The 112,484-nt window shown below is 72.9% G+C and carries 102 protein-coding genes, 2 pseudogenes and 2 riboswitches (1 of these 106 running past the window's edge); of the genes and pseudogenes, 57 read left to right on the forward strand and 47 right to left on the reverse strand.

Going from position 1 to position 112,484, the window contains the following annotated elements; genetic code table 11:
* The first annotated feature begins 511 nt into the window (after positions 1-511).
* Positions 512-620, forward strand: a riboswitch (ZMP/ZTP riboswitch).
* 28 nt (positions 621-648) lie between these two features.
* Together IF00_RS0111010 and IF00_RS42590 are read left to right on the forward strand one after the other, a co-directional pair.
* Entirely contained in the window at positions 649-1,503 is an 855-nt protein-coding gene (locus IF00_RS0111010) for a bifunctional 5,10-methylenetetrahydrofolate dehydrogenase/5,10-methenyltetrahydrofolate cyclohydrolase (RefSeq protein ID WP_030316876.1), read from the forward strand.
* A 135-nt stretch (positions 1,504-1,638) separates the two neighbouring features.
* Positions 1,639-2,613 carry a hypothetical protein gene (locus tag IF00_RS42590; RefSeq protein ID WP_051820070.1) on the forward strand — a complete coding sequence of 325 codons (975 nt, stop codon included), beginning with the start codon at positions 1,639-1,641 and terminating at the stop codon, positions 2,611-2,613.
* Here the strand turns inward: IF00_RS42590 and IF00_RS0111020 are convergent.
* Positions 2,594-3,967 carry an SWIM zinc finger family protein gene (locus IF00_RS0111020; protein WP_030316880.1) on the reverse strand — a complete coding sequence of 458 codons (1,374 nt, stop codon included), beginning with the start codon at positions 3,965-3,967 and terminating at the stop codon, positions 2,594-2,596. The two genes, IF00_RS42590 and IF00_RS0111020, sit on opposite strands and share 20 nt — an antisense overlap.
* Positions 3,964-6,996: a DEAD/DEAH box helicase gene (locus IF00_RS0111025; RefSeq protein WP_051820155.1), complete on the reverse strand. Its 3,033-nt coding sequence runs from the start codon at positions 6,994-6,996 to the stop codon at positions 3,964-3,966. Before IF00_RS0111025 ends, IF00_RS0111020 begins: the two co-directional genes overlap by 4 nt.
* 376 nt (positions 6,997-7,372) lie before the next feature.
* Here IF00_RS0111025 and IF00_RS0111030 point away from each other — a divergent pair, with 376 nt between their 5' ends.
* Positions 7,373-8,461, forward strand: coding sequence for a fatty acid desaturase family protein (locus IF00_RS0111030; RefSeq protein WP_030316884.1), 1,089 nt, complete (start codon positions 7,373-7,375; stop codon positions 8,459-8,461).
* 104 nt (positions 8,462-8,565) lie between these two features.
* The gene (locus tag IF00_RS0111035; protein ID WP_030316886.1) at positions 8,566-9,111 is read left to right on the forward strand and encodes an MOSC domain-containing protein; all 546 of its coding nucleotides are present in this window, start codon (positions 8,566-8,568) and stop codon (positions 9,109-9,111) included.
* A 48-nt stretch (positions 9,112-9,159) separates the two neighbouring features.
* Here IF00_RS0111035 and IF00_RS0111040 read toward each other — a convergent pair whose 3' ends face one another.
* The 5 genes from IF00_RS0111040 to IF00_RS0111060 form a co-directional block, all read right to left on the reverse strand.
* Positions 9,160-10,548 carry a tannase/feruloyl esterase family alpha/beta hydrolase gene (locus IF00_RS0111040; RefSeq protein ID WP_030316888.1) on the reverse strand — a complete coding sequence of 463 codons (1,389 nt, stop codon included), beginning with the start codon at positions 10,546-10,548 and terminating at the stop codon, positions 9,160-9,162.
* Between the two features lie 221 nt (positions 10,549-10,769).
* A complete protein-coding gene (locus IF00_RS0111045; protein WP_030316890.1) occupies positions 10,770-11,822 on the reverse strand; it encodes a hypothetical protein in 1,053 nt (350 codons plus the stop codon).
* Between the two features lie 230 nt (positions 11,823-12,052).
* On the reverse strand, positions 12,053-12,388 hold the full coding sequence (locus tag IF00_RS0111050; protein WP_030316892.1) for a hypothetical protein: 336 nt from the start codon (positions 12,386-12,388) through the stop codon (positions 12,053-12,055).
* A gap of 86 nt (positions 12,389-12,474) precedes the next feature.
* Positions 12,475-14,394 carry a bifunctional serine/threonine-protein kinase/glutamate ABC transporter substrate-binding protein gene (locus tag IF00_RS42595; protein WP_425338302.1) on the reverse strand — a complete coding sequence of 640 codons (1,920 nt, stop codon included), beginning with the start codon at positions 14,392-14,394 and terminating at the stop codon, positions 12,475-12,477.
* Between the two features lie 202 nt (positions 14,395-14,596).
* On the reverse strand, positions 14,597-15,205 hold the full coding sequence (locus IF00_RS0111060; RefSeq protein ID WP_030316895.1) for a class I SAM-dependent methyltransferase: 609 nt from the start codon (positions 15,203-15,205) through the stop codon (positions 14,597-14,599).
* Between the two features lie 177 nt (positions 15,206-15,382).
* Between IF00_RS0111060 and IF00_RS0111065 the strand changes: the two genes are divergently transcribed.
* Genes IF00_RS0111065 through IF00_RS0111085 form a run of 5 tightly spaced genes read left to right on the forward strand, consistent with a single transcriptional unit; the run spans position 15,383 to position 20,874 of the window.
* Positions 15,383-16,210 carry an MHYT domain-containing protein gene (locus IF00_RS0111065; protein WP_030316897.1) on the forward strand — a complete coding sequence of 276 codons (828 nt, stop codon included), beginning with the start codon at positions 15,383-15,385 and terminating at the stop codon, positions 16,208-16,210.
* A gap of 54 nt (positions 16,211-16,264) precedes the next feature.
* A complete protein-coding gene (locus tag IF00_RS0111070) occupies positions 16,265-19,402 on the forward strand; it encodes a sensor histidine kinase (RefSeq protein ID WP_030316901.1) in 3,138 nt (1,045 codons plus the stop codon).
* Complete coding sequence (locus tag IF00_RS0111075; RefSeq protein WP_030316903.1) at positions 19,399-19,833, forward strand: roadblock/LC7 domain-containing protein; 435 nt, start codon at positions 19,399-19,401, stop codon at positions 19,831-19,833. The genes IF00_RS0111070 and IF00_RS0111075 overlap by 4 nt, the downstream gene beginning before the upstream one ends.
* Before the next feature lie 14 nt (positions 19,834-19,847).
* The gene (locus tag IF00_RS0111080) at positions 19,848-20,264 is read left to right on the forward strand and encodes a DUF742 domain-containing protein (protein ID WP_030316908.1); all 417 of its coding nucleotides are present in this window, start codon (positions 19,848-19,850) and stop codon (positions 20,262-20,264) included.
* Positions 20,245-20,874, forward strand: a complete 630-nt coding sequence (locus IF00_RS0111085) for a GTP-binding protein (protein ID WP_030316910.1) — start codon at positions 20,245-20,247, stop codon at positions 20,872-20,874. The genes IF00_RS0111080 and IF00_RS0111085 overlap by 20 nt, the downstream gene beginning before the upstream one ends.
* A 25-nt stretch (positions 20,875-20,899) precedes the next feature.
* Here IF00_RS0111085 and IF00_RS0111090 read toward each other — a convergent pair whose 3' ends face one another.
* Positions 20,900-21,325 (reverse strand): PPOX class F420-dependent oxidoreductase, encoded by a 426-nt coding sequence (locus IF00_RS0111090; RefSeq protein WP_030316912.1) that lies wholly within the window; start codon positions 21,323-21,325, stop codon positions 20,900-20,902.
* Positions 21,326-21,477: 152 nt separating this feature from the next.
* Here IF00_RS0111090 and IF00_RS0111095 point away from each other — a divergent pair, with 152 nt between their 5' ends.
* From IF00_RS0111095 to IF00_RS0111125, 7 genes are all read left to right on the forward strand, one after another.
* Positions 21,478-21,891, forward strand: coding sequence for a roadblock/LC7 domain-containing protein (locus IF00_RS0111095; protein ID WP_030316914.1), 414 nt, complete (start codon positions 21,478-21,480; stop codon positions 21,889-21,891).
* 87 nt (positions 21,892-21,978) lie between these two features.
* Positions 21,979-22,611 carry a DUF6397 family protein gene (locus IF00_RS0111100; RefSeq protein ID WP_158710442.1) on the forward strand — a complete coding sequence of 211 codons (633 nt, stop codon included), beginning with the start codon at positions 21,979-21,981 and terminating at the stop codon, positions 22,609-22,611.
* A gap of 49 nt (positions 22,612-22,660) precedes the next feature.
* A complete protein-coding gene (locus tag IF00_RS0111105; protein ID WP_030316920.1) occupies positions 22,661-24,208 on the forward strand; it encodes an ATP-dependent DNA ligase in 1,548 nt (515 codons plus the stop codon).
* Positions 24,209-24,324: 116 nt separating this feature from the next.
* Positions 24,325-24,702: a hypothetical protein gene (locus IF00_RS0111110; protein WP_030316922.1), complete on the forward strand. Its 378-nt coding sequence runs from the start codon at positions 24,325-24,327 to the stop codon at positions 24,700-24,702.
* 215 nt (positions 24,703-24,917) lie between these two features.
* A complete protein-coding gene (locus tag IF00_RS0111115) occupies positions 24,918-25,703 on the forward strand; it encodes a polysaccharide deacetylase family protein (protein WP_030316924.1) in 786 nt (261 codons plus the stop codon).
* A 393-nt stretch (positions 25,704-26,096) separates the two neighbouring features.
* Positions 26,097-26,819 carry a hypothetical protein gene (locus tag IF00_RS41085; RefSeq protein ID WP_051820074.1) on the forward strand — a complete coding sequence of 241 codons (723 nt, stop codon included), beginning with the start codon at positions 26,097-26,099 and terminating at the stop codon, positions 26,817-26,819.
* A complete protein-coding gene (locus IF00_RS0111125; RefSeq protein ID WP_030316927.1) occupies positions 26,816-27,187 on the forward strand; it encodes a peptidase inhibitor family I36 protein in 372 nt (123 codons plus the stop codon). The genes IF00_RS41085 and IF00_RS0111125 overlap by 4 nt, the downstream gene beginning before the upstream one ends.
* A gap of 90 nt (positions 27,188-27,277) precedes the next feature.
* Here the strand turns inward: IF00_RS0111125 and IF00_RS0111130 are convergent, their stop codons facing one another.
* The 4 genes from IF00_RS0111130 to IF00_RS0111145 form a co-directional block, all read right to left on the reverse strand.
* A complete protein-coding gene (locus IF00_RS0111130; protein WP_030316929.1) occupies positions 27,278-28,465 on the reverse strand; it encodes a globin domain-containing protein in 1,188 nt (395 codons plus the stop codon).
* A 70-nt stretch (positions 28,466-28,535) separates the two neighbouring features.
* Complete coding sequence (locus IF00_RS0111135) at positions 28,536-28,979, reverse strand: RrF2 family transcriptional regulator (RefSeq protein ID WP_030316931.1); 444 nt, start codon at positions 28,977-28,979, stop codon at positions 28,536-28,538.
* A 48-nt stretch (positions 28,980-29,027) separates the two neighbouring features.
* Positions 29,028-29,963 (reverse strand): hypothetical protein, encoded by a 936-nt coding sequence (locus IF00_RS0111140; RefSeq protein ID WP_051820076.1) that lies wholly within the window; start codon positions 29,961-29,963, stop codon positions 29,028-29,030.
* 35 nt (positions 29,964-29,998) lie between these two features.
* Positions 29,999-30,400, reverse strand: a complete 402-nt coding sequence (locus tag IF00_RS0111145) for an SHOCT domain-containing protein (protein ID WP_030316935.1) — start codon at positions 30,398-30,400, stop codon at positions 29,999-30,001.
* Between the two features lie 156 nt (positions 30,401-30,556).
* Here IF00_RS0111145 and IF00_RS0111150 point away from each other — a divergent pair, with 156 nt between their 5' ends.
* Positions 30,557-30,997 carry a DUF6325 family protein gene (locus IF00_RS0111150; RefSeq protein ID WP_051820078.1) on the forward strand — a complete coding sequence of 147 codons (441 nt, stop codon included), beginning with the start codon at positions 30,557-30,559 and terminating at the stop codon, positions 30,995-30,997.
* A 2-nt stretch (positions 30,998-30,999) separates the two neighbouring features.
* Positions 31,000-31,407, forward strand: coding sequence for an SHOCT domain-containing protein (locus IF00_RS0111155; protein WP_078944624.1), 408 nt, complete (start codon positions 31,000-31,002; stop codon positions 31,405-31,407).
* 137 nt (positions 31,408-31,544) lie between these two features.
* Here the strand turns inward: IF00_RS0111155 and IF00_RS0111160 are convergent, their stop codons facing one another.
* Together IF00_RS0111160 and IF00_RS0111165 are read right to left on the reverse strand one after the other, a co-directional pair.
* Positions 31,545-31,994, reverse strand: a complete 450-nt coding sequence (locus IF00_RS0111160) for a peroxiredoxin (RefSeq protein ID WP_030316940.1) — start codon at positions 31,992-31,994, stop codon at positions 31,545-31,547.
* Between the two features lie 126 nt (positions 31,995-32,120).
* Positions 32,121-32,750, reverse strand: a complete 630-nt coding sequence (locus IF00_RS0111165; protein WP_030316943.1) for a PadR family transcriptional regulator — start codon at positions 32,748-32,750, stop codon at positions 32,121-32,123.
* A gap of 147 nt (positions 32,751-32,897) precedes the next feature.
* On the opposite strand from IF00_RS0111165, the gene IF00_RS0111170 reads away from it, so the two are divergent.
* The gene (locus tag IF00_RS0111170; RefSeq protein WP_030316945.1) at positions 32,898-33,383 is read left to right on the forward strand and encodes an SRPBCC family protein; all 486 of its coding nucleotides are present in this window, start codon (positions 32,898-32,900) and stop codon (positions 33,381-33,383) included.
* Between the two features lie 135 nt (positions 33,384-33,518).
* Positions 33,519-34,877 carry a L,D-transpeptidase gene (locus tag IF00_RS0111175; protein ID WP_030316946.1) on the forward strand — a complete coding sequence of 453 codons (1,359 nt, stop codon included), beginning with the start codon at positions 33,519-33,521 and terminating at the stop codon, positions 34,875-34,877.
* 250 nt (positions 34,878-35,127) lie between these two features.
* Here IF00_RS0111175 and IF00_RS0111180 read toward each other — a convergent pair whose 3' ends face one another.
* Positions 35,128-36,738: an extracellular catalytic domain type 2 short-chain-length polyhydroxyalkanoate depolymerase gene (locus IF00_RS0111180; RefSeq protein ID WP_030316948.1), complete on the reverse strand. Its 1,611-nt coding sequence runs from the start codon at positions 36,736-36,738 to the stop codon at positions 35,128-35,130.
* A 169-nt stretch (positions 36,739-36,907) separates the two neighbouring features.
* Here IF00_RS0111180 and IF00_RS0111185 point away from each other — a divergent pair, with 169 nt between their 5' ends.
* Positions 36,908-37,426, forward strand: a complete 519-nt coding sequence (locus tag IF00_RS0111185; protein ID WP_030316950.1) for a tetratricopeptide repeat protein — start codon at positions 36,908-36,910, stop codon at positions 37,424-37,426.
* A 94-nt stretch (positions 37,427-37,520) separates the two neighbouring features.
* Here the strand turns inward: IF00_RS0111185 and IF00_RS0111190 are convergent, their stop codons facing one another.
* Entirely contained in the window at positions 37,521-37,838 is a 318-nt protein-coding gene (locus IF00_RS0111190) for a cupin domain-containing protein (protein ID WP_030316952.1), read from the reverse strand.
* Positions 37,835-39,109, reverse strand: coding sequence for an MFS transporter (locus IF00_RS0111195; RefSeq protein WP_030316954.1), 1,275 nt, complete (start codon positions 39,107-39,109; stop codon positions 37,835-37,837). Before IF00_RS0111195 ends, IF00_RS0111190 begins: the two co-directional genes overlap by 4 nt.
* Positions 39,110-39,238: 129 nt before the next feature.
* Between IF00_RS0111195 and IF00_RS0111200 the strand changes: the two genes are divergently transcribed.
* Positions 39,239-40,129 (forward strand): LysR family transcriptional regulator, encoded by an 891-nt coding sequence (locus IF00_RS0111200; RefSeq protein ID WP_037637976.1) that lies wholly within the window; start codon positions 39,239-39,241, stop codon positions 40,127-40,129.
* A gap of 10 nt (positions 40,130-40,139) precedes the next feature.
* Here IF00_RS0111200 and IF00_RS0111205 read toward each other — a convergent pair whose 3' ends face one another.
* From IF00_RS0111205 to IF00_RS0111235, 7 genes are all read right to left on the reverse strand, one after another.
* On the reverse strand, positions 40,140-41,480 hold the full coding sequence (locus IF00_RS0111205; RefSeq protein WP_245234479.1) for a M20 metallopeptidase family protein: 1,341 nt from the start codon (positions 41,478-41,480) through the stop codon (positions 40,140-40,142).
* A gap of 94 nt (positions 41,481-41,574) precedes the next feature.
* Positions 41,575-42,897, reverse strand: coding sequence for a vWA domain-containing protein (locus IF00_RS0111210; RefSeq protein WP_078944625.1), 1,323 nt, complete (start codon positions 42,895-42,897; stop codon positions 41,575-41,577).
* Positions 42,894-44,150: an AAA family ATPase gene (locus IF00_RS0111215; protein WP_030316961.1), complete on the reverse strand. Its 1,257-nt coding sequence runs from the start codon at positions 44,148-44,150 to the stop codon at positions 42,894-42,896. Before IF00_RS0111215 ends, IF00_RS0111210 begins: the two co-directional genes overlap by 4 nt.
* A 106-nt stretch (positions 44,151-44,256) precedes the next feature.
* The gene (locus IF00_RS0111220) at positions 44,257-45,648 is read right to left on the reverse strand and encodes a hypothetical protein (RefSeq protein WP_030316962.1); all 1,392 of its coding nucleotides are present in this window, start codon (positions 45,646-45,648) and stop codon (positions 44,257-44,259) included.
* A 258-nt stretch (positions 45,649-45,906) separates the two neighbouring features.
* Positions 45,907-47,562, reverse strand: coding sequence for an acyl-CoA dehydrogenase family protein (locus tag IF00_RS0111225; RefSeq protein ID WP_030316964.1), 1,656 nt, complete (start codon positions 47,560-47,562; stop codon positions 45,907-45,909).
* Positions 47,546-48,163, reverse strand: coding sequence for a TetR/AcrR family transcriptional regulator (locus tag IF00_RS0111230; protein ID WP_030316966.1), 618 nt, complete (start codon positions 48,161-48,163; stop codon positions 47,546-47,548). The genes IF00_RS0111225 and IF00_RS0111230 overlap by 17 nt, the downstream gene beginning before the upstream one ends.
* Positions 48,164-48,293: 130 nt before the next feature.
* Positions 48,294-48,878: a TMEM165/GDT1 family protein gene (locus tag IF00_RS0111235; RefSeq protein WP_030316969.1), complete on the reverse strand. Its 585-nt coding sequence runs from the start codon at positions 48,876-48,878 to the stop codon at positions 48,294-48,296.
* A 338-nt stretch (positions 48,879-49,216) separates the two neighbouring features.
* Between IF00_RS0111235 and IF00_RS0111240 the strand changes: the two genes are divergently transcribed.
* From IF00_RS0111240 to IF00_RS0111255, 4 genes are all read left to right on the forward strand, one after another.
* Complete coding sequence (locus IF00_RS0111240) at positions 49,217-49,819, forward strand: TetR/AcrR family transcriptional regulator (protein WP_030316971.1); 603 nt, start codon at positions 49,217-49,219, stop codon at positions 49,817-49,819.
* Positions 49,816-51,303 carry an MFS transporter gene (locus IF00_RS0111245; protein ID WP_037637980.1) on the forward strand — a complete coding sequence of 496 codons (1,488 nt, stop codon included), beginning with the start codon at positions 49,816-49,818 and terminating at the stop codon, positions 51,301-51,303. Before IF00_RS0111240 ends, IF00_RS0111245 begins: the two co-directional genes overlap by 4 nt.
* Before the next feature lies 1 nt (position 51,304).
* Positions 51,305-52,417, forward strand: coding sequence for a PP2C family protein-serine/threonine phosphatase (locus IF00_RS0111250; RefSeq protein ID WP_030316975.1), 1,113 nt, complete (start codon positions 51,305-51,307; stop codon positions 52,415-52,417).
* A 179-nt stretch (positions 52,418-52,596) separates the two neighbouring features.
* Entirely contained in the window at positions 52,597-54,522 is a 1,926-nt protein-coding gene (locus tag IF00_RS0111255; protein WP_245234480.1) for a CocE/NonD family hydrolase C-terminal non-catalytic domain-containing protein, read from the forward strand.
* A 102-nt stretch (positions 54,523-54,624) separates the two neighbouring features.
* Here IF00_RS0111255 and IF00_RS0111260 read toward each other — a convergent pair whose 3' ends face one another.
* Entirely contained in the window at positions 54,625-55,989 is a 1,365-nt protein-coding gene (locus IF00_RS0111260) for an NtaA/DmoA family FMN-dependent monooxygenase (RefSeq protein WP_030316978.1), read from the reverse strand.
* Positions 55,986-57,110 (reverse strand): LLM class flavin-dependent oxidoreductase, encoded by a 1,125-nt coding sequence (locus tag IF00_RS0111265; RefSeq protein WP_030316980.1) that lies wholly within the window; start codon positions 57,108-57,110, stop codon positions 55,986-55,988. Before IF00_RS0111265 ends, IF00_RS0111260 begins: the two co-directional genes overlap by 4 nt.
* A gap of 518 nt (positions 57,111-57,628) precedes the next feature.
* Between IF00_RS0111265 and IF00_RS0111270 the strand changes: the two genes are divergently transcribed.
* The gene (locus tag IF00_RS0111270; RefSeq protein WP_030316982.1) at positions 57,629-58,798 is read left to right on the forward strand and encodes an alpha/beta hydrolase family protein; all 1,170 of its coding nucleotides are present in this window, start codon (positions 57,629-57,631) and stop codon (positions 58,796-58,798) included.
* Between the two features lie 51 nt (positions 58,799-58,849).
* On the opposite strand, the gene IF00_RS0111275 is transcribed toward IF00_RS0111270, so the two are convergent.
* The 4 genes from IF00_RS0111275 to IF00_RS0111290 all read right to left on the reverse strand — a co-directional run bounded on the left by IF00_RS0111275 (position 58,850) and on the right by IF00_RS0111290 (position 62,054).
* On the reverse strand, positions 58,850-59,434 hold the full coding sequence (locus IF00_RS0111275) for a nucleosidase (protein ID WP_245234481.1): 585 nt from the start codon (positions 59,432-59,434) through the stop codon (positions 58,850-58,852).
* A 66-nt stretch (positions 59,435-59,500) separates the two neighbouring features.
* A complete protein-coding gene (locus tag IF00_RS0111280) occupies positions 59,501-59,710 on the reverse strand; it encodes a helix-hairpin-helix domain-containing protein (RefSeq protein ID WP_030316986.1) in 210 nt (69 codons plus the stop codon).
* Between the two features lie 62 nt (positions 59,711-59,772).
* A complete protein-coding gene (locus tag IF00_RS0111285; protein ID WP_245234482.1) occupies positions 59,773-61,188 on the reverse strand; it encodes a VWA domain-containing protein in 1,416 nt (471 codons plus the stop codon).
* On the reverse strand, positions 61,185-62,054 hold the full coding sequence (locus IF00_RS0111290; RefSeq protein WP_030316992.1) for an AAA family ATPase: 870 nt from the start codon (positions 62,052-62,054) through the stop codon (positions 61,185-61,187). Before IF00_RS0111290 ends, IF00_RS0111285 begins: the two co-directional genes overlap by 4 nt.
* Before the next feature lie 182 nt (positions 62,055-62,236).
* Here IF00_RS0111290 and IF00_RS45570 point away from each other — a divergent pair, with 182 nt between their 5' ends.
* The 3 genes from IF00_RS45570 (at position 62,237) to IF00_RS0111305 (ending at position 64,189) form a co-directional block, all read left to right on the forward strand.
* Positions 62,237-62,404 carry a hypothetical protein gene (locus IF00_RS45570; RefSeq protein ID WP_158710443.1) on the forward strand — a complete coding sequence of 56 codons (168 nt, stop codon included), beginning with the start codon at positions 62,237-62,239 and terminating at the stop codon, positions 62,402-62,404.
* A gap of 496 nt (positions 62,405-62,900) precedes the next feature.
* Positions 62,901-63,686, forward strand: coding sequence for a PP2C family protein-serine/threonine phosphatase (locus IF00_RS41090; RefSeq protein ID WP_245234483.1), 786 nt, complete (start codon positions 62,901-62,903; stop codon positions 63,684-63,686).
* Between the two features lie 137 nt (positions 63,687-63,823).
* Positions 63,824-64,189: a luciferase domain-containing protein gene (locus IF00_RS0111305; protein ID WP_245234484.1), complete on the forward strand. Its 366-nt coding sequence runs from the start codon at positions 63,824-63,826 to the stop codon at positions 64,187-64,189.
* A gap of 67 nt (positions 64,190-64,256) precedes the next feature.
* On the opposite strand, the gene IF00_RS0111310 is transcribed toward IF00_RS0111305, so the two are convergent.
* Positions 64,257-64,772 (reverse strand): PaaI family thioesterase, encoded by a 516-nt coding sequence (locus IF00_RS0111310; RefSeq protein WP_030316998.1) that lies wholly within the window; start codon positions 64,770-64,772, stop codon positions 64,257-64,259.
* Positions 64,773-64,884: 112 nt separating this feature from the next.
* On the opposite strand from IF00_RS0111310, the gene IF00_RS0111315 reads away from it, so the two are divergent.
* The 4 genes and pseudogenes from IF00_RS0111315 (at position 64,885) to IF00_RS0111330 (ending at position 67,273) form a co-directional block, all read left to right on the forward strand.
* A complete protein-coding gene (locus IF00_RS0111315; protein WP_030317001.1) occupies positions 64,885-65,358 on the forward strand; it encodes a winged helix-turn-helix transcriptional regulator in 474 nt (157 codons plus the stop codon).
* A gap of 108 nt (positions 65,359-65,466) precedes the next feature.
* Positions 65,467-66,384: a YhjD/YihY/BrkB family envelope integrity protein gene (locus tag IF00_RS0111320; protein WP_030317002.1), complete on the forward strand. Its 918-nt coding sequence runs from the start codon at positions 65,467-65,469 to the stop codon at positions 66,382-66,384.
* Between the two features lie 141 nt (positions 66,385-66,525).
* A pseudogene (locus IF00_RS46395) lies at positions 66,526-66,609 on the forward strand (DNA-binding response regulator); the annotation flags it as partial.
* A gap of 154 nt (positions 66,610-66,763) precedes the next feature.
* Entirely contained in the window at positions 66,764-67,273 is a 510-nt protein-coding gene (locus IF00_RS0111330; RefSeq protein WP_030317004.1) for an NUDIX domain-containing protein, read from the forward strand.
* 107 nt (positions 67,274-67,380) lie between these two features.
* On the opposite strand, the gene IF00_RS0111335 is transcribed toward IF00_RS0111330, so the two are convergent.
* Positions 67,381-67,902 (reverse strand): AMIN-like domain-containing (lipo)protein, encoded by a 522-nt coding sequence (locus IF00_RS0111335; protein WP_030317007.1) that lies wholly within the window; start codon positions 67,900-67,902, stop codon positions 67,381-67,383.
* 216 nt (positions 67,903-68,118) lie between these two features.
* Here IF00_RS0111335 and IF00_RS0111340 point away from each other — a divergent pair, with 216 nt between their 5' ends.
* Both IF00_RS0111340 and IF00_RS0111345 read left to right on the forward strand, forming a co-directional pair.
* The gene (locus IF00_RS0111340; RefSeq protein ID WP_245234485.1) at positions 68,119-68,331 is read left to right on the forward strand and encodes a hypothetical protein; all 213 of its coding nucleotides are present in this window, start codon (positions 68,119-68,121) and stop codon (positions 68,329-68,331) included.
* A gap of 123 nt (positions 68,332-68,454) precedes the next feature.
* Complete coding sequence (locus tag IF00_RS0111345; RefSeq protein ID WP_030317011.1) at positions 68,455-68,952, forward strand: peptidylprolyl isomerase; 498 nt, start codon at positions 68,455-68,457, stop codon at positions 68,950-68,952.
* Positions 68,953-69,141: 189 nt separating this feature from the next.
* On the opposite strand, the gene IF00_RS0111350 is transcribed toward IF00_RS0111345, so the two are convergent.
* From IF00_RS0111350 to IF00_RS0111360, 3 genes are all read right to left on the reverse strand, one after another.
* Entirely contained in the window at positions 69,142-69,981 is an 840-nt protein-coding gene (locus IF00_RS0111350) for an SDR family oxidoreductase (protein WP_030317013.1), read from the reverse strand.
* Positions 69,982-70,090: 109 nt separating this feature from the next.
* Entirely contained in the window at positions 70,091-70,339 is a 249-nt protein-coding gene (locus IF00_RS0111355; RefSeq protein ID WP_030317014.1) for a type B 50S ribosomal protein L31, read from the reverse strand.
* A 111-nt stretch (positions 70,340-70,450) separates the two neighbouring features.
* Complete coding sequence (locus tag IF00_RS0111360) at positions 70,451-73,054, reverse strand: SpoIIE family protein phosphatase (protein WP_030317016.1); 2,604 nt, start codon at positions 73,052-73,054, stop codon at positions 70,451-70,453.
* 161 nt (positions 73,055-73,215) lie between these two features.
* Between IF00_RS0111360 and IF00_RS0111365 the strand changes: the two genes are divergently transcribed.
* From IF00_RS0111365 to IF00_RS0111380, 4 genes and pseudogenes are all read left to right on the forward strand, one after another.
* A complete protein-coding gene (locus tag IF00_RS0111365) occupies positions 73,216-73,980 on the forward strand; it encodes an alpha/beta fold hydrolase (protein ID WP_030317018.1) in 765 nt (254 codons plus the stop codon).
* 339 nt (positions 73,981-74,319) lie between these two features.
* Positions 74,320-75,126: pseudogene (locus tag IF00_RS43560) on the forward strand (universal stress protein); the annotation flags it as partial.
* Between the two features lie 229 nt (positions 75,127-75,355).
* Positions 75,356-75,952, forward strand: a complete 597-nt coding sequence (locus IF00_RS0111375) for an LURP-one-related family protein (protein WP_030317020.1) — start codon at positions 75,356-75,358, stop codon at positions 75,950-75,952.
* 117 nt (positions 75,953-76,069) lie between these two features.
* Complete coding sequence (locus IF00_RS0111380) at positions 76,070-77,359, forward strand: phosphoribosyltransferase family protein (protein WP_030317022.1); 1,290 nt, start codon at positions 76,070-76,072, stop codon at positions 77,357-77,359.
* Here the strand turns inward: IF00_RS0111380 and IF00_RS0111385 are convergent.
* Positions 77,353-78,237, reverse strand: coding sequence for a LysM peptidoglycan-binding domain-containing protein (locus IF00_RS0111385; RefSeq protein WP_030317023.1), 885 nt, complete (start codon positions 78,235-78,237; stop codon positions 77,353-77,355). The genes IF00_RS0111380 and IF00_RS0111385 overlap by 7 nt on opposite strands.
* 5 nt (positions 78,238-78,242) lie before the next feature.
* Positions 78,243-78,426: riboswitch (cyclic di-AMP (ydaO/yuaA leader) on the reverse strand.
* Between the two features lie 342 nt (positions 78,427-78,768).
* Between IF00_RS0111385 and IF00_RS0111390 the strand changes: the two genes are divergently transcribed.
* Complete coding sequence (locus IF00_RS0111390; protein WP_030317025.1) at positions 78,769-79,371, forward strand: DUF6197 family protein; 603 nt, start codon at positions 78,769-78,771, stop codon at positions 79,369-79,371.
* A gap of 60 nt (positions 79,372-79,431) precedes the next feature.
* Here IF00_RS0111390 and IF00_RS0111395 read toward each other — a convergent pair whose 3' ends face one another.
* Both IF00_RS0111395 and IF00_RS0111400 read right to left on the reverse strand, forming a co-directional pair.
* Positions 79,432-81,456 carry a phosphocholine-specific phospholipase C gene (locus tag IF00_RS0111395; protein WP_030317027.1) on the reverse strand — a complete coding sequence of 675 codons (2,025 nt, stop codon included), beginning with the start codon at positions 81,454-81,456 and terminating at the stop codon, positions 79,432-79,434.
* 177 nt (positions 81,457-81,633) lie between these two features.
* A complete protein-coding gene (locus tag IF00_RS0111400; RefSeq protein ID WP_030317030.1) occupies positions 81,634-82,455 on the reverse strand; it encodes a DeoR/GlpR family DNA-binding transcription regulator in 822 nt (273 codons plus the stop codon).
* A gap of 148 nt (positions 82,456-82,603) precedes the next feature.
* Between IF00_RS0111400 and IF00_RS0111405 the strand changes: the two genes are divergently transcribed.
* A complete protein-coding gene (locus IF00_RS0111405) occupies positions 82,604-83,527 on the forward strand; it encodes an SIS domain-containing protein (protein WP_030317031.1) in 924 nt (307 codons plus the stop codon).
* A gap of 103 nt (positions 83,528-83,630) precedes the next feature.
* On the forward strand, positions 83,631-84,467 hold the full coding sequence (locus IF00_RS0111410) for a class II fructose-bisphosphate aldolase (protein ID WP_030317032.1): 837 nt from the start codon (positions 83,631-83,633) through the stop codon (positions 84,465-84,467).
* Positions 84,468-84,497: 30 nt separating this feature from the next.
* On the opposite strand, the gene IF00_RS0111415 is transcribed toward IF00_RS0111410, so the two are convergent.
* Positions 84,498-85,379 carry a LysR family transcriptional regulator gene (locus IF00_RS0111415; RefSeq protein ID WP_030317033.1) on the reverse strand — a complete coding sequence of 294 codons (882 nt, stop codon included), beginning with the start codon at positions 85,377-85,379 and terminating at the stop codon, positions 84,498-84,500.
* Positions 85,380-85,450: 71 nt separating this feature from the next.
* On the opposite strand from IF00_RS0111415, the gene IF00_RS0111420 reads away from it, so the two are divergent.
* A complete protein-coding gene (locus IF00_RS0111420) occupies positions 85,451-86,419 on the forward strand; it encodes a DMT family transporter (RefSeq protein WP_245234486.1) in 969 nt (322 codons plus the stop codon).
* Here IF00_RS0111420 and IF00_RS0111425 read toward each other — a convergent pair.
* A complete protein-coding gene (locus IF00_RS0111425; protein WP_030317035.1) occupies positions 86,416-86,853 on the reverse strand; it encodes a nitroreductase family deazaflavin-dependent oxidoreductase in 438 nt (145 codons plus the stop codon). The genes IF00_RS0111420 and IF00_RS0111425 overlap by 4 nt on opposite strands.
* A 194-nt stretch (positions 86,854-87,047) precedes the next feature.
* Here IF00_RS0111425 and IF00_RS0111430 point away from each other — a divergent pair, with 194 nt between their 5' ends.
* The 4 genes from IF00_RS0111430 to IF00_RS0111445 all read left to right on the forward strand — a co-directional run bounded on the left by IF00_RS0111430 (position 87,048) and on the right by IF00_RS0111445 (position 90,087).
* Complete coding sequence (locus IF00_RS0111430) at positions 87,048-87,770, forward strand: alpha/beta fold hydrolase (protein WP_342451036.1); 723 nt, start codon at positions 87,048-87,050, stop codon at positions 87,768-87,770.
* A gap of 184 nt (positions 87,771-87,954) precedes the next feature.
* The gene (locus IF00_RS0111435) at positions 87,955-88,947 is read left to right on the forward strand and encodes a threonine/serine dehydratase (RefSeq protein ID WP_030317037.1); all 993 of its coding nucleotides are present in this window, start codon (positions 87,955-87,957) and stop codon (positions 88,945-88,947) included.
* Positions 88,948-88,955: 8 nt separating this feature from the next.
* Entirely contained in the window at positions 88,956-89,498 is a 543-nt protein-coding gene (locus tag IF00_RS0111440) for a hypothetical protein (protein WP_030317039.1), read from the forward strand.
* A 55-nt stretch (positions 89,499-89,553) separates the two neighbouring features.
* Positions 89,554-90,087: a GNAT family N-acetyltransferase gene (locus IF00_RS0111445; protein ID WP_030317042.1), complete on the forward strand. Its 534-nt coding sequence runs from the start codon at positions 89,554-89,556 to the stop codon at positions 90,085-90,087.
* A 20-nt stretch (positions 90,088-90,107) separates the two neighbouring features.
* Here IF00_RS0111445 and IF00_RS0111450 read toward each other — a convergent pair whose 3' ends face one another.
* Entirely contained in the window at positions 90,108-91,382 is a 1,275-nt protein-coding gene (locus IF00_RS0111450; protein ID WP_030317044.1) for a serine hydrolase domain-containing protein, read from the reverse strand.
* A 237-nt stretch (positions 91,383-91,619) separates the two neighbouring features.
* Here IF00_RS0111450 and IF00_RS0111455 point away from each other — a divergent pair, with 237 nt between their 5' ends.
* The gene (locus IF00_RS0111455; RefSeq protein WP_030317045.1) at positions 91,620-92,948 is read left to right on the forward strand and encodes an FAD-dependent oxidoreductase; all 1,329 of its coding nucleotides are present in this window, start codon (positions 91,620-91,622) and stop codon (positions 92,946-92,948) included.
* Between the two features lie 100 nt (positions 92,949-93,048).
* Here the strand turns inward: IF00_RS0111455 and katG are convergent, their stop codons facing one another.
* Positions 93,049-95,268: a catalase/peroxidase HPI gene (gene katG / locus IF00_RS0111460; RefSeq protein WP_030317046.1), complete on the reverse strand. Its 2,220-nt coding sequence runs from the start codon at positions 95,266-95,268 to the stop codon at positions 93,049-93,051.
* Positions 95,269-95,439: 171 nt separating this feature from the next.
* On the opposite strand from katG, the gene IF00_RS0111465 reads away from it, so the two are divergent.
* The gene (locus IF00_RS0111465) at positions 95,440-95,850 is read left to right on the forward strand and encodes a Fur family transcriptional regulator (RefSeq protein ID WP_030317047.1); all 411 of its coding nucleotides are present in this window, start codon (positions 95,440-95,442) and stop codon (positions 95,848-95,850) included.
* An 81-nt stretch (positions 95,851-95,931) separates the two neighbouring features.
* Here the strand turns inward: IF00_RS0111465 and tpx are convergent, their stop codons facing one another.
* Positions 95,932-96,432, reverse strand: a complete 501-nt coding sequence (gene tpx / locus IF00_RS0111470; protein ID WP_030317048.1) for a thiol peroxidase — start codon at positions 96,430-96,432, stop codon at positions 95,932-95,934.
* Positions 96,433-96,717: 285 nt separating this feature from the next.
* Here tpx and IF00_RS0111475 point away from each other — a divergent pair, with 285 nt between their 5' ends.
* From IF00_RS0111475 to IF00_RS0111495, 5 genes are all read left to right on the forward strand, one after another.
* Positions 96,718-97,941 (forward strand): alginate lyase family protein, encoded by a 1,224-nt coding sequence (locus IF00_RS0111475; RefSeq protein WP_030317049.1) that lies wholly within the window; start codon positions 96,718-96,720, stop codon positions 97,939-97,941.
* Between the two features lie 139 nt (positions 97,942-98,080).
* Positions 98,081-99,379, forward strand: a complete 1,299-nt coding sequence (locus tag IF00_RS0111480; protein WP_030317051.1) for a glycoside hydrolase family 16 protein — start codon at positions 98,081-98,083, stop codon at positions 99,377-99,379.
* A gap of 204 nt (positions 99,380-99,583) precedes the next feature.
* Positions 99,584-100,543 carry a GlxA family transcriptional regulator gene (locus IF00_RS0111485; RefSeq protein WP_245234487.1) on the forward strand — a complete coding sequence of 320 codons (960 nt, stop codon included), beginning with the start codon at positions 99,584-99,586 and terminating at the stop codon, positions 100,541-100,543.
* Positions 100,544-100,657: 114 nt separating this feature from the next.
* The gene (gene gap, locus IF00_RS0111490) at positions 100,658-101,653 is read left to right on the forward strand and encodes a type I glyceraldehyde-3-phosphate dehydrogenase (RefSeq protein ID WP_030317054.1); all 996 of its coding nucleotides are present in this window, start codon (positions 100,658-100,660) and stop codon (positions 101,651-101,653) included.
* Positions 101,654-101,862: 209 nt separating this feature from the next.
* A complete protein-coding gene (locus IF00_RS0111495) occupies positions 101,863-102,738 on the forward strand; it encodes a poly(ethylene terephthalate) hydrolase family protein (protein ID WP_030317055.1) in 876 nt (291 codons plus the stop codon).
* Positions 102,739-102,817: 79 nt separating this feature from the next.
* Here IF00_RS0111495 and IF00_RS0111500 read toward each other — a convergent pair whose 3' ends face one another.
* The 4 genes from IF00_RS0111500 to IF00_RS0111515 all read right to left on the reverse strand — a co-directional run bounded on the left by IF00_RS0111500 (position 102,818) and on the right by IF00_RS0111515 (position 108,943).
* Positions 102,818-103,372 (reverse strand): HAAS signaling domain-containing protein, encoded by a 555-nt coding sequence (locus IF00_RS0111500; protein WP_051820082.1) that lies wholly within the window; start codon positions 103,370-103,372, stop codon positions 102,818-102,820.
* The gene (locus IF00_RS0111505) at positions 103,369-103,740 is read right to left on the reverse strand and encodes a PadR family transcriptional regulator (protein WP_030317059.1); all 372 of its coding nucleotides are present in this window, start codon (positions 103,738-103,740) and stop codon (positions 103,369-103,371) included. The genes IF00_RS0111500 and IF00_RS0111505 overlap by 4 nt, the downstream gene beginning before the upstream one ends.
* A gap of 93 nt (positions 103,741-103,833) precedes the next feature.
* On the reverse strand, positions 103,834-106,923 hold the full coding sequence (locus tag IF00_RS0111510; RefSeq protein WP_030317060.1) for a glycoside hydrolase family 3 protein: 3,090 nt from the start codon (positions 106,921-106,923) through the stop codon (positions 103,834-103,836).
* A gap of 70 nt (positions 106,924-106,993) precedes the next feature.
* Positions 106,994-108,943 carry a lectin gene (locus IF00_RS0111515; protein WP_245234488.1) on the reverse strand — a complete coding sequence of 650 codons (1,950 nt, stop codon included), beginning with the start codon at positions 108,941-108,943 and terminating at the stop codon, positions 106,994-106,996.
* A 207-nt stretch (positions 108,944-109,150) separates the two neighbouring features.
* Here IF00_RS0111515 and IF00_RS0111520 point away from each other — a divergent pair, with 207 nt between their 5' ends.
* Positions 109,151-110,161, forward strand: coding sequence for a LacI family DNA-binding transcriptional regulator (locus tag IF00_RS0111520; protein ID WP_030317062.1), 1,011 nt, complete (start codon positions 109,151-109,153; stop codon positions 110,159-110,161).
* Between the two features lie 295 nt (positions 110,162-110,456).
* Positions 110,457-112,484: the 5' portion of a CARDB domain-containing protein gene (locus IF00_RS0111525; RefSeq protein ID WP_030317063.1), read on the forward strand. 1,341 nt of this gene lie beyond the right edge of the window; only the first 2,028 of its 3,369 coding nucleotides appear in the window; it begins with the start codon at positions 110,457-110,459; its stop codon lies beyond the right edge, outside the window.

Here is a 112,484-nt window from a genome sequence, read left to right on the forward strand (position 1 = left end):
CGCGTGGCTCATCGCCGGCGTCGCGACCGGCATGGGCGTCGTGTTTCTCGTCCTCGGGGTGGCGGTCGGGCTTCCGGTCACCGACTCCCTGACGTTCGCGATCCGCCCGGAGCCGGGGCCCTCGACAGGGAGGTCAAGTGCCGGGCCGGCGGCCTGGGACGCGTCTCCGGGACAGGGTCCGGGCTCGGCGGGGCCGGATGTCCGCTCTCGGGCGCCGAGAGGCGGCTCCCCGGGTCCGGGCGTCGGTTCGCCCGGGTGGCGCCGGCCCGGCTCCCAGGGGCCCGGGGCCCACGAGGACGATGCCGCCCTCGTCGTCCCGCCGCCGCGGGTCGTCCCGTCCGTCTTCCTCACCCGTCCGGCCACCCACGCGTCGCTCAACTCGGCCTCCTCGTCGAGGTCGTCCCGGCCCGTCGGGCTCATCGTGATGTGCGGGGGCGCCGTCGACAAGCGCCCGGGCGCCTCTCGCGCGCACCCTGTCCCGGAGCGGCCCCCGACCGCTCACGTACAGTAGGGCTCGGGCCGTGACTGGCGCTTGAGGTGGATCACCACCGGGGAGCGGCCCGGCGGAGGCGTGCTCGACCGGCGCGACCGTACCGATGCCGTGCGCCTGGGCGAATCACCTGTCAGAGACGACGCCCAGGAGTTGCCATGTCCACCAGCACCGCCACCCTCATGGACGGCACGGCCCTCGCCCGCCGCACGGTCGAGGAGACCGCCGCCCGCGCCGCCGAGATCACCCGTCGCACCGGTGTCACGCCGTGTCTCGCGACCGTCCTGGTCGGTGCGGACCCGGCCTCGGTCACGTACGTGAAGATGAAGCAGAACCGCTGTGCGAAGGCCGGAATCCGCTCCAAGCACGTCGAACTGCCCGCCACCACGACGACCGAGGAACTCGTCGCCGCGATCACGGCCCTCTCCGAGGACCCCGAGGTCCACGGCATTCTCCTCCAGCACCCCGTCGGCCCGCACATCGACGAGCGCGCCGCCTTCGAGGCCATCGCCCCGGAGAAGGACGTCGACGGCGTCACCATGGCCTCCTTCGCGGCCATGGGCTTCGGCCTCCCCGGCTTCGTCTCCTGCACGCCCGGCGGCATCATGCGTCTCCTCGACGCGTACGACGTGGAGATCCGCGGCAGGCGCGCCGTCGTCGTCGGCCGCAGCGCGATCCTCGGCAAGCCGGCCGGACTCCTCCTCCTCGGCCGCGACGCCACGGTCACCTACTGCCACTCCCGCACGGAGGACCTCTCCTCCGTCGTCCGCGAGGCAGACATCCTCGTGGCCGCCGTCGGCAAGCCGAACTTCATCAAGGGCGCGGACATCAAGCCGGGCGCCGTCGTCATCGACGCCGGCTACAACCCGGGCAACGTCGGCGACGTCGACTTCGCCTCCGCCGCCGAGCGCGCCTCCCTCATCACCCCCGTTCCGGGCGGCGTCGGCCCCATGACCATCGCTGTCCTCCTCGCCCAGACCGTCGAGGGCGCGGAGCACCAGCTCGGCCTGTAGGACCGGTTCGTGACGGGGCGACGGACGGGGCGGCGGGCGCGATCGGGGCCGGCGATGGTCACGGTTCTGTACAGGCCGCTCTCCGCGCCCCTAAAAAGGTGGCCGGGAAGCCGCCGACCGGCGAACCTTGACCTTGTGCCCCACCCGTCCACCGCCACCCCGTCGCCGGACCGCCGACCGGGCGAACCCGACCCGCCCGGTGCGCCGGACTCGTCCGACACGCCCGACCGCTCGGGCCGCTCCGGCGGTGCCGACCGTACCGGCCGCTCCGACGGCGCCGACTCCGGCTGGTCGCCCCGCCTCGTCCGGCTCGGCGCGCCCCGGCCCGGACCGGCCGCCCGGGGCGCCCGCCGGTTCGGCGTGCCGCTCGTCCCGCTGCTCGTCGCCGGGCTCGTGGCGACCGCTTTCGTCGCCGGGCGGGGCGGAACCGAGCAGAGCCCGTCCACGGCCGGACGCCCCGGCGGCGACCAGGCCGGCGCGCTGTCACCCGTCATGTCCGGCGAGGGTCGCGCCGGGGTCACCCCGCCGGACGGCGGAGGACCGTCCGGCACCCGTACGGGCGACACCGGGGCGACCGGCGTCCGCACCGCCGACACGCCGTCAGCGGCCGTGACCTCGGACGCCACGCCGACCCGTACCGCCCCCTCGGACCGGGCCGCCGAGCCCAGGGAGACCGCTTCCGCGACGCCCTCCCGGACCGGCGGCACCACCGCCACACCCCGGCCGACCCGCCCCGCGAAGGGTGGCGGTGGCTCGCACCGTCCCGTCTCCTTCGAGGCGTTGCGGGTCGGTGAATGCTTCGACATCGACCGCGGCGCGCCGGGCACCGCACTCCGGCGCTCCTGCGACACGCCGCACCACGCCGAACTCGTCGCCCGGCCCCGCCTCACCGGCCTCCACGCCACGGACACGGCGATCCGAGAGGCGGCCACCCTGCTCTGCCGCGAGCCGCTTCGCCGCAAGGCCGCACGGCAGCCGCTCGGCACGCGCTGGACCACCTTCGTCCAGTACCCGTACCGGACGAGCTACCTGCTCGGCTCGGACGCCGTCGCCTGCAGCCTGGCCGCCCCCTCCAGCGGGGACGGCACCCTCAGCCGCCGGCTCCAGTAGGACCGGCGGCGAAGGCCGTCGCCAGAGCCGTCGCCGGATCGCGGTCAGCCGGCCCGGCGGGTGACCAGCGGCCACCCGACTTCAGGTACGGCCACCAGCGCCCGTCCTCTCCGAGCCGGAGCTGCGCTTCCGTGCCCACCACCGTCCACCGCGCGCCGCCGGACCGTCGCAGGGCCGGGGGCTCGTCGTCCTCCCAGGCCTCCGTGAGCCGGGTTCCCGCCCAGGCGAGCGCCTCGGTGTCCGGCGTCCACTCCTCTTCCAGTACGGCGAGGGCCGCGGCGCCTCCGAACCCCCACGCGCGCGTGGCGAGGTCCATCTCCGCCCGCGTCCGGCCCGAGCCGGAGGTGAGCCGCGCCGTGGTCCAGGGCATGGGGGAGCCCGAGGCGAGCCGCACCGCGTCCTGAGCGACCGTCAGCGGAGCTGTCGGAGCTGTCGCAGCCGCATGAGCCGGGGACCCGCCGTGGACCGACGCCCCGCCGGCCGATACGCCGGCCGACTCGCCGACGGAGAGAGCCTCCACCAGCAGCCGGTGCGCGCGGCCCGCCGCGTCCGAGGCGAGGAACTCCAGCGCAGCCGGGTCGACCCCGGGCTCCGGTTCCGTCTCCGTGTCCAGGGACGGCGACCGGCCCGGCACGTCGTGGGCGACCGGAGGCGCGGGGAGCGGCGGCACGAGGAACCCCGCCGCGTAGGCCTCCTCGGCCGACACACCCGGCATCCCTCCGGCGCCCTCGGCGCCCGGTGTGTCGTCGCCTCCCCGCCCGCCGTGCCCGGCACGCGAGGCACTGCGCGCCTGCAACTGGTCCAGGAGGGTGCGCTCGCCGCGGCCCCGCATGAGGAGCAGGACGAAGGGATCCTCGTCGAGCAGCCGGGCCACCTGGTAGCAGAGCGCCGAGGTGTGCGGACAGTGGTCCCACGCCTCACAGCCGCACTGCGGGTCGAGATCCCCGATCCCCGGCAGCAGATCGAGCCCGGCAGCCGCCGCGTCCTCGACCAGATGCGGCGGCATCTCGCGGTCGAGGAGTGCGGCGATGTGCCCCGCGCTGTCGACGGCGAGGTCCAGCAGCCGCTCCCACTCCTCCTCCGAGAACTCCCGCACCAGGACGTCGCTGCGGTACGCCGTGCCGTCGCGGTGCTTCACCACCGCCGTGATGCGGCCGGGCCGCACCGACACGGCCCCCACCGCTCCCGCGCGCGCGTGCCGCCGTCCCGCCTTGAGCTGCTGGCCGTCGAGCGCGGTGTCCTCCAGGGCCTTCAGCCATGCCAGGCCCCACCAGGTCCTCGCGAAGGCTCCGCCCTGCGCGGGCGGCAGCGCCGCGAACGTCCGCTCGTCGCCCTCGTGTCCGTACCCGCTCATCGTGCGTCACCCCGCAGTCGTACGAGCTCCGCCAGCTCGGCATCGGTCAGTTCGGTCAGTTCCGGCGGGGTGTCCCCGCCGGTCCCGAGGACGGTGTCCGCCAGCTCCCGCTTGCGGTCGAGCATGGTCGCGATCCGGTCCTCGATCGTTCCCTCGGCGATCAGCCGGTGCACCTGCACCGGGCGGTCCTGCCCGATCCGGTACGCGCGGTCGGTGGCCTGGGCCTCCACGGCCGGGTTCCACCAGCGGTCGTAGTGCACGACGTGTTCGGCTCGGGTGAGATTGAGCCCCGTCCCGGCGGCCTTGAGGGAGAGCAGGAAGACCGGGACCTCGCCGGTCTGGAAGCGGGCGACCATCGCCTCGCGCTCGGCGACCGGCGTCCCGCCGTGCAGGAACTGCGTCCGCACGCCCCGCGCCGCGAGGTGGGCCTCCAGGAGCCTGGCCATCCCCACGTACTGGGTGAAGACCAGGGTGCACGCGCCCTCGGCGAGGATCGTGTCGAGGAGCTCGTCGAGCAGTTCCAGCTTGCCCGAGCGGCCCTCGATCCTCGGCCGCTCCTCCTTGAGGTACTGGGCGGGGTGGTTGCAGATCTGTTTGAGCCCGGTGAGCAGCTTGACGACCAGGCCGCGCCGCGCCATGCCGTCGGCCTCGGCGATCGCGGCCAGGGTCTCCCGTACCACCGCCTCGTAGAGACCGGCCTGCTCCGGCGTCAGGGAGACGGCCCGGTCGGTCTCCGTCTTCGGCGGCAGCTCGGGTGCGATGCCGGGGTCCGACTTGCGGCGGCGCAGCAGGAACGGGCGGACCAGCGCCGCCAGTCGCGCTGCCGCGGCCGGGTCACGGCCGCCCTCCACGGCGGCCGCGAACCGGGTCCTGAAGGCGCCCAGGGTGCCGAGCAGCCCCGGCGTGGTCCAGTCGAGGATCGCCCACAGCTCGGAGAGGTTGTTCTCCACCGGCGTGCCGGACAGCGCCACGCGCGCGCGTGCCCCGATGGTCCGCAGCTGCCTGGCCGTCGCCGAGTACGGGTTCTTGACGTGCTGCGCCTCGTCCGCGACGACGAGTCCCCAGCTCCGCTCGGCGAGTCGCGCCGCGTCGAGCCGCATGGTGCCGTACGTGGTGAGGACGAACCCGCCGTCGGTGAGGTCCTCCAGGTCACGGGTCGCGCCGTGGAAGCGGCGCACCGGCGTGCCGGGCGCGAACTTCTCGATCTCGCGCTGCCAGTTGCCCATGAGGGAGGTCGGGCAGACGACGAGGGTGGGCCCGGCGGATGCCGGGTCGGACTGACGGTGCAGATGCAGCGCGATGACCGTGATGGTCTTGCCGAGACCCATGTCGTCGGCGAGGCATCCACCGAGGCCGAGGGAGGTCATCCGGTGCAGCCAGTCGAGCCCGCGCAGCTGGTAGTCGCGCAGGGTCGCGGTGAGCGCCGCGGGCTGGGAGACCTGCGGATGGCCGCCCTCGGGGTCGGCGAGCCGCTCCCGCAGCCGTTCCAGCCAGCCGGTCGCCGCCACCTCCACCGGCCGGCCGTCGACCTCCGTGGTGCCGGTGAGGACGGCGGAGAGGGCGTCCACCGGAGTCACCGTACGGTCCTGCTGCGACTGGGCCCGGCGCACCTCGGCCGGGTCGACCAGCACCCAGCGGTCACGCAGGCGGACCAGCGGCCGCCCGGCCTCGGCGAGCCGGTCGAGCTCGGCGCGGGTCAGCTCCTGATCGCCGACGGCGAAGCGCCAGTTGAAGCCGAGGAGGGCGTCGGCGGAGAGGAAGGAGGGGAGGGTGGAGGAGGAGCGTGCCTCCGCCTCCTTCTCGTCGGATCCGAACGCAGCGGTACCGGACGCGAGCCCGTCGGTACCGGACGCGAGCCCGTCGACACCGGACCCGGGCCGGCCGACCGTGTTCCGTCCCTCCGGCGGTTCGCCGCCCACCGGTCCGATCACAGCGCTCGCGGTCAGCCGGTCCGCGAGCTCGCGCGGCCAGTGCACCTGGACCCCTGTGGCCGCCAAGGCCTGGCCCACCGTGCCGAGGAGCTCCGCGACCTCCTCGTCGGCGAGTTCGACGGTGTCGGGCACCGCCGCCGTCAGGAGCGGGGCCAGCGGGGGCCAGACCCGTGCGGCGCGCCGGAGGGAGAGCAGGGCGTCCATACGGGCCTGGGGGCCGAAGGCGGCCGCCGTCCGGCCGGAGCCCGCCCACACCTCCGCCGCGTCCGCGACGAGGGTCGGGTCGGCGACGCCGTGCAGCTGCAGGACCGCCCGGAAGTCGGGCGCCTTCTCCGACTCGGCGGTGAAGCCCGGAAGTTCGAGCCGGAGCGACAGGCGGACGCCGGCGTCGTGCACCGCCGCCAGATCGGCGGCCCATGCCCGCTGTTCGGGGATCGGCTGCGGCGTGTCGGCGGCGAAGGCGGGGCCACCGGCGGCGAGCGGAGCGGCCGGGGTACGGGGGAGGGTGTCCGCGACGGCGTCGGCGAACGCGCGCAGCAGTGCCTCGGGTTCGGGGAGGAGCAGGGGCTCGTCCGGCGAGAGGGGTACGGCGTGGGCCTCTGGAGGCATTGACGCGGCGAGCGTTCGCAGGGCGGCGAGCTCGTCGGGCCCGAGTGGACCGGCTCGCCACGCGTCGATGTCACCGGGGGTGAGACCGGGCAGCAGCAGGCCGCGTGAGACCAGGTCGAGGGCGAGGAGTGCGGCGGCACCCCAGAAGGCGCTCGCGGGTGACGCGGTGTCGGAGAAGCGGGCGTCGGCGAGCAGCGGCAGGGCGTCCCGTACGGAGAGGACACGCGCGGGGACGGTCACCGGCCGGAGGCTCTCCCCGTCGACGACCATGATCTCGGCGCCCGTGGTCTCGGCGCCCGTGGTCTCGGCGCCCGTGGTCTCGGCGACGGTGGTGTCGGTGTCACGGGCACGAGCAGCGTCGCCGTCGGCACCGGCTCCGGCGTCGGACCGGGCGCCGGGCGCGAGGGCATCGGGGCTCGGCAGTGCGTCGCCGTCCAGGGACCAGAAGGCGATCCGGCCCGCGCGGGGCGGATCGGCGGGGAGGAACACGGCGGAGTGGAGGGTGAGTTCGCGGGAGGCGTCCCGGAAGGGACGCCGGGTGGATACCGGCGGGGGTACAAGAGCGGGTTCGCGGGCGGAATCATCGGGTCCGTGCGACGGCGACAACGCATTCCTCAAATTTGACTACCTGAAGTCCGAGCGGCCGAGGGTACCTCACCGCACCGCACCGGCCCGGCGAGGCACTCGCCTCGCGTGATCCACGCCACAGACGTCACGGGGGTAGGGCTCGCCCCACCCCCGGCCCCCGGCGCACCCCCGACCGGGCTCGGGTGGTGACGTCATGGCCCCGGACGATCACGGATCCGTACGTTCTCGGTAGGCGCCCAACGACCGTCACCGATGCCGACAGAAACCGGAGCCCTCCATGCCCCAGGCCACCGCCCCGCCCCCGGCCGCCGCACCCGCCGCGGCGCCCGCCCGTGCCAGGGTCGGCAGCGAGTTCACCCCGCTCCTGCGGACGGTCAGGTCACAGGGTCTCCTCGAACACTGCCCCGGCTGGTACGCCCGCGGAATCGCCGTGAACCTCCTCGGAATCGCCGCCGTCGTGGCCGGGCTCGCCCTGATCGGTCCCTCCTGGTGGGCGCTCCTCCTCGCCGTCCCCCTCGCGCTGCTCTCCGCCCGGGCCGCATTCGTCGGCCACGATGCGGGTCACGCCCAGATCACCCCGAACCGCAAGGTCAGCCGGATCCTCCAGCTCGTCCACGCCAACCTCCTCCTCGGCATGAGCCGGGAGTGGTGGAACGACAAGCACAACCGCCACCACGCCCACCCCAACCACCTCGACAAGGACCCGGACGTCGCGGCCGACATCCTCGTCTTCGCCGAGCACCAGACAGCCGGCCGCACGGGGCTGCGCGGTTTTCTCACCCGCCACCAGGCGTGGCTGTTCTTCCCGCTGACGACCCTGGAGGGCATCGCGCTCAAGGTGTACGGAGTCCAGGCCCTGCTCGCCGAGGACGGGCCCTGCCGATCCCGCCGCGAGCGGCTCGTCGAAGGCGCGCTGCTCCTCGCCCACTTCGCCGGCTACACGGCCCTGCTGCTCACCCTCCTCACCCCGGCCCAGGCGTTCGTCTTCGCCCTCGTCCACCAGATGCTGCTCGGTGTGCACCTGGGCATGGCCTTCGCCCCCAACCACAAGGGCATGGAGCGGCCCGACGAACACGCGGACGGCGAGGGCTGGGGTCACCTGCGACGCCAGGTGCTCACCTCGCGCAACATCCGGGGCGGCGCCCTGACCGACTGGTTCCTCGGAGGTCTCAACTACCAGGTCGAGCACCATCTCTTCCCGAGCATGCCGCGCCCGAACCTGCGCCTCGCCCAGCCCGCCGTCCGGGCCCACTGCGCCGCCCTGGGCGTCCCGTACACGGAGACCGGTTTCGTGGACTCGTACCGCCAGGCCCTCGGTCACCTGCACGACGTGGGCGCGCCGCTGCGGTCCGAGTGGGCCGAGTAGGGTCGCAGACGGTCACTGCGATGGGAGCATCGATCCGGCGGTCGGTGATTCGCCCGTCGGACAGCGGAGACCCGTCGGACAGCAGAGAAGGGGAGCTCCTCGCCATGAGCGACGGCACGGTCACCACGGTCAGCAGCAACGGCACGTACACGTTCACCAAGCCCAACCGCGAGGGCATCACCCTCCTCGCCGGGCTCGGCGTGGAGGGCGACGTCCACGCGGGCGTGACGGTCAAGCACCGCTCGCGCGTCGCCCAGGACCCGACCCGGCCGAACCTGCGTCAGGTCCATCTCATCCACGCGGAGCTCTTCGACGACGTCGCCGGCGCAGGCTTCGATGTCGCTCCCGGCGACCTCGGCGAGAACGTCACCACCCGGGGGATCGACCTCCTCGGCCTGCCCACCGGCACCCGCCTGCACCTCGGCACGGAGGCGGTCGTCGAGATCACCGGACTCCGCAACCCGTGCGCCCAGATCGACACCTTCCAGCACGGTCTGCTCAAGCAGGTGCTCGGCCGTGGCGAGAACGGCGACATCGTGCGCAAGGCCGGGGTCATGGGCATCGTCCTGGCCGGCGGCGAGGTGCGCCCCGGAGACCCGATCCGCGCCGAGCTTCCGGAGGGCCCGCACCGCCCGCTGGAGACGGTCTGAGTCACCGGGCCTCGCTCATGCCCCGGGCGCGTACCGGGCCCCCGCGGCTCACCCCTCCAGGGCGCAGGAGTTGACGACGTCACCGCTCGCGGGCCGGGCGATCACCCGGTCCGCCGGCGGAGCCGTACCGTCCTCGACCCACTTCGTCAGCGCGTCGAACGCGGAGCGGTAGCACGGCAGGATCGGACGCAGACGGTCCGGATACGTGTCGTACAGGCCGTCGGTGTGCGTCCCGTCCTGCACCGTGTAGAACCGGTGCACCCCGCCCCGGCCCCGCCCGTCGATCATCCGTGCGTACACGTCGGAGTCGGTGGCGAGGGGCAGCAGCGTGTCGAGCTCGCCGTGGAGGGTGATGAGCGGCTTGCCGATGCGGCCGGTCAGCGCGACCTTCGCCACCGCGCGGTGCACGGAGGCGGGCCGGGAGGCGTAGTCGTACGAGGCGTCCGACGCGCAGGGCGCGAAGATCTGCTCCACGGTCCCGCCTGCGGTGGAACCGGGGCAGGCGGGGTCGTACGAGGGGTCGAACTCGGCCCGGAAGATCTTCTGCGTCAGTCCCCAGTACGCCTTCTCGTGGTACGGCCACAGGAAGCGCGACCCGGGTGCGAAGCCGGCCCCGATCAGGTCCTCGTCGGAGGCCTGCCCCAGCGACCGGGCCACCGTCACCGGCAGGCTCGTCAGAAGGTTGGGGCCGCGCGACGTCCAGAGCACGCCCTCCCAGTCGACCCCGCAGTCGTACAGCTCGGGACGGTTCTCCAGCTGCCAGCGCGTCAGATAGCCGCCGTTGGAGATGCCCGTCATGTACGTGCGCTCCGGGCCGCTGCCGTAGCGCTGCCGAACGGCCTTCTTCGCTGCCCGCGTCAGCTCGGTCACCCGGCGGTTCCACTCGGCGACCGCGTCGCCGGGACCGCGTCCGTCGGTGAAGAAGTCCGGTCCCGTGTTGCCCTTGTCGGTGGCCGCGTAGGCGAAGCCCCGGGCGAGGACCTGGTCGGAGATGAGCGCGTCCGTGGAGTACTGGCGCCGGGTGCCGGGCGCGCCGGTCACGACGAGGCCGCCGTTCCAGCGGTCGGGCAGCCGGATGACGAACTGCGCGTCGTGCGCCCAGCCGTGGGTGGCGTTGAGCCGCGAGTCGTCGGGGAAGTAGCCGTCGATCTGGACGCCGGGCACGCCCGACGGGTTACGGGTCCCCAGGGCGGCGAGCCCGGCCTGGTCCGCCGTGTCGGTGTACGGCGTGCCCGCGAGGCCCGCGGTCGTCAGATCCGCCAGGCAGGCGGACTGCTGGTGCTCGGCTCCGGGAACGTGGAGCCGGTTCTGGCGCGCGCAGTGCGCGGTGGTGTCCGCCGCTGCCCGCTCCTCCGCCCCGGCGGGACCCGCGGGAGCCAGGACGGTGACGGCGGTCAGGAGCGCGGCGAGCAGCGGGACGCCTGGGAACAGGCGCATGGAGGCCTCCGGGGGGCGAGGGAAAGGGATGCGGCGCCACATCGTGCGGCGCGCCCTCACCACCGGGCCATGGTCCCGGACCACACCTCGTGCTGTCGGGCCGTGTGGACCGGCATGACACCCTCGGCGGGCCTCCTGCCCGGCGGCCGGGAAGCGAGCAGGAAGCCGGCAGAAAAGGAATGGGGGTCGAGCGGGGGCGATCGGTCTCGGCAGGGAGCCGATCAGGAGGGCCGGACGGCCATCGCGTCGAGTCCCTCGAGGAGCGCGGGCAGCCGTGGACCGCGGGCCACCGGCAGGACTTCGCCCGGCAGCTCGTCGAGCAGGACGAAGGCCATGTCGTCCGGACGTGCCACCAGCGACCAGCCGGGGCCGTCCGCGCGCAACGTCCGCCCGCCCCCGTCGGTACCGGTGTCGGATGACCGTACCCGCCCGATCGGCGGCGGCTCCTCGAGGTAGCCGCGGAGTTCGTCGAGGGCCCGGCGGACTCCGGCGTACGGATCGGCGACGGAGCCCGCGGCCGCTGCCGCGTCGGTGGACGCCGCGGCCTCGCCCGAGGTCGCCGCGCCGGTGGACGGCGCCGCCTGCGTCGACGGCGCCGCGTTCGTGGGCGGCACTGCCTTCTTGGGGGAGGGCCTGTCGAACCACGTCGTGGGCCGGGGCGTGACCTCGGCCGGCGTCGGCGGGGCGGCGGGCCCGGACGACGATGCCGCGGTTTCGGGCGGGACCGGCGTCCCGGGCGGGAGCGGAGCCCCCGCGCCGGCCGGTGCGTCGTCCGTCACCTGGCTCCGCCAGGCGGACCACTGGAGTGCCACCTCGTCCGCGCCGAGGCGCCGCTGGGCAGGCCCCCACGCGTCGCCGGACGGCGGGACCAGCGGGGCCGGGTCGCCCTCCTCCGGCTCCGGGTCGTGCGGGGCCGGCACACCGGGCGCGCGGGTCGCCACCGCGAGCGGCCAGCCCGGCAGCCCGGCGACCACCGAATGTTCGTCGGGGGAGAGGTCGTAGGCCATGCCGCAGTCCCAGGAGGAGATGGCCACCGCGACCAGCGACACGTCGTCGACGACGACCGTCCACCGCGCGCCGAGCCCGTCCTGGCCGAACACGAGCCCGTACCCCTCGGCGTACGGCTGGAGCCCGAGCGCCGCGCACGCCGCCGGGTAATCGTCGCCGAGCACGCTCGGGAAACGGGCGGGCGTCAACAGTGCCGCGGTCAGCACGAACAGCGCGTCGGCAGCGCCGTCGGCCTCGGCCTCGGCGATCGGGTCCGTCCCAGCCACGCATGCCTCCCCATCTGGTTGTCGGCGCACCTTAACCAGTGAGTAGGGAGCCCTGTCCATAGTCCGGCGCCGTGACCTGCATCGCCGTACGGGCCCGGGTCGGGTGGGCGGGCCACGGCGCCTCCGCGTCTCCGGCGCTCGGGCCCGCCCCTGTCTCGGGCGCGCGCTCTGTCTCCGGCGCTCGGGCCCGCCGCGTGCGCCGTGCTCGGACCCGCCGCGCGCCGCGAGTCCTACGCGTCGGCCGCCGGTCGCCGCGCCGGGTCCTCCCGCAGGCCCAGCAGCGAGCGGGCCACGGCCCTCGGCGACTCGTTCCGTTCCCGGGCGAGCGTGAGGAGGGCCCGGCAGGCCAGTTCGTTCACCCCGAACGACAGCATGCCGGGGGAGACCCGGCTGGCCGCCTCCTCCGCCCGCGCCGGATCGTCCTCGGCGCACGCGGCCACGTACTCGGCGGCCGCCTCGAAGAGGTTGTGCCCCTGCCGGGGGCGCGGTGGCGCCGACGCGGCGGCCTCGGATGCCCGCCGGGCGGACGGAAGGAGCCTGCGCAGTCTCTCGGGTACCCGTGCCACGCCGCACCGCCTTTCCCGGGCACGACTGCCCGGCACATCCACGGTAGTCAGTGAAGTGCCGGGAAAGAAGGGTGCGTTGGAGTCGGCTAGGAAGCCCCGCCGCTGGTGGACCACCGCTGGACCGGCGGCGAGACGTCCCCCAGGAGGGGGAGGTTCCTCTCGACGGCCTTCTTCCAGGAGCCGTCGTCGATCATCTTCTGGAGCGCCCGCTTGACGGTGCCGTTCGCATCGCCGCCCTCCGGCACGCCGATGCCGTAGGGCTCGTCGCTGACACGGAATCCGGCGAGCTTGAACCGGCCCTTGTACGCGTCGTGTGCCGCGTACCCGGCGAGCAGCGTGTTGTCGGTGGTGACGGCGTCGACGGCGCCCGAGGCGAGGTCGTCGATGCAGCGGGTGTAGCTGTCGTGTGTCACGACCTGTGCCTGGGGGGCGAGCGTCGTGCGGATGAGGAGCGCGGTGCTGGAACCCGTGGCCGTGCAGACCTTCCGGCCGTTGAGATCCGTCGGACGCCTGATCGTGGTGTCGTTCGCGGGGAGCAGGACGTCCTGATGGGCCATGAAGTAGGGACCGACGAAGTCGACCTTCTTGTCCCGCAGGGAGTTGAACGTGTAGGTCGCCACGACGAGGTCGACATCACCGCTGGTGAGCAGCGACTCGCGCATGGAGCTCCGGGCCTCCTGCCACACGATGTCGGCGGGATCGTGCCCGAGCACGCGGGCGACGTAGGTCGCCACGTCCACGTCGAGACCCGCGTACGTGCCGTCCGGGTTCTTGAAGCCGAGTCCGGGCTGATCGAACTTGATGCCGATGGTGATCTTGGGGCCGCCGCCGGTCGGGGCCGCCCCGGACGCTCCGATGGAGGGCGTGCTGGGCGTCGACGGCGAGGAGGATCCCTGGCCGCTCGGCTTGCCCTCGACGCGGTCGCCGTCTCCGCCGTCCTTCGCGCCGCCGAACGGGAGGAGGTTCCAGACGAGCACACCGCTGAGGACGACGGCCGCCGCTGCCACCGCCGCGTACGCCCCGCCGCGCCTCTTGCGCGCCGTCGGCGGCCCGGCCGGTACCGGGGATGCGAGGGGGAAGGCGGTGGCGGTGTCCGCGCCGACGTCGACGGTGGGGCGTCCGTCGTCCACGGCCGCATGAGGCACCCGATCCTGCGGTTGCGGCTCTGGCTGTGGTCGATGTCCGGACGGGGGCTGTGGCCGAGGCCGTGGTCGAGGCCCGGCGTGAGCGTCCGCCCCGACTTCCGCCTCCACCTCGGCGAGCATCCGGTCCAGTGCCTCGCCGTCGGGGCGCGCCGCCGGATCCCGCACCAGCACGCTCGTCAGAACCCGCGTCAGCGGCCCGGCCCGCCGGGACGGAGGCACGTCCTCGCCGAGGACGGCCGCGAGGGTGGCGAGCGTGTTCGCCCGGCGCAGCGGATGGTGGCCTTCCACCGCGACGTACAGCGTCATGGCCAGCGACCAGAGGTCGGCGGCCGGCCCGCCCTCCTCGCCACTGACGCGTTCGGGCGCCATGTAGTCGGGCGTGCCGATGATGGACCCGGCGGCGGTGAGGCCCGTGGCCCCGTGGATCGCCGCGATGCCGAAGTCGGTCAGGACGGGCTGCCCGTCGGGCCGCAGCAGGACGTTCGGCGGCTTGACGTCCCGGTGCTGGATGCCTGCGGCGTGGGCCGCCCGTAGCCCCGCGAGGATCCCGCGCCCCAGCGTCGCCGCCTCGCCGACGGCGAGTTCACCGCGGTCGAGGCGGTCCTGGAGGGAACCGCCGGGGATCAGCTCCATGACGAGCCAGGGATACGTGCCCTCGCCGCCGTCCACGATGTGATGGATGGTCACCACCTGGGGGTGCGCCACGCGCGCGAGTGCCCGGGCCTCACGCAGTACCCGGATGCGGAGCTCCCGGGCGGCCTCGGGGTCGTACTCGGCCAGCGCGGGGTCGGGCGGGCGGACCTCCTTGAGGGCCACCTCACGGTGGAGCGCCAGGTCCCGCGCGCGCCACACGGTGCCCATGCCGCCCCCGCCGAGCCGCGCCACCAGCTCGAACCGATCGTCGACCACCCGCGCCACTCACAGCCCCCTCAGCCACACGCCGACCCCGCCACGACTCTGCCACATCCGGGTGAGTGATCCGCTCGGATCGAGGACGGGGCCACAGGGCGGGCGGATGGACGCCCGGACGTCCATGGCCGTGCGGAGCGCAACGATCCGCGCCTCAGTCCTCCCGTACGGCCATGGCCAGGTAGCGCGCGTCCTCGTCGACGTAATCGACGAGCCGCCAGCCCGCCTCGGCGAGCACGGGGCGCAGCCGGGGTCCGGCGCGCAGGTCGTCCGGGGTGATCTGGCGGCCGTGGCGGGCCGCGAGGGCCGCCCGACCGATCGGGTGGAAGAGTGCGAGCCGGCCGCCGGGCCGTACGACGCGGGCGAGTTCACGCAGGTCGGCCACGGGTTCGGCGAGGTGCGAGACGAGCCCCGCCCCGAAGACCGCGTCGAGCACGCCGTCGCGCACCGGCAGGCGTCCGACGTCGGTGAGCAGCAGCGTCGCCGTCGCGGTCGTGCCGCCGCGCCCCGCGGCGACGGCCCGTTCGAGCATCTCCGGGGTGAGGTCGGCGCCGAGTACGGTGCCGGACGGGCCGACGGCGGCGCGAAGCGGCGTGAGGGCGCGCCCGGTCCCGCAGCCGGCGTCGAGCACGGCGTTGCCCGGGCGCAGGCCGAGCTCCTTCACCGCGGCCGCGTACGCGGGGCCGTCGTCGGGGAACCGGCTGTCCCAGTCGGCCGCGCGGGCGCCGAAGAACTCTCGGACGTGTGTGGGGTCATCGCTCATGCGCTCATGATTCCGTACCCGGAGGAGTGACCGTCGTGTGTGAACATTTTGTGTGCACCGTGTGTGTGCACGTTCGAGCCCGGTGCGATCGTTCGGGATCATCTCTCTGTCATATTCCATCAGCTTTCGAAATGCGCCCCTGATGCGCCCCCTGATGCGCACTAGCGTCCGTGAGCCATGGGACACCTGGACCACGCCACCTTCGGCTGGCTGACACCTGCACTGTCGTACGCGATGGCCTGCGTCGGCGCCGCCCTCGGGCTGCGCTGCACCGTGCGCGCCCTCGACGCGACCGGCCGTTCGCGGCGCAACTGGCTGCTCACGGCGGCCTCCGCGATCGGCACCGGCATCTGGACGATGCACTTCGTGGCGATGCTGGGCTTCGGCGTGACCGGCACCGACATCCGCTACGACGTTCCGCTCACCATTCTCAGCCTCGTCATCGCGATGGCCGTCGTCGGCGTCGGGGTGTTCGCCGTCGGCTACGGACGCGACCGGATCCGGTCGCTCCTGATCGGCGGACTCACCACGGGTGTCGGCGTGGCGAGCATGCACTACATGGGCATGGCCGCCCTCCGGCTCCACGGCGAGGTCCGCTTCGACCCCCTGCTCGTCGGCCTCTCCGTGCTCATCGCCGTCGTCGCGGCCACCGCGGCCCTGTGGGCCGCCCTCAACATCCACTCACCCGCCGCCGTGGCCGTGGCCTCGCTCGTGATGGGCGCGGCGGTCAGCAGCATGCACTACACCGGCATGTTCGCGGTGCGGGTGGACGTGGTCCCCTCGACCGCCACCCTCCCCGGAGCCACGGTCATGCAGTTCATCTTCCCGCTCGCCGTCGGCCTCGGCTCGTACCTCTTCATCACCTCCGCCTTCGTCGCCCTCTCGCCGACGGCCAAGGAACGCGCGGCGTACGCCTCCGCCGGCCGCCTCACCGACGAGCGCGCGGTGGACGTCGCACCCGCCGGCTTCCGGACCGCGGAAGCCGCCCGTACACCCACGACCTGAACCGAACCCCGTACGCCACGCACCAGAGACCGTCGCAGCCGGAACGAGGAGGCCATGCGAACTCCCCGCAGGACCAACGACGCCAAGGCGTCGGCGCCGCCGTCGGCGGCCGCGCGCGGGCGGCGCGCACACGCCGGGCCGCCCGCCGACGAGCCGGGCGAGCCCACTCCCGAGGCCTTCCCCGCCGGCGGACATCCGGCCGCCGCCGGACACATGGCGGGCGCGGGACGCGCGGCAGGCACCGGTCACAGGGCCACCACCGGAGTCCACCCCACCGCCCACGGTCCGTCCGTGCCTCACGCCGCCGGGTCGCAGGGACCCCTCGCCCCGCGCCGCGGCCTGCGCCCCCGTACCGTCCGCGCCAAGATCGTCTCGCTCCTCATGGTCCCGGTCGTGTCGCTCCTCGCGCTGTGGGGCTTCGCCACCGTCACCACGGCCCAGGACGTCGCCCGGCTCCGCCAGCTGCAGCGCGTCGACGCCGAGATCCGCGAGCCGGTGACGGCCGCTCTCGCCGCCCTCCAGGACGAACGGCGCGCCGCCGTACGGCAGATCGCGGCCCCCGGAGCCGCCCGTGCCGCCGAGCTCAAGGACCGGATCCGCCGCACGGACGAAGCCGTCGACCGCCTCCGCCTGAACGACACGCACACCATCGGCGACACCGGGGACCTCCCCGGAGACGTGGGGGAGCGCGTCAGCGCCTTCGTCGCCAAGGTCGCCGGCCTCGCCCGGCTCCGGACCGCCGCCACCGACGGGCGCGCCGACGGGAACCAGGTGTACGAGGAGTACACAGCGGCGGTCTCCGCCGCCTTCGCCGTCGGCGGCGCGCTCACCGGCATCCAGGACACCCAGCAGGGCTCCGACGCGCGCGTACTCCTGGAATTCGGCCGGGCCGGCGAGATGCTGTCCCGCGAGGACGCGCTCCTCACCGCGGCCCATCTCACCGGCCGGTTCTCGGAGGAGGGGCTCCGCGCCTTCTCCGGAGCCGTCGAGACCCGGCGCACCCTCACCTCCTCCGCCACCGCCGACCTGCCCGCCGCCGAACGCGCGGCGTGGGACCGGCTCGCCGCCGGCGGAGACCACACCCGGCTCACCCGGGCCGAGGACCGCATCCGCGCCGAGAGCCCCGGCCGCCCCGCCGCCCAGGCGGTCCCCAGCGCCGACTGGGACGACACCCTCGCGGCCGTACGGAGCGCACTCGCCGCGATCGAGACGGACGCCCGTACCGCCGCGACAGACCGCTCCGACCCCTTCGCCGGCGGTGTCCTCACCGCGAGCGGTGCGGCGGTGCTCCTCGGCCTCGCCGCCGTCGCCGCCTCCCTCGTCATCTCCGTCCGGATCGGCCGCGGCCTGGTCGTCGAACTCGTCAGCCTCCGCAACTCCGCCCTCGGCATCGCGCGCGGCAAACTCCCCGCCGCCATGCGTCGGCTGCGCGCCGGCGAGGAGATCGACGTCCAGGCCGAAGCCCCGCCCGGCCCCGTCTCCCAGGACGAGATCGGCCAGGTCGGCGAGGCCCTCACCACCGTCCACCGCGCGGCCCTCTCCGCCGCCGTCGAACGCGCCGAACTCGCCAGCGGCATCTCCGGGGTCTTCGTCAACCTCGCACGGCGCAGCCAGGTCCTCGTCCACCGCCAGCTCAACCTCCTGGACAGCATGGAGCGGCGCGCCGACGACCCCAACGAACTCGGCGACCTCTTCCGGCTCGACCACCTCACCACCCGGATGCGCCGTCACGCCGAGAGCCTCATCATCCTCTCCGGCGCCGCCCCCGGCCGGGCCTGGCGGATGCCCGTCCCCCTCACCAACGTCGTCCGCGCCGCCGTGTCCGAAATCGAGGACTACGCGCGCGTGGAGGTGCGCCGACTCCCCGAAACGGCCGTCGTCGGTGGCGCCGTCGCCGACCTCACCCACCTTCTGGCCGAACTCATCGAGAACGCGGCGCAGTTCTCCCCGCCCCACACCAAGGTCCGGGTCAGCGGCGAGCCCGTCGGCAACGGGTACGCCCTGGAGATCGAGGACCGGGGACTCGGCATGGGCAAGGAGACCCTCGCCGAGGCGAACGCCCGCATCGCCCAGTCCGAGGCCCTCGACCTCTTCGACAGCGACCGGCTCGGCCTCTTCGTGGTCAGCAGGCTCTCCTCCCGCCACGACATCAAGGTGCAGCTGCGGACCTCCCCGTACGGCGGCACCACGGCCGTCGTGCTGCTCCCGACCGATCTCCTCCAGGGCGCCCTGCCCCCCGGCCGCGGCGCGGGCGCGACGGGAACCGACACACCCCATGCCGGAACCCCGCAGGCGCGCGATCCCCGCACGCCCGCCCCCGACCGGGGAGAGCCGGGCGCGGACCACAGGCAGAGCAGCGACGACCGGACGGCGGGCGACCGGTTCCGCACCGACGGTCCCGGCTCCCACCGCCTCGGCTCCGACCCGCGCACGGACGACGCGCGCGCCGCACGCGAACGCGAGGAGGCACAGCGCGCCGAGGCCCGCCGCTTCGGCCGTCCGCAGATGTCCCGTCCGCCGGCGCAGACCGGTCCGCCCTCTCCCACCCTCGGAGGAGGCGCCCCCGCCGGGCCTGTTCCGGCGCCCCGCAGGACCACGCCGCAGCCGACGGGGGGCACACGGCCCGGGATCCTGCCCAGGGAGACCAGCGGCTCCCGGCCTCCGGTCCCGCCGCAGGCCCCCGCGTCCCCGCGCCCGCAGTCCTTGCCGCGCCCGACCGCCGTGCCCGCGCTCGCGGCGCCCGCGGAACCCGGCCCGCCGCCCGCCGGGGTCACCGAACTGCGACGCCGCGGGCCCTCCGTACCGGCGCCGACGCGGCAACAGCAGCCGGGCACGCCCGCGCGTGCCGCAGGTCCCGGTACGCCCGCGGGTGGGGCGGGTGCGGCGCGTCACGCCGGACACGGCGACGACGCGGAGGGCGAGCTGCCGCGCCGGGTGCGGCAGGCGAGCCTGGTCCCGCAGCTACGGGAAGCGCCCGCCTCGGCGCCGGTGTTCGTACCGGCCGAGCCGGGCACGGACGCCCGCACTCCGGAAGTCGTACGGGACCGCATGGCGGCCTACCGGGACGGCTGGCAGCGGGGCGGCGGCGCGGCCCCGGGCAGCAGGCGCCCCCTCGGCACCGGCACCGGTCACGAACCCGGCCACGGCACGACCCCCCTCGACGACCCCCTCCCCGAAGGAGACCAGTCATGATCGACCACGAGAGGATCTCCCACCACCGGTCCGGCGAGCTCGACTGGCTCCTCGACGACCTCGTCATGCGGGTCCGGGAGGTCCGCCACACGGTGGTGCTCTCCAATGACGGACTCGCCGTCGGTGCCTCCAACGGGCTCAGCCGCGAGGACGCGGAACACCTGGCCGCCATCGCCTCCGGCTTCAACAGCCTCGCCAAGGGGGCGGGCCGCCAGTTCCACACGGGCGGCGTCCGCCAGACCATGGTCGAGATGGACGACGGCTTCCTCTTCGTCGCCGCGGCCGGGGACGGTTCCTGCCTCGCCGTCCTCAGCTCCGTGAGCGCCGACATCGGCCTCATCGCGTACGAGATGGCCCGCCTCGTCAAGCGCGTCGGCGAGCACCTGCACACCCCGCCGCGGCTCACGGTGACCCCGCCGGCCGCCGGCTGACCCGGAGAAGGCCCATGAACGAGGACAGCACCGGCGGCGGCCCGTCCGTGCCGGGCAGTCAGTGGTACGACGCCGACGCCGGACCGCTCGTGCGCCCGTACGCGATGACCGGTGGCCGGACCAAGCCCGGGCCCAGCAACGTACGGTTCGACCTCATCGCCCTCGTCGTCGTCGACGACGATCCGCCCGGACCGGCCGAGGAGTCCCTCCTCGGCCCCGAGCACCGGTCCCTGCTCGCCCTGTGCCGGGCCGAGACCCAGTCGGTCGCGGAGCTCTCCGCCGACGCCGACCTGCCCGTCGGCGTCGTCAGGGTCCTCCTCGGCGACCTCCTCGAATCGGGCTTCGTACGTGTCAGCCGGCCCGTACCGCCCGCACAGCTCCCCGACGAAAGAATCCTGAGGGAAGTAATCGATGGCCTACGAGCGCTCTGAGAGCACCGGCGCGGACGATGGCGGGGACGACAGCGCGGACACCACCGCCCTCGCCCTGAAGATCCTGGTCGCCGGTGGGTTCGGCGTGGGCAAGACCACCCTCGTCGGCGCGGTCAGCGAGATCCGCCCGCTCCGCACCGAGGAACAGCTCAGCCGTGCGGGGGAGTCCGTCGACGACACCGGGGGAGTCGACCAGAAGACGACCACGACCGTCGCCATGGACTTCGGCCGCATCACCATCCGGTCCGGGCTCTCCCTGTACCTCTTCGGGACGCCCGGCCAGGACCGGTTCTGGTTCCTGTGGGACGAGTTGTCACAGGGCGCCCTCGGGGCCGTCGTCCTCGCCGACACCCGGCGGCTCGAGGACTGTTTCCCGGCGGTCGACTACTTCGAGCACCGGAAGATCCCGTTCGTCGTCGCCGTCAACTGCTTCACGGGCGCGCGCACGTACGGCGCGGCCGACGTCTCCCGCGCACTCGACCTGGACCGGGGCACGCCCGTCGTGCTGTGCGACGCGCGCGACCGCGACTCCGGGAAGGAGGTGCTCATCCGGCTCGTCGAGTACGCGGGGCGGATGCACACCGCCCGGCTCCTCGACACGGTCGGCTGAGCCGCCGCACCGCGACCCGGGCCGGTCAGTCGGCCACGCCGGCCTGGGCGATCACCTTCTCGATGCGTACCCGGACGAGGAGTTCGCCCGGGACCGCGTTGCGCTCCCCGAACTCGTCCGCCCGGTCCTCGCCCATGTAGCGGGCACCGATCCGGCCGGCCCAGTGGCGCAACTCCGCCGGGTCCTCGCTGAGTTCGGCGCGACCGCTGAGTGAGACGAAGGCGAAGGGCGGAGTGTCGTCGTCGACGCACAGGGAGACCCGTCCGTCGCGCGCGAGGTTGCGGCCCTTGACCGTGTCCTTGCCCGTGTTGAACACGAACTCGTCCCCGTCCAGGAGGAACCAGACCGGTGCGACGTGCGGACTGCCGTCGTCGCGCACGGTCGCCAGCTTGCCGGTCCGGGTTCCCTCGGACACGAAGGTCCGCCACTGATCATCGGTCATCCTCGTCATGCCCCCATCCTGCGGCACGCGCGGGCGTGGTGCAGTGCTTGCCCTGTTCACGACAGTGCGTAAGGCTTGCGGCGATACGGCGGACCACTGCGGCACGGGGACCACGGGACAACCGGGGCGTCGGGACGCACCACCCAGGGGGAGGACCACTGATGGCGTTGGACAAGGAACTGGACTGGCTGCTCGACGACCTGACCCAGCGAGTCGGCTTCATACGGCACGCGCTCGTGCTGTCGAACGACGGCCTGGTGACGGGCGCGAGCAGCGGACTCGCACGCGAGGACGCCGAACACCTCGCGGCCGTCTCCTCGGGCCTGCACAGCCTGGCCCGAGGCTCGGGCCGGCACTTCAGGGCGGGCCGGGCGCGCCAGACGATGGTGGAGTTCGACGAGGCGCTGCTCTTCGTGACGGCGGCGGGCGAGGGCAGCTGCCTCTGCGTCCTGAGCGCGGCGGAAGCGGATGTCGGCCAGGTGGCGTACGAGATGACGCTGCTGGTCAACCGCGTCGGCGAGCACCTCGGCGTGGCCGCCCGGCTGCCGGGGCGCCCGGAGGGCGGCTTGATCTGACGCCACGGCCGCCGTCCTGAGGGGTTGTCCACAGGCGGTTGTCCACAGGTCGTGCACGGGCCGTCACTCTGCGTTACGTTCTCGGTGGTGGGTCGGAGGGCCCGGCGGCTCGGCGTGCTCCTCCGCGCCACGGACGACCCCTGGGCACAGGCCGCCGCCATCGCCTCGATGCTCGACCCGGTCCAGGTGTCCGAGGTCGTCGACGACCCGTACGAGCGCGCCCATCTCGATCGGCTGCGCCCGCCGGCGCCGCCCGGAATGCCGGTGCACGCGGCGGGCCGCGACATCGCCGAGCGGCTCACACGGGCCGACGGCCCCGACGAGATCCTCTGGCACCGGCTGAGCCTGGCGCTGGCGCTCGACGAGGCCCGGACGGAGCAGCCCGCGCCGTATCCAGGTGGTGCGGGCAGTTCGGGTGCGGCCGGAGAACGGCCGGGCGCCGGGACGCCCGTGCCGGTGCTCCGGCAGCCGGCTCCTACCGTGGCGCCCGCACTGCCCCAGCCGCCCGTCCTGGCCGTACCAAGCCGGCCGCCGGCCGTACCGATGGCTCTCGGTCCTCGTCCGGCTCAGGCTCCCGCACCGGCGGGGTGGCCGACTGCGATCGACCGCCCGCCGAGCCGTCCGGCCGCCCGCCTCAGGCTCCTCGACCGGCTGCGGCGCAGGAGGGCTGCCGACGGCGGGCGGGCCGGCGGACGGAAACGCCCGGTGTCCTGGCCCTGACGGCGACGCGTGGCGTGCGGCGAGGGCGCGGTGTGGGGAGGATGGGCTCATGCTGCTCGCCCGTGTTGCGGAGGTGTCCCGTGAGGTCGCCGCCGTGTCAGCGCGCTCGCGCAAGATCCGCCTCCTGGCCGAGCTGTTCGCGGAGGCCGAGCCAGAGGAGAGCCCTCTCGTCATCGCGTACCTCTCCGGTCGGCTTCCCCAGGGGCGGATCGGGGTCGGCTGGAGCGTTCTCAAGGAGGTGGTGCCCCCCGCGGTCCCGCCCGCCGAACGGCCGGGTCTCACGCTCGGGCGCGTGAACGAGACGATGACAGAACTCGCGGCGGTCTCCGGAGCCGGCTCCCGTGCCGAGCGGACCCGGCTCGTCCACGCCCTGTTCGCGGCGGCCACCGACGACGAACAACAGCTCCTGCTGCGGCTGCTCACCGGGGAGGTGCGCCAGGGAGCTCTCGATGCCGTAGCGCTGGAAGGCGTCGCCCAGGCCGCCACCGTGCCCGCCGCCGAGCTGCGGCGTGCCGTGATGCTCGAAGGCTCGCTTCCCCCGGTCGCGCAGGCGGTGCTCGCCGAAGGCGCCACCGCGCTCGACCGGTTCACCCTCCGGGTCGGCAATCCCGTGCAGCCGATGCTCGCGCACACCGCGGCCTCCGTCACCGAGGCCATCGGTGCTCTCGGGCCCTGTGTCGTCGAGGAGAAGCTGGACGGCATCCGTGTCCAGGTCCACCGGCGCGGTGACGACGTCCGGGTCCACACTCGCTCGCTCGACGACATCACCGACCGGCTTCCCGAAGTGGTCGCGACCGCACGTGCCGTACCGGCCGACGGCTTCATCCTGGACGGGGAGGTGATCGCGCTCGACCCCGCCACCGGACGCCCCGTGTCGTTCCAGTCCATCGCGTCCCGGGTCGGATCCCGCACCGACGTCGCCGGTGCGCACGCCACCCTTCCCCTGACCGCGGTCTTCTTCGACGTCCTCGCGGCCGACGGCGAGGGACTGATCGACCGGCCGGGCCAGGAGCGGCACGAGGTCCTCGCCGGACTGCTCCCCGCGTCCCAGCGGGTCCGCCGTCTCGTCGTGGCCGATCCCGCCGATCCCGCCCAGGTGGAGGCAGCCGAGAGGTTCTTCACCGACACCCTGGCCAGGGGACACGAAGGCGCCCTGGTCAAGGCGCTGGACGCGCCGTACGTGGCCGGGCGCAGGGGGCGCACCTGGCTGAAGGTGAAGCCCGTCCACACCGTCGACCTCGTCGTCCTCGCCGTCGAGCGGGGCCACGGGCGCAGAACCGGGCTGCTCTCCAACCTGCATCTCGGCGCGCGCGCGGCGGACGGCGGCTTCGTCATGCTCGGAAAGACCTTCAAAGGACTCTCCGACGACATGCTGCGCTGGCAGACCGAGCGGCTCGGTGAACTCGCCGTCGAGGACGACGGATTCACCGTGCGGGTACGGCCCGAGCTCGTCGTCGAGATCGCCTACGACGGACTCCAGGCCTCGACGCGCTACCCGGGCGGTGTCACCCTCCGCTTCGCCCGCGTCCTGCGCCACCGCCCGGACAAGCGGGCCTCCGAGGCCGACACCGTCGAGGACATCATCGGCCGCTCCTGAGCGCAGGGCGGTGGACCTCGCGGGACGACGTCCCGCGAGGGATGCTGGAGACGTGGCACGAGGAGTGCCGGCACGACGAGCGCGGGGCGCCACGAGCGACCGGCGGCCGCGAGGAGATGAGCGACGTGTACGACTTGCACATCGACACCGACGTGACCGTGCAGCTCAGTGGCTGCAGCCGGGAGGACGCGCAGGCCGTCTTCGGCGTCCTCGACGGTGTCTACGAGCTGGAGGACATGACGGCCCCGGGTCCCCAGGCGGCCACCACGTTTTCCCCCACCGTCTGGACGGCCACCTTCGACACGGCCGGCGGACGCCACCAGGAGGTGCGTCCCACCCGACTGACCTCCCCGGTCGGCGCCACGCTCAGCGGTGGCTACCACGCCGTGAACGAGGTTGAGAAGGTGCTTGCCGCAGGCTTCGACATCCAGTCCCAGCAGTCCGTCTCCGGCGATCAGGAGACCGAGGCCCGACTGCTGCTCGCCTCCCGCTGAGCCCGAGGCGCTGAGCCCGAGGCGCTGAGGCGCGAACTCCCCGGACGGAGTGGACGGGCGCCGTCCGGGGTTCACGTGTGCCCGCGCGCGTGAAGGACCCCCCTGCCTTCCCCGGTATACACCGTGTGTAGAGTTTTCCGTCTGCCGTGAGTGCCGCCCTGACCAGGCGGTTTCCGGCCGTGCCGAAGACATCACCGGGGAAAGCGGGTTCCACCATGTTCCGATCCAGGCTGGGCCGACGCAGGGGGACGGCCACTGCCCTGATCGCCGCGGCGTCATTGATGCTGACGCTGGGCGGTTGCGGAGTCGACCCCGTCACTCCGCAGGACGCCCGGGAGGAGGGCGGAACGGACGACAAGGCGGGGGCCGCCGCCCGTCGCGTCGACTGCGCCAAGGTGAAGTGCATCGCGCTGACCTTCGACGCCGGGCCGGGCAAGGACACCCCCCGGCTCCTCGACATCCTCAAGGAGAAGAAGGTCCCCGCGACGTTCTTCCTGCTCGGCAGCAAGCACGTCGACCGTTACCCCCAGGTGGTCAAGCGAATAGCCGACGAGGGCCACGAGGTCGCCAACCACACCTGGACCCATCGGATCCTCACCGATCTCGACGAGTCGGAGGTCCGCGACGAACTGTCCCGCACCCAGGACGCCGTCGAGAAGATCACCGGCCGGAGGCCCACCCTCATGCGGCCGCCGCAGGGCCGTACCGACGGAGCCGTGTCCGACGTCAGCCGGGAGCTCGGGCTCGCCCAGATCCTGTGGAGCATCACCGCCAAGGACTACTCCACCACCGACTCCGCCCTCATACGGCAGCGCGTGCTCGAGCAGGCGCACGGCGACGGGATCATCCTGCTCCACGACATCTACGACGGCACGGTCCCGGCCGTTCCCTCCATCATCGACGAGCTCAAGCGGCAGGGCTTCACCTTCGTGACCGTGCCCGAACTGCTGGCCCCGGGGAAGGCCGAACCGGGCGCCGTGTACCGCCCTGAGAAGGACTGATCAGACCCCCCGAAAACCGGGTGAGCTGACTCACACCGCCCACACGGGCAGGCTCGGAACATTCGGGAAACGTCTACCGTTCATACGTATGTGACACCGAAGGGGCCCGGTCCCCAAGGTCCCCCCCATGTGGTGACCGCCCTTCGCGTCACGGCAGATCGGCCCCGGTTGGAATCCCCCGTCCAACCGGGGCACTGTCGTTCCCGGCCACTTTTCCGCGCGGCGCGGACGGCAGAGCACGAAAGCGGCGTGTGAGCGGCGCACACCCCGGCGCGTTCGACCCGTTCGAGTGAGCCCTGGCATGGTGCCTCCGACCTCGGGCAGTGATCATCCCGAGCGTCGAGTCGATCACTCGCCGGCCGCTCCGACCAGGGACGATCGAAGGGGGACCTCATGTTCCGCACCACCTCGCGCACCCGTCGCACCCGCCGTGCGCTCGTGACCGCGGCCGCCGCGCTCCTGCTGTCCGGCTGCACCGCGGTCGGGCCCGACGCCCCCGCGGCCCCCGGCGTTCCCTCCGGCAAGGCGGCCCAGGACGCGCTCCTCAAGGCCGCCGAGCATCGACTCGTCGTGGACTGCCTGAGCGGCCGGGGGCTCTCGCTGACGTCCAGGCCCCGCGCCCCGGACGAGGAGCGGAAGCTCCGGGCGGCGCTGTTCGGCGCCGGTCCCCGAGAGCTCTCCGTCACCCTCGCCACGGGCGCCACCGTCACGGCCCACGAGGACGGCTGCGTCGCCGGTGCCCGGCAGCGGCTCTACGGCGACCAGCGACGCTGGTTCCGGGCGCAGGTCGTCGTCGACAACCTCCGCGCCGAGGCCCAGGCCCGGATGCGCGCCGACCCCGCTCACCGAGCGGCACTCGCCCGGTGGACCCGCTGCGTGACACCTCCGGACAGCCCCCGCCCCGACCGTCCCGATCCGGCCGTCGCCACCCGCTGCTCCCGCGAGAGCGGACTCGACGAGGTCCGCGAGCGGCTGGAGGCCGCCGAGCTGGCCACCGTGCGCGCGCTGCGCCGGGACGAGCTCACCACATACCGGCAGCTGCGCGACCGCGCGCTGCGGCAGGCAGTCGAACTGCCCGCGCCCACCCACCCGCAGAAAGGCACCACCCTCTCGTGAAGCGACTTCTCGTCACCACCGCCGCGGCCCTGTTCGCCGCCACCGCCGGTCTCGCCCTCGCGACCTCCGCCGGCGCGGCCGAATGCCCCAGCGGTGAGTTCTGCGTCTGGCAGGACTCCGACTTCGGTGGCCAGCGCGCCAACTGGAGCGGGGACGACGGCTGGTGGGAGAGCTGGATCTCCGACACCGACTCCTCCTGGGCCAACCACGGCATCTCCGGACCCGGCATCAAGGACCACGTCAAGGTCTACGAGAGCGCCTGGCAGGGCGGCGGCATGACCATCTGTCTCGCCCCGGGCCAGGAGGTCGGCTACAACGGCGCGGCCAACGACCGGGGTGACTCCCACATCTGGTCGATGGGCTGCTGACCCGGTCCACGTGCCCTCCCCGCGTCGTGGCACGGCCGCCCGTGCCCCTTTCCCGCCGTCGACCGGGCGGGAGGGGCACGGGGTGGTCCGTCAGCTCTCGTCGCCCAGCCACAGGTCGGGTCCGAAGACCTCGTAGTGGATGTCGGCCGCCGCGACACCCCGGCCGACGAGGTCGCCGCGGACCGCGCGAAGGAAGGGCAGCGGCCCGCAGAGGTACGCCGTGACGTCGGCCGGCAGGTCGAGGGTCGTGACGTCGGCGCGGCCCGTCAGGGCGCCGGAGTCGCGCGGCTCCTCGTACCAGAGGTGCAGCGTTCCGTGCGGCAGCGCGTCCACGAGCCGCCGCAGTTCGGCGGCGTGGGCGTGGGACGCGGGCGTGCGGTCGGCGTGGACGACGACGACCGGCCGGGTCGAACCCGTGGCCGCCAGGTGGTCGAGCATGGCCAGCATCGGGGTGCTGCCGATCCCCGCGGAGGCGAGCAGCAGCGGGCTCTCGCCCTCGGGCAGGACGAGGTCGCCGAACGGGGCGGAGACCTCCACCGTGTCGCCCGCGCGCGCGTGGTCGTGCAACCAGGACGAGACCTCACCGGCCGGGTCGCCGGCGACCCGCTTGACGGTGATCCGCCACTGCGGGTGACCGGGCGCGGCGGACAGGCTGTACTGGCGGATCTGCCGGGCACCGTCGGGCAGGGTGACCTGGACGCTCACGTACTGGCCCGGCCGGAACGCTGCCGTGGGCGTCCCGTCGGTGTGCCGCAGGACGAAGGAGACGGTGTCGGGCGTCTCCTCCCGCCGCTCGGCGATCTCCATCGTCCGCCAGACCTGGCCCTCGGCGACCCCGGTCTGCTGGTAGAGCCGAGTCTCGACCGCGATCAAGGCGTTGGCCATCAGCCAGTACACCTCGTCCCAGGCCCGTGCGACCTCGGGCGTGACCGCGTCGCCGAGGACCTCGACGATGGCGGCGAAGAGGTGCTCGTGCACCGTCTTGTACTGCGCGGAGGTGACGCCGAGCGAGGCGTGCTTGTGGGCAATCCGCGACAGCATCACGTCGGGACGCTCGTCCGGCCGCTCGACGAGGGCGACGGCGAAGGCCGCTATGGAGCCGGCGAGTGCCTGCCGCTGCTCGCCGCTCGCCTGGTTGCCCCGGTTGAACAGGTCGCGCAGGAGCTCGGGGTGGGCGGCGAAGAGGCGCCCGTAGAACCGCTCGGTGATCCTGTCGAGCGCGCCTCCGACGGCGGGCAGGGTGGCGCGGACGACGGGGACGGCCTGCTCGGACAGCATGGCAACTCTCAATCTGGTAGATGATCTGCGTATTTAAAAGCGTGCCCGCGCGCCGTCGGGCGCGTACGGCTCAGAGGGTGGGTCGCGGGGTGAGGGAGAGCAGCAGGGGGCCGGTCGGGGATTCGACCAGCTCCGCCACGGTCAGCGGGTCGAGTGCGCGGTAGAACGCCTCCTGCGCCTCGCGCAGCGCCCCCCGCAGTCGGCAGGCGGTCCGCAGGGGGCACGGCGGGTCGCCTTCGCAGGCGACGACCTCCTCCTCGCCCTCCAGGGTGCGGGCCAGCCAGCCCACCGAGGAGCGGCGACCCCGTTCCGTGAGGGCCAGACCGCCGCCACGGCCGCGCCGCGCCTCGACCACGCCCAGGTGCTGGAGCCGGGTGACCACCTTCGCCATGTGGGCGTAGGGCACGTCCATCGAGTCCGCCACCTCGCGGGTGGTGACGGATTCCTCCGGTGCGGTGACCGCCAGGCGCATCACGGCGCGGAGTGCCAGGTCGGTGAACTTCGTCAGCCTCACGCCGTGACCGTATCAAAGCGGTATCCGGCATACGTATTAAGGGTCCCGCTATGCGCGGGAGGAACGTTGCCGGTGGTGCAGCCACACCCACCAGCCGCCCGAGGCCAGGCAACTGGTGGTGAGGACGATCCCCACGACCGGCCACCGCCCGTCCGCGATGCGGATGTCCGTGACGATCACCAGGAACAGGGCGACCGTCGGCAGCAGAACGGAACCGAAGGCCTTCAGCCCCGCACGAGCCATGACGGGGTCGAGCTGCCGGCTCCGCCGGGAGCGCGGGTCCGGGGAGCCGGCGTAGAAGACGGTGGCACGATCGGTCATGTTCGTGGTGCCCCGGTAGTAGCCGTGGGCCATGTACGGGAGCCAGACCAGGGGCGCCACCAGGCCGACCAGGAACACGGCGCCGAGGAGCGCCCACCTGCCGACGCGGACCCATCGTCCGGATCCGTCGTCCGGCGTGACGAGGCCGAGGAGCTTCGCCATCCGGATGATCAGGTCCCGGAACCCCGCCACGCGCCCCCGGTCGCCGTCGCCTCCTGGCCGCGTGGCGGTCCGGTCGAGCGCGGTCCTGGCGGTATCGGTGTCCTCGTACACCCCTTGCAGGACGAGCAGTTCGGCACCGCGCTGGGGGTCCGTGGTGTCCCGCCCGTCGACGGCGGCGATCTCGAGCACCGTGCGCACCTGCGTGAGGAGCGCTCCGCAGAAGGCCACGGGGATCAGCAGCAGGAAGGGGCCGCCGACGAACGCGCCCTCCGCCGTCACCGCCCGTCGTCCACGCGACACGACCAGGGCCCGCAGCGCGGCCGCGTCGGCCTCCGGATGGGCTTCACGGAGTCGGGCGACGCGCGGACCGACCCCCGGTCCCAGATGGCGCAGAGAGAAGGACGCGAGCGACTCCGGGAGCCTGCCGGGCTCCGCCAGGATCTCCTTGAGCAGGGATCCGGCGAGCCCGGCGGCCGGTGCCGCCCGCGTCCTCTTCCGCACGTCCGGGTGCGCCTTCCTCTGTGCGCTCCTGGGGCTCAGGCCAGGACCTTGGCCTTCGCCTTCTCGAACTCCTCCGGGGTGATCGCGCCCTTGTCCTTCAGCTCCGCGAGCCGCGCCAGCTCGTGGGCGGCACCGCCGCCACCGCCCTCCTGGGGGCCGGCGGTCTTGCGGATGTAGTCCTGGAACGCGGCCTCGCTCTCCTTGGCCCGCTTGACGTCACGCTCGCCCATGCCCTTGCCCCGGGCGATGACGTAGATCAGCACGCCGAGGTACGGGAGCACGATGCAGAAGATCAGCCAGCCCGCCTTGGCCCAGCCGTTCAGAGAGTGGTCCCTGAAGATGTCGCCGATCACCTTGAAGAGCAGGAACAGCCACATGATCCAGAGGAAGAACCACAGCATGGTCCAGAAGAGGTTGAGGAGAGGGTAGTCGTCCATTCCGGCGCACTCCGTTCCCGCACCGGCCGGGGAGGCCGGGCATGCAGCGAGTTTCACCCAGCCGGGCCGCCTCCGCATGTCGTGGCCACTCCACGTGCGGGCCGCCGGCCGCCGTGGTCGGATGGAGGCCGCGTACCGCACGAGGAACGGAGTGCCATGGGGCCGGTGGAATGTGTCGTGCTCGCCTTCCCCGGAGAGCGGCTGAAGGTGGCGGCGGTGACGGCCCTGGCGGACCTGCGCAGAGCGGGCCAGGTGCGGCTCATCGACTCGCTCGTCGTGGTCAAGTCGGTCGGCGGGGAAGTCTCCACCTCCGAACTCGTCGAGTACGAGGAGTACGACGAGGCCACCGCCGAGATCGGCCCCGAGGTGAACCTGCTCGGCCCCGAGGACGCCGAGGAGGCGGCCGAGACACTCGAACCCGGCTCGTGCGCCCTGATGCTGCTGGTCGAACACGTCTGGGCCGCCCGCGCGGCCGACGTGGTCCGCGAGGCCGGTGGCCGTATCGCGGGGAACGTGCGGGTGCCGCCCGAGTACGTCCGGCAGGCGCAGGAAGCCCAGCGCGAGGCCACGGCCGCCGCCATGACCGGAAGGAGCTGACGATGTTTCTGCGACGCCGTCCGCTCGGACGCCCCGTCATCCGGCCCGCCGGAGCTCCGCTCCTCCGCGGCGCGCTCGTCGGGGGCGTGGCCTACGCGGCCGGCCGGAGCTCCGCCCGGGCCGCTCGCCGCGAACAGGACCAGGAGGAGGCCATCGCCGATCTCCAGGCCCAGCAGCCGTCCACGGCCGCCGCTCCGCCGGCACCGAGCGCGCCACAGGCCGCCGCACGCGTCCCGGTCGCGCCGGCCCCCGTCGCGCCGGCCCCCGTCGCGCCGGCCCCCGTCGCGCCGGCATCCGGCGGAGCGTCCTCGGTGACCGATCAGCTTGTCCGGCTCGGCGAACTCGCCCAGCAAGGGCTGCTCACCCCGGAGGAGTTCACGGCTGCCAAGGCCACACTCCTCGGCGTCTGAGGAACTCGGCGCGCCGGCGCGCAGAGGAGCGTCCGCCAGTCATCGCCCCGCCAGGCACGGCCCCGCCAGGCACGGCCCCGTGGGTCGCCGTGCCTCACTCGCCGCGCTGCAGACTCCGTGCTCCGGGCGCCGCCCGTTCAGGCGCCGCGCAGGGCCGCGAGCGCGCGGTCGGCGTGGGCGCTCATGCGCAGCTCGCTGCGGACGACCTCCCGCACCCGACGGTCCTGGCCGATCACGAACGTCACCCGCTTCGTCGGCGCGAGCGAGAACCCGCGCTTCACGCCGAACCGGTCGCGCACGGCACCGTCCGGGTCCGACAGCAGGGGATAGCCGAGGGAGTGCCGCTCGGCGAACTCCTGCTGCCGCTCCACCGGATCCGTGCTGATGCCGACGGGCAGGGCACCGACGGCGCGGAACTCGGCCGCGAGGTCCCGGAAGTGGCAGGCCTCGGCGGTGCAGCCGGGGGTGAGGGCCGCCGGGTAGAAGAAGAGGACGACCGGCCCTTCGGCCAGCAGGCCGCTCAGGGAACGTGCGGCCCCCGTCTCGTCCGGAAGGCTGAAGTCCTCGACGAGGTCACCGACGTTCATAGAGGCCCGTCCCCGATCCGTACGTGCTCCGCCACCGGCGCCTCCGGTGGCCGGCCGGTGACGTTACCGCACGGTAGGACCCGCCGTCACCCTGTCGGGCGCCGGGTCACGCCCTGTCGAGTCCGGTCAGGCCTGGTGCGCCGCCGCCGTCCCCGTCGCCGCCGTCCCTGTCGGCACTGTCGCCGTCGCCGCCCCGCTCCGGGCCGCGGTGCGCCGGTCGAGCACGGTGAGGGCGCGCTCGCCCCAGCGCAGGTTCTCCTCCTCGAAGAACCGGCCGCGCATCAGCGTCAGGTACGGGCCGACCCGCTCCGCCTCGTCGAGGTACGTCTCCTCGTCCCGTCCGGCGAGCATCCACTCCCGCAGCCGGTCGTAGCGGGCCAGCTTGGCCCGCGACGTCTCCATCCGCTGCGCCACGAACCCCCGGACGGCCGCCGTGTCGCCCCCGTCGCAGGCCTGGACCTGCACCAGCAGTTCGTCGCGTACGGCGCTGGGGCGCGGCGGTGTGGCCGTGTAGGCGGCCAGATCCCGCATCCCCGGCTCGGTGAGGCTGAACATCCGCTTGTTGGGGCGCCGTTCCTGCTCCACCACACGTGCCGTGATCAGACCGGCCTCGGCGAGCTTGTCCAGCTCGCGGTAGAGCTGTTGCGGGGTGGCGGCCCAGAAGTTGGCGACGGACACGTCGAAGATCTTCGCAAGGTCGTATCCGGATGCCTCGCCCTCCAGGAGAGCTGCGAGGACGGCGTGCTTGAGGGACATCCCGACACGCTAGCAGCACGTTGAATAGTTTCCTCCGCACCTATTCAACCGGCGATCCCCAGGCCGGACGGGGGTCCTACGCTGGCACGTCCGTCCGGCGCCTGCCTAGGCTGGAGGGAGGGGACGGCAGATCCGAGGGGCAGCGCGATGGACAGCCACACGTTTGTCTATACCACCTATATCCGGACCACCCCCGACGAGCTCTGGACGGCGCTCACGGACCCGGCGTTCACGCGGCGGTACTGGGGTGTGGCCTTCGAGAGCGAGTGGACCCCCGGAGCCCCCATGGTCTGGGACGAGACCGGACGCCGGACCGCCGACCCCGAGCAGGTCGTCCTGGAGGCCGAGCCGGGCCGCCTCCTCTCGTACACCTGGCACACCTTCACGCCGGCCTGGGCGGAGGCCGTACGGCTCGGCCAGGACGTGTACGAACGGCTCGCCCGGGAACCCCGGTCCAAGGTGACCTTCCGGATCGAGCCCTCGGGCGACACGGTCAAGCTCACGGTCACCCACGGCGACCTGGACCCCGACGGCCTGATGAAGGGGATGATCGGCGAGGGCTGGCCCGCGCTGATCTCCAGCCTCAAGTCCCTTCTGGAGACCGGCGAGGAGCTCCCCGAGCCGCCCCGCTGACCCATTCGAGTCGTCTCGGCCGCCACTCGGCCGCCACGCCCGGTCCCTTGATCATCCGTTTCTCCTTTCATCGGATTTGATGCTGTGGTCGGCATCGCCCGCCGACGCCCTGGTCGTCGTCGGAAAGGGGAGGGTGTGTCGGACCCGTCGTCACGCAGACACGTACGGGGGTGGGGAGCGCTCTCCCTGGCCGTCGGAGCCGTTCTCGTCAGTACGGCGGCCCAGTCGCCCGCCGATCCCGAGCCGCGTTCCTTCGCGGTCCCGGAACCCGCCGCCCTCGTCAGGGTGGACGGCTGCTCCACCGGAGGCGTTCTCTGCTCCGCGCCCCGCCGCACCGTCGCGCTCCGCGGCGGGCCCGTTCTGACGGGGAAGGCGTTCACCCTCGCGGGCCGGGTCTCCGGGCCTGTGGAACTCGCGCTGCGCACCCCCGGGGTCCTCGCCGACGTCACCGTCACCGATCAGCGCGGCCGCCGCGTCGCAGGGACGCCGAGCGTCGACGGCACCCGATGGACCAGCGTCGCGCCGCTCCCCGCGGGCGCCCGGTACGCGGCCCGCCTCGTCGTCGAGCGGGCCGGCGCCCGGGGCCCGGACCGCCACCTCGCCCGTCTGGACTTCCGTACGGTGGCGGCTCCCGCCGGGGAACGGTTCACGGTCACCTTCGGACCCGGCGACGGCGGCACGTACGGCGTGGGCCAGCCGGTCACCGCCGAACTCAGCCACCCCGTACCGGCGGACGAACCCGAGGCCCGGCGAGTCGTCGAACGCGCCCTCCTCGTACGGACCGAGCCCCATGTCGAGGGGGCCTGGTACTGGGTCGACTCCGACACCCTCCACTACCGGCCCCGCGCGTACTGGCCCGCCCGCACCACGGTCCGGGTGCGCAGCGGCCTCGACGGGGCCATGGTCATCGGCGGTCTGTACGGCGGCCGCTCACGGCCCGTCACCTTCACCACCGGGGTCCGGCTCGAAGCGGTCACGGACGTCGCCGCCCTCAGGACGACCGTGTTCCGGGACGGCGAACCGCTCCGCACCTTCCCGGTCACCACCGGCAAGGCCGGCTACCGCACCCGGGGCGGCACCAAGGTCGTCCTCGGCAAGGAGCCGCTCGTCCGGATGCGCGGCGACTCCATCGGCATCGCCCGCGGCAGCGGCGACTACTTCGATCTGAAGGTCCGCTGGGCCACCCGGGTGACCTGGAGCGGTGAGTACCTGCACGCCGCCCCCTGGTCGCTCGACGCACAGGGCAGCGAGAACGTCAGCCACGGTTGCATCGGCATGAGCACGGAGGACGCCGCCTGGCTGTTCTCCACCGTGCGCGAGGGCGATCTCGTCCGCGTGGTCAACGGGTACGGCGCACTCATGACCCCCTTCGACAACGGCTTCGGCGACTGGAACCTCAGCTGGCCCGAGTGGCGCCGGGGCAGCGCCTTCGCCCCGGGCGCCGCGGCGCCCCGCTCCGGAAGCGCCGCGGCCGCCCTCCGCCCGGCACTGTGACCGCTCGGGGGTCCGGCATCGGTTCAGCGCTCCGGTGTCGGGCCGTCCGCCTCGGTCGGCATCTCCGGTGCCGTGGGAACCCCCGCCGGAGAGGGCGCACCGATGCTCCGCCTCGGGTGCCGCCGCGACTCCGCGCCGACCAGGACGCCCGGGGGCGATCGCGGCCACGGTGACCCGGGCGAAGTCCGGCTCGGCGTCCGACCACGCCGCCGTGGCCGCGGGGCGGTCGCCCTGCGGCCGAGGGCGTGTCCTACCGGTACTCGACCGTCAGTGTCACCGGCGTCGCCTGGTTCACGAAGAGGTACGCGGTCCCGGTCGGCGCCGACGAGAACCCGAGCCGGAACTGCGTGACCCCGCTCCGGTTCAGCGCCGCGAGCGCTTCCGCCGACAGGTCCGTCGACACCGCGCTCCCCGACGTGAACGCGTCGACGCGCGCCGCGCCCGCCACCGTCGCCGCCGCCGACCAGTCCGCCGGCTCGACCGCGCAGCCGCCGAAGCAACCCGTGCGCAGGTCCACCTGCAGCCGGTTGCCCGAGGGCGACGCCCACGGATCGCCCGAGCCGCTCGACCTGGTGACGGTCAGCCAGGCCCGGGTGACCTCCTTGCCGGCCGGGATCCGGGAGGTGTCGAAGGAGACCACCGACCGGTTCACCTTGCCGTCCGTCCCCCGCCCCAGCGCGAGCCCGTACGCGTCCTCCAGGGTGCCGACCGCCGCGCCCGAACCGTCCGCCGCCGCCTTCACGTACCCGTCCTCGGCGTCCGTGCTCGACAGGATCGTCCGGTCGCCCGCGGGCGGGGGCGTGCCGGTGCCGCGCAGCGCCCGCACCATGCCCATGACCGCCTCGATCTGCTTCCCGCCGTGCCGGGCGTAGGCCGTGTCACCGAGGTAGCCCCACCAGTTCCAGCAGCCGTTCGGGTTCTCCAGGGTCGTGGTCGGTGCCGCCTGCGGATACAGCACGATCATGTCGTTGGTGTCCGCGTACTCGTTCAGGTACGCGTTCTCGACGAACCGGGTCCCGAAGCCCTGGTACGCGTATCCCTGCTTGCAGCCGTGCAGGGCCACGAGCAGCTTGCAGCGCGCTCCCTGCGCGCACGAGGCCGGGACGTACGCGAAGCCCTCCGCGCCCATCGACAGGGCGGCCGCCGAGCCGCCCGGCGCGTACGCGTTCTGGTCGAAGCGGATCAGGGAGCCGCCGGTTCCGGACCCGGGCGCCGTGACCGCGCCGAAGAGATGCCCGAGCAGCGCCCCCTCCGCGTCGATCCCGCAGTTGTTGAGGAACGGAGTCTGCGTCACCGTGCAGGAGTTGGGGCCGAGCGGAGTGATCCAGGCGTGTCCCGCCGCCGTCGACCGGTTGTACTGGACCCGCGCGCCGAAGCGGCCGTAGTAGTCGGCGAGCGCGTCCGCCACCGGCCGCTTCACCGTGGTGTCGCCCGAGCCGCTGAACACGTACACCGGGTCACCGGCCAGATTCGCCACCGGATCGACCTGGCCCTGCGCGGACCGGTCGCGCGTGGCCTGTTCGAGGGCGGCGAGCTGAAGGTTCTGCGTGGTGTCCATACAGGCGTTGAGCGCCGTGGCGAGCTGGCCGCGCGCGCAGTCGTACGGCCCCGACGCGAACGCAGCCGAGCCCTGGAACGTACCCGAGTACGCGACGTGCAGCTGGGTGGCCATGTACCCGCCGGACGACACCCCGGCACTGAACACGGAGCCGATGTCGTAGCCCTGGAGCGTGCCGGGCACGGGCGGGGGAGCGGCGGCCCCGGCGGGGGACGCGGTGGGACACAGGGTCGCGGCGACGCACAGCAGCAGCGCCGCGAAGCGGCGTGGCCCGCGGCGACGGAGGGGACGGGGTGAACGCATGGGATCTCCCGGGCGGCTCGTTCCTGACGGAGGGTCGGCCGGGAGGTTATGGCCGGTCCGGAGCCCTCCTCCATGGGCGAGGACGCCACAATCCGGCCACTCCGGTATGGCGGCCCGTCACCTGGCAGCCGCCGTGGGCCCGCCCGACGCGAGCTGCGAGGATGCGGTCATGGAACACCACGAGGACAGGGACGGGCTGCTGGCCGAGGCGGTCACGCTGCGGGGAGAGGGCCACCGGGAAGAGGCCCGCGAGCGGCTCGTCGCCCTCGCCGCCCGGCACCCGGAGGACGCGGAGATCGCGTACCAGACGGCCTGGGCGCACGACGTCCTCGGGCTGGAGAAGGAGGCCGTGCCGTACTACGAGCGCGCCCTCGCGGGCGGCGGGGCCACGGGCACCGGGCTCACCCCCGAGGACCGGCGCGGCGCGCTCCTCGGCCTCGGCAGCACCTATCGCGTCCTCGGCCGCCACGACGATTCCGTCGCCCTCCTGACGGGCGCCGTCGAGGAGTTCCCGGAGGACGGGTCCCTGCGGACCTTCCTCGCGATGGCCCTCTACAACACCGGGCGGCACCACGAGTCGACCCGGCTGCTGCTCCGCCTGCTCGCCGCCACCAGCGAGGACCCGTCCGTACGGCAGTACCGCCGGGCCATCGAGCACTACGCCGAGGACCTCGACGCGATCGAGTGAGCCGTGGACGGGCCGCTTACCGTCGCCCGTTCACCGACGGCGCCGGGTCACCCGCGTCGTCGGTCCACCGCCGCGGTCCGGTCCGAGGCGGCCGTCAGTCGTTCACCGCCGTCAGGAGCACCACCGCGTCGTCCAGGGCGGTGATCCCGTGCCGTTCCCTGAGCACCCGCAGCGTGCCCGTCGACAGCTCCTCCGCCCGGCCCGCCATCGTCAGGTTCACCCGGCCCCGCAGCACCTGGAGGCTCGCCGCCGGCGGCGCGTTGTGCTCGTCGAGGGACGTGCCCGCCGTCAGGGCGATGACGGACTGCCGGAGCACCCCGTCGTGCATGATCAGATGGGCGCTGCGCCCGTGCGGTGCGGTGCGGGCCGCGGCCATGTGCTCGTCGGCGAGGGCGGTGAGGTCCAGCTTCATGACTCTCCCTGCGGGATGCGCGGGCGGATACCCCCAGCCTCCCGTGTGACGTCCGGGACGCAACTCGGGGCCGCCTGTCCGGAACGCACCACCACGATCGCGCCCGCGGCGACGAACACCCCGGCGGCGAGCAGCGCCGCGGACCAGCCGTGCTCCGCGTACAGCCAGGACCCGGCGAGGGAGCCGAGCGCCCCGCCGCAGAAGGTGGCCAGCATGAAGACGGTGTTGACCCGCGCGGCCACCTCCCGGCCGATCCCGAAGATCCTCGCCTGGTTGGCCACCTGGCAGGAGCTGACCCCGGCCACCAGCAGATTCGCCGCCGCGACCAGGCCCACGGCGGAGTGCGGGACCAGGCCGGCGACACCGAGCCCGAGCCCCGCGAGCCCCAGGCCTCCGGCGCTCACCCGAGGTGCCCCGTACCGGTCGGTGAGCGGTCCCGCCGTCGCCGAGAGCAGCGCGGCGGGCAGGGTCAGAACCCCGAAGAGCCCGGCCATCCCCGGCCCGTACCCCAGCGGCGGCGCCGCCAGGTGGAAGGCGAGTACCGCCCAGAAGACACTGAACGCGGCGAAGACACAGGCCCCGAGCAGCGCCGAGACCCGCAGCGCGCGATGGGCCGCCAGGAGCTTGGGCAGCCCGGCGAGCAGCCTGGCGTACGAGGTGCGACCGCGCGCCCCCAGCCGCTCGGGCAGTCGGCGGGGCAGGACGCACAGCAGGGCCGCCGTCGCCACGGCGGCCACGACGTAGGCCGCCCGCCAGCTGCCGCCGGCGTCCGTGACGGCACCCGAGACCGTACGCGAGAGGGTCGAGCCCAGTGTGAGCCCGAGGCCCACGAGCCCCACGGCCCGGGCCTGCCGCCCGGGGCCCGCGAGCACGGCCGCCACCGGGGTGAGGATCTGCGGAAGCACCGTCGTGGTGGACAGCGCGAGCGTCGCCAGCGTCAGCGTGACCACACCGGGTGCCGCCGCCGCGACGAGCAGAGCGGTGGTGGTGAGGGCGAGTAGCACCGAGGTCAGGCGTCGGAGCCGCGCCGTGTCGGCCAGCGGTACGAGCAGCAGGATGCCGAGCGCGTACCCGATCTGCGCGGCCGAGGCGACGAGTCCCGCCGTCCGCTCCGACACGTCGAGGCCCCGGGCGACAGCGGCGAGGAGCGGCTGCGGGAAGTAGATGTTGGCGACGGTGACGGCGCCGGCGACCGCGAAGAGCGGGACGTTCACCCGCAGGGGCCGCTCGGACGCGGTGGCGGGGGTCGGGGCGGTGGTGCGAGGGTCCACGAAGTCTCTTCCGTACGGGGGAGGGGAACACCTCCAGGCTCCCGGCGCCCGGCCGTGCGGAACAAGCTGTCATCATGAAACCGGCGTTGAGTCACACTCAACGATCACAGGGGTCGTGCAGGAGGTCCGGTGCTCGAACGGTACGAGATGGAAACGTTCCTCACGCTCGCCGAGGAGCTCCACTTCGGACGCACCGGCGAGCGTCTCGGCGTCTCCACCGGCCGCGTCAGCCAGACGGTGAAGAAGCTGGAGCGCCGCGTGGGCATCCCGCTCTTCGCCCGCACCAGCCGCAGCGTCGTCCTCACCCCGGTCGGTCTGCGCCTGTACGAGGACCTCCTTCCCGCCTACGAGCAGATCCGTACGGCCCTGGAGCGGGCCACCGGGGCCGGACGCGGCGTCCATGGGCGACTGCGGGCCGGCTTCGGCACCCCCTGGGACGCCGAACTGCTCACGGCCGCCGCCGACGCCCTCGTCGACCGCCATCCCGGCTGCGAGATCACCGTCCGCGAGGTCCCCCTCGACGGCGGAGTCCGGCCCCTCCAGGACGGCGAGCTCGACATCCTGCTCGCCGCCTTCCCCGTGCGCGAGCCGGAGCTGACCACCGGCCCCGTCGTCGTCCGCGACGACCGGGTGCTGCTGCTGCCCGCCGCCCACCCGCTGGCCGGACGACCCTCCCTCGGCCTGGAGGACCTCGCCGAGCTGCCCCTGATCACCACCGCGGGCGCCCACCCGCGCCATTGGCTCGACCACCACTACCCCCGGCGGACCCCGTCCGGGGCCGCCATCCCGCGGGGCCCGGTCGCGGCCACCTGGCAGGAGGTCCTCTCCCATGTGACGGCGGGCCGGGGCGTCACCCCGGGCGCGGCCCTGGGCGCTCGTTACCATCCCCGGCCCGGCATCGCCTACGTCGCCCTGCGGGACGCCCCGCCCCTGGAGTACGGCCTCGTCTGGCCCACCGCCGCCGACTCCGCCCTGATCAGGGCGTTCGTGGCGGCGGTCGGGGCCGTACGAGAGGCCTGACCCCGCCCGTTCAGTCTCCCTCGCGGGGAACGAGGGCACCCGTGAGATGGTCGTACGCCACGTGCGCGTGCAGCCGGACGCCGGTGACGAGGGTGCCGTCGTCCGCGTAGAAGTGCGGGTTGTGATTGGTCACCAGACCGCGTCCACCGGGCATGGGCACCGGTCGCCCGGACTCGTCCAGGGTGGCGTCCTGGACGCCGAGCATCACGTACAGGCCGCCGAAGCGGCTCACGAACTCGGACACGTCGTCGTACCCGAGTGTCGCCCCCGTCTCCAGCACCCGTTCCCCGCCCGCCACACGGCGGAGGGTCGGGAGCCCCGCCTCCACCCACGGCCTGCTGTTGTGCACGGGGGGCACGGGCTGCAGGTACTCCACCGTGGCCGTCGCCCCGAACGCCGCCGCCGAATGCTCCGCGAGCACCGTGAGACGCTGCTCGACCTGTGCCATGTCGGACTCCACGGCACACCGGACCGTGCCCCACAGCGTCACCGTCTGCCCGACGATGTTGAAGCGGCCGACGTCCTCGACGTGGCCGATGGACACCGTGACCGGGGCGAACGCCGACACCTGCCGGTACAGCTGGCCGATGCCCGTCAGGACCGCCCCCACCGCGGGCATCGGATCGATCCCCTCCCAGGGCGTGGAGCCGTGGGTCTGCTTCCCGGTGACGACGATGCGGACGAGGGCCGAGGCGCCGTACTGATTGCCGATGCGGTAGCCCACGTACCCCTTCGGGTACGGCGTCACGTGGAGCCCGAACGCCATCGTCGGCACCGGGTCGGCGAACGCGCCCGCCTCGATCATCGCCCGCGCCCCGCCCTCCTCGGTCACCGGCGGGCCCTCCTCTGCGGGCTGGAAGACGAAGAGCACGGTGCCCGGCAGCCGGTCGCGCACCCCCGCGAGCACCGTCGCCGCGCCGAGCAGCGCCGCCGTGTGGCAGTCGTGTCCACAGGCGTGCGAGACGGGGAACGGGCCGCCCGGATAGTCGGCGTCGACCACATCGGAGGCGAAGTCCGCCCCGCACAGGTCCTGGACCGGCAGCGCGTCCATGTCCGCCCGCAGCGCCACCACCCGCTCGCCCGCGGCCCCGCCGCGCAGCACACCCACGACCCCGTGCCCGGCGATGCCGGTACGGACCTCGTCCAGGCCGAGGGAACGCAGGTGGTCCGCCACCAGGCGGGCCGTGTTCACCTCACGGTTGGACAGCTCCGGACTCCGGTGCAGACGGTGCCGCCAGGCCACCACCCGATCCGCCACCTCGGCCGCCCGCTCGTCCAGTTCGTCGTGGATCGCCTCGCCGCCCAACGTGACTCCCTGTCGTTTCGTCCGATGCCGATCGGCCGTGGTCATGGGGTACGTGCTCCACCAGGCTGCCACCCCCGGCGGCACCCGGCACCGTCCCGGCGCGGATCCGCCGCACCCTCACGACCGTCGAACCGGCCGTCTAGCCGATCGTCACCACGCGCGCCCAGTCGGGCGGGGTGTCCGGCTCGTAGTCGGGATCGTTCTCGATCCACGAACCGCCCGGCGACCCGTCGCGGGGGAACAGCCCCACCACCGTCCGGCAGGGCGGCCGCTCGGCCGGCCATGGGGTCTGGCCGTCCGTCAGGACCACGACGACGTCGGGCCGGGCTGCCGTCCGCAGCGCCCGTGAGAAGCCCGTACGGAGATCCGTACCGCCGCCGCCCACCAACGGGATGCCCTCGGCACGGCACAACGGATGCACGGTACGGGCCGCCGCGTCGCACGACATCACGGTCACCAGGTCGCGACGCCCGCCCACGGCCCGGGAGATCGCGGCCACCTCCAGGAGCGCGCCGCCCAGCTCCGCGTCGCTCACCGACCCGGACGTGTCCACGATCACCGTGACCCGGGGCGGTCTGCGCCGGAGACTCGGCAGCACGGCACCCGGCAACCCCGCCGAGCGCCGCGACGGCCGGCCGTACGAGTAGTCCTCGCCCGCGCCGGAGGCGGATGCCGCCGAACGGACCGCGGCCCCCAACAGGTCCCGCCACGGCTGCGGCGGGTGGAAGACCTCCTCCGCCCACCGCTTCCATCCCTTCGGCGCGCTCCCCGGGCGGCCCTTGACGGCCTGCGCCACCCGGAACCGGACGCCGTCCTGCTGCTGCTCGCTGAGGCCTTCCGCGCCGTCGGGCCCCAGATCCCACTCCCGTTCCAGCCCGTCGGCACCGCTGCCGCAGTCCAGCCAGGCGAGGTGCTGCATCCCGGATCCGAGGCCGATGCGGCGCAGGTAATCCTCCATCAACTCGCCGGAGGAGAGCCCGAGGGACTCCGGAGTGACCGCGTCCTCGGGCATGACCAGTCCGTCCCCGAACACGTCGTCGTTGATCTCGCAGTCCGCCGCGATGTTCATCAGCAGCCTGGCGCCCGGCCCGGTCAGACCGCGCTCCCGGGCGACACGGTCACCGCGCCCGTGGTGGTCGCGCAGGAGATGCGACACCTCGTGGACCCACACGCCGGCCAGTTCCTCGACCGGTGTCCGGTTCACGAAGACCGGCGAGACGTAGCAGCGCCAGTGCCGGTCGACCGCCATCGTCGGCACACGGCGTGACTCGACGACGTGGAGGGCGAACAACGCGGTCGCCAGATAGGGCCGGGCCCGGACGGCGAACAGCCGGGCGGCGAAGAGCTTGTCGAGGTCGAGCGCCTTCCCCGCGGCGGTGTCCACCCCGGAATCGGTGTCCGCACCCGTGCCCAGGTCCGCGTCCGTACCCGTCTCCGCACGCGCGCGCGTGGCCGTGCTCATCGCGCGCCCGCGGCGGAGGCCGCGCCGCTCACGCGCCGCGCGCCGCTCGCGACCAGGGTCGCCGCCTCGTCCGCACGCCGGGACATGGAGACCGCCCCCGCGAGCCGTTCGATGGTGGGTGGCACGTCCCACTCCGTACGGCGGAGCGCGGCGAGCGTGGTCGCCGGGACGACGACGAGATCGGGCGCACCGGTCTCCGCGGCCCTGGCGAGCAGGGCCCAGGCGGCCTCCCACCGGGCCTTCTCGGGGCGCGCCCCGACCGCGGCCACGACACCCTCCAGCGCGGCCTGACGCAGATCCCCCCGTTGCGGCAGCTCGGCGCCGGACGGGTCGGCGAGCAGTGTCTCGGGGTCGGGGAGGTCCAGCCGGTCCAGACTCGCGAGGAGTTCGAGTCCCGGACCGTCCCCGACGGTGCCCCTGACCAGGAGCGAGATCACCTCGCGGGAGGACCCGGCGGCGGTGGCGAAGGCGATGAGGCGCAGGCTCATCTCCCAGCTGCGGGGCGAAGGCCAGGCGCCACCCCGCCGGGTCTCCCCGCCGGGCAGCCGGTGGACGAGCGTGGGGCGGGTGGCGAGGAGTCCGCACACCGCGCGCCGGGCGTGGTCCACGGCGTGCGGCAGCAGCTCGGGGTCGAGCCGGGGCAGAGTCGCCCGCGGCCAGGTGCCGCCGAGTCCCCGGACGACGACGTCGTGGTCGTGGGTCCACTGGAGGTGCACGAAACGGTTGGCCAGCGGTGGACTCAGCTCCCAGCCGTCGGCGGCCGAGGCCCGCGGGTTGGCGGCGGCCACGATCCGTACCCCGGACGGAAGCCGCAGGGCGCCGACCCGCCGCTCCAGGACGAGCCGGAGCAGCGCCGCCTGCACTGCCGGTGGGGCGGTGGAGAGTTCGTCGAGGAAGAGCAGACCGCGGCCGGCCTTCACGAGCCGTACCGCCCAGTCCGGCGGGGCCATCGGAACGCCCTGCTCGGCGGGATCGTCCCCGATCACGGGCAGTCCCGAGAAGTCGGACGGCTCGTGCACGCTGGCGATCACCGTCGTGAGCGGGAGGTCCAGGGACTCGGCGAGCTGGGTCAGCGCGGCCGTCTTGCCGATCCCCGGCTCGCCCCAGAGGAGTACGGGCAGGTCGGCGGCGACCGCGAGGGTCAGGGCCTCCAGCTGGTCGTCGGGGCGTGGCTCGGTCGTGGAGTCGCGGAGCAGCGCGAGCAGTGCGTCGGCGACGTCGAGCTGAGCGGCGGAAGGCGTGTTCAAGGGCATGGGTGATCACCTGTGGGTTCGTCGTCGGTGGGCCGGTACATGTGGGACCGCCGGTACCGGCGACAGGGCGCCGGTGGGACCGGTGGGCGGTCCGGTACCGCTTCGATCAGAGGTCGTGGCTGTGGCGAGGGCGGGCGCGATGGCCCCGAGGGCGGTCCTTCCCGGGCAGCACACGTCCCGGTCCCGGGCCGTAGAGGTCCGCCCGGTAGAGCCCGTACGCGATCCGCCGCCGGGCTGCCGACTCCAGCGCGTCCCGCAGCGCGCCGTTGCGCAGCGCGGCGCCGGGACCGAGCAGACCCTCGACGACGGCCAGCGCGCCGGCGGTGTCGCCGTGGTCCAGACGTTCGCGGACACCGGCGAGGCAGTCGGGACGTCGGTGGGCGTCGTCGATGGCCTGGAGGCAGGGGAGGGGAGGTCCGCCCAGCGCGACCAGGAGCTCCTCCCGCAGGATCTCGGCGGGGGAGTGGTCGAGCGGAGCGAGGACCCCGTCGGACAGGCCGATCCGGTGCCGGACTCCCCGGCAGTCCACCGGACGTGGCTGTCCGGGCGGATCGGCGGCCGGGGCCGGCCCGGCGGGCCGGTGGTCGGGCACCAGCGCCGATGCGACCAGCGGATGCAGCCGCCCGGCCTCGATCAGACCGGAGCGCAGCAATTCCAGATCGGGCAGCACCCAGGTCGCGGCGTCCGGCAGGGTGGGCAGCGCCCGCACCGCCGGGGGAGGCGTCCCAGGGGCGGCCCAGGCCACGGCGCCGGCCCGCACGTCGAGCACTACCTGCCGGCGGGCCCCGAGTCGGACACGGACGTGCCCGGAGTCCCGCCCTTCGGCCCGGAGCAGGATCCCGGCCTCCGCCGCCCAGCGGTCGACGGCGCGCCCGGGTGCCTCCTCGTACGGCAGGGGCGGATCAGCGGTCCGCCCCGCGTCCGCCCCGGAACGGACCCGCAGCTCGTCGCTGCGCCGCGCGTCCCAGAGATGCCGGTGGAGATCCAGTCGGTACCGCTGACTCGGGCGCGGATGCGGATGGCGGCGCTCACCGACCGCGGAACGGGATCCGTCCCACAGTGCGAGGCTCATCCGCTGTCCGGCGTCCGCCCACGCGGGCGCGGTCCGCACCACGAGGTACACCGAGTGGGAGGCGATGTCCCCCACGTCGTCGTCCCCCGCGTCCTTCCCGGAGACCTCGTAGCGGGCCAGCGGGACGGTGAGCCCCGGGCGCAGGACTCCGTCGGGAGCGATCCGCGGCATGTGCCAGCGCAGCAGGTCGGGAGCGAGTCGCCGGAGATCCGCCCTGACCAGGGCGGCGAGTTCCCGCCCGTACGCATGGGCGGCGGACCGGAGGTCGAGATCCACGTCGACGCCCGCGGCGGCACAGGCCCCCGCCCAGTCACCGGCGGTGCGCCGGAGTCCGGCGGTCTCGATCATGGAGGGCGGCACGGCGAACTCACGCACGCGCAGCCAGAGGGAGAGGCGGGAATCACCGTTCGCGGTATGAGTGAGCATCAGCACTCACCTTGCGCGGACGGGACCCCCGATCTGATAGCAGAGTAGGTCGTCATCACGATGATCGTATCGAGGGGCGCGCGACGGGACCAGAGGTTTTTCTCCGGACGGAGCCGGCACCGAGCCGCCCACCGCACGAAGGCTCCGCCGGCCGGCCCGGGAGGCCGGGCCGACGAAACCCTGCACGGTGCTCCCCAGGGCCTGTCGTCACCTTCCCGTCTGCCGCGCGGGCGACGACAGGAAGGTGACGACAAGGCCCTAGGCCGCGCTCACCGCGTCCGGACCGCTCCGCGCGATGATCGCCGCCGTGTCCACCCCCGAGGGCAGCGTGCCGAACGCGAGGCCGCGGTCGCCGTCCAGCCGCGACGCGCAGAACGCGTCCGCCACCGCCGGATTCCCGTGCCGTACGAGCAGCGAACCCTGCAGCACCAGGGCCAGGCGCTCGACCAGCCGCCGCGCCCCGTACGCCGCCGCGTCCGGGTCCACGAGCCCCGCGAGGTCCTTGCGGAGGCCCGCGACGGCCGCGTCCAGGCGCCGGTCGGCACCCGCGCCCAGGTCGACCTCCGCGAAGAACGCCTCCACCGCCTGCGGCTGACGGGCCATCGCCCGCAGCACGTCGAGCGCGGCGACGTTCCCCGAGCCCTCCCAGATCGACGGCAGCGGCGACTCCCGGTAGAGCCTGGGGAGGCCCGAGTCCTCCACGTAGCCGTTGCCGCCGAGGCATTCGAGGGCCTCGGCCGCGTGGGCGGGGGCCCGCTTGCACACCCAGTACTTGGTGACCGCGAGCCCGAGACGCCGCAGCTGCTCCTCCTCCGCGTCGCCGCGTGCGGCCCGGTCGACCGCGCCGGCCAGGCGCAGCGCCGCGAGCGTGGCCGCCTCGGCCTCCACCGCGAGGTCCGCCAGGACGTTCCGCATCAGCGGCTGGTCGACGAGCCGCGCTCCGAACGCCTCGCGGTGCGTGGCGTGGTGCACCGCCTGGACGAGCCCGAGGCGCATCCCGGACGCCGAGCTGATGGCGCAGTCGAGCCGCGTCATGTTCACCATCCGGATGATGGTGGCCACCCCTCGCCCCTCCTCGCCGACGAGCCGGCCGAGGGCATCCTCGTACTCGATCTCGGAGGAGGCGTTGGAGCGGTTGCCCAGTTTGTCCTTGAGTCGCTGGAGGCGGATCGCGTTGCGGCTGCCGTCCGGCAGGACACGCGGTACCAGGAAGCAGGAGAGTCCGCCCGGCGCCTGCGCGAGCGTGAGGAAGACGTCGGACATCGGTGCCGAGGTGAACCACTTGTGGCCGGTCAGCGCGTACAGGCCGGGCTCACCCGTCGGCACGGCCCGGGTCGTGTTCGCCCGGACGTCCGAGCCGCCCTGCTTCTCGGTCATCGACATTCCGGCGATGATCCCGCGCTTCTCCGTCGGTACCCGGAGGCCGAAGTCGTACGACGAGGAGGTCAGCAGCGGCTCGTACACCTCGGCCAGCTCCGGCTGCGTGCGCAGCGCCGGCACCGCCGCGTACGTCATGGAGATCGGGCACAGGTGCCCGGCGTCGGCCTGCCCCCACACGAACACCTTCGCCGCGCGGGCGACGTGCGCGCCCGGCCGCTCGTCGCGCCAGGGCGCGCCGTGCAGCCCGTGCCGGACGGCCACGTCCATCAGGTCGTGCCAGTGCGGGTGGAACTCGACCTCGTCGATCCGGTGGCCGTGCCGGTCGTGGGTGTGCAGCACGGGGGAGTGGCGCTCGGCGAGGCGGCCCCACTCCTGGGCCTGTGCGCCGCCGGCTCGTGCGCCGAGCTCGCGGACCTCCGCCTCGGCCCACCCCGCGCCCTCCCGGCGTAGCGCCTCCAGGAGTGCGGGGTCGGCGGAGACGTCGTAGCCGGTCAGGGGCGGTACCTGGTTGGTGACCTCATGCGTGGTCGGCATCGGGAGCTCCCAGTGCTCGCAGGGTGAAGGTGACGAGTGCGGGTACGGTGCCGGGCCCGACGGACCCCTCCGCCAGCGGGCCGACGAGCGCCTCCGCGCCCGCCCCGACCAGTGCCGAGGCCGTCAGGACGGGGTCCTGGGGCGGCAGTTCGCCCGAGCGCACGCCCTCCTCGACGCGCGCGGCGAACACGTCCCGGAACGCGCGTCGGAAGACGAGCCGTTCGGCGTCCACGGCCGGGTCGACCGGCTCGGCGAGCAGCGCGTACGCGAGGCGTGGCGACTTGAGGGCACGCAGGGCGAAGGTCTCGATGACGGCGACCACCCGCTCGGCGGCCGAACGGTGTCCGGGGTGTCCGGCCGCCTCGGAGACGGCCGCGACCTCACGGCTCACCACGGTCCGGAAGAGCTCCACGGAGAGCTCCGTCTTGCCGGGGAAATGGCGGTACACGCTGCCTGTGGCGATTCCGGCGCGGGCGGCGACGGCCGCCACCGTGCATCCCGCGTATCCCTGCTCGGAGAGCAGTGCCCGGGCCGCGTCGACGACGGAGGCGCGCTGGGCGTCGAGTCGGGCCTGGACGGCGGGGGTGCGTCGGTAGGGCATGGAAGAAGTGAAGCAGTGATTCACGGCTTCATCAAGAGCCGCGGGAACGCGCCGGCCGCGGGCACGAGAACGGCGAACGCCCCCACCCTGCGGGGGTGGGGGCGTTCGCCGAGCGATCACATGACCGGTCTCAGCCGGTGAAGACCTCGGTCAGGGACCAGATCGCGAGGCCCGCCATGCAGATGCCGCCGATGCGCTGCACGGTCTTGAGCGGAACGCGCTTCGCGATGAAGCGGCCCGCGACCAGGGCGAGCGCGGACACGCTCATCAGTGCGGCGAGGGAGCCGATCGCCGTCGACCAGGTGCCGTTCGTGGCGGCCAGGTTGGCGGTGGTGATCTGGGTGAGGTCGCCCCACTCGCTGATGAACACGGCCATGAAGGCCGTCGAGAAGACGGGCAGGAAGCCGGTGACGGTCCTGCCGCCCTCGTCGGCCTCGTCGTCCTCGCCCCCGCCGCGCAGCAGCATGAAGGCTCCGAAACCGAACAACAGGGCGGAGACGAGCTTCACCGACCAGCCCGGGAGCAGCCCGAGCAGGCTGCCGGCGCCGACCGCGATGGCGACATGCGCGAGGAAGGCGGTCGAGGTACCGATCCATACGTACAGCGGACGCATCCGCGTGCCCATGGCGAGGGACGCGAACATCGTCTTGTCGGGAAGCTCGGCGAGGAAGATCAGCCCGAAGGCGGTGAGGATCGCCAAGGGGTCGAGGTGCATACCGGGGCTCTCTGCTCGGTCCGGGCCTGTGGACTCGGCACGGCACCTCGGTGGGCGACGGGAGGACCACTCGGCCCGGCATGACGGACCACGCCCACGGAGCGCGGACGCGGTTGATGCCTGGCCGAAGGTCTCGCCCGTCCGCGTCGAACGCGGACCCGGTCACCGGGAACCCGGGGGTTCCAGTATGTCGACGACCGATTTGCAGGGCTACTCCCCTTCGCTGCCCCGAGTGTAGCGGACCAGGGCGCGAGATCGGGTAGACAGTGTCTACTCGACCTTGGTAGACAGTGTCTATGCATGAGGCATCCGAAGATCACCAGACCGAAGATCACCAGGTGTCCGGGAGCGAGGGCGGCGACCGGAGCGACGGCGGGCTGCGGGAACGGCTCGTCCGCGTCGGCGTGGAGCTCGTGAACGCCGAGGGCGCCCAGGCCCTCTCGCTGCGCGAGATCGCCCGCCGCGCCGGCGTCTCCCACGGCGCCCCCCGCCGCTACTTCCCGACCCATCTCGAACTCCTGTCGGCCATCGCCCGCCAGGGCTTCACCGAACTGGCCGCCCGCGTCGACGCCGAGGACCGGGAGACCACCGCGCCACGCGAACGGATCGCGGCCCTCGCCCACGTCTACCTCGACTACGCGGGCACCCGACGCGGCATGTACGAGCTGATGTTCCGGCACGACCTGCTGGAGAGCGGCAGACTCGGGCTGCGGGAGACGAGCCTGCCGCTCTTCGCCCGGCTCACCGGACTCGTCGCCCGTGTCCGCCCCGGCGCCGCCGACCCCGCCGTCCTCGCAGGCGCGCTCTGGGCCAATCTCCACGGCATCGCCCAGCTCTGGCACTGGGGCAGCCTCCGGCTCGCGACCGGCGGCGACGACCCCGCTCCGCTCCTCGCGGCCGTCCTCGACGCGCACCTCGGTCCCGCGGGGCAGCCCTCATGAGCCAGCGCCGCGCACCCGTCCTGGCGTGCAGCGTCGTCGGCGCGGCGGTCGTCGCCCTCGACGGCACCGTCCTCACCGTCGCCCAGCCCGCCCTCCAACGCGATCTGCACGCGGACGTCGGCCAGGTCCAGTGGACCAGCACCGGATACCTCATCGCCGTCGCGAGCCTCCTCGTCTTCGCCGGACGGCTCGGCGACCGCTACGGCCACCGCCGGGTCTTCGCCGTCGGCGCCCTCGGCTTCGCCGCCGCCTCCGCCGGAATCGCCCTGGCCCCCGGCATCGGCACCGTGATCGTGCTCCGGGTGCTCCAGGGGGTGTGCGGTGCGCTCCTCCAGCCCGCCACACTGGGCATGCTCCGGACCGCCTATCCGCCGGAGCGGCTCAGCACCCCGATCGCCGTGCGCACCGCCGCCATCGGCCTCGCCGCCGCGGCGGGACCGCTCGTCGGCGGCGCGCTGGTCTCCGCGTACGGCTGGCGCTCGGTCTTCCTCCTCGGCGTACCCCCGACCCTCGCCATCGGCCTGCTCGCGCTCGCCACCCGAGAACGCCCGCACGAACCGAGCCGGTCGCGCGGGGCGAACCCGTCACACGAACCGAGCCCGAAGGACGCGAGAGCTCCCGCCGCTCCGCCATCCGCGACCGGCCTCTCCGCGCTCGACCCCGCCGGCGCCCTGCTGCTCGCCGTCTCGCTGGGGCTGCTCGTCCACGGGCTCGTCGAGGCCGCCCGTCCCGGCGGTGCCCCCACCGGCCTGCTCGCCGTCGCCGGGGCCGTCGTCGCCGGGATCGTCCTCGCCCGGCACGAGCGTCGTGCCGCGCGCCCTCTGCTGCCCCCGGAGCTGCTCCGGAGCGCCCCCGTCGTCGCCGGCCTCGCCGCCCTGCTCGCCGCCTCGGCCGCCCTCTTCGGCTCGCTCTTCGTGGCGACGTACTTCCTCCAGGACGTCCAGGACCTCGACCCCCTCGACTGCGCGCTGCGCGTCCTCCCGCTCGCCGTCCTCATGGTGTTCGGCGCGCTCCTCTGCCCGAAGCTCCAGCGCCGCTTCGGCCCCCGGCGTACGGCGACCGCAGGCGCCGCCCTGCTCACCCTCGGGGTACTGCTCCTCTCCCGGCTCGACACGACGGCCGGCGCCGCCGCCGTCGGCGTGAGCGCCGCACTGCTGGGCGCGGGGTTCGTCACCCTGATGGTCACCGCGACCTCCGTCGTCGTGCACCGCGCCCCCGAGGCCCACGCCGGAGTCGCCGGCGGTCTCCAGCAGACCGCGATGAACATCGGACCCGCGCTCGGCGTCGCCCTCGCCACCCTGCTGCTCGCCCTCGTCCCGGAAGGAGGCTTCGTACCGTCCCGGGGCGCCGCCCTCCCGGCCCTCGTCCTGATCGCCGCACTCGCACTCCCCGCGGCGTTCGCCCTGCCCCGAGGCGCCGACCGGCGGACACGCCCGGAGCCGCCGACACCCCGGGCCGGCAGCCGACCATGCGTACGATCATGAAATGCCAGCAGGTCTGCGGGCTCGCCCCGACGCCCCGACGCGCACCCAGTTCAACCTCGGTCGCGCGCTGCCCTTCCTGGTCCTGGCGGTGGCGTTCGTCGCCGACCTGCTGACGCCCGACCGGGACCGCTTCGACCGGCTCCTCGTCGCCGCGCCCGCGCTCGCCGCCGTCACCTGGAGCGTGCCCTGGACGATCGCCATCGGTGTGCTCGCCGTCGTGGCCCGGCTGGTCCTCAGCCTCATCAGGGGCGAGTTCGCCGCGGCGCCCGAACTCGTCACGAACCTGACCGTGATCGCCGGCGTCACCGCCGCCGCTGCCTGGGTCAGCCGGGTCCGCACCCGCTACGAGCGGGACATGCGCGAACTCACCGCCGTCGCCGAGGTCGTCCAGCGGGTCGTGCTGCGCCCGCTCCCCGCCCACCTCGGCCGCTTCGACCTGCATCTGCTGTACGTGGCGGCCGCGGCCAAGGCCAGGATCGGCGGCGACTTCTACGAGGCCGTACGGATCCCCGGCGCGGTGCGGATCATGCTCGGCGACGTCCAGGGCAAGGGCCTCGGCGCCGTCGAGACGGCCTCCGTGCTCCTCGGCTCCTTCCGCGCCGCGGTCGACGACGCCGCCGACCTGGCCGCGCTGGCCGACCGGCTCGACGAGGGCCTCGCCCGCTACGGCGCCTGGGATCCGGACTCCGACGCCGCCGAACGCTTCGCCACCGTCGTCCTCGTGGAACTCCCCGACGGCGAGGACATCGCACGGCTCCTCAGCTGCGGCCACCCCGCCCCGCTGCTCCAGCGAGGCGGCGAGGTCGAGCTCGTGCACTTCGCCGACCCCTCGCTGCCCGTGAACCTCGCGGGCCTCGCTGACTCCCACCACCGCATCGAGGAGGTGCCGTTCGGGCCGGGGGACCGGATGCTGCTCTACACCGACGGCGTCAGCGAGACCCGCGACCGGACCGGCACCTTCTACCCGCTGGAACTGCGCCTGCGCGGCTGGGTGCGGGAACCGGCCGAGGAGGTGCCGGACCTCCTCCACAAGGACCTCACCGACTACGGCGCCGGCGGCCTCGACGACGACGTCGCCGCCCTGCTCGTGGCGCTTCCGCGCGCATCCCGCTGAGCCCGACCCGCCCCCCGTCGTCACCAAACATCGAGTTCGGGGCGGCTTGTGTCGTTCCCTGCCGGTTGCGTGACTCGTGCGCTGTTCGTGCGCTCTGGCCGCTCCGACCCGCATACGTGAGGCTTGCGACCGTCCGCATCGCGGACAGTCACCAGTCCAGTCGAGAGGAACGGGTGCACGTGCCCCAGGAGAACCCCTTCACCACCGGCTCGTCCGAACACTTTCCCGGCTTCCGGGACGTCACGGCGGCCCTGACCGCGGCCGAGACCTCCCGGATCACCGCACGCGGCCTCTGGGCCGCCGACGGAACGGTGGACCCCGGCGCCGTCCGGCTCGGCCAGACCCTCGCCAACGCGCTCCTGAGCGACACGACCGACGGCACCGACGCCGCCACGGCACTGCTCCCCGCCGAACTCGCCGCGATCGTCGAGGAGGTGCGCGGCCTGGCGCTGCCCGCGTACCACCGCATCGAAGGGGCAGCCGAGAGCGAGGGAGCCGCGGAGAACGTCCGACTCTCCGCGTTCAGCCTCCGACAGCTCGGCCCGGGCCCGCACCCGCTCGTCGTCGTGCCCGCCGGGTGGACCCCCTTCGGCTGGCCGCTGTTCCTCTGGTCGTACCTCGTCCTCGCGCGCAAGGGCTATCACGTCCTCGCCTACACCCCGCGCGGCCTCGGCATCCCCGGACTGCCCTCCACCTCCAGCGGCTTCGTCGACGTCGCCGGACCCCACGACTGGGCCGACGGCTCCGCGGTCATCGACTTCGCCGTCGACCGCTTCGCCCCGAGCGTCATCGGCTTCATGGGCGAGTCGTACGGTTCCGGCATCAGCCAGCTCGTGGCCGCCCACGACGACCGGGTCGCCGCCGTCGTCGCCCTCAGCACCTGGGGCAACCTCGCGACCAGTCTCTACGACCACAACACCCGCCATCTCGCGGCCGTGAAGGCCCTCCTCGCCCTGACCGGCGGACCGGTCGAGAGCAAGTTCGACGAGGCCAACCGGGAGATCCTCGCCGACTTCCAGGCCGACCGGAACCTGGACGCCGTCGTCGACTGGGGCCTCAAGCGCGCCCCCGAGTCGTACCTCACCCTGACCAACGAGAAGGGCACACCGACCTTCTTCTCCCACACCTGGCACGAGAGCCTCTTCGCGGTCAACCAGACCCTGGAGACCTTCAACGGCCTGGACGTGCCCAAGCGGCTCAACATGTGGATCGGCGACCATGCCGCGCCCGAGGGCCCCGCGCTCATCGGCCCGCCCGCCGTCCGGGGCGAGGTCAACCTCCCCATGGCGGAGGCGTACGCCTGGCTCGACCATCACCTCACGGGTGAGCGCAACGGCGTGGAGGAGTGGCCCCAGGTCTGCAACCAGGTGATGTTCTCGTACGTGACGGAACCCGTCCTGGACCCGGAGACCGGCGAACCGACCGGCGAGAACCGGATCGTGGTGCCCGCCCGCCGCGAGACGAGCCCCGGCTGGAGCGAGGTCACCGGCAGCACCGAGGTGTTCGGCCTCACCGGCGACGGCGCGGGCGGCACCGACGGCCGGCTCGTCCCCACGGGCGGGCCCGGGGCGGAGGAGACGGGCTGGCGGCGTGCGTTCCTCGCGGGCGTGGACACCGAGGCCACCGCCATGGACGCGATCATGAAGACCGGTCAGGCGGAGTGGAGGGGCAACCCCAAGATCTACGACACCCACAAGATCGACCGCCGCCACGCGGTCGCGTGGACGACCGAACCGCTCGTCTCGCCCGACGGGGCGGAGGCCGTCGGCCGCCGCGTCCGGGGCATCCCCCGGCTGCGCCTCACCGTCCGCTCCACGGCCACCTCGGCGAGCCTCTACGCCCACCTTCTGGACGTCGCCGAGGACGGCACGGCCCGGATCATCACCCACGAGCCGCTCAACGTGTACGGCCTGACGCCCGAACAGGACACCACCGTCACCTGGAGCCTCCAGGCGGCCGCGTACGACATCCCCTCGGGGAACCGGCTGATGCTGGTCGTCGACAGCAAGGACCCGCTGTACGGCGACGCCTCCGTCACCTGGACGCAGACCGTCATCGGCTCCCCGGAGGACGAACCGTCCCGCCTGGAACTGCCGCTCGGCTGACGCGGGCGGCCCCCGCCCGCATCGCACGACGGACGGGCCCGCGGCTTCACGCGCGCGGGCCCGGCCGTCACGGGTGCCACCCCGCAGGGGCAGGCCCGGACGTCACACCACCGGGGCGAGCCCCAGATGCTCCCGGAGCGTCGTGCCCGTGTACGCGGACCGGTACACGCCCCGTTCCTGGAGTTCGGGGACGAGCAGCTCCACGATGTCGTCGAGACCGTCCGGCACCAGGTACGGCGAGATGTTGAAGCCGTCGAGGGCCCCGTGCCGGACGAACCGGGCGAACCTCTCGGCGAGTCCGGCCGGGGTTCCCACATGGCCGCGCTGCGGGCCGAGCTCGATGACCGTCTCGCGCAGCGACCAGCCGTTGGCCTCGGCCTTCGCACGCCACTCGGCCACCGTGTCGAGGGTCTCGCCCAGCTGACGGGTGCCGAACCTCCCGTCGTACGCGGCGACCACCGGCTCCTCGGCGGGCAGCGGCCCGTCGGCGTCCCGCCCCGACAGGTCGAAGCCCCACAGCCGGCTCGCGATGCCGAGGGCCACCGCGGGAGTGACCTGTCCGAGGCGGACCCAGCGCGCCTTCTCCTCCGCCTCCTTCTCGGTGGCCCCGATGACGATCTCCGTACCCGGCAGGATCCTCAGCGCGTCCTCGGCCCGGCCCGCAGCCCGCAGCCGGCGCCGGATGTCCTCCGCGAAGGCGAGCGCGTCGTCGAAGTCCGTACCGTGCGCCGAGAACACCACATCCGCCTGACGGGCGGCGAAGTCCCGTCCCTCGCCGGAATCGCCCGCCTGGAAGATCACCGGATGCCCCTGCGCACTGCGCGGCAGCGTCGGAACCAGGTCGACGTCGAAGTGCGCGCCCGTCGACCGTACGCGTCCCACCGCCTCCGGAACCGACCAGGACCGGGCGTCGACGGACCCGGCCACCGCACCCTCCGCCCAGGAGTTCCACACGGCCCGGGCCACCGAAAGGAACTCCTCGGCGCGCCGGTAGCGGTCGGCGTGGTCGAGGAACCCGCCACGCCGGAAGTTCTCCCCGGTCCAGGCGTTGTGCGTGGTCACCACGTTCCAGCCGGCCCGGCCGCCCGACAACAGGTCGAGACCGGCGAGGCGCCGGGCGAGATCGCCCGGCTCGTTGAACGTCGTGTTGGACGTGGAGACGAGACCGATCCGCTCGGTCGCGGCGGCGAGCGCCGACAACTGGGTGATCGAGTCCGGGCGGCCGGCGACGTCCAGCTCGTGGATACCGCCCTCCGACTCGCGCAGCCGCAGGCCGTCCCCGAGGAAGAAGGCGTCGAAGAGCCCACGCTCGGCGGTCCGCGCGACCCGGAGGAAGGAGGCCGGATCGATCTGGGAGCCGCTTGAAGGGTCCGACCAGATCGTCCAGTGGTTGACGCCCTGGAAGAACACCCCGAAATGCAGCTGCGCGCCCGGACGGGGGACGTCGGCGGGATCGGTGCGGGTCATCGGATCTCCTCCCGTACGGGCGTGGCGGCGGCACTGTCGGTCGTCGTGAAGCGGCTGAGGGGACGGGGAAGGCCCAGGGAGGCGCGCAGGGTGGTGCCGGGCAGCGGCGGGGCCGCGATCCGCCGGACGACCAGCTCGGGCAGCACGAGCCGGGAGAGCACGGCGAGGTCCTCGTCGAGCACGAGCGGATGCAGCCGCACCCCGTCCACGTGCCCGTGCAACTCCGTGAGCAGGGACACCAGACCGGCGGCGGGTCCGGTGTACCGCAGCCGGTCCGGCCGGGCGGTCCACGGGGCGTACCGCTCCAGGTCGGTGATCCGTTCCCGCGCGGTCTCGTGCGGGGTGTCCAGGGCCACCTCGATCTCGGCGAAGGCGCGCGGTGTCGCGGTGTCGCCCGCGGCCGCCGCGGCCACGTCGGCGACGCTGCCGCCGCCGATCAGCGCCACATCGGTCAGTTCGGCCGGAACGATTCCCGGGCGGGCGAGGACCACGGGCCGCCCCTGCGGCGGGCGCGGCACGATCGACGGCCCCTTCACGGCGTACGTCTCACCGGCGAAGTCGATGGGATGGAGCCGCGACCGGTCGAGATAGCGGCTGGTGGCCACCGACCGGATCACCGCGTCGTCCTCCCACGAGTCCCACAGATCCCGTACGACCCGGAGTCCGTCGCGGGCCTCGCGTGCCGTCGCGTCGGGCCCCTCGACCGGTGGCCGTCCCCAGGCACGGGCGGCGGCGGGGTCCGTCTCGACCCCCACCACCCATCCGGCCCGACCGGCCGAGACATGGTCGAGGGAGGCGAGCTGCGAGGACACGTGGAACGGCTCGGCGTAGGTGGTCGCGAGGACCGGGGCCACCCCGAGGACGCTGGTCGACGCGGCGACGAACGCGGCCCGCTCGACCGCGCCGATCCGGCCCGCGGGACCGGCGCCGGAACCCGGCGGCAGAATCGAGTCGTCCAGGGTGACCAGGGTGAACCCGGCGTTCTCGGCGACGGACGCGACCCGGGAGAGCCGACGCGGGGTCAGCAGCTCGCCGGGGGAGTGCGCGGCACGGCGCCACGCGGCCGGATGGGCACCGTCACCGTCTATCTCGACGGCCAGGCGCAGGGCGGGGCGAGGCATGGGAAGTCCTTCCGGAAGACAGGGGCGCGCCGACAGGACCCACGGGCGCGCGGAGGGCGCGACGGCGCGGGGCCGGGCGGCGGGATGTCAGCGGACGCGCGGAACCACGGGGTGGGTCAGACGCGGGGGGAAGGACAGATGGCCGAGGAGGTACGGCAGAAGTCGACGTGCCGTCGGCAGACGAGCCGCGCGCTCACCCGGACGCCGGGACGGAGGCCGTGCGGCTTCGCGCTCGCCTCGCGCACATCCGCCTCCCCGCAGGTCCGGGCCGAGATCCCGTCCGGGTTCAGGAAGGGAGCGCTTCAGCTTAGGCAGGCCGCCTTCCGCACTGTCAAGGCCGTACCGGGAGACGGGCGGGCGGACGGACGCCGACGGAAGGGGAGTCGGCCCTGCGCCCCGGCAAGTGGGCCGGTCCCGAAGCCACTTCATCCGGACCGCGGCGCGTACACCCCTGGTCTGACGGCACATGGGCCCGCAGCAGGACGCGCTGCGGCGGCGGGGCCTTCTAGCGTGTCCTCATGATCCGATTCACCAGGGCGGCCGTCGCCGCTCTCCTCGTCTGCTCCGTCGCCTTACCCGCCGGTGTGGCAACCGCGGCCGGTCCCGGTGCCCCGCCGCAGTCGGCCGCACAGCCGGCGAAGGCGGCCACGCTGCCCGCACCCACCGGGCCGCACTCCGTCGGAAGCACCGTCCTCCCGCTCGTCGACCGCTCCCGCACCGACCCGTGGGTTCCCACCGCCGACGGACGCGCGCTGATGGTCACCCTGCACTACCCGGCCGCGGCCACCGGCGGTGGCCGCCCCGCCCCGTACGCCACCGGGGAGGAGGCGCGACTGCTCGCCGAGCAGCTCGGGCCCGGTGTCTCCGGCGACGTCCTCGCCCGTACGCGCACGCACAGCAGGACCGGCGCGCGGCCCGCCCCGGGGCGTCGCCCCCTGGTACTGCTCTCACCGGGCTTCAGCGTCTCCCGCTGGACCCTCACCCATCTCGCCGAGGACCTCGCCTCGCGCGGCTACGTCGTCGCCTCCGTCGACCACGCCTACGAGTCCTACGGGATCAGCCTTCCCGGCGGCCGCACCCTCACCTGCGTCGCCTGCACGGCCCTCGACGAGGGAGGGGTCCACGGCAGCGTGGTCACCTCGACCCGCGCCGCCGACATGCGCTACGTCCTGGACCGGCTCACCGGACCCAGGCCCGCCTGGAAGCACGCCGGCCTGATCGACGCGCGTCGGATCGGCATGGCGGGCCACTCCATCGGCGGGGCGAGCGCGGCCTCGGCGATGGTGGCCGATCCGCGCATCGACGCCGGGATCAACATGGACGGGTCCTTCTGGGAGGACCTGCCGGCGGACGGCCTGCGGGGCCGCCCGTTCATGATGCTCGGGACCCACGACGCCATGCATCTGCCCGGGGGGACGGACACCACCTGGGACCGGACGTGGAACGGCCTCGACGGATGGAAGCGCTGGGTCACCGTGGCAGGCTCCGAGCACTTCACCTTCTCCGACGGGCCCGTGATCTCGCGCCACTTCGGCCTGCCGCAGCCCGAGCTGCCCACCGACCGCGCCGTCGCCGTCACCCGTACGTACGTCGCCGCCTTCTTCGACCGGCACCTGCGCGGACTCCCGCGCCCGCTGCTCGACGGCCCGTCCCCGGCGAACCCGGAGGTCCACTTCCAGCACCGCTGACCGGCACGGAGCCCGGGCGGCCGTCACGCGGCGGCCGCCGGGGTCGTCCCCTCAGACGCGGTACGGGGTGTTCGCCGCCGCCCAGTCGGCGAGAATCCGCGCGCAGTCGGCGACCGACTCGCGCCAGGTGCGGGCCGCGCCCTCCCCGGCCTCGTCGCTGACGTGCTTCACGATCCGCAGCGGCACTCCGGCGGTCGCGGCGACGTGCGCCAGGGCGTACCCCTCCATGTCGACGAGAGCGGCCTGCTCCGCGAGCCGGGCGCGGGCGGCCTCGTCCGAGATGAACGTGTCCCCGGTCGCCAGGACCGTGTCACCGCCGTCCGGGAGCGCCAGCGGCGCGCCGTACGACTCGCCCGTCAGCGTGGCGAGCAGCCTGCCGTCGAAGTCGTGCTGCACCACGGTGCCGATCACATGCGTTCCCGTCATGCCGGGACGCAGCGCCCCCGCCGTACCCAGGTTCACGATTCCGGAGGGCCGCGGGCCGCGGCCCAGGGCGAGCGCGAGCCCGGTCGCCGCGTTCACCTTGCCCATGCCGGTCAGCAGCACCGGCAGGTCCGTGTCCAGGAACTGCGCCTCCTCCTTGACGGCGAGGACGAGCAGCGGACGGTCGGCGGCGATCTCTCCCAAGAGTTCCATGGGGGCCACGCTAGTTCGCGGCCCCTTCCGCCGTACAGCCGAGGTCCCGGTGGGCGCGACGGGCGCTCACCGCAGCGACAGGCCGCGCTCCGCGAGCTCCTCGCCGAGCACGCGCAGCGCCTTCGGGCCCACACCGTGCAGGGCCGCGAGTTCGGCTGCGGCAACACCGTCGAGCTGATCGAACCGGGTGTACCCGGCCGCGGCGAGCGCGCGGGTGGCGGGCGCGCCGATGGCGCGGGGGAATTCCGTCTCGGGACGGTCGGATCCGGTGGCCATGGCCCGATGGTGCCACGTGGGGGAGGATTCCGGCCCGCTCACCGCCGAGGCGCCGCACGCGTTCACACGGGCAGCAGTCGACCGATCAGAGCCCCCAGCTGGCGGGCGTTCCGGCACGGGCGCATCTCGACGAGACCGGCGTAGGCCGGGGCCACCGAGTCGCCCGTTCCCCACAGCGAGGGCTGCTCGGGATTCAGCCAGTGGACCCGGCGCGCCCGGTCCGCGATCTGTTGCAGGGCGGCGAGGTTCGGGTCGGAGCCGTTGGTGCGGGCGTCGCCGAGGACGAAGACCACGGTGCGCGGGCCGACGGCCTCGGCATACCGGTCGGCGAACTCGCCCAGGGCCGTCCCGTAGTCGCTCTGCCCGTGCCACCCGGTCAGCTCCGCCTCCGCGAGGATGCGGTCCCCGAGCCCGGCCGGATCCGCGGAACCCCGGGCGATCAGCCCCGTCACCTCGTCGACCCGGTTGACGAAGGCGAAGACACGGACCCGGCTGAACCGGTCGTGCAGGGCCTGCACCAGCAACATCGTGAACTGCGCGAATCCGGCCACCGATCCGGACACGTCGCACAACAGGACCAGCTCCGGCCGCCGGGGAGGGCGCCGGCGCAGTACCGGCCGCACCGGCACGCCGCCGGTCGACAGCGACCGCCGCAGCGTCCGCCGCAGATCGATCTCCCCGCGCGACGCCCGGCGCCGACGGGCGGCGAGCCGGGTGGCAAGCTTCCGTGCCAGCGGCCGTACGGTCCGGCGCAGCTCGTCCAGCTGTGCCCGCCCGGCGAGCAGGAAGTCGACGGTGTCCGCCGTGCCCGCGACCGCCCGGCGCGCGACCCGGTCGCGGCCCTGGCGCTCGGCGACGCGCCGCCGGGCCTCGGTACGCACCCGCTCGCGGAAGGCCTCGATGCGCCGCCGGATCTCGTCGTCGAGCAGCCGCTCGGTGAACTCGGGCTCCTCCGTCCCGGGCGCGGCCCGGAGGCGCTCCCGCACCCGGGCGAGCAGCGTCTCGGGGCGCAGCCGGGACAGCGTCTGGTACGAGGACCAGCCGTCCGACCCGGGGCCGGAGCCGTAGCCGCCGAAACCGCCCACCGCCTCGGCGGCGAGCCGGTCGAGGGCGGCGCCGTCGGCGGAGCTGAGGGCCTCGGCGAGCCGGTCGCGCAGGGCCGCGAGATCGGCCGGACCGGCCGGGGTGTCCTCGTGCGCCTCCGCGGCCCTGGTGTGGCCGAGGGGGAAGTAGAGGTCGAAGACGCGGTCGAACACGGGGCGCTGCGCCTCGCCGTGGAGCAGGGTCGCGGCGAGGGCCTCGCGTACCCGCTCCCGGTCGGTGAAGCCGACGGCTTCGAGGGCGTGCCCGGCGTCCACCGTCTCGCCGGTCCCGATCCCGAATCCATGGGCACGGAGCGCCCCGACGAGACCGGTGAGGCGGGTGGCGGCCGTCGTCGGCGCGGTGGTGGCGTCCACGCCGTCGACGGGCCGGCTCACACCGCGTCCAGGTCGAGCTTGGCGGCGGCCCTCACGATGTCGTCCTGGTGCTTGAGCAGGACGCCCAGGGTCTCGCGTACGACGCGCTCGTCCAGCCGGTCGGCGCCGAGCGCGAGCAGCGTACGGGCCCAGTCGATGGTCTCCGAGACGGACGGCACCTTCCGCAGGTCCATCGCCCGCAGCGCCCCGACGACCCGCACCACCGACGCGGCGAGGGCGTCGTCGAGGCCGGGGACCTTGAGGGTGACGATCCTGCGCTCCAGCTCCTCCTCGGGGAACCCGATGTGCAGGAAGAGGCAGCGGCGGCGCAGGGCCTCGGAGAGCTCGCGGCTCGCGTTGGAGGTGAGCACGGTGAAGGGGCGCCGGGTCGCCTTGATCGTCCCGAGTTCGGGAACGGTGATCTGGAAGTCGCTGAGGACCTCCAGGAGCAGGCCCTCCACCTCGACGTCGGCCTTGTCCGTCTCGTCGATGAGGAGCACGGTCGGCCGCTCGGAGCGGATCGCGGTGAGCAGCGGGCGGGGGAGCAGGAACTCCTCGCCGAAGATGTCCGTCCGCGTCTCGTCCCAGGACTCGCCCCGCCCGGCCGTGATCCGCAGGAGCTGTTTGGCGTGGTTCCACTCGTACAGCGCGCGGGACTCGTCGACGCCCTCGTAGCACTGGAGCCGGACCAGGTGCGCGCCGGTGACCTCGGTGACCGCCTTGGCGAGCTCCGTCTTGCCGACGCCGGCCGGGCCCTCGACGAGGAGCGGCTTGCCGAGGCGGTCGGCGAGGAAGACGGTCGTGGCGACGGCGGGCGAGGCGAGATAGCCGGTCGCGGCGAGCCGAGCGGCGACGTCGTCGACGGAGCTGAAGAAACCGGTCGTCATGGGCTGTCCCCCCGGGGAGCGAAAACTCGTACTGGCCAGTAGCCTCCGCTGTACTTGATCAGATGAGGCACCGCCGCACAACCGTCCCGCGCAAGGTCCCTCCCGCGCGCGGGGCGCCACCCGCTGGTGCAATGGGGGGACCGGGTATCGCCACCCGGGGACCGCGCCGCGGTGGAGATGTCGTGGCGGAACGGGAAGCGGAGCGGGAAGAGGCCCTCCTGACCAGGGTGCGGGCCATGGAGCAGGCGGTCGGCGAGATCGGTACGACCCTCGACGAGACGAGCACCTGCCGCGAACTCTCCGCCTTCGCGTCCCGGTACCTGCACGCCGCCACAACGGCGACCTCCTGACGGAACCGGGCGCCCCACCGAGGCGCGCGGCCCACACGGGACCGCCGGTCACCGCCCCGGGCGGCCCGGCGGCCCTCGGGGTGTCCACCGCCCCGGCCGGTCCGACGGCACCCGGCGGCGCCGAGCGGGGCGCCGCAGGCCTCGCCGAGGGACCGGCTCGCCCGCGGACCGAGCGGACCGTGCGGACGGTGCGGACGGTGCGGACGGTGCGGACCGTGAGGACGGTGCGGACCATCCAGACCACGCGGACGATCCGGACCGAGCGGACCACGCGGACGATCCAGAACGAGCGGACCCCGAGCCGGGCGGGCCGGCCGCGCACGATGCCGTCCCGCCGGGCGACTCCGCCGCCCCCGCCGCCCCCGCCGCCCCCGGCGGACCCGGCGGACCCGCATTCCACCGGTTCTCCCTCCCCCCCCCCGCCGTCCACGACGAAGAGCCGCTCGGGACGGTCACCCTGACCCGCACCGGCGGCAGGCCCTTCTCCGGCGACGAGGTGGCGCCGGCCCGTCACGCCGCCCGCCTCGCGGCCCGGCATCTCGGGCATGCCCGCCGACTCGCTGCCGCCGAGGACGCCGCGCTCCACCTCCAGCGCGCCCTCGTCGCCGAGCCCGGACGGCCGCACCCCGATCTGGAGATCGCCGGCGGCTACCTGCCCGCCGGGCCCCGCGCCCTCGTCGGCGGGGACTGGTTCGAGACCGTACGGCTCCCCTTCGGTCGCAGTCTGCTCGTCGTCGGCGACGTCATGGGACACGGCCTCGACGCGGCCGTCGACATGAACGCCTATCGCACCGCGCTCCGTGAGGTCGCCGCGACCGACCTTCCCCCGCACCGGGTGCTGCGGCACCTCGACTCCGCGGTCGCCGAGGACGGCGCGCGCCGCCCCGTCACCGTTCTGCTCGTCCGGGTCGACCCGGCCCGCGGCACCGCGACCTTCGCGAGCGCCGGACACCTGCCGCCCGTGGTGTTCGGAGCCGACGGCTCGGCCGAACTCGTGGACCTCCCCGTCGGCCCGCCCCTCGGTACCGGCGTCGGAGGCTACGAACCGACCACGCGTCCGCTCCGCCCCGAAGACACCCTGCTGCTCTTCACCGACGGACTCGTCGAACGCCGCGGCGAGGACACCGACGATTCCCTCGCCCGGCTCGCCGCCCTCCGGCTTCCCCGGGACTCCGGCCCCGACCGGGTCGTCGACGAGGTGCTCCGCCGCCACGGCGCGCACGGAGCGGAGGACGACGTGGCCGTCCTCGCGGCCCGGATCCGCGCGCGTGCACACCAGTGACGCAGGGTCACATCCGCCCCACGGAACGCCGTGACGCACGGTCACACCACCCCTGCGTCCAGCATGTTTCGGCCCTCAGCGGGATTCTTCCGGCCGGACGCTTGTGCGCGGGCCCCCGGGCCCGGCACGCTCCTCGTATGAACACGGCCAGGCATGCCAGTGAACGTCTGATGAGCTGGCCCTCGCTGTCCCCCGGCCGCGCCCATTGCGGCGCCGCGCTCGGACTGGGCACGGCGACGCAGGAGATCGTGCATTTCCACGGTGAACACGAGGCCGACGTCCACCTCACCCGCGCCATGGTCGCGAAACTGCGCCCGGCCCTCCTGGGGTCGAGCGCGGTCCGTCTGCGGGCCGGATCGGGGTGGGTGACGGTCCGTCTGGACATGGGGTCGGACATCGACCTGCTCGCCACCCTGGTGAGCGCCGCCCTCCAGGCCAACGGCGTCCCCGACGTCGCCCCGGACGGCTGCACCCGCACCCGCCCGGTCTCCGGACTCCGCTGACCGAACGGGGTGCGGCGACCGCGCCGAACCGGGACCGGTCCCGGTTCGGGCCCCCGCCCGGACGGCTCTACGCGCGCGTGCTCCCGGAACCCCCAGCGGGGACCGGGAACAGCATGCACGTGCTGGTCGCGTGGGCGAGCAGCCGGTCCTCCGCGTCGTACAGGCCCGCCTCCGCGAGCGCGGTCCTGCGCCCGCGCGAGATCACCGTGCCGATCGCCCGCACCTTGCCCGTGTCGACGGTGATCGGCCGGAGGAAGCGGGTCGCGAGGTCGAGCGAGGTGTACGCCGTGCCCAGCGGGAGCGTCGAGTGGACCGCGCAGCCGGCCGCCGAGTCCAGCAGGGTCGCGTAGACGCCGCCGTGCACACTGCCGATCGGGTTGTAGTGCTCCTCGCCCGGCTCGAAGGCGAACACCGCGCGACCGTCCTCGACCTCCTCCAGGCCGAAGCCGAGGAGCGCCGCGATCGGGGGACCCGGCAGGCGTCCCGCCACCATCTCCCGCAGGAAGTCGAGGCCCGCCATCGTCCCGGCGGCCCGTGCGGTGGCTCCGGCGTCCTCCCACTCGACCGTGCGCGACCGCCCCATGACCACTCTCCGCCCGACGTGGCCGGCTGATGCTCAGCTGGCTCTGTACTGCGAAGCTAGCTGTCCTGAAAGCTGACTGTCAACGACACAGTCAGGTGGCTACAGTGTGACGATGAAGTGGCTGGAGACGGACACGGAGAACTGCCCGGTCCGCCGCGCCCTGGACCTCGTGGGCGAGAAGTGGACCCTGCTGATCCTGCGCGACGCCTTCAACGGCGTCCGCCGCTACGACGAGTTCCGTCGGCACCTCGGTCTCTCCGAGGCCGTCCTCGCCGACCGGCTCCGCAAACTGGTCGCGGCCGGCCTGCTGCGGGCGGAGCCGTACCGGGAACCCGGTACCCGGACCCGGTACGAGTACCGGCTCACCCGCAAGGGCGTCGACTTCTGGCCCGTACTCCTGGCCCTGAAGCAATGGGGTGACATCCACGCGGGGGAGCCGGAGGGTCCCGTCCTCGACATCCGGCACGCCGACTGCGGAGCCCCCGTCCGCGTCGTCGTCCAGTGCGAGGGCGAGGAACGGGCCACCCTGGCCGCCCGCGACGTCACCGTCCGCCCCGGCCCCGGCGCCCGCCCGCTCACCCCCTGACATCCGGCAGGGCGGCCTCCGCGGTGAGCCCTTGAACCCATCGGCCGCGACACCCGTTCGGCCGCACCCCTGCGATGCCCCACCGTCCAGCCGGGTACCTCACGAGGCATGCCCTCCACACCCGGTCCGCCGTACGACGGTGCCCCCGCCGAGCACGGCCCCGAGCACGGCCGAGAACACGACCGCGAACGCGGTCCTGAACACGGCCACTGGTTCCAGCGACTCCACACCCGCGTCCTCGTCTCCCCCGTCGGGCTCGCCTGGAACCGCGGCCGCGCCATGGAACTCATGCACCGCGCCATGGGCTTCGCGGCGCTCAGCCTGCTCACCCTCGTGCCGCTCCTCATCGTCGTCGCCGCGGCCGACCTCGCCAGCGGTCAGGGCTTCGCCCGCTGGCTCGTCCAGGGCCTCGGCGTCTCCGAGGTCTCCGAGGAGGAGGTCGAGCGGCTCTTCGGGCAGCCGGGACAGGCCCTGCAACGGACCACCGCCTTCGGTCTCACCGCCCTCGCCGCCTTCGGTGTCACCTTCGGATCCGCCGTACAGACCGGGTACGAGCGTGCCTGGGACCTCCCCACGGCGCGCTGGCACACCATGTGGCGGCACGTCGTCTGGCTGGCCGTCCTCGTCGCCTGTCTGCTGCTGTTCGTCGCCACCCCCGCACCGGCCGAGTCCCCGGCCATGGTCACCGCTCTCGTCGCCCTGGGCGACCTGATCGGCACCTTCCTCTTCTTCTGGTGGTCGCAGCGGTTTCTGCTCTGCGGGCGCATCCGCTGGCGGGCCCTCGCCCCGGGAGCCGTCCTGACCGCCCTCGGCCTGCTCGGGCTGCGCGTCTTCTCCCAGCTCGTCTTCTCACCGCTCATCGCCTCGAACGCGGTGACGTACGGCCAGTTCGGCACCGTCCTCGTCCTCCAGTCGTGGCTCGTCGGAGTCGGCTTCGTCGTGTACGGAAGCGCCCTCGTCGGCCGGCTGGTCCACGAGCGCCTGCTCGACCGGCGCCTGCGCCGCGCCGCCCTGACCGGTGGCTGACCCCGTCCGTCCGCCCGACCGGTCCGACGGGCGCCTGCCCCGGTCCGACCGCGCGGCCCGACCGGCGCCTGCCCCCGGCCCGACCGCCCCCACCGGCCCGACGCCCGGACCCGCCCGAGCCTTCGCTCGTCACCCCGTCCCGGCTTCCTGGTCAAGGACATGGCCCTGGACGACATCCTCGCCGCCGTCCGCGTCGTGGCCTCCGGCGACGCCCTCATGACGCCGGAGACCCGGCAGGCGGGGGACCTGACAGAGCACGGCCCGGACCGGCGGGAAATTGATCACACGATCCGGTGATCCACCCCGGAGCGGCCCGGTGGCGTCCTCCGGGCCGCTTGGATGAAGGTGATCCCATCGGCCCGTCGAAGGAGTGCCGCCCATGGCGAACATCTGGCTGCCGCCCGTCGAGTACGTCGCGACCCTGCCGAGAGCGACGGCGTACGCCTGCCTCTACTTCACCGACACCCGAGGCCGCCCCTTCCAGCTGCGCGCCAGCTACGACACCGAGCTGTGGCAGTGGCCCGGCGGGAACATGGACCCGGGGGAGACCCCCTGGGAGACGGCGGTACGCGAGTGCCACGAGGAGACCGGGATCACCTTCGCCGGCGAACCGCGGCTGCTCGGCACCCACTTCGTCACCGACCGGGGCGAGGACTGGCCCGCCAACCACATCGGCTTCGTCTTCGACGGGGGCGAGCTGACGGACGAGCAGATCGCCGGCGTCGTCCTCGACCCCGAGGAGCACAGCGAGTACCGCCTGCGCACCCTCGACGAGTGGGAACGGGAGATGGAGCCGGGCGAGTTCACCCGCCTCGCGGGCACCGACCGGGCCCGCAGGACAGGCGTCCCGTTCTACCTGGAGACCGGCTCCGAAGGGGATCGGCCCTAGATCCTGCCATCACCTTCTGGCCGGGTCCGGCCCGCCCGGGGCGCGCGCGGAAGGAGTACGGATCCGGGGCCGGCCCCTCCGGACGGCCCCGGCTCCGGCCGGACTCCTCACGCCCGGCAGCCCACCGGGTGGGCGATGTCGACCACGAAACGCTCCGGCGAGTGCAGCCGGAAGGTCTTGTAGACGGGTTTGGTGTCGAAGGCGGCTCCGATGGTGACCACACCCTCGAAGTCGCCGGTCAGGGCGACCCCCTTGAGCGCGGGCAGATGGATCTTCAGCAGCCGGGGCCCCTGGTAGACGGACTTTCCGGCGTCGTCGTGGGCGGCCGCCGGGGAGAGACGGATCTCCAGGAACTGCTTGCCCGCCAGCGGGACTCGCTGGCCCGAGCCGTCGTAGTGCAGCGCGCCGACCTGGTGCACGGTGACCGGGGGCATGGCGCCCCGTACATCGATCACGAGCCGGTCGAAGGTTGCGTGGCCGCCCCAGCGGGCGTTGACGACCAGGGCCGTGGCCTGCGTCGACGAGCTCGGGGACGGGGCGTTGGTGGCGCCGGCCGGGATCGTGGCGCCGATCCCGGCGGTCAACAGGATTCCCGCGGCGACAGCCGCGAGGGTGTGACGGTGATGCATGACGTCCCCCAATTTCTCCTGCTCCGGGGACAGTGGTGTCACTGACAGAGACACCCCTCCACACCATACGGTTCCACCCGATATGGGGTAAATGTTCCGCCTTCTGGGCGGCTGCATATGCGCGTGCGCGTGCGAGCGCGATGGCCGGCGGGCGCGCTGTTCGTCCGGATCCGGCGAAGCCCGTAACTCCTGGGCCGCTCAGCAGTTGACCAGGGCATGAAGAAGCGCAGCATGCTCGCCATCGCCTCCCTCGCCGCAGGCGTCGTCACCGCCCTCATCACGCCTCCGCCGCAGGCCAGCGCCGCCGAGAACCCCCTGGGCGGCGCCACCGGCCTCCTCCAGGAGGACCAGGGCGTCGACACCGTCGTCGACACCGTCCAGGGCGCCCAGAGCACCCTTCCGGCCCCCGGCGCGGGCGGGCTGCTCTGACCCGTGCCACCCGCGACGACCGGTGCCCCGCGCCCCCGACGGGCCGCGGGGCACCGGCACGCCGTGACCCGGGAGGAGGCGGCCCGTGCGCGCGCCGTGCGTGACTAATGACAGGATGTCCCCATGAGCGACAACGTTTACTTCGACATCACCATCAACGACGAGCCCGCGGGCCGCATCACCTTCAAGCTGTTCGACGACGTCGTCCCGAAGACGGCGCAGAACTTCCGCGAGCTCGCGACCGGCGAGCACGGCTTCGGTTACGCCGGTTCCCCGTTCCACCGCGTCATCCCGCAGTTCATGCTGCAGGGCGGCGACTTCACCCGTGGCAACGGCACCGGCGGCAAGAGCATCTACGGCGAGAAGTTCGCCGACGAGAACTTCAAGCTGAAGCACGACCGCCCGTTCCTGCTCTCGATGGCCAACGCCGGCCCGAACAGCAACGGCTCGCAGTTCTTCATCACCACGATCGTCACCGACTGGCTCGACGGCAAGCACGTCGTCTTCGGCGAGGTCGTCGAGGGCCAGGACCTGGTCAAGAAGATCGAGGGCCTCGGCTCCCGTTCCGGCGCCACCGCCGCGACCATCAAGGTCTCCGAGTCCGGCATCGTGAAGGCCTGATCGCCTCTCCGAGCTGAGCGGAGGGCGCGTCGCGCGCCCTCGCTCGACCCACCCGGCCGGGGCGGGGGACGCCGTCCGAGCGACGCGCGTCCCCGCCCTCGCCGAGGTCTTCGGCGGCCGCCCGCGCAGCCGTCCGTGCGCCGTGTCCCGCGCCGTCCCTCATCCGTGAGCCGCACCCCGTGCCGTCGCTCAGGTGAAGGCGGGCGCGTTCCGCTCCGCCCATGCCGCGAACGGTCGCGGCGCCCGGCCGAGGACGCGCTCCACATCGGAACTCACCCGCTGCTCCTCCGTGCTGGGTTCACCCATCACCGACAGCATCCCGTCGACGGCCTCCTCCGGCAGGAACCGCACCAACTGGGAACGGGCCTCGCTCGCACTCAGCGCCAGGAACGCGACAGGGTCACCCACCACCCCGGCCAGGACACGCACCTGCTCCCGCGGTGACACCGCGACCGGCCCGGTCAGGACGTACGTCCGACCCGAGTGCGCCGCCGGGTCACGCAGCACCTCCGCCGCGACGCCGGCGATGTCCGTCGGATCCACCACCGGCAGCGCCACATCGGCGAACGGCGCCGCCACCGTACGCGCGGAACGGACCCGCTCGGCCCAGAGGAAGGCGTTGGAGGCGAAACCGCCCGGCCGCAGCACGGTCCAGTCCAGCCCCGACCCCCGTACCGCCGTCTCGAACGCACGCAGGATGTCGTGCGACGCCGAATCGGTCCGCGTTCCCACCAACTGCGAGGACTGGAACACGATCCTTCGCACCCCGGCGGCCACCGCCGCCGTGACGATCTCGCCCGGATCCAGCTCGTCCCCGAGACCCCCGACGAGCAGGTACATCGCCTCCGCACCCTCGAACAGCCCCGTGAGTCCGTCCACATCGGCCAGGTCCCCCTGCCGGTGCGCCACTCCGGCGGGCAGCCCGTCGGCCGGCCGACGGCTCACCGCCGTCACCTTCTCACCGGCCGCGGCCAGCAGCTCCACCAGCGGTCGTCCGACGTTTCCGGTCGCTCCGGTCACCACGATCACGGTTCTTCCCCTCCAGGGAGTCATCGGCGGAGCGCGAGCGCTCCGCCGTTCGTGACCTCATCCTGGAAGGCGAACTGGCCACCTCCTGGCCAGTTTCACCGAGCGATGTTCAGCTCTCCTCGCCGAAGCGCCGCTCGAACTTGGCGATCCGGCCCTCGGAGTCCACCGTCCGTGCCGTGCCCGTGTAGAAGGGGTGGCTCTCGGAGGAGATCTCGACGTCGATCACGGGGTACGTGTTGCCGTCGTCCCACTCGATGGTCCGGTCGCTGGTCGCGGTGGACCGGGTCAGAAAGGCGTACCCGGCCGAGCGGTCACGGAAGACCACCGGGCCGTACTCGGGCTGCTTGTCCTGCTGCACGCGTCCTCCTCGGGCTCACGCCCTGGCTCGTCCGGCCTGATCGGCACGGCACCCCCAGCCTCCCCGCGCCCACGGAGACCGACCAGCGCCACGGGCCCGACCGGGTGACCGTCAGTCGTGTTCCGGCGGGCGCGCCGCGAGCAGCAGCGCGATGTCGTCCGGGCGGGACGTGACCTGCCGGGCGTCCCGGATCACCCGGTCGGCCGCTTCCGCGAGCGGCAGCGAAGCGGTCGCAGCCAGCGCCCGGCGCAGCAGCTCGATCCCGTCGTCGATGTCCTGGCCGGGCTTCTCCACGAGCCCGTCCGTGAACAGCGCGAGCACTGCACCCGGCTCCAGCTGCAGCCGCGTCACCGGATACGAGGCGTGGACGTCGATCCCGAGCACCATCCCGCCCGCCAGCTCGATCCGTTCCGTCACCCCGTTCGGGTGCATGAGCAAGGGTGGCGGATGCCCGGCCCGAACCGCCCGCAGCTGCCCCGACTTCGGATCGAGGAGTACGTAGCAACAACTCGCGAACTGTCCCGGATCCAGGTCGATGAGCAGCCGGTTGGTCCCCCGCATCACGTCCTGCGGCCGATGACCGGCCAGCGCGAAGGCCCGTACGGCGCTGCGCAGCTGACCCATCGTGGCCGCGGCGGCCACCCCGTGCCCCTGGACGTCGCCGATGACGAGCGCGAGGCGTCCCCGCCCCGTCTCGATGACGTCGTACCAGTCCCCGCCGACGTCCATGCCCTGCGTGCCCGGCAGGTAGCGGCCCACCGTCTCCACGCCCTCCCGGACCGGAAGCCGATGGGGAAGCAGCGCGTCCTGGAGGCCGCGCGCGACCGCCGACTCCGTGTCGTACCGCTGGGCCCGCTCCAGGGCCTGCGCGATGAGGCCCGCGAGCGCCGTGAGGACGGTCCGTTCCTCCGAACTGAACCCGCGCGGACGGTCGAAGCCGAGGATGCAGGAGCCGACCGGCCGGCCGGAGGCGATCAGCGGCAGGAACGCCCGAGCCCCCGAGTGTGCGTCGAGGGGCAGATCCGGATACCTGCGGCCCAGCTGTTTCATGGACTCGAAGAACAGGGGCCTGCCCGTCGTGAGCGTCTCCACGCCGGGCACGTGAGCGTCCAGGGCCACGCCGTCGAAGGGTTCGAGGAAGCCCGGCGGGAAGCCCGTCTCCCAGGCCAGATACAGCCGACGGTCGCTCAGCAGGTAGATGGCCAGCTGACGCCCGCCGAACGCCGGAAGCAGCTCCTCCGTCACGACCGCCGACACCTGGCGGGCCGTCACCGCCTCGGACAGCGCGATGGCCAGGGCCACCGGCCGGTACAGGGCCGAGACCTGGTCGTCGGGCAGCGACAGGGTGTCGTCCGTCGGCCCGCTCGCCGGTCCGCTGGTCTTGGGGTCCCGCGCGGGGGCCGGGCCCGGATCGTTCTCCGGCACCAGGACCATGGTCACGCCGTCCCGCCCGGGATGGAGGGAGACCGAAAGCCACTGACTCCGCTCGGGGCGGGCCAGGAAACGCACCGGGTCACCGGAGAGCATCGCGGCGCGGAGCTGCTCCTCGTGGAACGGGAGGCCGAACCAGGGCAGGGCCTCCCAGAGCGGCCTTCCCGCCAGGGCGCCGCGGGGGCGGCCGAGCAGCCGCTCGGTGCGCTCGTTGACGTAGGTGACGCGGCCGAGGCGGTCGATCGCCAGGATCGCCCGCGGCAGCCGGTCCGTGGCGTCGGATCCGATCAGACCGGTGCCGAGGTCGACGAGGGTGCAGGTGAGCCGCAGACCGGTGCTGACGCCGCCGATGCCCAGACGCGGCGCTGCTTCCCCTCCCGCGCCCGCGCCCGTGTGCGTCGCCGCGTCGGGTGAGGTCTTACGCGCCCGCGTGGAGACCTCGAGCAGGTGCAGACCTCCGTCCGGGCCTTTGAGGCGGATCCGGCGCACCACCGGCCGCCCGTCCGGCCCCGTCGCCTGTCGGGCCGCCGCCCACAACGCGTACCCGTCCTCCGGCTCGAGGAGTGAGGTCAGGTCGTCGATCGGGCACGGCGAGGGCACTTCGGCGCCGAGGATCGCAAGGAGTCCCGTGTCCAGCGTGACCATGCCGCTGTCGAGGTCCCAGTCGAAGGAACCGAAGCGGACCGGCGGCGCGCCCGAGGTGGAGAGCTGTACGCACACCGGGTCGCCGGGCCATTCGAGGGTCGTCCCCTGGCGGGCCAGATCGGCGAGGGTCTCGCCGAGGTGCAGGCCGCCTCGCGTCATCCGGTTCCGGTCGCGGGTGTCCACCGGGACCCCGGGAGTAGGCGCCCGCAGCACCACGAGGACCCCGAACCGTTCGCGACCGGCGACGACCGGCGCGTACAGCGAGGCGAACGGGAACGGCAGGCTGGCCACCAGCTGTGGAAACCGCCGCATCGCCTCCTCGACGTCATGGAGGTGGACGGCCTGCCCCGAGCGATGGACCTCGGCGACCGGGAAGGGGCGGTTCGTGTGCATGCGAAACCACGGGCGGAACAAGGGGCCAGGCAGCCCCACCAGGGCCGCCATCCGCAACAGTCCGGGTGTTCCGGAGCGCAGGTACACCCCGCCCGCGTAGCCTCCGACTTCGTCGACCGCCCTCAGTGCCGCCTCGGCGAGCGTCCAGGTCAGAGCGCCCGAAACGGGCCCGTCGGCAGGTCCTTTCCCGGGCGGGCGCCCGGTACTGCCCGCCGGGCCGGGGGCGGTCGTGCCGTGCGAGGTCACACAGTCAGGATGCGCCTCACCGGAAAGGCACCGCATCCCGGACCCGCTCCCCTGCCGTGGCCGGGCAGGAGGGGTGTTGACCGCACGCGTTCGTACCGTCACACTCGGTCGTCGACCGGCGCCACAGGGCGCGCTACACCACCTCACGACCAGGGGGCAGGATGACGGGCCGGGTTCTTCCGTACGAGGTGCAGGGTGAGGGGCCGAGGCGGGCTCTCGTACTCCACAACTGGTTCGGCGACCGCACGAGCTTCGCTCCGCTGCGGGCCCATCTGAACGATGCCGCCGGCTCCTACGCGTTCGTCGACTGCCGCGGCTACGGCGAGGCGCTCGACCACGCGGGCGCGTACACGATGGAGGAGGTGGCGGCCGACGCGTTCGCGGTCGCGGACGACCTCGGCTGGGACTCCTTCTCCGTCGTCGGGCACTCGATGGGCGGCAAGGCCGCGCAGCTGATGCTCCTCGACGCCCCCGACCGCGTCCGGTCGATCATCGGCATCTCGCCCGTCTCGGCCGCCGGGTTCCCCATGGACGGCGAGACCTGGGAGCTCTTCGCCGGCGCCGCCGAGGAGGCGGCCAACCGGCGGGCGATCATCGACAACACCACCGGCGGCCGGTACGACGACGCCTGGCTGAGCACCCTCGTCGAGCGCTCCGTCAGGCGCTCCTCGGCGGCGGCCTTCCGCGCCTACCTGGATTCCTGGTCGCGCACGGACTTCCACGAGCGCGTCCGCGACAATCCCGCCCCCGTGCTGCTCGTCGTCGGCGCCCACGACCCGGCGCTGGGCGCGGAGGCGATGGAGGCGACCTGGCTGCGCTGGTACCCCAACGCGCGCCTGGAGGTCCTCAAGGACGCCGGCCACTACGCGCCCGAGGAGACCCCCCAGGCACTCGCCGAGGCCATCGAGGCGTTTCTCGCCGCCTGACGGGACCTTTCGCGGTGTCACCGGGGACTTTCGGTCCCGGGTGGCACCCCCGGCCGTCGGGCACCCGACCCGTGAAGGGTGCCCGGGAGCACCGGACGGAGAACGGAAGGGCGGGAGAAGGATGGCGGAGCGGAACGAGCGCGAGCGCGACGGGGACGGTTGCGGGGCGAACCCTCATCTTCAGGTTCAGGGTGAGGGTCACGTTCAGGCTGAGGGTCAGGCCACGCACGGCGTCCTGGTTCCGGCCGGAGGACTGGCTCCGAACGGGGCCGGGGTCCGAGCGAGGGCCGGGGGCCGGGCGAGGGTCGTCAGGGCGGCCGGGGCCGGGGCAGGGGACGGGTGCTGGTCGGGGTCGTCGGCTCCGAGTCCGCGCTGCGGGCCGTGGACGCCGCGGCGCGCGAGGCCCGGCTGCGCGGGATCGGTCTGAGCGTCGTCCACGCCGTCGTCGGGCCGCTGCTCAAGGTGCCCCTCGGCCCCTCTCCGTACGGCCCGCCCACCGGAGGCCTCCGGTGGGCGGGCCGTACGACCGCCCCGGACATCGAGGTCGCAGGGGAGATCGTGGCCGGCGAACCGCTCACCGTCCTGGCCACCCGCTCGCGGTCCGCCGCGCTCGCGGTCGTCGGCAGCCGAGGCGTGGGCGCCTTCACCGGACTGCTCCTCGGCTCGGTCGCCGTCCATCTCGCACGCCGCCTGCCCCGTCCTCGTTGTACGCGGCCGTGAGCGGCCGAGCGGGCCCGTTCTGCTCGCGGTCGACGGCTCGCCGGACTCCGACGCCGCCGTGGACCTCGCCTTCGCGGAGGCGGCCCGTGGCGAGGAGCTGCGCGTGGTGCACGCGTGGACGCCGGCGACGGGACCTGCCGATCTCACACCGCTCTTCCACGGGGTGGAGGAGATCCGGGGCGAGGAGCGGCGGGTTCTCGACGAGGCGATCGCGGCCGCTCGACGGGCCGCCCGGAGCTGCCCGTCGAGCGGAGACTGGTGCGGGGCAGGCCCAGACCCGTCCTGCTCGCGGAGAGCGCGGACGCTCAGCCCCTGGTGAGGGGGGCGCGGGGCCGTGGCGGCGGCGCGGGCCTGCTGCTGCTGGGCTCGGTCAGCCAGGCGCTGCTCCACCACGCGGAGTGCCCGGTCGCGGTCGTGCGCGGGGGACCGTGGCACCGTCCCACTGACGTCGCGGCCGTCTTCGCCGATGTCGTCGCGGCTGTCGCCGTCGCCGAGCCGTCGCCGGCCCGGTGTCGGCGGGATCTCATCCGAAGGTCGAGGAGGGCGACGACTTTCGAGGACAGCGGTGCGGCCCCTCGGCACCGGATGATCGTGGTCACGACCTCATGGGGCGGGTCCTCCACCGACTCGTCCACGACCAGCAGGAGCACGTCCGATGGGCCTCACGCAGACGCAGCACCGCTTCCTCGTCCGGCAGAAGGTGACGCCCATGGCCAACCGCTACCTCGTGCACGCCGCGGGAGTGGACGGCGAGGAGGGCGAGCTCGTCGCCTTCGCCCACCAGAAGAGAATGGCGCTCAAGGAGCACGTCACCTTCTACACCGACGAGTCCCGGCGCCAGGTCCTCTTCACCTTCAAGGCCCGCCAGGTCATGGACCTCGGCGCGACCTACGACGTGCACGGAGCGTCCGGCACCCGGCTGGGCGGCTTCCGGAAGAACTTCGGCGCCTCCCTGCTGCGCAGCACCTGGCACCTGAGCCGCGAGGGCGCGGAGGGGGAGACGACCGGGCAGGAGCGAAGCGAGGGCCTCGCGCTGCTGCGGCGGGCCTGGGAGTTCCTGCCCTTCACCGACCTGCTTCCCTTCGTCGTGCCCTACCACTTCGACTTCACCGAGTCGGGCCGCTCGGTGATGTCCGTCGAGAAGCTCTTCGGTCTCCGCGACCGGTACGTGCTCGACATAGCGGACCCGGAGCTCGACCGGCGACTCGCGATAGCCCAGGCCGTGGCCCTCGACGCCCTCCAGTCCCGCTGACGTCCGGCTCACCCGCCTGCCGGGGAAGGGGCGTCTTACCCTGGAGGGACGGGCAGGCGACGCAGCACAGCGTTCCTCCCCGAGCCCGGAGCCGTGCAGGCGGAAGGACGGCGGGCCATGTTCTTCAGTGATCGCACCGACGCCGGTCGGCAGCTGGCCGCCCGGCTCGACCATCTCAGGGGCCATGACGTCGTGGTGCTCGGTCTGCCGCGCGGTGGGGTGCCGGTGGCGGCCGAGGTGGCCGACGCCCTCGACGCCCCGCTCGACATCTGCCTCGTGCGGAAGCTGGGGGTGCCCCAGCAGCCGGAGCTGGCGATGGGCGCGCTCGGCGAGGGTGGCGTACGGGTGGTGAACGAGCGAGTGCTCCATGAGGCCGGGGTCGGGGCGCGTGATCTGGCCGCGGTCGAGGAGCGCGAGCACGCCGAGCTGGATCACCGGGCCCGCCGTTATCGGGGCAGCAGGCCTTCCGTGCCCCTGGAAGGCCGAACGGTCCTGGTCGTGGACGACGGTCTCGCCACGGGGGCAACGGCGCTGGCGGCCTGCCGGGTGGTACGGGCCCGGGGGGCGGCCCGGATCATCCTCGCGGTGCCGGTGGCGCCCCGCGGATGGACGGCCCGGCTCGGCGGCGAGGCCGACGAGACGGTGAGCGTGCACACGCCGGATCTCTTCTACGCGATCGGACAGTTCTACCGGGACTTCACCCAGACCCCGGACGCGGAGGTCGTCGCCTGTCTGGACCGGATCCGCGCCGCGCACGGACCGGTCGTCCAGGACACGGACGTACGGATCCCCGTCGACGACGGCGTCACGCTCGCCGGACGGCTCGCCGTCCCCGAGGGCGCCACCGGCATCGTCCTGTTCGCCCACGGAAGCGGGAGCAGTCGGCACAGCCCCCGCAACCGGGCGGTGGCGGGGGCGCTGAACCGGGCGGGACTCGGAACGCTGCTGTTCGACCTGCTCACCGAGGCCGAGGCGGTCGACCGGGCGCACGTCTTCGACACCCCGCTGCTCGCCGGCAGGCTCGCCCGCGCGACGGAGTGGCTCGCCGGGCGGCCGGAGAGCGAGGGCCTCCCGCTGGGCTACTTCGGGGCCAGTACGGGAGCGGCCGCCGCGCTGTGGGCGGCGGGCGACCTCGAGTCCTCGGTGGCCGCCGTCGTCTCACGCGGTGGCCGGCCGGACCTCGCGGCCGACCACCTGGCTCGGGTCAAGGCCCCGACGCTCCTCGTGGTCGGAGGCAGGGACGTGCTGGTTCTGGACCTCAACCGGCGGGCCGAGTCGCTGCTGCAGTGCGAGAGCCGGCTGGAGGTCGTGGAGGGCGCCACGCACCTCTTCGAGGAGCCGGGCGCCCTGGAGGAGGTGGCGGAGCTCGCCACCTCCTGGTTCACCGGGCACTTCCGGGATCAGTAGGCGCCGTTGACGTTGTCGATGGAGCCATAGCGGTCGGCCGCGTAGTTGCAGGCGGCGGTGATGTTCGCGACCGGGTCGAACAGGTCCATCGACGTGCCGGGCACGTGATAGGCCAGGAAGGTCGGCTCGATGACCTGGAGCAGGCCCTTGGAGGGGGTGCCGGCCACGGCGTTGGAGTCCCAGAGGTTGATGGCCTGGGGGTTGCCGGAGGACTCCCGCATGATGTTGCGGTGGATCCCCTCGTACGAGCCGGGGATGCCGCGCTGGGCCATGATGTCCAGCGACTCGCGGATCCAGCCGTCGAGGTTGTTCGCGTACTGGGTGGCGGCGACGGGCGCGGCCTTGACGGGAGCGGCGGCGGCTGCGGGAGCGGCGGCCGAGGCACCGGTGCCGGTGGCGACGGCCGGGGTGGCGCTCCGGCGCTCGGAGCGGCTCGCCCGTTCGGTCGTGGCGGTCTTCTTCGCCTGCGGGGGAGTGGCCTTGACGGAATCCCGACGAAGCGTCAGTTCAAGACCCGGGTGAATAAGTGACGGGTTGTCACCCACGGCGCTCCTGTTGGCGCGGTAAAGGCCCTTCCAGCCGCCCTGAATTCCCTTCTTCTGGGCGATCAGGGAAAGCGAGTCGCCGCTGACGACCGTGTAGGTGCGTGCGGTGGCCGGAGCGGCGGGAGCCTTGGTGGCGGCCTTCGCGGCGACCGGAGCGGCGGGGGCGGTGATGGCCTTGGCGGCGATTTCCGGGGCTCCGGAAACGGGCGCGGCGCCGGCCACGGCCGGGGCGATCAGTGGGAGGGCGAGAGCGGCTCCGCCCGTGCCGACCAGCGCGAGTCCGCGGGAGACGGGGCGGCGGCGGGGGCGGCGGTGCTTACCGTGAGCAGGCATGACGGGATTCCTCTCCGGCGCCTTCGGGGTGAGCTGTCGGGTTCGGACTGGAGATGTCCGGCCGCGCGCACGCGGCTTCACCCCGAGCCGTTCCGGAATCCGGGCCGGCGTATTCGTGGGTCCCCCGCTCCTGCCGTCGGGTGAAAGGGAGGTATTTCGAGCGGTGGCAGGATTCGGCGATCCACTCGAATGGAGGTGACCGTAGGCCAGTAATGCGACGGATAACAAGAGGATCTGTGGGCAGGGGTTGGCGAAAGGATCACCGAATTCATGGAATTCAAGATCGACGGTGACTCCTGCGCATCGAACTTCCTTGTCCCGCACGGCCTGCGCGGATTCTGATCACCGGGGAGTTTTCGGGGAAGTGAGTCGCATCACCAGGTACTTGATGTCCGAATTCGCACGGAAATTCTGTTAATGGTGGAGTGGGTGATAAGGGCCCGTTCGGCCGTGTGGGTACTCAAGGGCATAAGTCGCAAAACCGACATTCCTCGTGAAAGATGAAGTCACCCCGACCGAGGAGCCGCCCGGATGTCGCCCTCCGCCTCCCTGCTCACCCCCGAGACCCTCGACCGTGAGGCCGCCGCCCTTTACGAGAGCGCCGCCTGGCAGCGGATCGTCACGGACTGGACCGAGCCGCCGGTGCCCGCGCCCGCCGTGGAGAGCTGGCGTGACCTGCTCTCCGTCCCGGTGGAGCGGCTCGTGGCCGACGCGCTCGACGCCATGCCGCCGTCCCTTCCCGCCGAGCGCCGGCTCCCGGGCAGGATCGGAGCCGTCCTGCCCGACCGGCTGCACGCCTGGCGCCGCGTCGGCCGGCCGGAGCTGCGCCCCTCGGTCCACCTCGGCTACGCGCGCCTCGTGCTGACGGAGTGGGGCTGGCAGAACGCCCCGTACAAGCTGCGCGACGCGCGCGGGGCCCGGTGTGTGTGCGGCGCGCTCCTCGCCGCGCACCGTCTCGGCTACGGCAGCGCGACGACGATGAACGAGGCGGCCGCCTGGATCATGGCCGAGCTCCGGTCGCGGGGGTGGCACGAGCTGATCGGGCCGTGGAACCGGGCCCCGGGCCGTACGGCCGCCGAGGCGGTGGCACTCCTCGACGCCACGATCCACCGCGCGGCGCAGGCCGGACGCTGACGGACTGTCCGCAGGCGCGGGGCGGCGGCGAAGCGGCCGCCCCGCGCCCGGAGGGCGGGATCAGCCGGTGATGCTCGGTGCTCCGCTCTCGATGTGGCCGGTGTACCGGCGCGACCAGGTCCCGTCGATGTCGGCCAGGATCGTGAAGTCGTACCAGCCGTTGTTGTAGGCGACCGCGTTGAAGAAGTCCTCCCGCGTGGAGGCGGCCGGGACCGTGTAGGTCCAGGGGCCGTCGGTGCGGTAGGCGTTCGAGCGGATCGTGAACGTCACCGGCCCGGCCGAGGTGTTGCTCAGCTTGAACCACAGGGCCGTCCGGCCCGTCCCCGCCTCGGTCGCGAACCGGGAGGTCACCTCGACGGCCTTGCCGGCCTTGGAGGCGTCCCCGATGAACCGGCGCAGGAAGCGGTTGGGGCCCATCATCGAGATGTCGTACTTGCCGGACCCCGACCCCAGCCCGATGTTGAAGTAGTCGGTGGCCGTGGCGCCCGCGTCGACGGTGTACTGCCAGGCGGCCGTGTCGCGGTGCTGATGCGGGTGGATCGAGAAGTGGGCCGCCCGCTTGGCCTCGGTGCCCTGGTTCGTCATAGAGAACCAGGCGAGGATCTTGCCCGCGGCCCCGAACTCGAAGCGGTCGAGGTTGCCGTTCACCTGGTACGGCAGCGCGCGGGCGGGCCGGGTGCCGGACTCCTGAGCGGGCTGGGCGTTGTTCTGGGGCGCCGGGTTGGGCAGCGGACCGCAGGTCGCCTGACCGATGACCTTCGCCGTGGAGGGGAGGCCGGCCGGAACGCCGTACACCGGGTGGGCGAAGTCGAAGACGCCGGTCAGATCGCCCGTCACCTTCCGCCGCCAGGCACTGATGTTGGGGCAGGCGGCCGGGGTGCCGAGGGCCGTCGTCCACGTTTCCATGAAGCGCAGGACGGACGTATGGTCGAAGACCTCCGAGCTCACCCAGCCGCCCCGGGTCCACGGGGACATGACAATCATGGGGACCCGGAAGCCGAGGCCGATCGGTGCGCCGTCGAGGTACTCGCCCGGGGTGCCCGGGGGAGCGACCGGCGGGGGCACATGGTCGAAGAAGCCGTCGTTCTCGTCGTAGTTGAGGAACAGCACGGTCGAGTCGAACACGTCGGCGTCGGCGGCGAGCGCGCGGTAGACGAGGTCGACGAAGTGCGCGCCGTCCCCGGGCGGGGCGTAGGGGTGCTCCGAGAAGGCCTCGCTGGCGACCACCCACGACACCTGGGGCAGCGTGCCCGCGACGACGTCGGCGCGGATCGCGGCGGCGATGTCGTCCGGGGTCGAGCCGGTCGCCTTGGGGACCGAGCCCATGCCGCGGTCGTACAGCGGGTCCCCGGGCCGCGCGTCGGTGAACTTCTTGAAGTACGCGAGGCCGTTGTCGCCGTAGTTGTCCTGGGCGTTCTGGTAGACCTTCCAGCTCACCCCGGCCCGCTGGAGCGCCTCGGCGTACGTCTCCCAGGTGAGTCCGGACTCGTCGCCGCCGTCCTTGCTGGAGCCGTCGATCTTCCCGCTCCACAGGAAGGTGCGGTTGGGGCCGGTGGCGCTCAGCGCCGAGCAGAAGTACGCGTCGCAGATCGTGTAGTGGTCGGCGAGGGCGTGGTGGAAGGGGATGTCCTCGCGGTCGAGGTGGCCGAGCGTCCGGGTGTTGCCCACGCCGGTGACCCAGTTGTCGAGACGGCCCTTGTTCCATGCGGCGTGCTGCGAGGTCCAGCTGTGCGGCAGGTCGCCGTTGCACTGTGCGAGGGTCTCGCCGTCCACACCGCCGGCGGGCGGGGTGTCGCTGAGCTTCCAGGGGTACTGGCGGCCGCCCCAGTTGGGCTGGTTGAACACGCCCCAGCCGCCGGGGATGTTGCCCGCGGCGCGGTCGCCGAAGCCCCGTACGCCGCGCAGGGTGCCGAAGTAGTGGTCGAAGCTGCGGTTCTCCTGCATGAGGATCACCACGTGCCGGACGTCGGTGAGGGTGCCGGTGGCCGTCCTCGCGGCGGCGGAGGCCCGGGCCGTCGGCAGCGCCGCGCCGGCCACGAGCCCCGCGCCGATACCGACGAATCCTCTGCGGCTGATGGGAATCATGCTCCGCCTCTCCTGTCACGGTGTGCCCCGGCGGCACGTCGGAGACATGATGAGGGAGGGGAGCTTAAAGGTATACAGCCGTGCGGTAATTAGTGGATTAACTGCCCGGGGCACCCTGGATCCGAGGGATACGGGCCTGTTAATTGGTCCAACTGCATACCAATGGCGTTCGAGGGTTCAGACGGTGAGGACCTTCACCCCGGCCTCGGTGAGCTGGGCGACCGTCTCCGGGTCGATGCCCGTGTCGGTCACGAGCAGATCGATCCGGTCCAGACCGCAGATCCGCGCGAAGGCCCTGTGCCCCATCTTCGAGGAGTCGGTCACCACGACGACCCGGCTCGCCCGCTCGGCGAAGAGCCGGCTGATGCTCGCCTCGTCCTCCTGGTGCGCCATCACGCCGAGCCCGGCGTCGACCCCGTCGACCCCAAGCACCACCACGTCGAGCACGACCTCGTTGAGCACCCCGACCGTGAGGGGGCCCACCAGTTCGTACGTCTGGGGGCGCGCGACACCGCCGGTGGTGACGATCTTGATCTGCGGGCGCACCGCGAGCTCGCCCGCGATGTTGAGCGCGTTGGTGACCACGGTCAGTGCGGGGCCGGAGCTCGTCGTTCCGGCCGTCCCGGCCGTCCCCGCGGTGTCGGCCCGCCCGCTCGCGAACCGCAGGGCGAGCGCGCGCGCCACCTCCGTGGTCGTCGTGCCGCCGTTGAGCCCGACGACCTCGCCGGGGGCGATCAGGTCGGCGGCCGCCTCCGCGATCCGCCGCTTCTCCGCGGCGTGCCGCGTCGACTTGTAGCGCAGCGGCAGCTCGTACGAAACGCCGTGTGCGACCGCTCCGCCCCGTGTCCGTATCAGCAGCTGCTGCTCGGCGAGCTCGTCGAGGTCCCGGCGGATCGTGGCGGCTGAGACGTCCAGTGCGGTCGCCGCCTCCTCGACCTCCAGCTTCCCCGAGGCGGCGAGTAGTTCAAGGAGCGTGTTCCACCGCTCGTGCTTGGACATGGGTCCCTCCCTCGGGCTCGTGCGCGCGTCCGATTCTATCCGCCGACGGGCGCGGGACCTGGAAAGCGGATGCATGTTTCTGCTTGAATGGCATTGACTTCAAGCAACTTTCATCATTTGAGTGCACTCTTCTTGCAAGGAGACCGGCATGAGCACCACCCGTACCGCCGTGGAGATCGCGTCCCAGCCCACGACCTGGCGTCAGGCTGCCCGCACGCTGACCCAGCACACCTCCGCGCTTCCCCGACGGGGCGAGCGGGTCGCCGTGATCGGCTGCGGCACCTCCTGGTTCATGGCCCTGGCCTACGCCGAGCTGCGCGAGTCCGGCGGTCACGGCGAGACCGACGCCTTCGCCGCCTCCGAGTTCCCCTACGGGCGCGGCTACGACCGGGTCGTCGCCATCACCCGCTCCGGCACCACCAGCGAGGTGCTCACCGTCCTGTCCCGGCTGCGCGGCACCATCCCCACGGGCGCGATCACGGCCGACCCCACGACCCCGGTCATGGACCTCGCCGACGCGGTCGCCGTCCTGGACTTCGCCGACGAGGAGTCGGTGGTCCAGACCCGCTTCGCGACGACGGCGCTCGCCCTCTTCCGTGCGCACCTGGAGGCCGAGGACGCCCTGCCCGAGGGGGTGGCCACCATTGAGGAGGCCGCCCGGGACGCCGAACTGGCCCTCGTCTCCCCGCTCGACGAGGACGTCCGCGCGGCGGAGCAGTTCACCTTCCTCGGCATGGGCTGGACCTACGGTCTCGCTCTGGAGGCCGGTCTGAAGATGCGCGAGGCCGCGGGCGCGTGGACGGAGGCGTACCCGGCGATGGAGTACCGCCACGGCCCGATCAGCATCACCGGTCCCGGCCGGGTCACCTGGGGCTTCGGCGCGCTGCCGGCCGGACTCGCGGACGAGGTGCGCAAGGTCGGCGGCACCCTCGCCGAGAGCGACCTCGACCCGCTCGCCGACCTGATCCGCGCCCAGCGGCTCGCGGTGGCCGTCGCCGAGGCCCAGGGCCTGAACCCGGACACGCCGCGGAACCTGACCCGCTCGGTCGTCCTCTCCGACGCCCAGGCCTGAACCCCTCCGCGGTCCCAGGGGGTGTCTTGCCAAGACCTCCGCCGCGGCTCCGAAGCCTCCGCTCCTCGCCACGCACCCGACCACACTCCTGGAGAAGGACCACATGCCGTTGACGCCGACCGATGAGATCGTCCGCCGCGCCCGCGCGGCGGGCACCGGTGTGGGGGCTTTCAACGTCCTCCAGCTCGAACACGCCCAGGCCATCGCGGCCGGCGCCGAGAGCGCCGACCGCCCCGTCGTCCTGCAGATCAGCGAGAACACCGTCCGCTACCACGGCGCCCTGGAGCCGGTCGCCCTCGCGTCACTCGCCATCGCCCGCGCTGCCAAGACCCCCGTCGCCGTCCACCTCGACCATGCCGAGAACCCGGACCTCGTCCGCGAGGCCGTCGGACTCGGCCTCGGCTCGGTCATGTTCGACGCCTCGAAGCTCCCCTACGCCGAGAACGTGGCCTCGACCCGCGAGGTCGTGGAGTACTGCCACCAGCACGGAGTCTGGGTCGAGGCCGAACTCGGCGAGGTCGGCGGCAAGGGCGGTGCGCACACCCCGGGTGTACGGACCGACCCCGAAGAGGCCCGTGCCTTCGTCGCGGCCACCGGTGTCGACGCCCTCGCGGTCGCGGTCGGCAGCTCCCACCAGATGCTGACCCGGGACGCGGTCCTGGACTTCGCCCTCATCACGCGCCTGCGTACCGCCGTCGACACACCGCTCGTGCTGCACGGCTCCTCGGGCGTGTCGGACGCGGACCTCACCGCCGCCGTCGCGGCGGGCATGACCAAGGTGAACGTCTCCACCCATCTGAACAAGGCCTTCACCCGGGCCGTCCGCACCCATCTGACCGAGCACCCCACGGCCGTGGACCCCCGCCACTACCTGACCCCGGCGCGCGCGGCCGTGGCCGGGGAGGTCGCCCGCCTCCTGACCGTCCTCTCGCCCGCCTGACGGCGACGCCGGATGCCTCCTCGCGCCTGATCACCCTTCCTGCAGCGCCGCGAGGAGGCCGCGTACGGCCGGGAGGGACAGCGAGGACTTCCGTACCGCCGCGTGGATCGAACGGACCGGCTCCGGCCCGCGGACCCTGCGGACGACCACGTGGGGATGGCGGCTGCCCAGCCCCATCAGCGGGACCAGGCTGACGCCGAGACCGGCCGCGACGAAACCCTGCGCGGTGGCGTACTCCTCGCACTCCACCGCGATGTCCGGGGCGAACCCGGCCGCGGCACAGGCGTCGAGGACCGCGTCCAGACAGGGACCTGGCCGCTCGCTGCCCACCCAGGGTTCGCCGGCCAGCTCGGCCAGGTCGACGGCGGTACGGCGGTCGGCGAGCGGATGGCCCTTGGGCAGCACGGCGCGATAGGGGTCGTCGAGCAGATGGACCAGCCGGAGGCCGTCGCCGGCCGCGTCCGGGCCGCCGCCCCGGGGCCGTACGACGAGGGTGAGGTCCGCCTCCTCGTCGGGCGGCGCGCCGTCGGCGATCCGCAGATCGACGCGCACGCCCGGGTGTTCGGTACGGAAGCGGGCCAGGGCGGGGGCCACGAGCTCCGCTCCCGCGGTGGCGAAGTAGCGGACGGAGATCCGTCCGGTGCGCCCCGCCCGCAGATCGGCGAGAGCGGTCTCGGCCTCGGCGACCTGCCGGCCGATGACGGCGGCGTGCTCGGTGAGCAGCCGCCCGGCGGCGGTCGGGCGCACGCCCCGGCCGAACCGTTCGAGCAGGGCGATGCCCGCCTCCTTCTCCAGGACACCGATCTGCTGACTCACGGCTGACGGGGTGTAGCCGAGGTTCGCGGCGGCGGCCGTGACGGAGCCACTTGTGACGACGGCCCGGAGCACCTGCATGCGTCTCACATCCAGCATGTAGCACAGCTTAACGCTGGATGCATGATTCATCGCTTGTCCTGTCAGGTCATGCGCGGGACGGTGGGGACATGACATCGGCGATACGTATGGGCGTACTGGCCCTGCTCTGGGGCTCGGGCTTCCTCTGGATCAAGATCTCCCTCAACGAGGGCCTCACCCCGGGGTGGATCACCTTCGTCCGGTGCGTGCTCGGCGCGGCGGTGCTCCTCGCGCTCGCGCACGGTGCGGGGCAGCGGCTGCCACGGGACAGGGCCACCTGGGGCCGCCTCGTCGTCGCCGCCTTCTTCTGCAACGCGCTGCCGTTCCTGCTCTTCTCGGTCGGGGAGCAGACCGTGGACAGCGGAGTGGCGGGCGTGCTCAACGCCACGACCCCGCTCTGGTCCCTCCTCATCGGCCTGGCCCTCGGCACCGACGGCCCGTTGCGCGCCACCCGGCTGACCGGGCTCGCCCTCGGCTTCGCCGGAGTGCTGCTGATCTTCGCGCCCTGGAGCCACGGCTCCGGCCTGATGAGCTGGGGCGCCCTGGCTCTCCTCGGTGCCTCCGCGAGCTATGCCGTGGCCTTCGCCTACATGGCCCGTCGGCTCACCGGCCGCGGCACCGCGCCGCTGGCGCTGTCCGCCGCGCAGCTCCTCACCGCGACAGGTCTGAGCGCGCCCGCGCTCGCGGCCGGCGGAACGGCGACGGTGACCTGGGCGGGCGTCCTGGCGGTTGTGGTCCTCGGTGTCCTCGCCACCGGTCTCACCTTCCACCTGAACTACCGGATGATCGCGGAGGAGGGCCCGACAGCCGCCGCCACGGTCGGCTACCTGCTCCCGGTGGTGTCCGTGACCCTGGGCGCGCTGATCCTCGACGAACCGCTGACGGTACGCGTGGTGGCGGGGATGGCGGTCGTCCTGGTGGGGGTGGGGCTGACGAGGTCACGGACGCGCGGGACACGTGTCGAGCCCGGGGCGACGGACCCGGAGGGTGCGGCCCCGGCGTCGGTCGTGCCCCGGGCGGTCGCGCCTCCCACCCGGAGCGCCTCTTCGAGGGGCTAACCGACCCGCTCGACCACGAAGACGGGAATCTCCCGCTCGGCCTTGAGCTGGTAGTCGGCGTAGTCGGGGAACGCCGCGACCGCCCGCTCCCACCAGGCGGCGCGCTCCTCGCCGGTGACCAGACGAGCCTCCATGTCCCACGCCTGGGTGCCGTCGCGCACCTCGACGAGGGGCGTGGCGACGAGATTGTGGTACCAGACGGGGTGCTTGACGGCGCCGCCGTTCGACGCGACGAGCGCGTACGCACCCTCGTGCTCGACCCGCATGAGCGGGGTCTTGCGCAGCTTGCCGGTCTTCACGCCGCGGTTCGTGATCAGGACGACGGGCATGCCCCGCATGGTGGTGCCCTTGGTACCGCCGGACGACTCGTACAACTCGACCTGATCGCGCACCCACGTCGACGGGCTGGGCTCGTATTCACCTTCGAGTGGCATGGGCATCCCTTTCATCGATCCACGGCAACGTCGCCCGCCCGTCCCGGCCCTGTCGGTGCCGACTCCTAGGCTGGCTCCCGACGTGAAGGACAGGCGCGACACAGGGGAGAGCACACGGCATGCGGGAATTGTTCCTGGCGGGGCAGCGAGCGTACATCCGATGGATCGATCTGCCGGGCACGGGGGGCGGGCCCGTGCGCGTGTTCGTCCACGGCCTCGGGTGCACCTCGGCCTCGGACTTCGCCCACATCGCGGCCCACCCCGCGCTCGGCGGCCGCCGGGCGCTGCTCGTGGACCTGCTCGGGTACGGGCTGAGCGACCGGCCGGCGGACTTCGACTACCGCATGGAGTCCCAGGCGGTGGCGGTCGCCGCGGTCCTCGACCACCTCGGGCTCACGGGCGTGGACCTCGTCGGGCACTCCATGGGCGGTGCGGTGACGATCCACCTGGCGGCGGCGCGCCCGGAGCTCGTGGGGAGACTCGTGGTGGCCGAGCCGAACCTCTACGGGGGCGGGGGAGCGTTCAGCTCTCCCGTGGCCGCCCAGGACGAGGACGCGTTCGTGGCGGAGGGGTTCGCCCGGATGGTGGCGGGCGCCGACCGCGCCGACTACGCGGCCCGGCTGCGCCTCGCCGACCCGCGGGCCGTGCACCGCAGCGCGGTCGCGCTGGTCGAGGGGAGCACGCCCGCTCCCGGCGACCTCCTCGCCGGGCTCGGGATTCCCCGGACCTATCTGGTGGGGGAGTCGAGCCTGCCGGACCCCGACGCGAAGAAGGCCGCCGGGCTCGGGGTCCCGGTGATCGAGATCCCCGGCGCGGGGCACAACCTGATGCTGGACAACCCGGACGGCTTCGCCACGGCCCTCGGTCGCGCCTTGGCGGATACCCCGACCTCGCGTCCCGGCTACGAGAGAACCTGATCAGGCCTGAAGAGCGTCCCGCGGCTCGGGACAGGGCACCGCTCCTGAGGCAGCCGGCGCCTCCGGGGCGGTGCCGTGCCCCGGCCCCGGCGCGGGGGGCCGCGCTCCTGAGAGGATCGACAGAGGACCGACGACTAGACGGTTAGACAGCCCCTCGGTACTCCCACCCGCACCAGGAGCCCCCGTGCACACCGCACTCACGTACGCCGACATCAAGACCGCCGCCGACCGGATCGCCGGACAGGTCCGCCCCGTCACGGTGGCCGAGGCCGAGGCCGAGCCCGGCACCGAGCCGTACAGGCTCCACTTCGCCCTGGAACACATGCAGCACACCGGCTCCTTCAAGGCACGCGGAGCGCGGAACTTCCTGCTCGCCCACCAGGAGGACGGCACCCTTCCCGACGCCGGAGTCACGATCGCCTCCGGTGGCAACGCCGGGCTCGCCTGCGCCTGGGCAGCGCTGCGGCAGGGCGTCCGGGCCACCGTCTTCCTGCCGACCACCGCACCGAAGGTGAAGGCCGACAAGCTCGTCGGCTACGGCGCCGAGGTCCGGCTCGTCGGCACGGAGTACGCCGAAGCGCTCGCGGCCTGCGAGTCGTTCGCGGCCGAGACCGGGGCGCTCGCCTCCCACGCCTACGACCATCCGCTGATCGCCGCCGGGGCCGGCACCCTGCTCGACGAGATCCACGACCGGCTCCCGGACCTCGACACGGTCGTCGTCGCGGTCGGCGGGGGCGGCCTCTTCTCCGGCGTCGCCACCGCGGCACGGCACCACGGCATCCGTACCGTCGCCGTCGAACCCGAGAACTGCCGCGCCCTCGACGCCGCGCTCCGGGCCGGGAACCCCGTCGACGTGACCGTCGACTCCGTCGCCGCCGACTCGCTCGGCGCCCGCAGAGCCTCCGCCACCGCCCTGGCGGCCGCTCAGGACGACGGAGTCCGTACCGTCCTCGTCCCGGACACCGAGATCATCCGCGCCCGTCGGGCCCTGTGGGACGACCGCCGCCTCGCCGTCGAGCACGCCGCCGCCACCGCCCTCGCCGCCCTCACGGCACCGGAGCACGAGGGCACGACCGGCCACGGCTACCGCCCCGCCCCGGGCGAGAAGGTCTGTGTCGTCCTCTGCGGGGCCAACACGGACCCCGCCGACCTCGCGCACAGCGCGGAGACCGCGTAGCACGGCAGATGGGCCACTCCCGCCTCGAAGCATCCCTCACCCACCCCGACGACCCGGCGTTCCGGGCCTGGCTCCAGGCGCTCTCCCACGCTCTCGGCCGCGACTTCGAGGACGACCTCGGCTCGCCGGGCGGACGCGCGTTCCTCCGGAGGACCTTCACCGACAACGGCGCCGTCCCCGCGCCCTCCTTCGCGCCCCTCGTGGACGAACACCGGCGGGTCCACGCCGAGCGTGCCGTGACCTGGCTGCTCGCCCGGGCGCGCAGGGACACGGGCCGGACCTTCGACGTACCGGTCCGCCACGAGTGGTCCGACGACCGGGACGGGATCGGCCGGGTCTCCGTCGGCCACGAGCCCGTCGAGGGCCTCGACCCGGTCGACATCGCCGTGTCGGCGGCCGAGGGCGTCCAGTGCCACCTGGCCGACCGCGAACTGCTGGTCTGGCCGCTCTGCCCCGACCACGGCACCGGCCCCCATGCCACCCGTACCCCCGGCGGAGCGGCCTGGGTCTGCTCGGTCACCGGCCACGTGGTGGCACCCCTCCCGGGCTGAGCGACAGGGAGGGCCGGTGGCGAGGAGTGCTCGTTCCGTGCGTCAGGATGGGGGCATGACCGAAATTCGTACCCCCCGTCTCATCCTCCGGCGCTGGAGCGACGACGACCTTGTCCCGCTGGCCGAGATCAACGCCGATCCCGAAGTGATGCGCTGGATCGGGGACGGCTCGGTCCGGGACCTGGAGCGGACCGCCGAGGACATCGAGCGGTACGAGGAGGAGTGGGACGAGGAGGGCTTCGGGATCTTCGCCGTCGAACTCATCGCCTCGGGCGAGCTGATCGGCTTCGCCGGTCTGTCCCTGCCGGAGTTCCTCCCGGAGGTGATGCCGGACGTGGAGATCGGCTGGCGTCTGGGCAGGCAGTTCTGGGGCCAGGGATACGCCTCCGAGGCCGCCCACGCGGTCCTGGAGTTCGCCCTCCAGGACCGCGGGCTCGACCGGGTCGTCGCCATCACCCACATCAGCAACCAGGCCTCCGAGAACGTCATCGGCAAGCTCGGCATGACCGAGGAGCGCGAGACGACCCACCCGGACTTCGACGTTCCCCTGCGGGTCTACTCGATCGACCTCACCGAGTACGAGGCCTGACGACCCCGGTCGCGGTCGCCTCAGTGACGCTCGGGCAGGTCTCGCTCCGCCGGCAGTGACGTGAGGTCGCGGGCCGTGGGCGAGGCGGCGGCGCGCGAGGACGCGGCGGGCGCCGGCTTCTTGCCGCAGAACGCCGCCTCCAGCGTCCCGCCGAGCGCCGTGTTGGCGGCACCGTGGTTCGAGGTGTTCGCCATCGCCGAGACGCTGCGGCGGCCGTCGCGGGTCGAGAAGGTGTACGTGTAGAAGCCCTGCACCGTGCCCGTGTGCCCGTACACCTGCGTACCGCACGACAGGTTGTAGCGGCGCAGACCGAGCCCGTAGAACCGGGTGTTGGTGGCGTCGGTCGGCGTGACCGTCGTCATGGCCTCCATCATCGCCGGGGACAGCAGCCGGCCGCGCATGAGGGCGCTGGTGAAGGTGTTCAGGTCGGCGGGGCTGGAGATCACGGCACCGGCGGACTGCGCCCAGGAGACCGTCTGCTCGGTGGAGTCCACCAGCGCGCCGCCCTCCTCGTCCGGGTGCAGGTAGCCGCGCACGTGGGCGCCCTTGATCCGGGTCTCGGGGTGCACGTACGAGGTCCTGCCGAGCTTCAGCGGCTTGAAGATGCGGCGCTCGTACGCGTCGGCCACGGGCCGGCCCGTGAGCTTCTCGATCAGCATGCCGACGACCACGAAGTTGGCGTTCGAGTACTGGTAGGAGACGCCGGGCTGCGTGGTCCGCGGCTCGCTCAGCGAGAGGTCGACGAGCTCCTGGTAGCTGAACACCCGGTTCCGCACGGCCTCGAAGCCCGGCACGGTGTGCTCGAACATCGCGTTCGTGTAGTCGGCGAGACCGCTGCGGTGGCTCAGCAGATGACGGACCGTGATGCGGTCGTCGGGCAGCAGACCGGGCAGGTAGGTGTTGACCGATGTGTCCAGCTGGAGCTTGCCCTCCTCCACCAGCTGGAGCAGCACGACGGTGGAGAACGTCTTGCTGACGCTGCCGATCCGGAAACGTGAGTGGATGTCCATCGGAGCGCCCGAGACGCGGTCCTGGACGCCGACGGTCCGGCTGCGGACCCCGTCGGGGCCGACGAACCGGGCCATCGCGCCCGGAGCTCCGTTGGCCATGGCCGAGTTCAGCGCGGCGACCACGCCGTCCATGTCGGGCGCGGGGACCGCGGGAGTCTCGGCGGCGGTGGGCGTGACGGGCGCGCCGGGAGCGGCGAACGCGCTGGTGGCGGGGACAACGCCCGCGGCGAGCGCGGCGATCAGGGTGGCACTCACGGCCAGGCGTCGGTGCGACGACAGGGGCACGGTGATTCCTCGACTTCTTCCGAATCGTTCGGTACGGCACACGGCGGACGTGCGCCGCAGGGCACGGCAACACCCGACCGCGAGGCCTGGCCCGGTACCCATGGATCATGAGTGCCAACGCCCGAGAACGGTTCCTGGCACGGGGCACGGGTTGTGGAACCCGTGAGTCCGCGCCTCGCCCCGGCGGACCGGCACGGTAGTGTCCCGGCCGTTGCCGCGATCTTCGAGGGGGAGAACATGAAGCGTGCCGTCGTCCTGGGAGGAAGCTTCGCCGGGCTGCTGGCGGCCCGGGTCCTGAGCGACTTCGCCGAACAGGTCCTGATCGTCGAACCCGACCTGCTCGACGCGGACGGAACGGGCCCCGGCGCCCCGCACCGGCGGCAGCTCCACGCCCTGCTCGCCATGGGCCACACCCAGATCGAGCGCCTCTTCCCCGGCATCACCCGGGAGATGCTGCGCGGCGGCGCCCGCCTCGGCGAGGGCGACGCCGTCCGGTTCTACGTCGACGGAGCGAAGAAGGCGTCCGTCGCCGACTCCCGGATGCTCGGCGCGACACGACCCTTCGTCGAGGCACACGTACGGCGCCGCGTCACGGCCCTCCCCGAGGTCGCATGGGAGCACGCCACCGCGAAGGGGCTGCTCCTCAGGGGAGACCGCGTCGTCGGCGTACGCCTGGAGACGGCCCGGACCGCCACCGGCGGCCCGGACTCCGTGTACGAGCTCTCGGCCGACCTCGTCGTGGACGCCATGGGACGCTCCAGCCGACTCGGCGGCTGGCTCACCGAACTGGGCTGGGACGCCCCACCGGTGGACCGGATGCGGGTCGACCTCGGCTACGCCACGGCGCGCTTCGCCCGCGGGAGCGAACTCCCGGACACGGTGATCGCCCACGCCACACCGGGCCCCGCCAGCGCCTACCTGCCCACCCTCTGCGAACCCGGCGCCCTGGCCGCCGTCGAGGGCGACGCCTGGTCCGTGGTCCTCGCGGGATACGCCGAGCACCGTCCCGGACGCGACCGGGCGCAGTTTCTCGCCCGGATGAAGAGGTGCGTCGCTCCGGTGCGCGAGGTGGCCGAGCGGTGCGAGATGCTCGGGGACGTCGAGTCCTTCCACTTCCGGGAGAGCAGGCGGCACCGCTTCACCGACCTCACCCGCTTCCCCGGCGGCCTCGTCGCCATCGGCGACGCCATGGCGACAGTGAACCCCGTCTACGGCCAAGGACTCACCCTCGCGGCCCTGCAGGCCTCGTCCCTCGCCGTGCACCTGCGGTCCGGTGCCTCACCGCACGCACCCGCCCGGGGCTACTTCCGCCGTGCCGGCGTGGTCGTCGACGCCGCCTGGCAGCTGTCGACGACCGCCGACCTGGCCCAGCCGCACGTCACCGGCCCGTACCCCCGTGGTTACCGCTTCCTGCGCTGGGCCGGCGACCGGATCACGACCGCGTCCGTCAGGGACGCCGAGGTGAACCAGGCGTACATGGACGTCGTCCACATGCGCCGCCACCCGAAGGCGCTCACCGCACCCCGTGTGCTCGCCCGTACGGCGCGCGTCCTCTGGAGGGGATGACGCGGGGACGCGCAGGGGCCCGGCCGGTCGACGGAGCCGACCGGCCGGGCCCTGGGGATCACACGGGGTTCAGCCGTTCACAGCCGTTCCCGGCCGGCGATCAGGCGATGTCGAACCGGTCCAGGTTCATGACCTTGGTCCACGCGGAGACGAAGTCGGTCACGAACTTCTCCTTCGCGTCGTCGCTCGCGTAGACCTCGGCCAGCGCGCGCAGTTCGGAGTTCGAGCCGAAGACCAGGTCGGCGCGGGTGCCCGTCCACTTGACCTCGCCGGTGGCGGAGTCGCGGCCCTCGTACGTGGTCGCGTCCTCGGACGTCGCCGTCCACGTCGTCCCCATGTCGAGCAGGTTGACGAAGAAGTCGTTGGTCAGGGAGCCCGGGGTCGTGGTGAGGACACCGTGCGCGGACTGCTGGTGGTTCGCGCCCAGGACGCGGAGGCCGCCGACGAGGACCGTCAGCTCCGGCGCGCTCAGGGTCAGCAGGTTCGCGCGGTCGACCAGCAGGTACTCGGCCGGGAGGCGGTTGCCCTTGCCGAGGTAGTTGCGGAAGCCGTCGGCCTGCGGCTCGAGCGCGGCGAAGGACTCCACGTCCGTCTGGTCCTGCGCGGCGTCCACGCGGCCCGGGGTGAACGGCACCTCGACGTCGAGGCCGCCGTCCTTGGCCGCCTTCTCGACGGCCGCGGAACCCGCGAGCACGACCAGGTCGGCGATCGAGACCTTCTTGGTGCCCGCTGCGTCGAAGGAGGCCTTGACGCCCTCGAGCGTGCGCAGCACCTGCGCGAGCTCGTCCGGGTTGTTGACCTCCCAGTTGCGCTGCGGCTCCAGGCGGATGCGGCCGCCGTTGGCGCCGCCCCGCTTGTCGCTGCCACGGAAGGAGGAGGCCGAGGCCCAGGCGGCGGAGACCAGCTGCGCGACCGTGAGGCCGGAACCGAGGATCTGCTCCTTGAGGGAGGCGATGTCCGCGGCGTCGAGCGTCTCGCCCTCGTGCGCCGGCAGCGGGTCCTGCCACAGGAGGACCTCGGAGGGGACCTCCGGGCCGAGGTAGCGGACGGCCGGACCCATGTCACGGTGCGTCAGCTTGTACCAGGCGCGGGCGAAGGCGTCCGCGAACTGCTCCGGGTTCTCGTAGAAGCGCCGCGAGATCTGCTCGTAGGCCGGGTCGAAGCGCAGCGAGAGGTCGGTGGTGAGCATCGTCGGGAGGTGCTTCTTCGACGCGTCGTGGGCGTCGGGGATGATCGCCTCGGCGTTCTTCGCCACCCACTGGTTCGCACCGGCCGGGCTCTGGGTGAGCTCGTACTCGTACTCGAAGAGGTGCTTGAAGAAGTCGTTGCTCCACTGCGCGGGCGTGGTGGTCCAGGTGACCTCGAGACCGCTGGTGATCGCGTCGGCGCCCTTGCCGGTGCCGTACGAGTTCGCCCAGCCGAAGCCCTGCGCCTCCAGGGGCGCGGCCTCGGGGTCGTCGCCGACGTTGTCCGCGGGGCCGGCGCCGTGGGTCTTGCCGAAGGTGTGGCCACCGGCGATGAGGGCGACGGTCTCCTCGTCGTTCATCGCCATGCGGCGGAACGTCTCACGGATGTCGCGGGCCGCGGCGACCGGGTCCGGGTTGCCGTTGGGGCCCTCGGGGTTGACGTAGATGAGGCCCATCTGGACGGCGCCGAGCGGGTTCTCCAGCTCGCGGTCACCGGTGTAGCGCTCGTCGCCGAGCCAGGTGGTCTCGGGGCCCCAGTAGACGTCCTCGTCGGCCTCCCAGACGTCGGCGCGGCCACCGGCGAAGCCGAAGGTCTTGAAGCCCATCGTCTCGAGGGCGACGTTGCCCGTGAGGATCATGAGGTCGGCCCAGGAGATGTTCTGGCCGTACTTCTTCTTCACCGGCCACAGCAGACGGCGGGCCTTGTCCAGGTTGCCGTTGTCCGGCCAGCTGTTCAGCGGCGCGAAGCGCTGCTGACCGGCGCCGGCGCCACCGCGGCCGTCGCTGATGCGGTACGTGCCCGCGCTGTGCCAGGCCATGCGGACCATGAGCGGGCCGTAGTTGCCGAAGTCGGCCGGCCACCAGTCCTGCGAGGTGGTGAGCACCTCGGCGATGTCCCGCTTGACGGCCGCGAGGTCGAGGGCGTTGAAGGCCTCGGCGTAGTCGAACTCCGCACCGAGCGGGTTCCCCACGACGGGGTTCGTGGCGAGGATCTTCAGGTTGAGCCGCTCCGGCCACCACTGGCGGTTGCCGCCGCCCTGGGTCGGGTGCGCGGCACGGCCATGCGCGACCGGGCAGCCGCCCGAGCCCTCGGGGGCGGGGTCGGTGACGATTGCGTCGTGGTTCTCGGACATGCAAATCCTTCCGGACGGGGCGGATCGTGGTGCTCAGCCGGGGCGGGCACCAGTGGGGTGTCTTGTGCCCGACCGGAGCCGTGGTGTGCCTTGGCTATTGCCGGAACCGATCCTACGATGGACAGAGTCCAAGTCAAGAACCACGCCAATCATCCGAAGGGGTGAGCCGAAATGAGTGACCTGCTGGAGCGCCTGCGTGCGCGTGGCTGGCGCATGACATCCCAGCGGCGCGTCGTCGCGGAGGTCCTCGCCGGCGAGCACGTCCACCTCACGGCCGACGAGGTGCACGCGCGCGCCGTGGCACGCCTTCCGGAGATCGCGCGGGCGACCGTCTACAACACCCTGGGTGAGCTGGTGGCGCTCGGCGAGGTCGTGGAGCTCTCCACGGACGGCCGGGCGAAGCGGTACGACCCGAACGCGCACCACGCGCACCAGCACCTGGTCTGCTCGAACTGCGGCATCATCCGCGACGTCCACCCGACGGGGGACCCGCTGACGGTCCTCCCGCCCGAGGAGCGGTTCGGCTTCACCGTCTCGAAGGCCGACGTGACGTACCGGGGGCTCTGCCCGGCCTGCGCCTGAACCGGTCCGCCGAAACGGCGGAAGCCCCTCCATCGTGCCGGTGGAGGGGCTTCCGTGCGTCGCCCTGAGGCGGCGGCGTTCCTACTTGAGGGCGGCGAGGGCGTCCGCGTAGCTGGGCTCCTCGGCGATCTCGCCGACGAGCTGCGCGTGCAGCACGGTGTCGTTCTCGTCGAGGACGACGACCGCGCGGGCGGTCAGGCCGGCCAGCGGGCCGTCCGCGATCTCCACGCCGTAGTTGGTGTGGAACTCACGGCCGCGGAGCGTCGAGAGGTTCTTGACGTTCTCGAGACCCTCGGCACCGCAGAAGCGGGCCTGCGCGAAGGGGAGGTCGGCGGAGATGCAGAGCACCACCGTGTTCTCCAGCGCGACGACCTTCTCGTTGAACGCGCGGACCGAGGACGCGCAGGTCGGGGTGTCGACGCTCGGGAAGATGTTGAGGACCTTGCGCTGACCGGCGTAGTCCTTCAGCGACTTGTCCGCCAGGCCCTCGGCGACGAGCGTGAAGTCAGGAGCCTGGCTTCCCGGGGTCGGCAGGGTGCCGTTGACCTGTACAGGGCTGCCCTTCAGCGTGACCTGGGCCATGGGAGATCTCCTTCGGACGATGTAAGTGACAACGAGGGGAATCGTACGGCGTGGTGGCGCGCCCACCGGACACGGCCATCAGGACGGGCTCGGTGTGACCGATCACCGGTGGTTCAGATATGTGAACTCTGATAAAGGGGTCGCGAGCCACTCTCTCGGTCGCCCGAACCGGTGAAAACGTGCACCGGGCAACCACTCCGCAACCTTGACGCCTTTGGTTCAGACCTTTAGGTTCCACCCTCGATGGTCACCGCTGGTTCACATACATGAAGAAGGAGCAACCCCATGGTCACACGGCGTGATGCTTCCCATGCGAAGCGGAAGGGAAGGAAGGCGCTGCTCGCCGTCCCCCTGCTGGCCGCCGCTCTCCTCGGCGCATTCGTCACGGTCCCCGGGGGAGGCCGCGCGGAAGCGGCCCCCGCGACGTTCGTGCACCCCGGCGTCCTGGTGTCCCGCGGCCAACTCGACTTCACCCGCGAGCGGGTCAACGCCGGCGCGCAGCCGTGGAAGGGCGCCTACGACCAGATGAGGGCGAGCAAGTACGCCTCGCTGTCCCGGGTCCCGAAGCCCCGCTCCGTAGTCGAGTGCGGCTCCTACTCCAATCCGAACAACGGCTGCACCGACGAGCGCGAGGACGCCATCGCCGCGTACACGCTCTCCCTCGCCTGGTACGTCACGCGGGACAGCCGGTACGCCCAGAAGGCCATCGAGATCATGGACGCCTGGTCCGGGGTGATCACCGACCACACCAACTCGAACGCGCCGCTGCAGACGGGCTGGGCCGGATCCTCCTGGCCGCGTGCCGCCGAGATCATCCGGTACACCTACACCGGCTGGCCCCAGCCCCGCGTCGACCGGTTCAAGACCATGCTCCGCAACGTCTACCTCCCCGAGGTCGCCAACGGGTCCCACTCCAACGGCAACTGGGAGCTCAGCATGACCGAGGCGGCCATCGGCATCGCCGTCTTCCTGGAGGACCGCGCCGCGTACGACAAGGCCGTGGCGAAGTTCCGCGGCCGCGTCCCCGCCTACATCTACCTGGCCGGCGACGGTGCCCTGCCGAAGGCGGCGCCGGGCAGCGGCCTCGACACGCGCGACGAGATCGTCCGGTACTGGCAGGGCCAGACGACCTTCGTCGACGGCCTCACCCAGGAGACCTGTCGCGACCTCACCCACACGGGCTACGGTCTGTCCGCCATCTCGCACATCGCCGAGACGAGCCGTATCCAGGGCCAGGACCTCTATCCCGAGGTCGCCGACCGGCTGCGGCACGCGCTCGGCCTGCAGGCCAAGTACGAGCTCGGCGCGGCGGTCCCGAGCTGGCTCTGCGGCGGCACGCTCAAGGACCACCTCGGGCCGGTCACCGAGGTGGGCTTCAACGCGCTCCACCACCGCATGGGATACGGGATGACGAACACGCAGAGCCTCACCGAGTCCCGGCGCCCGGCCGGCACCGACAACCTCTTTGTCGCCTGGGAGACCCTCACCCACGCCGCCAACCCCAACTGACCCGCGCGCGCGGGGGAGTCCACACCTCTTGACGCCCCCTTACTTCACTTCTTAAATCATGGAGGCGCCTAAGACTCTCGTCATGTCATGGGCATGCCGAGAGTCTGCCTTTCCCCCACACCCGACGGAAATGAGAGTCATGCCCTCCGCCCGCTCAGCACGGCGGCCGCTGTTCACCGCCGTGACAGCACTCGCCCTGGCCCTGGCCACCGCGGCGCTCGCCCCCACCGGCCTCACCCAGCCCACCGGCCCCGCCGCATCGACCGCCTTCCGGACCGCCGCCCTCCAGCCCGCGGCGGAGGCGGCCGCCGTCACCTTCTCCGACACCTTCGACGGCGCCGCGGGGCTCCCCGTGGACGGCTCGCGGTGGCAGATCGAGACCGGTGACAACGTCAGCAACCACGAGCGGCAGTACTACACGGCCGGCAACCGCAACGCCGCCCTCGACGGCCAGGGCCACCTCGTGATCACCGCCCGCAAGGAGAACCCCGGCAACTACCAGTGCTGGTACGGCCGGTGCGAGTACACCTCGGCACGGCTCAACACCGCCGGGAAGTTCACCGCGCAGTACGGCCACGTCGAGGCCCGGATGAAGGTGCCGCGCGGCCAGGGCATGTGGCCCGCGTTCTGGATGCTCGGCAACGACCTCGGCCAGGTCGGCTGGCCCGCTTCCGGCGAGATCGACATCATGGAGAACGTCGGTTTCGAGCCCTCCACCGTGCACGGCACCCTGCACGGCCCCGGCTACTCCGGCGCCGGCGGCATCGGCGCCGGCTACACCCTGCCCGGTGGCCAGGCCTTCGCCGACGCCTTCCACACCTTCGCCGTCGACTGGTCGCCCGGGAAGATCACCTGGTCCGTGGACGGAACGGTCTACCAGACTCGTACGCCCGCCGACCTCGGCGGCCGCGCCTGGGTCTTCGACAAACCGTTCTTCCTGATCCTCAACCTCGCGGTCGGTGGCTACTGGCCCGGCGACCCGGACGGCTCGACCGCGTTCCCGCAGCAGCTCGTCGTCGACCACGTCCGCGTCACCACCGCCGACAGCCCGACGACCGGCGGACCGATCACCGGCATCGGCGGCAAGTGCGTCGACGTGGCCGCGGCGAACAGCGCCAACGGCACCCCCGTGCAGCTCTACGACTGCAACGGCACCGCCGCCCAGCACTGGACGGTGGGGGCCGACGGCACGATCCGGGCGCTGGGCAAGTGCCTCGACGTCACCTCCGCCGGTACGGCCGACGGCACCCCCGTCCAGCTGTGGGACTGCAACGGCACCGGCGCCCAGCAGTGGACCGCCAACGCCGCCAGGGACATCGTCAACCTCGGATCGGGCAAGTGCCTGGACGCCACCGGCAACAGCTCCGCCAACGGCACCAGGCTGCAGATCTGGTCGTGCGGCGGCGGCGCGAACCAGAAGTGGACGGTGACACGCTGACCTCGCCGGTCGGTGATGTGCGGCCCGATCGACCTCGCCGGTCGGTGACGTGCGGCCCGATCGACCTCGCCGGTCGGTGACGTGCGGCCCGATCGACCTCGCCGGTCCGTGAAGCGCCGGCCCGCTGACCCCGCCCGGACGGTGACGCGCTGACCTGCGGAGCCGTCGGCGGGCGACGCGGGCCGCCCGCCTAGTCTGGTACCCGTGCCGCCCACTCCCCGCCTCCATCGCGTCGCCGTCCTCGTACTCGAAGGGGCGAAGCCGCTCGACGTCGGCATCCCCGCGCAGGTCTTCACGACCCGCGCGAGCATGCCGTACGAGGTGAGGGTGTGCGGCGCGGAACCCGGTCTTGTCGCCGGGGGCGACGGCCTCTCGTACGCCGTCGCCCACGGCCTCGACGCGCTCGCCTGGGCCGACATCGTCTTCGTCCCCGGCTACCGCTTCCCCGACCGAGAGGACCCGCCGCGCGGTGTGGTCGACGCGCTGATCGCGGCCCACGACCGGGGTGCCCGCCTCGCCGCCATCTCCACCGGCGCCTTCGCGCTCGCGGCGACCGGCCTCCTCGACGGCAAGCGGGCCACCACCCACTGGCACTACACCCAGGCCCTCGCGGCGAAACGCCCGCTCGTCCACGTCGACGAGAACGTCCTCTTCGTCGACGAGGGCAGTGTGCTCACCTCTGCCGGCGCCGCCTCCGGCATCGACCTGTGCCTGCACATCCTGCGCGGCGACCTCGGCGTGGCCGCCGCCAACCACGCAGCCCGACGCCTGGTCGCCGCCCCCTACCGCAGCGGCGGTCAGGCGCAGTACGTGCCGCGCAGCCTGCCCGAGCCGCTCGGCGAACGGTTCGCCGCCACCCGCGAATGGGCCCTGCACCGGCTCGGCGAGCCGCTCACCCTGGACGTCCTCGCCCACCATGCGGCGGTCTCGGCGCGCACCTTCTCCCGGCGCTTCGTCGAGGACACCGGGTACACGCCCATGCAGTGGGTGATGCGCGCCCGCGTCGACCTCGCGCGGGAACTCCTGGAACGCTCGGAGCGGAGCGTCGAGCAGATCGCCGCCGACGTCGGCCTCGGCACCGGAGCGAATCTGCGCCTGCACTTCCAGCGCATCCTCGGCACCACGCCGAGCGAGTACCGGCGCACCTTCACCAAGGGCGAGTAGACCCCTCGCCGGGTCTTGGCGCGATCCTTGCGGACCGTGGCGATCACGCCTCTGTCAGGACCGTTCCCGCCGAGCGAACCTGGTGGCGACGCAGAAGTTGAAGGGACACCATTCATGACTCGCATCGCCATCAACGGATTCGGCCGCATCGGACGCAACGTGCTCCGCGCACTGCTCGAGCGCGACACCGACCTCGAGGTCGTGGCCGTCAACGACCTGACGGAGCCGAAGGCCCTCGCGCGACTGCTCGCCTTCGACTCGACCTCGGGCCGCCTCGGCCGTCCCGTGAGCGTCGACGGCGACACCCTCGTCGTCGACGGCCGCCGCATCAAGGTCCTCGCCGAGCGCGAGCCGGCGCAGCTTCCCTGGGCCGAGCTCGGCGTCGAGATCGTCCTCGAGGCGACCGGCCGGTTCACCAACGCCAAGGCCGCCCGCGCCCACATCGACGCCGGTGCCAAGCGCGTCCTCGTCAGCGCCCCCGCCGACGGTGCCGACGTCACCCTCGCGTACGGCGTCAACACCGACGCGTACGACGCGGAGCTGCACACGATCGTCTCGAACGCCTCGTGCACCACGAACGCGCTCGCGCCGCTCGCCAAGGTCCTCGACGACCTGGCCGGCATCGAGCACGGCTTCATGACGACGGTCCACGCCTACACGCAGGAGCAGAACCTGCAGGACGGCCCGCACCGCGACCCGCGGCGTGCCCGTGCCGCCGGCGTGAACATCGTTCCGACCTCGACGGGTGCCGCCAAGGCGATCGGCCACGTGCTGCCGAACCTGGACGGCAAGCTGTCGGGCGACTCGATCCGCGTTCCGGTCCCGGTCGGCTCGATCGTCGAGCTCAACACGACCGTCGCCCGCGACGTGACCCGTGAGGACGTCCTGGAGGCGTACCGCACCGCCGCGGCCGGTCCGCTCGCCGGTGTCCTGGAGTACTCGGAGGACGCGCTGGTCTCCTCCGACATCACGGGCAACCCGGCCTCGTCGATCTTCGACTCGGAGCTCACCCGCGTCGAGGGCCGGCACATCAAGGTCGTCGCCTGGTACGACAACGAGTGGGGCTTCTCGAACCGCGTGATCGACACGCTCCAGCTGCTGGCCCGCTGACCCCGGACGCCACCACCGAGCACCGCCACCGCACGTCGCCCTCGCCGAACCACGGATTCGGCGGGGGCGGCGTGCGTTCTGGGCAGATGCACAGACGGGTGGCGCGAGGTCTGGGCTCCTGCGGACAGACACCCGCCCCGGTGAGCTCGATCATGGCCTGGTCACGCTTGCGAGGACGCGCAACGTGCCGGATCCGTAAAGGAGTTCGTATGCCAGGGAGAACGAGTCGCGTGTTCGGCGGTCTTCTGCTCGCCGCCGTGATGGCCGTGTGCACCGCGCCGGGCACGGCCGGCGCGGCCGCCGACGCGGGGACCGCGGGGACCATTCCGTCCGTCGGCACCGACTGGGGCCGGACGGGGCCGTACGAGGTGGCCGTCGACATCGAGGCCGTGCACACCTTCTACTACCCGCGGAACATGGGGCAGTCGGGCGAGCGCCACCCGGTCGTCCTCTGGGGCAACGGTACGGGCGCCGTGCCCGGCGTCTACAGCTCGCTGCTGCGGCACTGGGCGAGCCAGGGCTTCATCGTCGCCGCCGCCAACACCCCCACGTCGAACTTCGCGATCAGCATGCGTGCGGGGATCGACGTCCTGGAGCACCGGAACGCCGACAGCTCCAGCCCGTTCCACGGCAAGGTGGACCTCGACCACATCGCCTCCGCGGGCCATTCGCAGGGCGGGGCCGCCGCCGTCAACGCGGCCGTCGACCCCCGGGTCGACACCGCCGTCCCGATCCAGCCGGGTCCGCTGACCGACCCGGACCTCATGGACGAGCCCGTCTTCTATCTGGCAGGCCAGCGCGACCTGACGGTGTGGCCGGCCCTGGTCAAGGCGCTGTACCGGGACACGGACCACGCCCCCGCCGTGTACGGCGAGGTCCGGGGCGCCGGCCACCTCAGCTCCATCGGTGACGGCGGGGACTTCCGTGCCCCCACCACCGCCTGGCTGCGCTACTGGCTGCTCGGGGACGAGAACGCGCGCGGGATGTTCTTCGGCCCCGGATGCGGCTACTGCGTCGACAGCGGCCTGTGGTCCGGCTGGGACCGCAACGCCGGGGCGCTGCGGATCCCCGGGCCCGCCGCCTGACGCCGGTTCCGTACGGACGAGCGGCTCCGGGACGGCCCCTGGGCGGGGGCCCGTCCCGGAGCCGTGTCGTTCCGCGGTCTCAGCGGCGTGCGGCCCGCAGCAGCATGACGGCGCCGAGGAGCGGGACGACCAGCGAGAACACGAGCATCAGCAGGAGCTCCACGATCCCGATCCGGGACGCGTCCGCGAGCAGTACCCCCAGGAGTACGGCGACCGGCACCGCCACGCCCGCGGCGGTTCCCAGGGCCTTCTGCCGGCCGGTCCACCGCGGCGCGCCCCAGAGCAGCACCAGGGCGGCGATCAGAACGACGGCCCCCACCCACGGGTTGAGCAGCAGGAGCACTCCCGAGGCTCCGAGCAGGACCGCGGTCAGCCTGCCCCGGACGGGTCCGGACACGGGCGCCCGTCCGGTCGGCGCCTCCTCGGCGAGCGCGGAGGCGGCCACGGTACGGGGCTCGCCGAGACCGGCCAGGGCGGCGCGGATCTGGTCGTCGCCCTCCGCGCCGCTGACCTCGATGTGCTCGCGGAGGTCCGCGAGGAGCTCGGCGCGGCGCTCGGCGGGCAGCTCGGCCGTCTCGCGTGCGACGGCGTCGAGGTAGGCGGCGACGAGCGGGTGCCGGTCGGTGGTGTTCATGCGGAGTCCCCCTGTGGGTCGGTGAGGAAGTGGTCGACGGCGTCCCTGAACAGCGGCCACGCCTGGGCGAACTCGGCGAGGGAGGCCCGGCCGACGCCCGTGAGTGTGTAGTAGCGGCGCGGCGGTCCGCTGGGGGAGTCGCGAAGCTCGGTGGCTACGAGCCCTTCGCGGCGAAGGCGCGACAGCAGGGGATAGATCGTGCCCTGGCTGGTGGTCATGACGCTGACCGCGGAGAGCTCGGCGACGAGTTCGACGCCGTACTTCGGCTCGTCCCTGAGCAGCGCGAGGACGCAGTACTCCAGCACTCCCTTGCGGAGTTGGCTGGGGACCCTGTCGCCCGCCTCGTTCATTGCGTTACCAGGAACCATGCAATGCAAGATAGCTCGGGAAGGTGATCACGACAAGCCCGGCCCCCGGGGAGGCGTCCCCCCGGGGGCCGGGCCCTGCGTCCGCGTCCTCCGTCAGCCCGCGGCCCGGTACGACTCCGTCAGCTTGCCGACCGCGCCCGCGAGATCACCCGTGAGCAACAGATGGTCCGCGTCGGCGAACGGCTTGGCCGCGGCCTCGGTGATGTGCTGACCGATCCTCTTCTGGACGATCTGCCGCGCCACCGCGACGAGCTTCCGCCCCTCGGCCGAGTCGCCCCGGCCGACCGCCTGGAGCGCCTTGGCGGCGATCCCCAGCGCGCGCAGCGCGGGCTCCCCACCGGACGGTGCCGGGGTGAGGGTGGTCAGCCCCCAGCCGTACGGGTATTGAGGGTCGTAGCTGCTGTCACCCACGTTGAGGGGCAGCTGGGACTCCGACTTCGGCCACGTCACCGGAAGCTGCCCGGTGAACGGCCGCTTGCCGTAGAGGACGTCGGCGACGCCGTCGCCCTCCGTGCCCGGCAGCCAGGACGCGACCAGGGCGTCGACGGCAGGCAGCCGGTCGCCGATGAGCTGCGGACGCCCCGACACGACCAGGACCGCGCACGGCATCGCCGCGCAGACCGTGTCGACCGCGGCCTTGTCTGCGGCCGTCAGTTCGAGGTCGTTGCCGTTGCCCACGTCACCGAATCCCTCCGCGTACGGGGTCTCGCCGACCACCACCACACCGACGTCGTAGCCCTCGGTCGGCGCCGAGGCGTCCTTCGACCAGCCGATCCCGGCGTCCGGTGCGGCCTTCCGCATCCCTTCGAGGATCGTCGTGCCGGTCGTGGTGCGGCCGGAGGACCCCTGCCAGCTGATGGTCCAGCCACCGGCCTGGTTGCCGAGGTCGTCGGCGTTCGACCCGGCCACGTACACCTTCTGGCCGGGCTTCAGCGGCAGGACGGAGCCCTCGTTCTTCAGGAGCACCTGCGACTTCGCCACGGCCTCCCGCGCCACCGCGCGGTGCTCGGCCGAGCCGATGGACGGCAGGTTCGTGGTGTCCGCGTACGGCTTCTCGAAGAGACCGAGGCGGAACTTCTGGGTCAGGATGCGGGCCACCGCGTCGTCGATCCGTGCGGTGGCGATCCGGCCGGACTCGACCTCGGAGGTGAGGGTCCGGGTGAACTCCTGGTAGTTCGTCGGGACCATGATCATGTCGAGACCGGCGTTGACCGAGGTGCGGACATCGCTGGGGTAGTCGCCGGGGATCTGGTCGATGGCCTGCCAGTCGCTGATGACGAAGCCCTCGAAGCCCATGCGGTCCTTGAGGACGCCGTTGATCATCTCGGCGTTGGCGTGCATCTTCACCGGACCCTGCTCGTCCCCGAGGATGTCGAGCGAGGAGTACGAGGGCATGACCGTGCCCGTACCGCGCTTCACCGCCTCCGCGAAGGGGGCCAGGTGGACGGCCTCCAGCTCCGCGCGGCTGACCTTGGTGACGCCCTGGTCGATCGTGTACGAGCCGGTGGTCGAGGATCCGAAGGCGGTGCCGCCGTCGCCGACGAAGTGCTTGGCGCTGGTGAGGACCTTGTCGTTGCGGTCGAGGTCCTTGCCGTTCCGCGCGCCCTGCATGCCGTTGATGACGGTCTCCATCGCGGTGACCAGCGCGGGGTCCTCGCCGAAGGCCTCGTAGGAACGGCCCCAGCGCTCGTCGCGGGTCACACAGAGGCACGGGGCGAAGTCCCAGGGCACGCCGGTCGCCCGCACCTCCTTCGCCGTGACGGCGCCGGTGCGCGCGGCGAGCTCCGGGTCACGGCCGGCGCCGATGCCGATGTTGTGCGGCATGATCGTCGCGCCGATGACGTTGTTGTGCCCGTGCACCGCGTCCACGCCGTAGATCAGCGGGATCTGGTAGCGGGTCGCCTGCGCGCGCAGCTGGTACGCGTCGACCATCGCCGCCCAGGCCGCGGGCGTGTTCGGCGTGGGGACCGAGCCGCCGCCGGAGAGCAGGGACCCGAGAGCGTATCCGGCGATGTCACCCTGGGACCGCAGCGCGTTGCGCTCGGCCTGCGTCATCTGTCCGGCCTTCTCCGCCAGGGACATCCGGGAGAGCAGATCGGCGACCCGCTTCCGTACCGGCAACCTGGCGTCGAGGTACGGCAGGCCGTGCGCGTTCACCACGACCAGCGGGGTCTCGGCGGGCGCCTTGGCGCCGTCCACCGTGAGCCGCAGCGGGATCGTCTCGGCGGACTCGGCCGAACCGTCCTTCAGGGTCTGCACGGTGATCGAGCGGGTCGTACCGGAGGGCGTCCCCGCGGGGAACACGACGCTGCCCGTGACCGGCCGGTAGTCCTTCCCCGGCTCGGCCCTTCCCGGCTCGGTGCCGCCGCTCTCCGTCTCGTACGTCACGGTGACGGGCTCTCCGGTCGGCCCGGAGCCGGTGGTGGCCACCGAGACGTCGACCCGGGCGCTGCCGCCCTCGTCGACGGGGTGCACGACCGACTTCGTGACCACCTTGGTGTTCAGGGCGGGCTCCGCCGTGCCGTACAGCTCGACGCCGTCCAGGGCGAACGACCCCGGCCCGCCGGTCGGGAGCGTGACCGCGTATCCCCACATCCGGTCGAGGCCGAGGACCTGGTCGATGCCGCCGACGGGCTGGTAGTCGGTCCGGTACTGGAACTCCGAGAACGGGACCTCGACGAGGTGCCAGCCCTCCCAGTCGTCGGTGAAGGAGGTCGTCCACAGCTCGGACGCCTCGCCGTTCGCACCGCCGTCCTTGATCTCCAGGGCGATCCGCTTGCCCGAGCCGGGCGGCAGCGGCGCCGTGTTCTGGCCGTACCACCAGAACCGGATGCCCTTGTACGCCGTCCAGTCGTGCGCCGGCTGGTCGAAGGCGAAGTCGTGGGTGAAGCCGCCCCAGCCGCTGATGTCGTAGCGGCCTTCGAGGACCTTGCCGCCCTCGGGAGCGTCGGCGCGCTCCCTCAGTTCGAGCTTCGGGTGCGACTCGGTGGCGTCTCCCCAGGTGAACAGGCCCTCGGCGGGCGGTGACGCGAAGGGGACCTCACCCTCGAACCGGTCGACGGCTCGGGGTGCGGGTTCCTGGGCGGCGGCGCTCGGCAGGCCGCCGGTGAGCAGACCGGTGAGGACGGCCGTCGTGGCGACGACGGCCGCGCTCACCGTTCTGCGGGGACGTGCGGGTGGCATTCGGGCTCCTTGGAGGACCTTGTGTCGGCCGGATGCGGGGAAGGGGGCTGAGGAGAGCGGGAGGCGGGGATCAGGCCGCGTGGTGGGTCCACTTCTGGTTGGCCCCGCCGGTGCAGGTCCAGATCTGCGCCCGAGTCCCGTCGGCGGAGGAGTTGCCGGTGACGTCCAGGCACTTGTTCGCGCCGGTGTTGACCACGTCGTGCGTGGTGGCGTTGTACGTCCAGCGCTGAGCCGCGGTGCCGTTGCAGTTGTACAACTGGACCTGGGCGCCGTCGGCCGTCGAACCGCCGGTGACGTCGAGGCACTTGCCGAGTGCCCGGACGCTCCCGTCGGCGGCGAGCGTCCAGCGCTGCGCCTCGGTGCCGTTGCAGCCGTACAGCTGGACGGGGGTGCCGTCGGCGGTGGCGCCGCCGGCCACGTCGAGGCACTTGCCGGCCAGACCGGTCAGCGTGCCGGTACGGCTCTCGCCGCCGCCGGTCGTCCCCGACCAGGTGAAGGTCGCGGTGGTGCGGCCGGGCAGCGTGTACGTGAAGGACTGGTTGCCCCAGTCGACCCGGACGGACTGGGCGGAGGTGCCGCCGTTGTGGGCGATCAGCGCCTTGGAGCCGTCGGAGTTGCGCCAGGCCACGTTCTGGACCGTGCTGTTCGCGGTGGAGTCGATGCGGTACGCGCCGGGCTTCACGAACTTGGTGAGGTGGCCCGTGGTGTAGTACTCGACGGTGTAGTCGACCTGTCCGGCCCGGGCGCCGCCCTCCTGCACGGTGACGAGACCGGTGCAGGTGCCGCAGCCGCCGTTGTGCGGGCCCATGTTCTGGTTGAGGCCCAGGCTCCACTTGACCAGGCTGCCGCTCCAGTTGCGGGCGTAGTTGACGATGTCGCTCATGTCCTCGTTGTGCTGGTTCCCGATCCAGGTGCCGCCCGAGTGCTCGGTGCTGAACTGCTTCACCGACGGGTACTGGTTGTGGACCTGGGTGCCGACGGCCGGGTCGCCGAAGTAGCCGTGCCAGGCGATGCCGCCGAACAGCGGATCGTTGCGCACGCCCGCGTCGTTCAGGATCCCGGCGCCGAAGTCGGCGTAGTCGCCGTAGTTCCAGTCGTGGACGAGGACCTTGGTGGTGATGCCCGCTGCCCGGAAGGCCGGGTAGACGTGGTTCTTGGTGAACTCGACGAGTCCGGCCGGGTTCCAGCTCATACCCGGGTAGTTCATGGCGGTGGGGTTGCCGGCCTGACAGCAGTTCGGCTCGTTCTGCACGGAGAGGTAGTCGACCTTCACCCCGGCGGCCTGGTAGCTCTGCACGTACTTCACCAGGTACTGGGCGTACAGCGGGTAGTACTCCGCCTTCAGCCAGCCCATCTGGTCCATCCGGCCGTTGTCCTTCATCCAGCCCGGCGCGCTCCACGGCACGCCCTTGACCCGGAGGGCCGGGTTGAGCTGTTTGGCCTGCGCGGTCAGCAGCCGGACGTTGGTGTCGTAGCCGTTGGCGCCGAAGTCGCCGAGATCGCAGCAGGTGTCGTCGAGGGAGACGTTTCCGGGCCGGGAGAGGTCCGAGGCGCCGATGGGGTTGCGGACGAAGGACAGGCCGATGCCCTCGGTCGGCGAGAACAGCTTGCGCATCACGTCGTCACGGGTGGCGGCGCTGACGGCGCCGCCGCGCAGCAGATGGGCGGTGGTGTCGGTGATCGACGCGCCACCGCCCTCGAACTGCTGGTACGTGGTGTTCTCGTTGACGGTGATCGTGTGGTTCGCGGAGCCGCCGGCCGGGCCGAAGGCGAGGGGTGTCTGCTGGGCGAGACCGCGTGTGACGGTACGCCCGCCGGAGTCGGAGGTCGTGGTGAGCCAGACGTCGACCCGCTCGCCCGCGGCCTGGGCGGTGCCGGGTCCGGTGAGGACCAGGCTTCCGGCGACGAGTGCCCCGGCGGTCAGGGCGGTGAGCGGCCGGAGACGCCGGGTGCGGAGCCCGGCGGCCGCTCGCCGCTCTCGTCTCTCCACTCCCCGCCGGAGGAACGTGCGTACACGCATATGTGTGTTATGCACCTGACAACCCTTTCGCCGTCTCGCGCCCAACGGGCAACAACAGCAAGCCTTTTATCAAGTCCTGAAGTTAAGAGGCGCCCTTCTGCCCGTCAACCCTTCAAGCGTTGTCCGCTCTCATGGGTTGCGTTCGTTCACTGCAAGGACTTGGCAACGACGCAACTCGCTTGCGAAGTTTGCGATACTCTTGCGTTCATGACGCGACGACTTGCTCAAGTGGCCAAGAAGGTGGGAGTCAGCGAGGCGACGGTCAGCCGTGTCCTCAACGGAAAGCCCGGTGTCTCCGAGGCGACACGGCAGTCCGTCCTCACCGCGCTCGACGTGCTCGGATACGAGCGGCCCACCCAGCTGCGGGGCGAGCGCGCGCGCCTGGTCGGCCTCGTGCTGCCGGAGCTGCAGAACCCCATCTTCCCCGCGTTCGCCGAGGTGATCGGCGGCGCGCTCGCGCAGCAGGGGCTGACCCCGGTCCTGTGCACCCAGACCAAGGGTGGCGTCTCCGAGGCGGACTACGTCGACCTCCTGCTCCAGCAGCAGGTGTCCGGAGTCGTCTTCGCCGGAGGGTTGTTCGCGCAGGCAGACGCCCCGCACGACCACTACCACCAGCTCGCCGAGCGCAACATCCCGGTGGTCCTGATCAACGCCTCCATCAAGGGGCTCAACTTCCCCTGCGTCTCCTGCGACGACGCCGTCGCCGTCGAGCAGGCCTGGCGCCACCTGGCCTCCCTCGGGCACGAGAGGATCGGCCTCGTCCTCGGTCCCGGCGACCACGTCCCCTCCCGCCGCAAGCTCGAAGCGGCCCGGGCCGTGGCCGAGGCCGCCGGCGGGGAACTGCCGGACGAGTACGTCGTACGGTCGATCTTCTCGCTCGAAGGCGGGCAGGCCGCGGCCACCCGCCTCCTGGAGCGGGGCGTCACCGGCATCGTCTGCGCCAGCGACCCGCTCGCCCTCGGCGCCATCAGGGCCGCCCGCCGCCGCGGCCTCTCGGTCCCCTCCCAGGTGTCCGTCGTCGGCTTCGACGACTCCGCCTTCATGAACTGCACCGAGCCGCCGCTCTCCACCGTGCGCCAGCCCATCGAGGCCATGGGGCGCGCGGCCGTCGAACTGCTCTGCGCCCAGATCCAGGGCACCCAGACGGACCCCGGTGAGCTCCTCTTCGAGCCCGAACTCGTGGTGCGCGGCTCGACGGCGCCGCCGCCGACCGTCTGACCCTTCCGCTCACCGTCACCGGCTCCGGCGCCGGGGAGGCCTCACCGCCTCCCCGGCGCCGGAGCCGTTCTTCGTTGACCTGCGCGGATGCGGTGGCCCAACCGCCGTTTCTGTCACGGCTGTTGACAAAGCGGTGACCTGCTAGAAACCTGACACCCCGGCGGCGCAAAAGATTAACGAAAATGCTCAATAACTTTGTAACTCGCCGTCATTCATTGTCAGAGTTCCGCTGGGTTCCTGGCGAGAGGCCCTGTGCCGACTCCTGGCCGGCGGCCCAGCAGACGGAGAGGCCCATATGAGAGGCAAAATCCTGAGCTGGCGGCTGACGATCGGCGTCCTGATCGCCGGACTGATCGCCGTCGGACTCCTGCCGGTCACCGCGTACGCGGCGGCCGCGACCAACCTCGCCCTCGGCAGGACGACCACGGCATCGGGCGCCCACGGCGCCTACCCGGCCGGCAACGTCACGGACGGCGCCCAGCAGTCGTACTGGGAAGGCCCCGCCGGATCGTTCCCGCAATGGGTCCAGGTCGACCTCGGCGCCGGCACCCGCGTCGACAGCGTCGTCCTGAAGCTCCCCACCACCTGGGAGGCCCGCTCCCAGACCGTCGCCGTGCTCGGCAGCGCCGACGGCAGCACCTTCACCACCCTCGCCGCGGCCCGGTCACGGGCGTTCGACCCCTCAGCGTCGAACACCGTGACCGTCGGCATCACCTCCACGACGACCCGGTACGTCCGCGTCCAGGTGACGGCCAACACCGGCTGGAACGCGGCCCAGCTCTCCGAGGTCGAGGTGTACGGCGAGAGCGGCGGCCCCGTCGACCCGCCCCCCACCGGCACCAACCTCGCGCGCAACAAACCCATCGAGGCGAGCTCCGCGACACAGACCTACGTCGCGGCCAACGCCAACGACGACAGCGTCACCACCTACTGGGAGTCCGCCGGATTCCCGGCCGACCTGACGGTGAAGCTCGGCGCCGACGCCGATGTCACGGCCGTGGTCGTCAAGCTCGACCCGGCCCAGGTCTGGGGCCCGCGCACCCAGGCCATCCAGGTCCTCGGGCGGGAACAGTCGGCCTCCGGCTTCACCTCGCTCAAGGCGCGCGCCGACTACGTGTTCAGCCCCTCCGCCGGGCAGAACACCGTCACCATCCCGGTGACGGGCCGCTACGCCGACCTGCGGCTGACCTTCTTCTCCAACACCGGCGCCCCCGGTGCACAGGTCGCGGAGTTCCAGGTCGTGGGCGCGGCGGCGCCCGGCCCCGACCTCACCGTCACCGACCTGACCTGGTCTCCGTCCACCCCCTCCGAGACGGATGCCGTGACCGTCCACGCCACCGTGCGCAACGCCGGCACCGCGGCGGCCGCCGCCACGACCGTCGAAGTCAGCGTCGAAGGCGCCGTGGCCGGTTCCGCCCAGGTCGGCGCGCTCGCCGCCGGCGCCTCGGCGACCGTCCCGGTCGCCGTGGGCAAGCGGCCCATGGGCTCGTACACCGTCTCGGCCGTGGTCGACCCGACCGACACCGTCCCCGAGCAGGACAACGGGAACAACAGCCGGACCGCCGCCACGAAGCTGGTCGTCGGCCAGAGCCCCGGCCCCGACCTGCGGGTCACCGGGATCACCGGCAACCCGACCAGCCCCGCCGTCGGCTCCGCCGTCACCTTCACCGTCGCCGTCCAGAACCGCGGCACGACCGCCGCCGCCGGCACGGTCACCCGGCTGACCGCGGGCACCACCACCCTCAACGGCACCACCGGCACCATCGCCGCGGGCCAGACGGTCAGCGTGCCGATCTCCGGGAGCTGGACCGCCACCACCGGCGGTGCCACGCTCACCGCGACCGCCGACGCCACCGGCACCCTCACCGAGACCGACGAGACCAACAACGTCTTCTCGCGCTCCCTCGTCGTGGGCCGGGGCGCTGCCGTTCCCTACACCGAGTACGAGGCGGAGGACGCCCGCTACCAGGGCACCCTGCTCACCGCCGACCAGAAGCGGACCTTCGGGCACACCAACTTCGCCACCGAGTCCTCCGGCCGCAAGTCGGTACGCCTCACCACCACGGGCGAGTTCGTCGAGTTCACCTCCACCAACCCGGCCAACTCCATCGTCGTCCGCAACTCCGTGCCCGACGCGGCCGCGGGCGGCGGCGCCGACGCCACGATCAGCCTGTACGCCAACGATGTCTTCGTCCGCAAGCTGACCCTGTCGTCCAAGCACAGCTGGCTCTACGGCAGCACCGACGACCCCGAAGGACTCACCAACCGTCCCGGCGGCGACGCCCGGCGCCTCTTCGACGAGTCCCACGCCCTGCTCGCCCAG

Source organism: Streptomyces flavochromogenes (assembly GCF_000717595.1).
Classification (GTDB): Bacteria; Actinomycetota; Actinomycetes; order Streptomycetales; family Streptomycetaceae; genus Streptomyces; species Streptomyces flavochromogenes.

Excerpts from the sequence above, each read along its gene's own strand:
- IF00_RS0111345 (WP_030317011.1), top strand. The coding sequence starts at position 68,455 with ATGAGCGACAACGTTTACTTCGACATCACCATCAACGACGAGCCCGCG.
- IF00_RS0111020 (WP_030316880.1), bottom strand. The coding sequence starts at position 3,967 with ATGAGCGGGTACGGACACGAGGGCGACGAGCGGACGTTCGCGGCGCTG.
- IF00_RS0111260 (WP_030316978.1), bottom strand. The coding sequence starts at position 55,989 with ATGACCCGCACCGATCCCGCCGACGTCCCCCGTCCGGGCGCGCAGCTG.
- IF00_RS0111250 (WP_030316975.1), top strand. The coding sequence starts at position 51,305 with ATGCCAGCAGGTCTGCGGGCTCGCCCCGACGCCCCGACGCGCACCCAG.
- IF00_RS0111010 (WP_030316876.1), top strand. The coding sequence starts at position 649 with ATGTCCACCAGCACCGCCACCCTCATGGACGGCACGGCCCTCGCCCGC.
- IF00_RS0111445 (WP_030317042.1), top strand. The coding sequence starts at position 89,554 with ATGACCGAAATTCGTACCCCCCGTCTCATCCTCCGGCGCTGGAGCGAC.
- IF00_RS0111475 (WP_030317049.1), top strand. The coding sequence starts at position 96,718 with ATGGTCACACGGCGTGATGCTTCCCATGCGAAGCGGAAGGGAAGGAAG.
- IF00_RS0111095 (WP_030316914.1), top strand. The coding sequence starts at position 21,478 with ATGGCGTTGGACAAGGAACTGGACTGGCTGCTCGACGACCTGACCCAG.
- IF00_RS0111495 (WP_030317055.1), top strand. The coding sequence starts at position 101,863 with ATGCCAGGGAGAACGAGTCGCGTGTTCGGCGGTCTTCTGCTCGCCGCC.
- IF00_RS0111310 (WP_030316998.1), bottom strand. The coding sequence starts at position 64,772 with ATGGGGCGGTCGCGCACGGTCGAGTGGGAGGACGCCGGAGCCACCGCA.
- IF00_RS0111280 (WP_030316986.1), bottom strand. The coding sequence starts at position 59,710 with ATGGCCACCGGATCCGACCGTCCCGAGACGGAATTCCCCCGCGCCATC.
- IF00_RS0111075 (WP_030316903.1), top strand. The coding sequence starts at position 19,399 with ATGATCGACCACGAGAGGATCTCCCACCACCGGTCCGGCGAGCTCGAC.
- IF00_RS0111390 (WP_030317025.1), top strand. The coding sequence starts at position 78,769 with ATGTCGCCCTCCGCCTCCCTGCTCACCCCCGAGACCCTCGACCGTGAG.
- IF00_RS0111245 (WP_037637980.1), top strand. The coding sequence starts at position 49,816 with ATGAGCCAGCGCCGCGCACCCGTCCTGGCGTGCAGCGTCGTCGGCGCG.
- IF00_RS0111455 (WP_030317045.1), top strand. The coding sequence starts at position 91,620 with ATGAAGCGTGCCGTCGTCCTGGGAGGAAGCTTCGCCGGGCTGCTGGCG.
- IF00_RS0111440 (WP_030317039.1), top strand. The coding sequence starts at position 88,956 with ATGGGCCACTCCCGCCTCGAAGCATCCCTCACCCACCCCGACGACCCG.
- IF00_RS0111330 (WP_030317004.1), top strand. The coding sequence starts at position 66,764 with ATGGCGAACATCTGGCTGCCGCCCGTCGAGTACGTCGCGACCCTGCCG.
- IF00_RS0111060 (WP_030316895.1), bottom strand. The coding sequence starts at position 15,205 with ATGAGCGATGACCCCACACACGTCCGAGAGTTCTTCGGCGCCCGCGCG.
- IF00_RS0111420 (WP_245234486.1), top strand. The coding sequence starts at position 85,451 with ATGACATCGGCGATACGTATGGGCGTACTGGCCCTGCTCTGGGGCTCG.
- IF00_RS0111070 (WP_030316901.1), top strand. The coding sequence starts at position 16,265 with ATGCGAACTCCCCGCAGGACCAACGACGCCAAGGCGTCGGCGCCGCCG.
- IF00_RS0111270 (WP_030316982.1), top strand. The coding sequence starts at position 57,629 with ATGATCCGATTCACCAGGGCGGCCGTCGCCGCTCTCCTCGTCTGCTCC.
- IF00_RS0111425 (WP_030317035.1), bottom strand. The coding sequence starts at position 86,853 with ATGCCACTCGAAGGTGAATACGAGCCCAGCCCGTCGACGTGGGTGCGC.
- IF00_RS0111520 (WP_030317062.1), top strand. The coding sequence starts at position 109,151 with ATGACGCGACGACTTGCTCAAGTGGCCAAGAAGGTGGGAGTCAGCGAG.
- IF00_RS0111315 (WP_030317001.1), top strand. The coding sequence starts at position 64,885 with ATGAAGTGGCTGGAGACGGACACGGAGAACTGCCCGGTCCGCCGCGCC.
- IF00_RS0111405 (WP_030317031.1), top strand. The coding sequence starts at position 82,604 with ATGAGCACCACCCGTACCGCCGTGGAGATCGCGTCCCAGCCCACGACC.
- IF00_RS0111065 (WP_030316897.1), top strand. The coding sequence starts at position 15,383 with ATGGGACACCTGGACCACGCCACCTTCGGCTGGCTGACACCTGCACTG.
- IF00_RS0111290 (WP_030316992.1), bottom strand. The coding sequence starts at position 62,054 with ATGACGACCGGTTTCTTCAGCTCCGTCGACGACGTCGCCGCTCGGCTC.
- IF00_RS0111105 (WP_030316920.1), top strand. The coding sequence starts at position 22,661 with ATGCTGCTCGCCCGTGTTGCGGAGGTGTCCCGTGAGGTCGCCGCCGTG.
- IF00_RS0111385 (WP_030317023.1), bottom strand. The coding sequence starts at position 78,237 with ATGCCTGCTCACGGTAAGCACCGCCGCCCCCGCCGCCGCCCCGTCTCC.
- IF00_RS0111160 (WP_030316940.1), bottom strand. The coding sequence starts at position 31,994 with ATGAACGTCGGTGACCTCGTCGAGGACTTCAGCCTTCCGGACGAGACG.
- IF00_RS0111340 (WP_245234485.1), top strand. The coding sequence starts at position 68,119 with ATGAAGAAGCGCAGCATGCTCGCCATCGCCTCCCTCGCCGCAGGCGTC.
- IF00_RS0111510 (WP_030317060.1), bottom strand. The coding sequence starts at position 106,923 with ATGCCACCCGCACGTCCCCGCAGAACGGTGAGCGCGGCCGTCGTCGCC.
- IF00_RS0111265 (WP_030316980.1), bottom strand. The coding sequence starts at position 57,110 with ATGCCTCGCCCCGCCCTGCGCCTGGCCGTCGAGATAGACGGTGACGGT.
- IF00_RS0111170 (WP_030316945.1), top strand. The coding sequence starts at position 32,898 with ATGGACAGCCACACGTTTGTCTATACCACCTATATCCGGACCACCCCC.
- IF00_RS0111080 (WP_030316908.1), top strand. The coding sequence starts at position 19,848 with ATGAACGAGGACAGCACCGGCGGCGGCCCGTCCGTGCCGGGCAGTCAG.
- IF00_RS0111410 (WP_030317032.1), top strand. The coding sequence starts at position 83,631 with ATGCCGTTGACGCCGACCGATGAGATCGTCCGCCGCGCCCGCGCGGCG.
- IF00_RS0111210 (WP_078944625.1), bottom strand. The coding sequence starts at position 42,897 with ATGAGCACGGCCACGCGCGCGCGTGCGGAGACGGGTACGGACGCGGAC.
- IF00_RS0111505 (WP_030317059.1), bottom strand. The coding sequence starts at position 103,740 with ATGGTTCCTGGTAACGCAATGAACGAGGCGGGCGACAGGGTCCCCAGC.
- IF00_RS0111115 (WP_030316924.1), top strand. The coding sequence starts at position 24,918 with ATGTTCCGATCCAGGCTGGGCCGACGCAGGGGGACGGCCACTGCCCTG.
- tpx (WP_030317048.1), bottom strand. The coding sequence starts at position 96,432 with ATGGCCCAGGTCACGCTGAAGGGCAGCCCTGTACAGGTCAACGGCACC.
- IF00_RS0111500 (WP_051820082.1), bottom strand. The coding sequence starts at position 103,372 with ATGAACACCACCGACCGGCACCCGCTCGTCGCCGCCTACCTCGACGCC.
- IF00_RS0111130 (WP_030316929.1), bottom strand. The coding sequence starts at position 28,465 with ATGCTGTCCGAGCAGGCCGTCCCCGTCGTCCGCGCCACCCTGCCCGCC.
- IF00_RS0111275 (WP_245234481.1), bottom strand. The coding sequence starts at position 59,434 with ATGGAACTCTTGGGAGAGATCGCCGCCGACCGTCCGCTGCTCGTCCTC.
- IF00_RS0111185 (WP_030316950.1), top strand. The coding sequence starts at position 36,908 with ATGGAACACCACGAGGACAGGGACGGGCTGCTGGCCGAGGCGGTCACG.
- IF00_RS0111395 (WP_030317027.1), bottom strand. The coding sequence starts at position 81,456 with ATGATTCCCATCAGCCGCAGAGGATTCGTCGGTATCGGCGCGGGGCTC.
- IF00_RS0111165 (WP_030316943.1), bottom strand. The coding sequence starts at position 32,750 with ATGTCCCTCAAGCACGCCGTCCTCGCAGCTCTCCTGGAGGGCGAGGCA.
- IF00_RS0111305 (WP_245234484.1), top strand. The coding sequence starts at position 63,824 with ATGAACACGGCCAGGCATGCCAGTGAACGTCTGATGAGCTGGCCCTCG.
- IF00_RS41085 (WP_051820074.1), top strand. The coding sequence starts at position 26,097 with ATGTTCCGCACCACCTCGCGCACCCGTCGCACCCGCCGTGCGCTCGTG.
- IF00_RS0111040 (WP_030316888.1), bottom strand. The coding sequence starts at position 10,548 with ATGCGCCTGTTCCCAGGCGTCCCGCTGCTCGCCGCGCTCCTGACCGCC.
- IF00_RS0111230 (WP_030316966.1), bottom strand. The coding sequence starts at position 48,163 with ATGCCCTACCGACGCACCCCCGCCGTCCAGGCCCGACTCGACGCCCAG.
- IF00_RS0111085 (WP_030316910.1), top strand. The coding sequence starts at position 20,245 with ATGGCCTACGAGCGCTCTGAGAGCACCGGCGCGGACGATGGCGGGGAC.
- IF00_RS0111415 (WP_030317033.1), bottom strand. The coding sequence starts at position 85,379 with ATGCTGGATGTGAGACGCATGCAGGTGCTCCGGGCCGTCGTCACAAGT.
- IF00_RS0111145 (WP_030316935.1), bottom strand. The coding sequence starts at position 30,400 with ATGGACGACTACCCTCTCCTCAACCTCTTCTGGACCATGCTGTGGTTC.
- IF00_RS0111235 (WP_030316969.1), bottom strand. The coding sequence starts at position 48,878 with ATGCACCTCGACCCCTTGGCGATCCTCACCGCCTTCGGGCTGATCTTC.
- IF00_RS0111090 (WP_030316912.1), bottom strand. The coding sequence starts at position 21,325 with ATGACGAGGATGACCGATGATCAGTGGCGGACCTTCGTGTCCGAGGGA.
- IF00_RS0111150 (WP_051820078.1), top strand. The coding sequence starts at position 30,557 with ATGGGGCCGGTGGAATGTGTCGTGCTCGCCTTCCCCGGAGAGCGGCTG.
- IF00_RS0111035 (WP_030316886.1), top strand. The coding sequence starts at position 8,566 with ATGAGCGACGGCACGGTCACCACGGTCAGCAGCAACGGCACGTACACG.
- IF00_RS0111400 (WP_030317030.1), bottom strand. The coding sequence starts at position 82,455 with ATGTCCAAGCACGAGCGGTGGAACACGCTCCTTGAACTACTCGCCGCC.
- gap (WP_030317054.1), top strand. The coding sequence starts at position 100,658 with ATGACTCGCATCGCCATCAACGGATTCGGCCGCATCGGACGCAACGTG.
- IF00_RS0111155 (WP_078944624.1), top strand. The coding sequence starts at position 31,000 with ATGTTTCTGCGACGCCGTCCGCTCGGACGCCCCGTCATCCGGCCCGCC.
- IF00_RS0111465 (WP_030317047.1), top strand. The coding sequence starts at position 95,440 with ATGAGTGACCTGCTGGAGCGCCTGCGTGCGCGTGGCTGGCGCATGACA.
- IF00_RS0111215 (WP_030316961.1), bottom strand. The coding sequence starts at position 44,150 with ATGCCCTTGAACACGCCTTCCGCCGCTCAGCTCGACGTCGCCGACGCA.
- IF00_RS0111365 (WP_030317018.1), top strand. The coding sequence starts at position 73,216 with ATGACGGGCCGGGTTCTTCCGTACGAGGTGCAGGGTGAGGGGCCGAGG.
- IF00_RS0111375 (WP_030317020.1), top strand. The coding sequence starts at position 75,356 with ATGGGCCTCACGCAGACGCAGCACCGCTTCCTCGTCCGGCAGAAGGTG.
- IF00_RS0111220 (WP_030316962.1), bottom strand. The coding sequence starts at position 45,648 with ATGCTCACTCATACCGCGAACGGTGATTCCCGCCTCTCCCTCTGGCTG.
- IF00_RS0111515 (WP_245234488.1), bottom strand. The coding sequence starts at position 108,943 with ATGCGTGTACGCACGTTCCTCCGGCGGGGAGTGGAGAGACGAGAGCGG.
- IF00_RS0111225 (WP_030316964.1), bottom strand. The coding sequence starts at position 47,562 with ATGCCGACCACGCATGAGGTCACCAACCAGGTACCGCCCCTGACCGGC.
- IF00_RS0111335 (WP_030317007.1), bottom strand. The coding sequence starts at position 67,902 with ATGCATCACCGTCACACCCTCGCGGCTGTCGCCGCGGGAATCCTGTTG.
- IF00_RS0111190 (WP_030316952.1), bottom strand. The coding sequence starts at position 37,838 with ATGAAGCTGGACCTCACCGCCCTCGCCGACGAGCACATGGCCGCGGCC.
- IF00_RS0111030 (WP_030316884.1), top strand. The coding sequence starts at position 7,373 with ATGCCCCAGGCCACCGCCCCGCCCCCGGCCGCCGCACCCGCCGCGGCG.
- IF00_RS0111320 (WP_030317002.1), top strand. The coding sequence starts at position 65,467 with ATGCCCTCCACACCCGGTCCGCCGTACGACGGTGCCCCCGCCGAGCAC.
- IF00_RS42595 (WP_425338302.1), bottom strand. The coding sequence starts at position 14,394 with ATGGGCACCGTGTGGCGCGCGCGGGACCTGGCGCTCCACCGTGAGGTG.
- IF00_RS0111480 (WP_030317051.1), top strand. The coding sequence starts at position 98,081 with ATGCCCTCCGCCCGCTCAGCACGGCGGCCGCTGTTCACCGCCGTGACA.
- IF00_RS0111110 (WP_030316922.1), top strand. The coding sequence starts at position 24,325 with ATGAGCGACGTGTACGACTTGCACATCGACACCGACGTGACCGTGCAG.
- katG (WP_030317046.1), bottom strand. The coding sequence starts at position 95,268 with ATGTCCGAGAACCACGACGCAATCGTCACCGACCCCGCCCCCGAGGGC.
- IF00_RS0111180 (WP_030316948.1), bottom strand. The coding sequence starts at position 36,738 with ATGCGTTCACCCCGTCCCCTCCGTCGCCGCGGGCCACGCCGCTTCGCG.
- IF00_RS0111205 (WP_245234479.1), bottom strand. The coding sequence starts at position 41,480 with ATGACCACGGCCGATCGGCATCGGACGAAACGACAGGGAGTCACGTTG.
- IF00_RS0111380 (WP_030317022.1), top strand. The coding sequence starts at position 76,070 with ATGTTCTTCAGTGATCGCACCGACGCCGGTCGGCAGCTGGCCGCCCGG.